Genomic DNA, 111,200 nt, shown 5'->3' with positions numbered 1-111,200 from the left:
CGCCCCCGCCCGCTCCCCCCCCCTCCCCCCCCCTCCCCACCCCCCCCCGCCCCCCCCCCCCCCCCCCCCCCCCCCCCCCACCACCCCGATCGAAGGAACCCCGTGCTCGAAGGCATCCATCCCCTGCTCACCGGCGAGCTGCTGCTGCACCTCGACCGGATGGGTCATTCCGACGCGGTCGTGATCGCCGACGCGCACTTCCCCGCCTGGGGGCTGGGCGCGCGGGTGGTCGACCTGCCCGGAACGACCACGCCCGAGGTCGTCGCGGCGATCCGCACCGTGCTGCCGCTCGACGACGCCCCCGGCCTCGACCTGATGACCTCGGCCGATGGCGAGGTGCTCGAGGTGCAGCGCGAGCTGATGGTCGCCGCGGGTACCGAGCGCGAGACCACGCGGTTCGTCGAGCGCTTCGCGTACTACGAGGTCGCGGCATCCGCGTATCTGATGGTGCGCACGGGCGAGACGCGCAAATACGGCAACGCGCTGCTGCGCAAGGGCGTCGTCGGGCACGCCTCGGCCTGAGATCTCGGGCGCTCGCGGTGGCACCCGGACGCACTTCTCCGGATCTCTGCGCGCGACAACGCGTACCCAATTCAGGACGAACGGGCCGAAACGGGCCGAATCGCCCCGCAAGCGGGGGTTCCGGGCAGTTTTTCCTGACTTAGGTACGCCCGGCCGCTGACAAGCGCCCGACGGTCGACTCGCGCACCACGAGCTCGGCGGCGAACGGCGTCATCGCGGGCGGGGGAGCGGCGGGGTCCGCGAGCTGCTGCAGCAGCACCGCCCCTGCGGCGCGACCGATGTCGTAGCCGGGCTGCCGCACGCTCGTGAGCGGCACCACGCCCTGATGCGCCTGGGCGACATCGTCGAAGCCGATGATCGCGACGTCGTCGGGCACGCGGATGCCGTGGCGCACGAGCTGCGTGAGCACCCCGAGCGCGACCATGTCGTTCGCGGCGAAGATCGCGTCGGGCAGCTCGGCGGAGGGGAGGGCCGCGATGCGCGCCCCCGCGGTCATGCCGTCGTCGGTGGTGAGGTGATCGACGTCGACCACCTCGATCGCAGCATCCGTCCCCTCGATCGCCTGGCGGAGTCCGGCGAGGCGGTCGTTCGACTGGCTGACGGTCGGACTGCCGAGGAACATCACCCGTCGGCGTCCGATCGAGAGTAGGTGCTCGCCCGCGAGGCGGCCGCCGCCGACATCGTCGAAGAGCACCGAGGCGACCTTCGTGGAGGGCGGGATGGGGCCGACGACGACCGAGCGGATGCCGCGATCGGCGAGCGTCTCGAGCCGCGGCACGACATCGCCGAAGGGGTAGATGATGATGCCCTGCACGCGGTGCGCCTCGAACATGTCGAGGTTGCGGCTCTCCTGCGCGCCGTCGCGGTTGCTGTTGCTGAAGAACAGCGACCAGCCGGCCTCGCGGGTGATGTCTTCGACGCCGCGGGAGAGCTCGTGGAAGTAGGGGAGCCACGCGTCGAGCAGGATCAGGGCGAGCGCGGTGCTCGAACCCGCGCGCAGTTGGCGGGCCGACTCGTTGGGCACGTAGCCGAGCTCCTCGATGGCCGCCCGCACCTTCTCGCGGCTGGAGGCGCGGAGCACGTGCGGGTGGTTGAGGTAGTTCGACACCGTCGACGACGAGACGCCGGCGAGGGCGGCGACGTCTTTGACGCTCGCGGGCATCGATCCTCCGTGATCACCGTGTGGCGCACCGTGCGCCGATGGGTGGCATCAGCGTAACCGACGTTATTGGCACGTTACAAGAAAGTTCTTGACATCGATCGGGCGCGGCGCATAGCGTGACCTGCACATCGCTTTGGCACGTGCCAATCGATGGAGGCGACGGTGCCGCACACCCGCCTCCGAGGGATCGCATGAACATCGGCTGTCACGGGCTCGTCTGGACCGGGAACTTCGATGCCGACGGCATCCGCCTGTCGGTCGAGAAGACCAAGGAGGCCGGCTTCGACCTGATCGAGTTCCCCCTCATGGATCCGTTCTCGTTCGACGTCGCCGCCGCGAAGGATGCTCTGGAAGAGCACGATCTCGCCGTCAGCGCTTCGCTCGGCCTGTCGGAGGCGACCGATGTGACGAGCTCCGACCCGGCGATCGTCGCCGCGGGCGAGGCCCTGCTGCTCCGCGCCGTCGACGTGCTCGCCGACCTCGGCGGCACCCACTTCTGCGGCGTCATCTACAGCGCCATGAAGAAGTACATGGAGCCGGTCACCCCCGAGGGGCTCGAGAGCAGTCGCCGCGCGATCGCGAAGGTCTCCGACCACGCCGCCGAGCGCGGCGTCTCGGTGGCCCTCGAGGTCGTCAACCGCTACGAGACGAACGTGCTGAACACCGCGCGTCAGGCGATCGACTTCGTCGGCCGGATCGACCGGCCGAACCTCGGCATCCACCTCGACACGTACCACATGAACATCGAGGAGTCGGATATGTTCGCGCCGGTGCTCGACGCCGCTCCGCAGTTGCAGTACGTGCACATCGGCGAGAGCCACCGCGGCTACCTCGGCACCGGATCGGTCGACTTCGACACGTTCTTCAAAGCGCTGGGGCGCATCGGTTACGACGGCCCGATCGTGTTCGAGTCGTTCTCGTCGGCGGTCGTCGCGCCCGATCTGAGCCGGATGCTGGGGATCTGGCGCAATCTGTGGACCGACAACGTCGAGCTGGGAGCGCACGCGAACGCGTTCATCCGCGACAAGCTCATCGCGGTCGACTCGATCCGTCTGCACTAGCCGGATCGCTCGGGCGGGGAAGCTGTGACCAAGTTGTTATTACAGGTCTTCCCCTCCCGGACTTCATTAGATACATTTAGGTACAACTTGCGCGGGAGACCGCGGAGCGTCAGAATTGATCCGATGTTTAACCCCATCGGGTGAACGCAGCAACGAAGCAGCAGTGAACAAGAACCTTCAAGGAAGCAGGTGAGGCACGTGAGTGATCCCATCCTCAAAGTGGAGGGCATCAGCAAGGGATTCCCCGGTGTCCAGGCGCTCAAGGACGTGCATCTCGAGGTGCGCGCCGGGGAGGTTCTCGTCCTCGTCGGAGAGAACGGCGCCGGCAAGTCGACCCTCATGAAGATCCTCTCCGGGATCTACGCCAAGGACGAGGGCACGATCGTGTTCGAGGGCCAGGAGGTCGAGCTCACGAGCCCGCTCCAGGCGCAGGAGCTCGGCATCACGATCATCCACCAGGAGCTCAACATGATGCCCGACCTCACGGTCGCGCAGAACATCTTCGTCGGGCGCGAGCCGCGCACCGGTCCGTTCCTGTCGGAGCGCAAGCTCAACCAGCAGACGGCCGAGCTGCTCCAGCGGCTCAACATCCACCTCGACCCCAAGGCCCGCGTCGGCGACCTGACCGTGGCCGAGCAGCAGATGGTCGAGATCGCCAAGGCCCTCTCGTTCAACGCCAAGGTGCTCATCATGGACGAGCCCACCTCGGCGCTCACCGACTCCGAGGTCGAGACGCTGTTCGTGCTGATCGAGCAGCTCAAGGCATCCGGCACCGGCATCGTCTACATCTCGCACCGCATGGACGAGCTGCGCCGCCTCGCCGACCGCGTCAGCGTGCTGCGCGACGGTGCATACATCGGATCACTCGACAAGGCCGAGGTCAGCATCCCGAAGATCATCGAGATGATGGTCGGACGCGCGATCGACGAGGGCACCCGCCCCACCGCCCGCGATCACCTCAACGACCCGGTCGTGCTCGAGGTGCAGGACCTGTCGACCAAGAGCCTGCTCAAGGACATCTCGTTCCAGCTGCACAAGGGCGAGATCCTCGGGTTCGCCGGTCTCATGGGCGCAGGGCGCACCGAGACCGCTCGCGCGATCATCGGTGCCGACCCCAGCGACGGCGGCACGGTGACCATCTCGGGTCGGCCGGCGAAGATCGGGCAGCCCGCGGATGCCGTCAAGCACGGCGTCGGCTACCTCTCGGAGGACCGCAAGCTCCTCGGGCTCATGCTCGAACAGGACGTCACCTTCAACACCGTGCTCGCCTCGCTCGGCTCCTACGCCAACGGGATCGGCTGGATGGGCGACGGCAAGGCGAAGAACCGCACCAAGGAGTACGTCCAGCAACTGCGGGTCAAGACGCCCTCGGTCAACCAGGTCGTCAAGCTGCTTTCGGGCGGCAACCAGCAGAAGGTCGTCATCGCCCGGTGGCTGATGCGCGACTGCGACATCCTCATCTTCGACGAGCCGACCCGCGGCATCGACGTCGGAGCGAAGGAAGAGATCTACCGCCTGATGCAGCAGCTCGCTGACCAGGGAAAGTCCATCATCGTCATCTCGTCGGAACTGCCCGAGATCCTCCGCGTCGCGAACCGCATCGCCGTGTTCGCGAACGGCCGGATCACCGGGACGCTCCGCAACGAGGAAGCCAGCCAGGAGAAGATCATGCAACTCGCAGCCCATGGGGAGGAAGACTGATGAGCACCCCGCAGAACGGGTCGTCGACGACGACGATCATCCAGACCGCCGTCAACGAGAACACCGACAAGCGCGACATCGGCGGCTTCCTCCGACGCCAGGTGCAGCAGTCGCTGGCGTTCGGCACGCTCGTCGTGCTGTTCATCTTCTTCTCGGTCGCCAGCCCGAACTTCCTCACCTGGAGCAACGTCTCCGGCATCCTGCTCTCGACCGCGGTCATCGGCATCCTCGCCCTCGGCACCACGTTCGTGATCATCACCGGCGGCATCGACCTCTCGCTCGGCACCGGCATGGCGCTCTGCTCGGTCATGACCGGTGTCTTCATCACCAACATGGGGCTGCCGGTGTTCGTCGGCGTCATCGGCGGTATCGCCACCGGTGTGCTGATGGGCCTCGTCAACGGCGTGAACATCACGTTCCTGCGGCTGCCCCCGTTCATCGCGACCCTCGCGATGATGATGATCGCCGGTGGTCTCGCCCTCGTGATCTCGGGCGTCGCGCCGATCTACTTCTCGTCGTCCGCTCCGGACTTCAAGCAGATCGCCCTCGGCACCCTCATCCCGGGCCTCCCGAACGCCGTGCTCATCACGCTCGTGCTCGCGGTCATCGCGTACCTCGTGCTGTCGAAGACGCTGCTCGGCCGCTACACCTTCGCGATCGGCTCGAACGAAGAGGCCACCCGCCTCTCGGGCGTCAACACGCGCCGCTGGACGATCTTCGTCTACATGTTCGCCGGAGCGTTCACCGGTATCGCCGGCGTCATCATCGCCTCGCGCCTCGACTCGGCCCAGCCGCAGATCGGTACGGGCTACGAGCTGCAGGCGATCGCGGCCGTCATCATCGGCGGCACCTCGCTGCTCGGCGGACGCGGCTCGATCCTCGGCACCGTGATCGGTGCGCTCATCATGAGCGTGCTCGTCAACGGCCTCCGGATCATGTCGATCCAGTCCGAGTGGCAGAACATCGTCGTCGGCGTCGTGATCCTGATCGCGGTGTTCTTCGACTCCCTGCGCAACCGCGCACGCACCTGACCCCGGAGGCGGCGCTGTGCCCGCCGCCTCCGATCGGCGACCCGGCCGACACCGCGGAGCGATCCGCACCGGCACACCGCACCACGAATGTCCCACTCCGGCTCCCGGGCCGGCACACACACACAAACAACGGAGTTTCCATGAAGTTCGGAAAGAAGGCCGCGTTCGCGGCTCTGATCGCCTCGGCGGCGATCGTCGTGGCAGGCTGCTCGAGCAACGCGGGCGGCGGCGACGCCGGTGGCGACGCCGGCAGTGGTGACGAGATGTACATCGCCCTCGTCTCGAAGGGCTTCCAGCACCAGTTCTGGCAGGCCGTCAAGAAGGGCGCGGAGGAGAAGGCCGCCGAGCTCGGCGTCACCATCACCTTCGAGGGCCCCGCCGCCGAGACCGAGGTCGACGCGCAGCTGCAGATGCTGCAGACCGCCATCGACAAGAAGCCGGCTGCGATCGCGTACGCCGCGCTCGACCCCGAGGCCTGCGTGCCCTACCTCGACAAGGCCAAGGCCGCCGACATCCCCGTCGTGTACTTCGACGCACCGTGCGACGGCGACGTGGGCCTGAGCCTCGCCGCGACCGACAGCAAGGTCGCCGGAGCCCTGGCTGCCGAGCACATGGCCGAGCTCATCGGCGGTGAGGGCGAGGTCGCCATCGTCGGCCACTCGCAGATCAACTCGACCGGTGTCGAGCGTCGTGACGGCTTCGTCGAGAAGATCGAGTCGGACTACCCCGACATCGAGATCGTCGACATCCAGTACGGCGACGGCGACCACCTGAAGTCGGCCGACATCGCCAAGGCCATGATCGCCGCGCACCCCGACCTCAAGGGCATCTACGGCACCAACGAGGGCTCCGCCATCGGCGTCGTGAACGCGGTCAACGAGCTCGGCCTCGAGAAGGGCAAGCTCACCATCATCGGATTCGACTCCGGTGCGGCCCAGATCAACGCGATCAAGGACGGCACGATGGCCGGCGCCATCACGCAGGACCCGATCGGCATCGGTGCGCAGGTCGTGCAGGCCGCGTACGACGCCGCCAACGGCGAGACGGTCGACGAGTTCTACGACACGGGTTCGTACTGGTACGACAAGACGAACCTCGAGGACGACAAGATCGCCGCGGTTCTCTACCAGTGATCTGATCTCCGGATCGAGAGGCCCCTCACCTTCGGGTGGGGGGCCTCTTCGCGTCTCGGGTGGCCCTTCGTCTCGCTGCGCTCGCTCAGGAAACGGTGATGACAAGGCGCCCGGTTCCTGAGCGAGGAGCGAAGCGACGAGACGAAGGGCCGGACGCCGGAAAGGCCCGGTATCCGAGGGGGACACACCGGGCCTTTCCCAACCGGAGAGAGGGGGGGATCCTCCGGTTGCATCCGCCGTCAGAGACGGCGGAGGAATGTGAGCTGCGAAGAGGGTTCCACGATCAGTTCCTGCAGAGCCGCATTGAACGGCACACCGGCCGGGGCCGAGATGTGCGCCTGGAACGCTGCGTGATCGCGATAGACCTCGTACACGAAGAAGCGATCGGGATCGTCGACGAGTCGCGTGGCATCGAAGACCACGTTACCTGTTTCTGCTTGTACTTCCACGGAAAACTCGCGCAGAAGTTCGGCGACGCGATCGCCCTCGCCGGGGCGGGCGGTGAAGGTCGCGTGCAGGATGGTGGGTTCGGATGCGGATGCGGATGCGGATGCGGATGCGGATGCGGATGCGTCGGACAACGGTGTCTCCAGGGGTCGGTCGGTTCAGCGCGAGAGTGTGAGCAGGCGGGCGGGGTTGGCGACGAGCATCCGATCCACGGCCTCGTGTCCGATGAGGGCACGCAGGCGCGGCACATAGCGTTCGCCGAGGTAGGCGAGTCCGGGCATCCCGCCGTAGGCGAGGTAGCGGGTGCGGCGCGCGACGTCGCCGCCGAGCAGCACCCGGTCGCCGGCGCCGCGCTCGACGACCTCGGCGGTGAGGGCGAGCAGCTCGGCATCCGATCGGGTGCGCGGCCGGGCCATGCCGTCGTAACCGAGGTAGGCGCCGCGCTCGGCGAGCGAGGCGTGCAGGCCCGGGTCGGGATCGCGGTCGGCGTGCGCGAGCACGATCCGATCGGATGCCGCGCCCGCGGCCGCGAGCAGATCGAGCACCTCGTGGGCCGCCGTGCAGAACTCGAGGTGCACCATGATCGGCGCCCCGGTCTCGCGATGCGCGGCCGCGAGGGCGTCGAGGGTCGTGCGCTCGAAGTCGCTGATGCTCCAGTAGTCGATGCCACCCTTGAGGAGTCCGGCGCGCACCGGGGCTCCGTCGGGGGCGTGCGCGGTGCGCGAGGTCGGCGAGGTGGTGACCTCGGCGTCGTCGACCGGCATCCCCTCGACGATGTCGCGCACGAACAGCGCGGCCAGGGTGTCGACGTCCCAGGTGCGGATGGGATGCTCGGGGGCGTAGTGCGCCTCGCGGTGCCGCCCGGTCGTCGCGACGACATGCAGTCCGGTCGCGGCGCTGATGCGTGCGACGGCCTCGGGGTCGCGTCCGATCCCGAACGGGGTCGCGTCGACCATCGCGGCGAACCCGCTGTCGCGCAGACCCTCGGCCTCGGCGCCCGAGAGCGCCTCGTCGTCGAGCTCGTCGCCGGGCAGCAGCGGACTCACCTGGAACAGGTGCTCGTGATAGTTCGTCCCCCCGAGCAGCGCCGGGTCGATGTCGCCGAGGACCGTGCGGATCATCGGCGCGCGAACTCCGCCGCCTCGGCGAGCTGCTCGACGATCTCGGGAGTCAGATCGAGTTCGAACACGTCGGCGACCACCTGCGACCAGCCGTGGATGAAGTAGCGCCAGCCGTCGACGACGACGAGCGACCGCGCCTGCTCCTGAGCGCGGGCCTGGTGCAGGAACTCGAGCGATCCGCGGTAGTTGAACTCCCACACGTACGCGTCCTCGGGGAAGACGACGTCGTCGGGCAGGGGAGAGCCGGGGCGGTCCTTGCCAAGGCCGGTGGCGTTCACGATCACGGAGCCCGCCGGTGCCGCCGCCACCAGGGCCGCGGCCTCGGCGGGCGAGTCGGTGCGCACGTACCGGATCAGTCCCTCCGCGGTGCCGTGCTGCGCGTGCACGGCGCGCAGGTGCTCCAGCGCCTCGTCGCTGCGCGCCGTCACGGTCACGCGGGTCGGGGCATCCGCTCGTTCGGCGAGGGCCCAGCTGAGCGCCGTGCCCGATCCTCCGGCACCGAGGATGACGACCTCGGCTCCCGTGCGGGCGAAGTGGTCGGCGGGCAGGAAGTCGTTCAGGGCGAGGTCGACGGTGATCGGGTCCTTCGCGCGGCCGATGAGGCGGTCGCCGCGCTTCGAGATGCTCGAGATCTCGCTGCACGAGACCGCGAACGGGTCGAGTTCGTCGAAGAGATCGGATGCCGCGGCGTACACGTTCATCTTGTGGGTCGTGACGAGCGCGCCCCGGTGGTTCGGGTCGTCGCGGATCTGCTCGACCATCGCGACGTACTGCGCGGGCGTGGCATCCATCGGGAGGTCGTGCCCGACCAGCTCGCGGGTCGGGAGGCCCAGCACGTCGGCCCAGCGGGGGAACACCTGCATGATCGACGACGATCCGGTGCTCACGCCGACGAAGCCCATGTATCCGGCGCCGGTATCCGCGTCGACGGGGAGGGAAGTGGGAAGGGAGGTGGTCATCGGGTTCTCCTACGGGGCGGTCACGGGGAAGCGGGGTTCGGAGCCCTTCAGCACGGCGATCACGTCGTCGAGCGAGAGGGAGCCCATGTTGTCGACGGCCTGGGTCGTCTGGGCGCCGAGGTGCGGGGTGACGATCACCCGATCGGCGAGGGCATCGGCGAGCAGGGGGCTGTTCTTCGCAGCCGTGTCGCCGTCGAGGGTGTCGGCCGCGTAGCCGGCGAGGATGCCGTCGTGCAGGGCATCCGCGACCGCGGCCTCGTCGATCAGGTCGCCGCGCGCGGTGTTGACGATGACGCTCCCGCGACGCATGCGGGCGAGTCGGCCGGCATCGACGAGCAGCTGGCCGCCCGGCGCGTGCAGCGAGATCACATCGGCCGTCTCGAACAGCTCGTCGAGCCCCGTGGGCACGGCGCCCGCGGCGCGCACGACCTCGGCGGGGAGGAACGGGTCGGCGGCGAGGATGCGGCATCCGAATCCGCTCAACCGCTTCGCGACCCCCTGTCCGATGCGGCCGAAGCCCACGATCCCCACGGTCGCCGCTCCCAGCTCACGGCCCCGGCGCACTCCCCAGTCGCCCGCCCGCACCCGGCGATCGCCGTCGGGCACGAACCGCAGGGCGGCGAGCATCAGGCCGACCGCGTGATCGGCGACGGCATCCGCATTCGCGCCCGGAGTGTTCGACACCGGGATGCCGCGGCTCCGGGCCGCGGCCAGATCGACCGCCTCGGTGCCGACGCCGTAGCGCGCGATGATCTTGAGCTTCGGCGCCGCGGCGAGATGCGCGCCGGTCACGGGGCCGGTGCCGGCGATCCAGGCATCCGCCCCGTGCAGCAGCACGCGCAGCTCGTCGAGGTCGTGGTGCGCGGGGCCGCGGAGGATGCGGTGCCCGGCGACCGCCGCCCGCTCGACCAGGTCGAGATCGCCGTCGGAGAACGAACGGCTGGTGACGAGGATGACGCCCATCAGTTCGTCGCTTCGACGCTCGGTCGCCCGGCGAACCAGGGGGCGAGGGCCGTGTACGCGTCGGTGAAGCGCGCGTGGCGCTGGGCGTACACCGCGTGGCGGGCGGGGTCGGGCGTGAACTCGGCGGTGACCTCGCTGAGCGCGCGAGCGGCCGAGAAGTCGGCGAGGCCGAGGCCGACGGCACCCGTGACCGCGGCGCCGAGGCTGTTCGCCTCTTCGACGATGGTGCGACGGCGCACCGGCACGCCCCACACATCGGCGAGCACCGAGAGGTAGACGTCGCTCTGCGCGCCGCCGCCGACCGCGTCGATGCGGTCGATCGTGGCGCCCGAGGCGCGGAACGCCTGGATGCACGTGAGCAGGTTGAACGCGGTGCCCTCGAGCACCGAGCGCACGAGGTGCGCACGGGTGTGGTGACGGGCGAGACCCACGAAGGCGCCGCGGGCGTCCGGGTCCCACAGGGGTGAGCGCTCGCCGAGCAGGTAGGGCAGGAAATAGAGGTCGTCGGTGTCGACGTCGGCGGATGCCTCGGCGGTGAGTCGCCCCGTGTCGGGGTGCGCCGGGTCGGCCGAGAGCGCCTCGGCGATCCACTGGACGGATGCTCCGCCCGCCTGCATCGTGGCGGTGGGCACGAACGACCCCGGCACGACGTTGTCGAACGTGAAGGTGCGCATCGCCGGGTCGTGCAGCGGGGCATCCGCGGCGAACGAGATCCACGACGAGGTGCCCAGGCACACGTAGGCGCCGTCCTCCGGTGCGACCACACCCGAGCCGACCGCGGCCAGCGGACCGTCGCCGCCGCCCATCACCACGCGCACGCCCGTGTGCAGGCCGAGGGCCTCGGCCGCGGCATCCGTCAGCGGGCCCGCGATCGCGGTGGAGTCGAGGATCTCGGGGAACAGCGCGGGGTCGAGGCGCGCCGCCTGCAGCACCTCGCTCGACCACGTGCCGGTGCGCTGGTCGTAGGCGTTGGTGCCCGAGGCGTCGGAGCGGTCGGTCGCGAGGCGACCGGTGAGGCGCAGCACGATGAAGTCCTTCGCGATGCAGAACCGGCGCACACGCGCCCAGACGTCGGGCTCGTTGTCGCGCACCCACATGATCTTCTCGACCGAGTAGGTGGGGTTCAGTCGGTGGCCCAGGATGCCGTAGGCGTGCTCGGCACCGAGCGCCTGCTCGAGCTCGCGCTGCTGCGCGCCCGAGCGGGTGTCGGCCCAGATGATCGCCGGGCGGGCGGGCTCGCCGTCGGCGTCGAGCAGCACGGCGCCCATCATCTGGCCGCCCACGACGAGCCCCGCGACCTCGGTGGGGAGGGTGCCGGTCTTCGCGAGCAGGGTGCGGGTCGCCTCGACGACCGCGTTCCACCAGTCGAGCGGATTCTGCTCGGCGACACCGCCTGCGGCGAAGTGCGCGGGGTAGGGCACCGTGACCGATGAGACCAGGCGTCCATCGTCGTGGTGCAGCGAAGCCTTGTTCCCCGTGGTGCCGAGGTCGTGGGCGATCAGCATGGCCGGCTCAACTCGCGGTCGTGTACGGGCGCAGGTCGGCCGAGCCGTCGGCGCCGCGGTAGGCGCGGGATCCCATGCCGTGTTCGAGCACCCAGCCGTAGTCGTGACCGGCGCCGCCGGGGTACACCGCGAGGAACGCGTAGGGCTCGTCGCCGGTATTGATCGAGCGGTGGGCCCAACCCGGCGGGATGTACCCGATGGTGCCGGGCAGCATGTCGAGCCATTCGGTGCGCTCGCCGTCGAACATGAGCAGCCCGCCGCGACCCTTGAGCGCGAGGTAGATCTCGCCCTGGTGGTTCGGGTGCTGGTGGCCCTTGGTCATCCAGAGCTCGCCGGAGGTGTCGCCGGGCATGATCGTGGTGATCGACTGGGGCAGTTCGCGATCGATCTCGGGCACGGGCGAGCTGACGACGGTGTAGACGACCGGGTTGTCGCCCTCGGCTGCGGCCTTCCAGGCGTCGTGGTCGAGGAAGAGTCCCTCGAGGTCTGACATCCGCCGGGTGAGAGTGGGGCCCTCGGGCGTGAGGGTCAGCTTCTCGGCGTCGAAGGCGATCGCCATCGGCTGGATCGGCGGGGTGTGGAAGGTGGGCATCGGTGCTCCTCGTCGCGCAGCGTCATTGCTGGTCGGGCATCGCGCCACAACCTGTCATTACAGGTGAGCATACCTGTTACTACAGGTTGACGTCTACATCCATCTGCGCGGGGTCTGCTGCGCAGGTGCGCAGCTATCCCTCCGCCTGCCGGGCGCGGTATGCGGCCACCGCGTTGCGGTTGGCGCAGGTGGGGGAGCAGTAGCGCTTCGACCGGTTGCGGCTGAGGTCGAGGGCGATCGCCTCGCAGGTCTCGTCGTCGCAGATCGAGAGGCGCGAGCCCTCGTCTTGCCGGATCACGTCGACCAGGGCCATCGCGGTCTCGATCAGCACGCGTTCGGCGAGAGGCCGTTCGTCGCCGACGGCGTGCAGGTGCCAGTCGGTGTCTCCGTGGCGCACGAGCTGCGGCGCGACGGGGGTGTCGGTGAGCACGTCGTTCACGCGTGCGGCCATCTCGTCGCGCGGCGCGAGCAGCAGGGCGCGCAGGCGCGGACGGATGCTGCGCAGATCGGCGAGTTCGGCCTCGTCCCGGTCGAGTCGGCCCGTGTAGGGGAACTCCTCGAGGAAGGTCTCCTCGTCGGCGAGGGTCTCGAGCGTGTCGGGGTGCTCGGCGGAGTTCACGAGCCAGACGGATGCCTGCAGGGCATCCGTCGTGTCATCGGTGAAGATCATGTTGACATCTTACGTTCGCCGCGAGTAGCGTCACATGCCATGAGCACTGTGACCGATGACGTGCGGACGGCGCGCGGCGTGAAGCTGGGTCTCCCGCTGGCGATCGGCGCCGCCTTCGCGTTCGGCATGTCGGGTGGATGGGCGCGGGGCCTGATCGACGCCGGGTGGACGCCCGGCGCCGCCGTCACCGCGCGCATCTGGGTCGCCGCACTCGTGCTCCTCATCCCGACGATCCTCACCCTGCGCGGGCGCTGGCACCTGCTGCGCCGCAACACCGGCATCATCGCCGCCTATGGACTGCTCGCCGTCACCGCGACGCAGCTGTTCTACTTCCAGGCCGTCGCCGTCATGGACGTCGGGCTCGCCCTGCTCATCGAGTACACGGCCCCGGTCGCGGTCATCCTCTGGCTCTGGATCCGTCGGGGTGAGAAGCCCAGCCGCCGCAGCATCCTGGGCGCCGCGATCGCCTTCGTCGGCCTCGTGCTCATGCTCGACATCGTCACCGGTGCCGACGTCAACGTCGCCGGCATCCTCTGGGCGCTCGGCGCGATGGTCGGCGCGGCCACCTACTTCGTGCTGTCTGCCAAGGCCGACACGGGACTTCCGCCTCTCGCGCTCGCCGGCAGCGGGCTGCTGCTCGGCGCGGTCGGACTCACGATCGCCGGAGCCGTCGGCATCCTCCCGATCGCTTGGAGCACCGACGACATCTCCTACCGCTTCGGCACCGTGCCGTGGTTCGTGCCCGTGCTCGCGATGGGCGTGCTCGCGACGGCCCTCGCGTATCTCCTGGGGATCGCGTCGACGCGGATGCTCGGATCGAGGCTGGCCTCGTTCGTCGCGCTCGCCGAGGTCGTCGCCGCGCTGCTGTTCGGCTGGCTGCTGCTGGGGCAACTGCCCGATCTGCTGCAGGCGCTCGGCGGAGCGCTCGTGCTCGCGGGCGTCGTCGTGGTGAAGCTCGGCGAGCCTGCGCCGCCGACGGAGTTCGTCGAGCCGGTGCCGGAGGGGATCGCGGGTCGGGTTGCTTCGACAGACTCAGCAACCCGGTAACGGGAACTGGCTCCCTGAGCTTGTCGAAGGGGCGCGCCCGCGGCGGTCGCTAGCCTGGTGGGCATGGAGCGAGCGCGAGCGGGGAAGGAGGGCGACCCCGCGGAGCTCGCCGAGCAGGTCGCGCGCACGCGGTCGAATCTGCCCCCGAATCGCGCGCACATCGACGCGAGGGGGGTCGAACTCGCTGTGTTCGGCGTCGTCGGGCACCGAGACCTCGCATTCCAGGTCTGGGAAGACGCCCATGCCGCAGCGGTGGGCGCATGGCGCGAGTGCCGACGGCGGATGAGACGGGAGTACGGCGGCCGGAGTCCGCACGGCGGCTGGACGTTCCCGGTGCTGTTCCTGTCTCTCCTCGCGGCCGGCGTCGGCGCTGCTCTCGCCAGCGGCGCCCGCACCGATCCTGAAGCGACGCAGGGTGTTCTCGCGGTGCTGGTGGGCGGCTCGACCGTCGCCGACCTCGTCGTGCTCGCCGTCGCGGGCTGGCGCCCGTGGAACCGGGCCGTCGTGCGCCTGCAGATCGGTCTGGCGATCGCGCTCGGTGCAGCGACTGCCTTCCAGCTCTCCCGTCCGGAAACGTGGGCGACGCCGCTCGTCATCGCCGGAGGCGTCGTCGGCGTCGGCGGAATGCTGCTCGTGCTGCTCGTGCGGATGCTGCGCCCGCAGGAGAGGCTCGAGATCGACACGGTGATCAACGTCGCCGTCGAGCGCATGCAGCCCGAACTCGACGCGCGCGCAGCGGAGATCCAGGCCGACGCATCCGAAGAGCTGGGGGTCGAGGACAGCGCGCGCATCGTCGCGCTCCGCACGGCGGTGCTCGCCGATCTCGCTGCCGAGGGGCTCGTGCTCGAGCTCGTGCCCGAGCAGACGCCGGCCGGCGGCGTGATGATCGCAGCGCTCACGACCCACTGGCACCCGTACTCGCGCCAGAAAGCGTGAGCGTCGCGGAGTGTATACGTCAGGTGCTCGCTCGCGTCGATGAGCGCCGAACGGACGCCTTTTTGTATACACTAAGACCATGACCCTCTCCGTCGAGCGCACTACCGCCGGCGATCGCGCCTACGCGGCGCTGCTCGACGGCATCCAGTCCGGGGCTCTTCCTGCGGGCTCCGTGCTGGGCGAGGTCGAGCAGGCCGCGCGCCTCGGCGTCAGCCGCACGCCGCTCCGCGAAGCTCTGCGCCGTCTGGCCGCCGACGGACTCGTCGTGCAGCAGTCGCCGCGCGTCACCGTCGTCGCCGACCTCGATGCGGATGACATCCGCGAGCTCTTCGAGATCCGCCGGGCGCTCGAAGAGACCTCGGCCCGCCTCGCCGCCACCCGCGGAGACGCCGCCGTCTTCGCCGCACTCGCCGAGGAGTTCGCGCACGTCGACCTCGCAGCCGGCGAGGGCCGCGACGCCTACTACGCCCTGATCGCCCGCTTCGACGCGGCCCTCGACGCGGCCGTCGCCAACGACTACATCGCCGCCGCCCTCCGCACCGTGCGCACGCACCTCGTGCGGGTGCGGCGCATGGCCCGCGACAAGCCCGCGCGGCTCGCGGCATCCGCCTCGGAGCACCGCACGATCGCCCAGGCGCTCGCCGCCCGCGACGGCGACCTCGCCGCCCACGCCACGCACGTGCACCTGCACAACGCGCTCACCGGCATCCTCGACTCCCTCCCCGCCGATCCGGCGACAGCCCCCGCGACCGAAGGAAGACCATGACCGTCACCCACCACGTCCGCGTCCACCGCAGCGACGAGAACCTCGCCCGCGAAGACCAGCTCGCCTGGAAGATCGCCGAGGTCGCCGCCGACCCGGTCGAGGTCGAGCAGCCGGTCGTCGACATGATCATCAACCGCATCATCGACAACGCCTCCGTGGCCGCGGCCTCCCTCACCCGCGCCCCGATCAACGCCGCCCGCGCGCAGGCGTTCAGCCACCCGGTGTCGACCGGCGGCGTCGGCGCCAACCTCTTCGGCGCGGCCCTCGACCACCGCACCAGCCCCGAGTGGGCGGCCTGGGCGAACGGCGTGGCCGTGCGCGAGCTCGACTACCACGACACCTTCCTCGCGGCGGAGTACTCGCACCCGGGCGACAACATCCCGCCGATCCTCGCGGTCGCGCAGCACACCGGCGCCGACGGTCGCGCGCTCGTGCGCGGCATCGCGACCGGTTACGAGATCCAGATGGACCTCGTGCGCGCGATCTGCCTGCACAAGCACAAGATCGACCACGTCGCCCACCTCGGCCCGTCGGCCGCCGCCGGTATCGGCACGCTCCTCGGGCTCGACGTCGAGACGATCTACCAGGCCGTCGGCCAGGGGCTGCACACCACCACCGCCACCCGCCAGAGCCGCAAGGGCGAGATCTCGACGTGGAAGGCGCACGCCCCGGCCTTCGCCGGCAAGATGGCCGTCGAAGCGGTCGACCGGGCGATGCGCGGTCAGACCAGCCCCGCCCCGATCTACGAGGGCGAGGACGGCGTGATCGCATGGATGCTCGACGGCAAGGATGCCGCGTACGAGGTGCCGCTGCCCGCCGCCGGTGAGGCGAAGCGCGCGATCCTCGACTCGTACACGAAGGAGCACTCGGCCGAGTACCAGGCCCAGGCGTGGATCGACCTGGCCCGCAAGCTCGGCACCGAGAACCCGGCCCTCCGCGACCCCGCGAACATCGAGGCGATCGTGCTGCACACCAGCCACCACACGCACTACGTGATCGGCTCGGGGGCGAACGACCCGCAGAAGTACGACCCGACGGCATCGCGCGAGACCCTCGATCACTCCATCCCGTACATCTTCGCGGTCGCGCTGCAGGACGGCGGCTGGCACCACGTCGACTCCTACGCTCCGTCGCGCGCGGGTCGGGACGACACCGTCGCGCTGTGGCACAAGATCACCACGGCCGAGGATGCCGAGTGGACCCGTCGCTACCACTCCGAGGACCCGGACGTGAAGGCTTTCGGCGGTCGTGTCGAGTTCCGTCTGACCGACGGCTCGACCGTCGTCGATGAGATCGCCGTGGCCGACGCGCACCCGCTCGGCGCCCGCCCCTTCGCCCGCGAGAACTACATCGCCAAGTTCCGGCTGCTGGCCGAGCCCGTGCTCGAGCCCGCCGAGATCGAGCGCTTCCTCGAACTCGTGCAGCGCCTGCCCGAGCTGACCGCGGCCGAGGTCGGCGAGCTGTCGATCGTCGCGAAGCCCGGCCTGCTCGACGCCGCGGACGCTCCGAAGGGGCTGTTCTGATGCTGTACTCCACCACCACCCCGGCCGAGAAGCGTCGCGTGCTGCGCGAGCGCCTCGCGAGCGGCGAGCTGCTGCGTTTCCCCGGTGCGTTCAATCCGCTGAGCGCGCGCCTGATCGATGAGAAGGGCTTCGAGGGCGTCTACATCTCGGGCGCCGTACTCTCGGCCGATCTCGGGCTCCCCGACATCGGACTCACGACGCTCACCGAGGTCGCCGGCCGTGCCAAGCAGATCGCCCGCATGACCGATCTGCCCGCGATCGTCGACGCCGACACCGGGTTCGGTGAGCCGATGAACGTCGCGCGAACGATCCAGGAGCTCGAGGATGCCGGACTCGCCGGCATGCACATCGAAGACCAGGTGAACCCCAAGCGCTGCGGGCACCTCGACGGCAAGAGCGTGGTCGACGAGAGCACGGCGATCAAGCGCATCCGCGCCGCCGCCGATGCGCGCCGCGACGAGAACTTCCTCCTCATGGCGCGCACCGACATCCGGGCGATCGAGGGCTTGGATGCCGCGATCGACCGCGCGAAGGCGCTCGTGGATGCGGGTGCGGACGCGATCTTCCCCGAGGCGATGCGCGAGCTCTCGGAGTTCGAGGCGATGGCGAACGCGCTCGACGTGCCGATCCTCGCCAACATGACCGAGTTCGGGAAGAGCGAGCTCTTCTCGACGTCTCAGCTGCAGAGCGCGGGCGTCAGCATCGTCATCTGGCCGGTGTCGCTGCTGCGCACCGCCATGGGCGCGGCGGGCCGTGCGCTCGATACGCTGAACACGGACGGGCATCTCACGTCGATGCTCGGAGAGATGCAGCATCGCGCGGATCTCTACGAGCTCATCGATTACGAGTCGTACAACCACTTCGACTCGGGTGTCTTCAACTTCACGCTCGACCAGCCCGGTCGCTGAGCGCCGCAGCACACGAAGCACACGAAGGAGTGAGCATGACCGAACCGGACATCAAGAAGGGCCTCGCCGGGGTCGTCGTCGACACGACCTCCATCTCGAAGGTCAATCCCGAGACGAACAGCCTGCTCTACCGCGGATACCCGGTGCAGGAACTCGCCGCCACGCAGTCGTTCGAGGCCGTGGCGTACCTGCTGTGGCACGGGGAGCTGCCGACGCCGGAGGAGCTCGCGGCGTTCCGCGTCGAGGAGCGCCGGCACCGTGCTCTCGCCGACAACGTGCGGGCCGCGATCGACCTCGTACCGCTGGACGCGCACCCGATGGACGAGGTTCGCACGGCGGTCAGCCTGATCGGAGCCTCTGACCCCGGTGCGGGCGGATCGGTGCTGGATGCCGGCGGCAGCCCGGAGCAGAACCTCGAGCGCAGCATCCGCCTGTTCGCGGCGCTCCCCGCGATCGTGGCCTACGGCCAGCGCCGCCGCCGCGGGCAGGAGCTCATCGAGCCGCGCGATGACCTCGACTACTCGGCCAACTTCCTCTGGATGACGTTCGGCGAAGAGGCGGATGCCGTGGTCGTCGACGCGTTCAACCGGTCGATGATCCTCTACGCCGAGCACTCGTTCAACGCCTCCACCTTCACGGCGCGGGTCATCACGTCGACGCTCAGCGACCTGTACTCGGCGGTCGTCGGGGCGATCGGCGCTCTCAAGGGTCCGCTGCACGGCGGAGCGAACGAAGCCGTGCTGCACATCTTCGACGAGATCGGGTCGGCGGATGCCGTCGAGGCGTGGCTCGACAAGGCCCTCGCCGAGAAGCGCAAGATCATGGGCTTCGGGCACCGCGTGTACAAGAAGGGCGACTCGCGGGTGCCGACCATGAAGGCGGCTCTCGACACGCTCGTCGAGCACTTCGACAAGCCGGAGGTCGCGGCGCTGTACGACGCGCTCGAGTCGGAGTTCGTCGCGCGCAAGGGCATCTACCCGAACCTCGACTACCCCTCGGGTCCGGCGTACAACCTGATCGGGTTCGACACCCTCACCTTCACGCCCCTCTTCGTCGCGGCGCGGGTGACCGGGTGGACGGCGCATGTGATCGAGCAGGCCGGTGCCAACGCGCTGATCCGGCCACTCTCGGAGTACGTCGGCCCGGACGAGCGGCACGTCGCGGGCTGATGCCCGTTCACGCGTGAGAGAGCCTGGGCCCTTCGGCAGGCTCAGGGACCCAGGCTCTCTCGGTGACGCATCCGCTCGCGGGCGTCAGCCGATGTTCTCGACGGCCGCGCGTGCGCGAGCACCCGCCTGCGAGGCGGTGCCGTCGTTGCTCTCCATCGTGCTGCGCAGCAGCGTGATGATGTTGCGCACCTCGTCGGCGGCGTTCTTCCACCGCAGCTCCTTGCCGCGGTACTCCTCGGAGACCCCGTCGGCGGAGTAGTCGGCCATGGCGTTCTGCACGGCCTTGTCGCGGTCGGCGATCAGGCTCTCGAGCAGACCCGAGACGCGGTTGAACTCTCCCTGGACCTCCTGCGAGGCGGCGACGCTGTAAGCGCGGCGATCTTCGTATGCCATTGTCTGTCTCCTTCTTCTCAGCGCGATCCGCCGAAGCGGGCGGCCTCGAACGATGCACCGCTCTCGGCTCCACGGGTCTGATCGACCATCTCGGACTCTCCCTCGCGGAACGCGCGGTCCATGCCCGAGATGCCTCCGAGCACAGCGGCGAGTGAAGAGTTCAGCTCGGCGGCGACCTCATCGGTGCGGCCCTTGAAGCTGTCGAATGCGGCCTTCGCCGCACCCGCGTGCACCTGCATCAGCGGGTCGGCGGCGACCACGAGCTGCTTCACGAGCGCGCCGAGGTCGTCGCTGGATCCCGACGTCTGCTTGCCGAGGACGCTGAGCGTCTCGGCCCCCATATCGAACTTCATGCTCCGGTCTTCCTTTCGTTGCCCTCCCGTCCTCGCGGTCGCGAAGACGCCATCGCCCCCGATGGGCCAGGAGAGAGTATCAGGGCGGCCTGCGATGACGCGGAAGTTATCCACAGACCGCGCCCGAAACCCTTTCTCCGATGAGTGAGGACGTTACTCGTCCGAACGCGGATTCTCGGCTGCGTGGGCGATATCGACGACGGACTGCTTGAACGACTGCGAATCGGGGTCGAGGTAGCCGACGGCGGGTGCCTCCCAGGGGTGCAACGCCGCCCACAGGGGGCTCAGCAGCAGTTGACCCGGGTTCACCCGGTAGTAGGGCAGACTCGAGCGCTGTGCGTTGTGCCCGTCGGTCGCGAGTCCGCGCTCCGTGACCTCCGGTCCATTGCCGCGGGGCTTGTCGTGGATGATCCCGCCCTCCGAACTGAAGTTCCGTACACCGTCGATGTCGGCCGGGTCCACGGGGTGCTCGCCCATGCGGCCGATGGGGGCGACCCAGTCGTCCGGGCTGGTGGGCTCCGGCTGCGCGTACGTCGCGTGGATCACGAGGTCGCCGGCATCCATCTGCCGCTCCAGCGCGTGGGCCGTCTGCCCGTTGATGCCCGCAGAGCCGTAGAACCACGCGTTGCTGACGAGCTTCGGATTGTCGGCCATCATCTGCGCTCCCATCGTCGTGCCGAGGGAATGCAGCCCGAGGTTCAGCTGGGTGCCCGGGTTCTGCGCACGGAATCCGTGGAGCAGATGGGAAAGCCGCACAGCGCCGTTGTAGGGACGCTCGATGTGCTCGACCTCCGGGATGTCCCCGGAATCCCACTCCATGAAGAGCACGGTCGCGGTCGTCGCAGACGTGCGGTTCGAGACCTCCGTCTGCATCGTCTGCGCGCTGTGCGCCCAGTCCGGGAACGCTGCCAGATCCTCGGTGATGCCGTGCGACAGCGTCGTGATCTGGTCCGCGTGGTCGATGTCGCCCCACCCGATACTCGCGCGCGGGCTGCCGTCGACGGTCTCCTGGAAGAGCGAGAGCAGCTTCGGTGCATCCGGCTTGTCGAGTTCCTCCTCGAGCCGTTCGAGATGAGCACGGTAGTCCCCGCGCAGATCATCGCTCGCGAGCAGCTGGGCGAGCGTCTCCCGGTTGTAGCGGTTCTTGACCGTCGCCGAGATGCCGTTGAGGTTGCCGATCGCGAACGGAGCGAGGGCGAAGAGCTGCGCCGCGGATGCCGGCTCCGTCTGCGCCCACAATCGCTGCGCCTTCTCGGGGTCGACCATCCCGACGGCGGCGGCGAAGTCCGGGTGGCCGTCGACCCAGGCGCGCACGTCGTCGCGATCCGCCCGCCCCATCCACGAGATCCGCCTCGCCGAGGCATCCGACAGCGAGCGGGTGAGCCGCTCCTCCAGTCCGATGGCCACCCCGGCGCCGCCGGGATACGGCGACTGCGACGCACCCCAGTAGTTCTGCGCGATGTCCACCGGTCCACCCCCGGCATCCGACACGGTGTCGCCGCCACTGATCCCGCGGAGACTGCTCGCCAAGCCCTCTTCGGCCTGCTCGACATCGCGTCGCAGCCGGGCGATCTCGCCCTCGAGCTCTCCGACGGAGGTCTCGGCCGCGTGCTGCTCGGCCCACGCCGAGAGCCGTTCCCGCGATGCGCGAGGCATGGCCGCTTCGGCATCTTCGGCGTCACGGGCCCGCACGAACCGCGCCTCCGCGGCGGCGACGTCGAGCGCCGCGGCGGTCGCGCGGATGTTGACGGCATCGATCCGCGCCGCGAGGTCTTCGCGGCGCCGCCGAAGGTCGGGGAGCACCTCCGAAGCGACGGAGACGAGGCGATCACGCGCATCGTGCAAAGCGCCGGCGAAGTCCTGCGAGGCGCGCACGGGGCGGTCGAGCAGATCGTAGGCACCCTCCGCCCCGCGCACATCGAAGACCTCGTGCAGCCGTTCCCACCGATCGGCGGCATCCGTCATCGCGGACTCGATCTTCTCCGCGGCGAGGTCGAGCCGGCCGGCGAGAGCCTCGAGCGCCGACGGGGGGAGCACCGTCGGCAGCTCCTCCGAGACGCTCATCGCCGCCCTCCGTTCCAGCGGGCGGCAGGCGGCGGTGAGATGCCCCACGCATCCTCCGCCCTCTGCGCAGCGGTGCGCATCTCGCCCGCCATCTGCTCGTCGCCGGCGACGACGGCGACCGTCGCCTCGCTCACGGCGCCGGCCGCGGCGTTGATCGCGTACATGATCTTGCCCGGCACGAGTCGGCGGTCCTCGAGGAACACCTCCCAGGCCGACGAGAGCGCCGTCCGGCCATCGGCGATCAGGGTCTCCCCGCCCTCGAACGCCGCCTCCTCGATCTCATCGCGACTCTTTTCGAATCGCGATGCGGTGTCGTCCACACCCGCCAGCACTCCGGCCACCCCGTCCGGATCCACGCGCCAACCTTCACTGTTCATTTCACTTCCTCCGGTCTGCTCGACCCCCACGGTCGAGCGCCGGGAGCGTAACAAAACGGTCTCCGAGAATCGCGAAGTTATCCACAGGCGGTCATCACGAGGTGTCCTCGTATGTATAAACTCGCCGACCGTGGGTGCGCGTGGGGCGCACTCCACAAAGGGGGGTCATGAGCACGGCTGGAAAGACGGATGGCGGCGTCGACGCGTTCGTCTACAGCGTGCGAGCCGATACCAGGGCGTGGTGTCCCGCCCTGGTATCGGACACCCTCACCGTTCTCGTGCCGCTGATCTGCGCCGTGCTGGCGTCTGCGGCAGGGGAGACTCTCGCGGGTGCGGGGCTCGTGCTGCTCACGCTGGGGATCGCAGGGGGTCAGGTGATCGCCCTCGCCTACGACGGGCGTACGCTCGGCGCGCGGATGTTCGGGCTCCGCATCGTCGAGCGATCGAGCGGATGCCCCTCCGGACGCCTCCTCGTCGCCGACCTCGTCGGTCGCCGGCTCCGGGTGCTCGACATCCGTCGCGGTCGCGATCCGATCTCCTCCGCCGTGGCGCTCTACCGGTTCCCCGAGCGCGCCGCCGCGCAGCATCCGCCCGCGCGGGCGACGAACACCGTCGCGCTGCTGGACTCGGGTCAGCGACTTCCGTTCGCGCGCGCTCTGGTCGTCGGCAGGAACCCGACGACGGATGCCCGGGGCGAGCAGCGATTCTCCTGGCCGGACCTCTCGCGCACACTGTCGAAGACCCACGCCCGGCTCGAATGGGACGGCGAGAGCGTGTGGGTCACCGACCTCGGCTCCGCCAACGGGACGGCGATGGAGGTCGGCGTGGAGCGCGCGTCGCTCGACCCGTTCGTGCCCACGCGCATGCCCGCGGACGCCGTGCTCTGGCTGGGTGATCGCAGCCTCACGATCGCCGGCTCCCGCCGGGATCGCCGGGGTGTCTCCGATGCGGCCGATGAACGCGACGAAGCCTCCCGAGGAGTGCACCATGCCTGACCTCCGCGATCGCGCCCTCATCGAGGAGGCGCGCACGCAGCGCTTTCGGCTCGGTTCGGTACTGCTGCACGGGCGCATCCCGGATCGACGCACGGTGAACGACAACGTCCGCCGATTCATCGCCTCCCTCATCGTGGCGGCGCTCGCCTGCGCGGTGTGCGTCGGCATCTCGTTCGTCACCGACCTGCTCCAGGCGCAGGCGGCGGAGAAGGCGCGGCAGAACGCGTCGATCAGCATCATCGAAGAGGAGACGGTGTGAGCGACTACACGCGCCTGAGCGTTCGGGGTTCGTCTCGGCGCGCCGAGATCGCGGTGTCGAGCGATGACCCGCTCGGCAGTCTGCTGCCGCAGCTGATCGATGCTCTGGCGGAGCCCTCCGGTGCCGGCGGACGCCCCCTCGCGCTCGTCACCGCGATCGGGGACTCGCTCGACCTCGAGCGCTCCGCCCGTGAGCAGAGTCTCGTCGACGGTTCGGTGCTGCGCCTGCTCCCGTTCGATTCCGCGCCGCCGCCACCGATGGTCATCGACGTGGTCGACGTGCTCGCCGACGAGCTCGAGAACCGCGACGACCGCTGGAGCGACGCATCGAGGGCCGCCGTCGGCGCGGTCGTCGTCGCGCTGTCCGCGGCTGCCGCGTCGATCGCGGTGCCGTTCGACGGCGTCGCCGGCGGTGCCGTGCGCTTCGGTCTGCTCGGCCTGCTCCTCGTCTTCGCCGTGGGCTTCGGTCTGTTCGGCCGACGTCGGCCGGCGGCCGTCATGGTGACCGCGGCGGTGGGGGCGGGCGTGCCTGCCGCGCTGCACGCGGCGGCGGCTCAGGCCGCGGCGCACCCGGCATCCGTCCTTCCGATCACCGCTCTGTGGGTCGCGCTCGTCTGGTCGGCGGTGCTCCTGATCGGGGGAGGGGTCGCGCGGGGCTCGCGCGGCGCGATGGTCGGCGGTGCCCTGGGGATCGTGCTGACGGTGCCGCTGCTGACGGCACTGGTGATGGGCATGCGCCACGATCAGGCGGCCGCGGTGATCGGCGTCGTCGCCGCCGTGCTCCTCGGACTCGTGCCGTGGCTCGCGCTCTCGGCCTCCGGTCTCACGGGCCTCGACCATCGGGCGGCCGAGAGCGCCGATCTGCCGAGACCCGCCGCGTTGGGCGCCGTGTCCGACGCGTATCGCACCCTCGACTGGGTCGTGGCGGTGCTGGCCGCGGTGCTCGTCCTCTGCGGCATCGTCCTCTGGATGACGGATGCCGTCTGGCCGAGGCTCCTCGCGGCGTCGCTCGCGCTCGTGGTGCTGCTGCGATCGCGGGCGTTCCCGCTCCGGTCGCAGGGCTTCCTTCTCTGGGCAGCCGGGATCGGCATCGGCGCCGTCGCCGCGGCGACCCTGATCGTGAACGGTTCGCTCGGGTGGACCGTCGTCGCCGGTGCCGTGGTGATCGGCGTGACAGCGGCCATCGCCGGGCTCGCCCGCCCGAAAGCGCATCAGCGAGCGCGGCTCCGCTCCTTCGGCGACGCGCTGGAGACCGCTGCCGTGATCGCGATCGTGCCGATGGCCGTGGGAGTCTTCGGGATCTACGCCGATCTGCTCGCACTGTTCGGAGGGGGTGCGTGATGCCGTTCGACCGCGGGGCGATCCCCGTGGCGATGTTCGGCAGCGGTGCAGCGCTCCTCACCCGGTTCGCGGCGTGGGATGCCGCGATCACTCGACCGATGAGCACGGTCCGTCGGATCGGCTTCGTCCAGCTCTCCGCCGGAGCAGGTGCGACGACGGTCGCGGGTGAGATCGTACGCCTCGTCGCTCGACGGCGCGCTGCTCCACCGCTCGTCGCGGACCTCTCGCCCGAGGGCGACCTCGCCCGGCGGCTCGGGATCGTCGAGACGTCACCGCGTCGGGACCGACGCGTGCTCCGCACGAGCGGCGACGCTCGGCAGCTGCTGCAGATGACGTCGGGTGTGCTCGGGGCCCGACCGTCGGATGCCGCGGCCCGCCCGGTCGCCGCGTGGGAGCGTGAGGTCTCACCCGTCATGCGCTTCCACGACCTCGTGATCGCGGACTTCGGTCCGCGTGATCCCGATCGTGAGATCGCTGAGATCGCCGGGCTCTGCGATGCGGTCTGCGTCGTCGCTCCCGCACGGCGCGAGGGGGCGGAACTGGCCCGGGTCGTGGTCGAGGCGATCGACGCCCTGCCGGGGAGTCCGCGGGCGGTCGTCGCCCTCGTCGACGCGAGCAGGGAATCGCGACGGGTTCCCGCGGTGATCGCGGCGCAGACCGAGCAGCCGGTGATCGTCGTGCCGCACGATACGGCGTTGGCCGGGGGAGAGCCGGCGCGATCCTTCCGGGCGCGCCAGGCCCTGCTCCGTCTCGCGGGCACACTCGTCGGGAAGGTCGGCGCATGACGCAGTCCATCGTCCATCGTCCTGCTCGGGCCGTCCTCCCGGCGGAATCCCCGGAGGGCATCGTGCTCACCGCTCCGCCGGCGAGCAACGACAACGCCGCCGGTTTCCCGGTGCAGTCGGTGCTGCCGATCGTCGGCAGCCTCTCGTCGATCACCATGATGGTGCTCCTCCGCGGCAACCCGATGTTCGTCGTGATCGGCGCGGTGATCCTCGTCGTCGCTCTGGTCGGCGGCATCGGCATGGCCTTCACGACGCGCGGAAACGCGGCACGTCAGCGTCGAATGCAGCGCGAGCGCTATCTCGACCACCTCGAGCACGTCCGCGCCGAGCAGCGCGATCGGGTGGCGCACGTGCGGAGGGCGGCGCTCACCCGGCATCCGTCGCCCTCGGCGCTCGTCGAGCTCGGGCACGACCCGGCGCGTCGCTGGGAATGCCGCCCATCCGACCCCGACTTCCTGCAGGTGCGCATCGGCACCGGCGACCTCCCGGTGCTTCCGGTGGTGCTGCCCGAGGAATCGAATCCGGTGCAGCCGTACGACCCGATCATGAAGGCGGCCGCCGAGCGTTTGGTGCGCTCCGCGGGAGTGGTGCAGGGGATGCCGGCGACGATCGACCTCTCGACGGGCGGGCAGTACGCGATCGTCGGCGACCGGACGCGGGTGTTGCAGGTGGCGCGATCGATCGCGGTGCAGATCGCGACGTTCCACTCTCCCGACGAGGTGCATCTCGCGGCCGTGATCCCCGCATCCGCCCTCGGCGACTGGCGCGGATTCGACCTGCTCCCGCACGCAGGAGCGCCGCGCCCTGCCGCCGATCAGCCCGTGGCGCGCCGCATCGCGCCGACGCTCGACGACCTGCTCGCTCTGATCGCGCCGGAACTGCGGGATCGCGTGGCCGCCACGACGGCGGCACGCCGGGCCGGACGCCGCATCCGGCCCGTGCGGCTCGTGCTCTTCGTCGATGAGGGCGACGGATACGCGACGACTCCGCCGCGCTGGGACTCGGTGCTCGACGCCGCTGACCTGGGCATCACGATCGTGCACCTCGTCGACGATCGCCTCAAGGAGCCCGAGCACGTCGTCGCCCGCGTCGCGGTCGATGCGGTCGGCTGCGCGATCGAGAACCCGGCCGAGCCGGGGGACCCGGTGCTCTGCGCGGCGGATGCCGTCGGGCAGGCGCTGCTCGAGACGATCGCGCGTCCGCTCGCCGCCCTGCGGATGAGCAGGGCGACGGCGGCCGAGGCGACCGATGCGGTGGCGCCCGACCTCGGCGAACTCCTCGGCCTCGGCGACGTGGCGCAGATCGATCCGCGTCGGGCATGGGTGCCGCGCTCCTCCGCGGACTTCCTCCGCGTGCCGATCGGAGTCGACGACGCGGGCGCTCCGGTGCTCATCGACCTCAAGGAATCCGCGCAGCTCGGTATGGGGCCGCACGGCATCTGCATCGGTGCGACGGGGTCGGGCAAGAGCGAGCTGCTGCGCACCCTCGTGCTCGGGCTGGCAGCCACGCACGGGCCGGACGATCTCAGCATGATCCTCGTCGACTACAAGGGCGGGGCGGCGTTCGCACCGTTCGCGCGTCTCCCCCACGTCGCCGGGATCATCGACAACCTCGCCGACGATCCGCAGCTCACCGAGCGGGCGCGCGCGAGCATCAATGGGGAGGTCGTGCGCCGCCAGCAGCTCCTCAAGGCCGCCGACAACTCGGCATCGATCACGCAGTACCGGCAGCTCCGACGCAGTCGCCCCGAGTTGCCGCCGTTGCCCCATCTGTTCCTCGTGATCGACGAGTTCGGCGAGCTCCTCACCGCGGAGCCGGAGTTCGTCGATCTGCTGCTCACGATCGGACGCATCGGCCGCTCGATCGGTGTGCACCTGTTGCTCTCGAGCCAGCGGATCGAGGCGGGCAAGCTCCGCGGGCTCGAGACCTATCTGTCGTATCGGATCGGACTGCGCACGTTCTCGGCGGCCGAGAGCGCCATGGTGCTCGACACGCAGGACGCGTTCCACCTGCCGGCGATCCCGGGCTACGCCTACCTCAAGGTCGACACCTCGATCTACACCCGACTGCGCGCGGGCTACGTCTCGGGGCCCGTCGACGACCTCCGGGATCGGCCGGTCGAGACGACCGAGGTGCCACGGATGAGGATGATCTCGGCGTACGACGTCGTTCAGCCGCTCCCCGCGGTCGAGGCCGACGGGGCCGCGGGGGTGCAGGAGATCTCCGCGACGGAGAACATGCCGCTCGAGCGAACAGTGGTCGACGTAGCCGTCGAGGGGCTGGCGAAGGGCGCGGTCCGCACGCGTCCGGTCTGGTTACCGCCCCTTCCCACGCGGGTCACGCTCGGTGGGCTGCTGCCGTCGAGCGGTGCGATCGAGGATGCCGCGGGGCTGAGCATTCCGATCGGTCTGCTCGATGAACCGGTGCAGCAGCGCCAGCAGCCGTGGAGGCTCGATCTGACCCGCTCCGGCGGGCATGTCAGCGTGATGGGCGCACCGCAGTCCGGTCGCTCGACCTTCCTGCGAACGGTCGCGGCGTCGATCGCGGTGACCCGTACACCGCGCCAGGTGAGCGTGTACGGACTCGACCTCACCGGCGGCGGCCTCGCACGCATCGAGGGATTCCCGCACGTGGGTGGTGTCGCGACGCGCGGGCATCGGGAGCGGGTGGGTCGCGTGCTCGAGGAGCTCACGACCATGCTCGGGGTGCGCGAGCAGGCGTTCCGCGCGGAGGGGATCGACTCGGTCGATGAGTTGCGTCGCCGGCACGCCGCCGGCGAACTCCCGCAGTTGCCCTCGGCCGATGTCGTGCTGCTCGTCGACGGCTATGCGACGCTGCGTGCCGATTTCGAGGAGTACGAGGGGGCGCTGCAGCGTCTCCTCGATCGCGGCGGCAGCTTCGGCATCCACGTCGTGGTCACGCTCAATCGCTGGAACGATCTGCGCTCGCCGCAGCAGGGAGTGATCGGCACGCGGATCGAACTGGGGCTCAACGACCCGAGCGACTCGCAGGTCTCGCGCAAGCTCTCGTCGTCGCTGCGGCGCGATGAACCAGGGCGTGCGCTGACGGATGCCTCGGAGTTCGCGCAGGTGGCGCTCCCGGTGCTCGAGGACGACGACTCGGTGGGCGTCGGCGAGATGCTGGAGGCGCTCGCGCGGCAGTCTGCGGAGTCGTGGGCGGGGCCGGAGGCGGCGCCCATCCGGCTGCTTCCGGAGGACCTCGACCCGCAGACGCTTGCGGATGCCGGGATCGATCCGTCGATGATCCCCCTGGGGCTGCGGCAGGACACGATGAAGGCGTTCTCGCTCGACCTCGCGCGCAACGATCCGCACCTGATGGTGCTCGGAGACACCGGGTGCGGAAAGACGACCGTGCTGCGGGGCATCGTCCGGGGCGCGCTCGCGGGCCACACGCCGGACGACCTGGTCATCGCGCTGATGGATGTGCGCGGCGATCTCGCAGACGAGGTGCCCGAGCCGTACCTCGGCGGGCACGCCGCCACCGCTCCGTTGGCGCGCCAGCTCGCGGAGTCGATCGCGATGGAACTCGAGAAGCGGCAGGCAGCGAAGGCATCGGGGCCGAGGATCCTCGTGGTGATCGACGACTTCGACGTGCTGGCGGCGGGCGGCACCGAGCCGTTGCGGCCGCTGCTGCCGTACCTCGCCTCGGCGCGCGACCTCGGCCTGAACGTCGTGCTCACCCGGCCGGTGCTGGGGGCATCGCGGGCGATGTTCGACTCGTCGCTCCAGGCGCTGCGCGACACCGGCGGATCGACGCTGGTGATGAGCGGCGATCGCGGCGAGGGCCCGCTGCTGGCGAAGGTGTACGCCGAGCAGATGGTGCCGGGGCGCGGGCGGTTCGTGCGTCGGGGATCGGGGGCGACCCTCGTGCAGGTCGCGCGGTTCGCGTAGCGCGGGCGGTGGGTGCGGGGGCCGGGCGCTCGCCTCTCACGGGAGTGGAAAGGCATACCGATATGCCACAAATGAGGACATTATGCTGTTCTTGTGAGTGAACACGAGACACCGGAGACCCCTCAGTCCAACGATCCCGCGCCCGTCGGTGCGGCACCCGACGCGACGCCGGGGACACCGCCGCCAGTGGTTGCCCCGGGGTACCCGGGAACCCCGCCGACGAATCCTGTGACACCGCCCGCTCCTGATGCGGCGGCGTACCTTCCCGGCGGACACCAGCTGCCGGCGGGGGAGCCGCAGCCCGCCCCCGTCGCTCCCGGCCAGGAATACGGACCGGGTCCCGTTCCTGCTCCCGGTCACGGATATGCGCCGGGCCCTGTTCCTGCGCCCGCGGGTGCGGAGTTCGGCCCCAACAAGAAGCAGCCCACCGGCGCGATCATCGGCATCATCGCCGGCGGCGTCGTCGTTCTGCTGGTCCTCGCGGCGGCCGTCATCGTGCCGCTGCTCGGCGGCGGCAGCTCGAGCGCGGGCGGCGATAAGGACGAGGCCGCACCGGCGGCGGCCACTCCGGAGGAATGGGTCGAGGCCTACCTCACGGCCGTCTCCGAGGGGGATGCCGAGGAGGCGGTGAAGTACATCGACACCTCGTCGTACAGCGCCGCGCTGCTCACCGATGAGGTGTTGGAGGCATCGCTGAAGCTCGGACCCATCGACGACATCAAGGTCGGCGAAGCCGAGGAGGGCGACTACAGCGACGTGACCGTGACGGCCACGTTCACCATCGGCGGCAAGGAGGTGTCGCGCGAATTCCAGATGTACCAGAGTTCGTACGACGGTGACATCACGATGCTCGACGGCGCCGCGCGGGTCTCGACCTACGGCTTCGACGACGTCGGGCTGACCGTCAACGGCGTGGAGGTGCCGGACGACGCCCTGGTCTTCCCCGGTACCTACGAATTCGGCACGTCCCTCGAGGAGTTCACCGTTGAGGGAGAGTCGACTCTCGTCGTCGCCGACGAGAAGAGCGAGGAGGCAGTCTCGATGCTCCGGCCCGCGCTGAGTGACTCAGGGATCGCGACATACCGCGAGCTCGTCACGACCTCGCTGCGCGAGTGCCTGGCGATGAAGACGCTGAACACCCCGTGCGGCATGGACGTGACCGGCATGGAGAAGGACGGATACGCCGTCGTCGACGGAACGGTGACTCGCGTGATGAACGCCGAGGGCGAAGCGGCCCTCGCCGGACTCGTCGGCGAGGTGAGTGACCGTGCCGTGGTCTCGACGTATGAGAGCTTCGGCATCGACATCTCCGTCGAGGCGCAGAACGCGGAGGGTCAGCGGGGTACGTACACGACCTACTACTCGGGCCTCCTCACCCCGAAGGTCGACTTCGCCGTGGAGACCCCGAAGGTCGTCTGGGAGTGACGCCTGATCCGTTCGACTCCCAGCCCCGGAGGCGCGGGTGGACGACCACGGCGACGATCGTCGCGGTGGTCGCCGCCCTGGTCGTGGTCGTCGTCGCGTTCATGAGTCCGGCTCTCAGCGGCGGCGGGCCGGGGACTTCGGAGCAATCCGACGAAACCGCATCGCCCTCGGAGTTCGTCGATGGCTACCTGCACGCCCTCGCCGATGGAGACGCGGATGCCGCGCTCGAGTACGTCGCTCTCGGCCTCGCCGAGGGTGAGACGTTGAACGATGAGATGCTCGCCGCGTCTCTCGAACGCGGGCCGATCACCGACATCGACGTGGGCGAGGCAGAGGAGATAGCCGACGACGAGGTGGCGGTGCCGGTCTCCTTCCGGATCGGTGACACGGCCGTGTCGCAGGACATCGCGGTGAGCATCGGGCTCAGCGGAGACCTCGCCATCCTCAGCGGCACGCAGACCATTCCGACGGACGAGTTCGCGGGGATGGGTCTGACCGTGAACGGCATCCCGGTGGAGGGGGAGCTGACGCTCTTCCCGGGGACGTATGAGTTCGCCGTCGCGAACACGAACTTCACGATCGAACGGGGGGAGCCGGTCGTGGTCGCCAGCGGGCACGAATCAGACCGATACGAAGGCCTCCGCCCCGTGCTCACGGATGCCGCGACGGCCACGTACCGGTCTCTCGTCGCGGCCTCGCTCCAGGAGTGCGCGGCGATGAAGACTCTGACGACGCCCTGCGGAGACGACGTCATCGATTCGGGGGAAAACGGGCCCACGCCCGTGGATGGCACCGTTACTCGCGAACTCCCGTTGGAGTCGGAATCGAAGCTCGCCGCCGTCACCGTCGTGACCGACGGCACGGTAGCCCGATGGGAGTCTTCTGTCGGGATGAGCACGACGTTCGAGTCGCCGAGCGGCAGCAGGTACCTGGCGACGGGCGCGGCCTTGAAGACCCCGAAGGTCGACTTCGCGGCCGAGACCCCGCAGGTCGTCTGGGAGTAGTCGCGGCATCCGCTCTGGCACGCGAAAGGGCCCGGCATCCGAGATGGATGCCGGGCCCTTTCGCGGTCTGGGGCCCTTCGACAGGCTCAGGGACCCGGGGTGGCTCAGGGACCCGGGGTGGTGGGGCCCTTCGACAGGCTCAGGGACCCAGGGGGTCAGGCGCGCGTCACCTCGAGCTCGATGACCGACCACGACAGGGCCGGCAGGGTCGCGCGCACCGTGCCGTCGACGATCTCGGCGGCGGCGAGCGGCACCATGTGCACGGTGTCGGGGGTCGTCTCGAGGTTGGCGGTCCGGCGGTCGCCGCCCTCGGGGATCGTGAGCGTCTCGGCCTGACGCACGCGCAGGTCGCCGAGGCCGTGCAGATCGATCGTCAGGTCGTTCGCCGAGTCGAGCGAGCGGTTGGCCACGAACACCACCAGGCGTCCGGTCTCCTCGTCCCACGTGGCGGCCGCATCGACCGAATCGACGTCGCCGTAGCGCTTGGTCGCGATCTGCGAGGCCGAGACGGCGAGGCGCAGGATGCGCCCCTTCGCCAGCCGCGCCATCCGCTCGAACGGCCAGAAGCTGGTCTGGCGCCAGGCCGGACCGTTCTCCTCCGAGCGGATCGGCGCGATCACGTTCACGAGCTGCGCCTGGTTGGCGATGCGCACGCGGTCTCCGTGCCGCAGCAGGCTGTTGAGCAGGGTGCCGACGACGACGGCATCCGTCACCGAGTAGGTGTCCTCGATGAGGCGCGGGTGCTCGCGCCAGCCGGCCTTCGCGATCTCGCCCGCCTCGACGTCGTTGTACTTGCGCTGATCCCACACGTTCCACTCGTCGAACGAGATGTCGACCTGCTTGGTGTGCTTGCCGGCGGCCTTCACGGCGTCGACCGTCGCGATGACGCCCTCGATGAAGCCGTCCATATCGACCGACTCCGCGAGGAACGACTCCGTGTCGCAGTCGTGCTCCTGGTAGTACGCGTGCATCGAGACGAAGTCGACCTCGTCGTAGGCGTGGGTGAGCACGGTGTGCTCCCACGACCCGAACGTCGGCATCGACCTGCTCGACGACCCGACCGCCACGAGCTCGATCGATGAGTCGACCAGCTTCATGGCCTTGGCCGACTCCTGTGCGAGACGGCCGTACTCGGCAGCGGTCTTGCCGCCGATCTGCCACGGCCCGTCGAGCTCGTTGCCCAGGCACCACAGCTTGATGTCGAAGGGCTGCTCGGCGCCGTTCTTGCGGCGCAGGTCCGACCAGTACGTGCCACCCGGGTGGTTGGTGTACTCGACGAGTGCGCGGGCCTCCTCGACGCCGCGGGTGCCGAGGTTGATCGCCTCCATCACCTCGACGTCGGCCTCCTTCGCCCAGTCCATGAACTCGTGCAGGCCGAAGGCGTTGGTCTCGATGGTGTGCCAGGCACCGTCGATGCGCACCGGGCGATCCTCGACCGGGCCGACGCCGTCTTCCCAGCGGTAACCCGAGACGAAGTTGCCGCCCGGGTACCGCACGACCGTCGGCCCCATCTCCTTCACCAGGGACAGAACGTCCTGACGGAATCCGCGTTCATCGGCCTGCGGGTGCCCCGGCTCGTAGATGCCGGTGTACACGCAGCGCCCCATGTGCTCGACGAAGGACCCGAAGAGCCTCCGGGGAACGTCGGCGATGGTGAAGTCGCGGTCGATGGTGATGCGGGCGTGAGACATTGCTCTCCTTGGTTGCGGCGGATGCCGGGGTGCGGGGGTGCGGGATCACTGACCGCCGAAGCCGCTCGTCGCGACTCCCTTGACGATCTGCTTCTGGAAGATGAGGAACACGACGATGAGCGGGAGCGCGGCGAGCACGGCCTGGGCCATGACCTGCGCGTACTGCACGCCGTAGGCGCTGATCACGGTCTGGAGTCCGACCGGCAGCGTCATGAGCGTGGTGTCGTTGATGACGAGGAACGGCCACAGGAAGTTGTTCCACGCTCCGATGAACACGAAGATCGCCACGGATGCCAGGATCGGCCGCGACAGCGGCAGCACGATCGACCAGAAGATGCGCAAGCGGCTGGCGCCGTCGACGCGGGCGGCGTCCTCGAGCTCGATCGGGATCGCGTCGAAGAACTTCTTGAGGATGAACACCATCGCCGGGGCCACCACCTGCGGCAGGATCAGACCCCAGTGCGTGTCGATCAGGTTGAACGCGAGCATCTCGTAGAACAGCGGGATGATCAGCACCTGCGGCGGCACGACGATCGAGGCGATGATCACGACGAACAGCCACTTGCGGCCGGTGAAGTCGAGCCGTGAGAAGGCGTAGGCGGCCAGAGCCGAGATCGTCAGCGTGATGAGGGTGACGGCGACCGAGGTCCACAGGCTGTTGAGCGCCCAGACGTACACGTTTCCCTGCGAGAGGATCGCCGTGAACGCCTCGAAGGTGGGGCCGCTCGCGCCGATCCATCCGGGATCGCCGGATGCGGCATCCGTCTCGGTCTTGAAGGCGGTCGCGACCGCCCAGAGGAACGGCAGCAGCCATCCGATCGCGAGGAGCGCCAGCACCACGAACGCGGCGATGCGCAGCGGCGAGAACGGCTTCTGGCCGGGGAGCTTCGGGCGCGCGGTGCGACGGTGGCGGGGAACGGTGAGCGTGCGGGTGTGGTCGTCGGAGGCGGGCTCGGTGGGGATGAGGGTGGCGGAGGACATCACTGCTCCTTCTTGCGACGCGTGACCAGGGCCTGCGCGACGCCGATGATGACGATGAGGGCGAAGAAGACGTACGAGATCGCCGCGGAGTATCCGAAGCGGTAGTTCACGAAGCCGGCCTCGTAGATGTACTGCACGATCGAGCGCGTGGTGTCGCTCGCGACACCACCGAGCATCTGGTACGCCTGGTCGAACAGCTTCAGCGACGCGAGGATCTGCAGGATGAGGATCAGCACGGTGGCCGGTCCCAGTTGCGGGAGCGTGATCGACCAGAACTGGCGCCAGGCGCCGGCCCCGTCGAGGGAGGCCGCCTCGTACTGCTGCGGGGGGATGTTCTGCATGGCTGCGAGGTAGAGCAGGAAGTTGAACCCGACCGTCCACCACACCGTCGCGATCACGATCGACAGCATGTTGGTGTCGGAGTTCTGCAGCCACGCGATCGGCTCGAGGCGGAAGAACTTCAGGATGTTGTTTGCCGCGCCGATCTGCGGGTTGAAGATCCAGACCCAGATCTGCGAGATCACGGTGGACGCGAGCAAATACGGCATGAAGAACGACAGCCGCCAGAGCCACTGCCCGGGCAGGCCGCGATCGACGAGTGCCGCCATGAGCAGGGCCACGGCGACGAGCGGCACGGTCGACAGCAGTGTGAACCACACCGTGTTCCACATCGACTGCCACATGACGGGATCGACGAGGGCTTCGGCGTAGTTCGCGAAGCCGACGAACCCTCCGCCGGCGCCCGTGAGCGACTGGTCGGTGAAGCTCAGATAGATGCCGTGCAGGATCGGCCATGCCAGGAACAGCACGAAGGCGATGAGGAACGGAACCAGGAAGGCCCAGCTGATGAGCTGCTCGCGCTTGCGGGAGCCGGCGCGGCGGAGACGGAAATCGGATGCCCCGCCGGTGACGAGGGTACGGGTGGCGGTCGAGGTCATGACTTCCACGTCCCTTCGGGGTCGGCCGGATTGGGCCTTCGCAGCAGCGTGTTCACGCGCGCCTCGAAGCGGTCGATCGCGGCGGCCGGATCGGCGCCCGAGAGGAGCACGTTCTGCACCGCGGCCCCGAACTCGCCCTGGAAGCTCGAGCCGGAGCCCGTGAACCACGCGGTCGGGTCGTAGACGACGTGGTCGGCGGCCGAGGCGTAGTGCGCCTGGGGCACGAGGTCGTCGTAGGCGGGCGACGAGGTGACCGGGAGGTAGGCGGGGATGTGCCCGGCCTCGGCCCACTGGAACGAGTCCTTCAGCATGTCGGCGACGAAGCGGTACACGAGGTCGCGGCGCTCGTCGTTCGCGTTCGCCTGGTGCGGCAGCACGAAGGAGTGCGAGTCGGCGTACACCGCGGGTGTGCCGTAGAGGGTCGGGATCGTGGTCGCATCGAACGGCAGGTTCGCGGCCTGCATCGTGCGCAGCTCCCAGACACCGGTCATGAGCATGCCGCTCTTGCCGGTCGCGAACTCGGCCACGGCTCCGCCGTAGTCGGCGCGCGCGGCCGCGATCTCGCCGTCGAGGAGCGTCTGCATGAAGCGGAGCGCCTCGACCGCGGCATCCTTGTCGATCACGGCCTTGCCGCCCACGGGCAGTTCGATCTGCAGGCCGTGCTGGGCGTAGAGGCCGTAGAACAGGCGCCACATCTGCGCGCCGTCGCCGAGGTAGCCGAACGACAGCGCGTGATCGGGCGCCTGGGCGCCGACCTCGCGGAGCTGGTCGACGAACTCCTCGGGCGACGAGGTCTCACGCAGCGTGCCGTCGGAGTCGAGCACCCCTGCGGCGTCGCAGATGTCGGTGTTGAACATGAGCACGAAGGGGTGGGCGTCGAGGGCGATGCTGAAGAGCCGGTCGCCGACGAAGCCCTTCTCCCAGATCGGGCCCGGGAAGGTGGAGCGATCGACGCCGAGCTCGGCGAGGCGGTCGACGTCCCAGGTGTCGAGGAGCCCGCCGGGGGCCCAGCCGTTCACGCGGGTGGCGTGCATGATCGCGACGTCGGGGGCGCGTCCGCCGGCGCCCGCCATCGCGAGCTTCGTGTAGTACGGCGTGCCCCAGGCGAGCACGGTGGGGCGGATGCGGTAGTCGGACTGCGCCGAGTTCACGCCGTCGAGCAGCGACGACATCGTCACGCCGTCGCCTCCCGAGAGCAGGTGCCAGAACTGGAGGGTCTCGGTGCGAGAGCCGGCGGGGGAGAGGGGGGAGCAGCCGGCGAGCAGTGCGGCGCCGGCGGTGAGCGTGGCGGCGGTGAGGAACTGCCGGCGGGACAGATCGAGCGGGGGCGTCATCGTCACTCCTTCGTGACCGGATGGTGGACGCCTCATCATTACATCGATGTAATCGCGGGCGCAAGCGTGCGCCCCGAACGGATGCCGGGGCCTAAGGGCGGTAGCCGAGCGGTGCGGCCTTCGTGCTGTCCCTCTCGAGGAGGTGATGCGACAGCGTCAGCGCCCGCGGGGGAGCGGCCCGGTCGTCCATGCGGGTCTCGAGCAGGCCGAGGGCGGCGACCGCGAAGGCCCGACGGTCGAACGCGATGGTCGTCAGTGAGGGAGAGGTGTACTTCGAGAACTCGACGTCGTCGAAGCCCGTGACGATCACGTCCTCCGGCACGCGCACACCGCGGTCGTGCAGAGCGTGCAGGGCACCGAGGGCGAGGGAGTCGGTGAAGGCGACGATCGCATCGAAGGCGACGCCGCGCTCGAACAGCGTGCGCACGGCATCCGCCCCGCCCGCCATCTCCCACGGCAGACGATTGACCTCGAGCGCGGGGTCGCGGGGGATGCCGGCCTCCCGCAGTGCGTCGTGCACGCCCTCGAGTCGCAGGCGGCTCGTCGCCGTCGCGACCGAGGGGTCGTCGTCGGCGCCGACCACCGCGATCCGCCGGGCGCCGCGCGCGAGAACGTGCCGCGTGGCGTCGGCGGCGGCGAGCCGGCTGTCGATGCGCACGTGATCGGCGCGGTTCTGCTCGACCTCGCCGATCACGACGAGCGGCGGCAGGCGGTCGGCGTACTTGAGCACGCTGTCCTCGAGACGGATGGGGTTGAGGATCAGGCCGTCGACGAGGTGGGCGCGGGCGCGGGAGACGAGCTCCTTCTCACGCTCGGGCTCGGATGCCGTCTCCTCGATCTGCACGGCCAGCCCCCGCTCGTGCGCGGCTTCGACGATGCGGTGCACGAGCTCGGCCGAGAACGCGGTCGCGAGATCGGGGAGGGCGACGGCGATGATCCCCGAGTGCCCCTTGCGCAACCCGCGGGCGCTGAGATTCGGCACGAAGTCGAGCTGCGCCATCGCCGCTTCGACCTTGGAGCGCGTGTCGTCGTTCACGGGGACGGTGCCGGTGACGACGTTCGAGACCGTCTTCGGCGAGACGCCGGCGAGAGCGGCGACGTCTTTCATCGTCGCGCGGCGCGGCGGGGTCGTCGTCATGCGGTCAGCCTACCGGCGGGGTCGTCATCCACCGCAGTACATCGTTGTAGAGGATGTGTTCCTGGCTATGCTGGCGCGATGGGCAACGAACGCAACTGGGCGGGCAACCTCACCTATCGGGCATCCCGGGTCGAGCACCCGGCGTCGATCGACGCGCTGCGGGCGCTGCTCGCACAGGGTGGACCGGTGCGGATGCTGGGCTCGCGCCACTGCTTCAACGACATCGCCGACACCGAGGGCGCGCTGATCGCCCTCGACCGACTGCCCGCGGCCTTCGAGGTGAACCCGGAGCGCGACGCCGTGCGGGTGGCCGGAGGACTGCGCTACGGCGACATCGCCCCGCTGCTCGCCGCCGAGGGGCTCGGGCTCGCCAACCTCGCCTCGCTGCCGCACATCTCCGTCGCCGGGGCCGTCGCCACCGGCACGCACGGCTCGGGTAACGCGATCGGCTCTCTCGCGAGTGCCGTGCGCGCCCTCACGATCGTCACCCCGGGTGGCGAGACGCGCGAGCTGCGTCGCGGCGACGCCGACTTCGACGGTGCGGTCGTGAGCCTCGGTGCCCTCGGCGCGGTCGTCGACCTCACCCTCGACGTCGAGCCGACCTACGACGTCGCGCAGCACGTCTTCGAGCATCCGTCGTGGGACGCGATCCTCACCGACCTCGAAGCGGTCACCGGCATCGGCACGAGCGTCAGCATCTTCTCGACCTGGCAGCACACCGACGTCGCCGACCAGATCTGGGTCAAGCAGCGCCTCCCCGAGGCGCGCGAGGCCGCCCGCGAGTCCCTGTTCGAGAGCCTGGGGGCCGAAGCCGCGGCGAGCAAGCGGCATCCGATCCTCGGCGTCGACCCCGTCGCCTGCACCGAACAGCTCGGCGCGCCCGGGCCGTGGTTCGAGCGGCTCGCGCACTTCAAGCTCGAGTTCACCCCTTCGGCCGGTGCCGAGATCCAGAGCGAGTACCTCGTGCCCCGCGCCGACGCCGTCGCCGCGATCCAAGCCGTGCGCTCGCTCGCCGGGCAGATCTCTCCGCTGCTGCTGGTGAACGAGATCCGCACGGTGAAGGCCGACGACCTCTGGCTGAGTTCGTCGTACGGCACGGATGCCGTCGGCATCCACTTCACCTGGAAGCCCGACGAAGCGGCCGTGCGCGCATTCCTGCCGACGCTCGAAGCGGCGCTGCCGCCCACCGCCCGCCCGCACTGGGGCAAGGTGTTCACGCTCGACGCCGCCGAGGTGCGCGAACGGTATCCGCGCTTCGACGACTTCGCCGCGCTCGCCGCGCGCTTCGACCCGGAGCGGCGTCTCGTCAACCCGTATCTGGAGCGGCTCGGGCTCTGAGTGGTGCGCGGAGCACACCGGCTCTTGCGTTCCCAAAACTGTTACCGGTAACATCCGAGTCAGACGCCCGCCGCATCCTCATCGGATGCCACGCGGTCGACGACGATCGTCGTCCTGCATCTCGAGGAGGAGAGCGCATGAACAGCTTCGACGGACCCACCCGCCCCGACGTCGACCCCGAACGTCGGCACGCCCTCTAGCGCGCCCGCGCCTCGCACCCTGAGGCGCCTCGCCCCACGACCCACGAGGAAGCCGGCGTCCGGCTCCGCGGCGATCCGCCGTCGGCCCGAACGACGCCGCTGAGAACCCCGCACGAACGCACCGGCGATCGAACGGATCCGTCCGTCCGACCGCGATCTCGGCGCGCCATCGAGCGACCCCAGAGAAGGAGAACAGCAGTGAAGAGACCACACAGAACCGTCGCCGCGCGCGGCCGATCGGGGGCGCGCTTCGCCGCGCTGCTCGGCGTCGCCGCGCTCGCCGCGTCATCGTTGACGCTCGGCGCGACGAGCACGGCATTCGCCGCGCCGACGCAGCTCATCGGGAACGGCACGTTCGAGACGGGCATCAGCGGCTGGTCCGCGCCTCTCGGCGGAACGCTCGCCGAGAGCACGGATGCGCGCACCGGGGCGAAGTCGCTCCAGATCAGCGCCCGCACGTCGTTCCAGTCCGGTCCGACGGCCACCGTCACCGGCCTCCTCGACACCGGAACCTCGTACGACCTGAGCCTATCGCTCAAGTTCGCGGAGGGGCGCGAGACGCAGAACTTCAACGTCGTGCTGTGCACGTCGACCCGCAGCCGCTGCGATGTCGTCGCCTCGACGACGGCCACGGCGGGCCAGTGGGCGACGGTGCAGAAGACCTTCACGCCGCTCAGCGCCGAGTACGACCTGCTCTTCGTCGAGACGCCGTGGAACACCGATGTGCAGAGCTTCGTCATCGACGACGTGGCCCTCGTCGCGCAGGACGGTTCGGGTGCCGCGGTCGAGCCGCCCGCCGTGCCGGGGAACCTCCTGCCCGACGGTCGCTTCGTGACGGACAGCGCCGGATGGACGAACACCCGCGGCGGAACGCTCGCGCTCAGCGAAGACGCGGCCTCCGGCGCGCACTCGCTCGCGGTCTCCGCGCGCGAGAACACGCAGTCGGGTCCGTTCGCCAGCGTCAGCGGCAAACTGGAGCTCGGCGCCTCGTATCGCGTGACGGGCAAGCTCAGGTACGACGAGGGCGCCGACACGCAGCAGTTCAACTTCACCTTCTGCCCCTCCAACTTCAACGGATGCGCGGACTACGGCCACACGTTCACGAAGGGCGAGTGGGGCACGTTCTCGCAGGAGTTCACGGCCGAGGCGCGCCACGCCGCCGCGGACTGGTTCTTCGTCGAGACGCCGTGGGGGTCGTCCGCGCTGCAGGACTTCGCCATCGACGAGGTGTCGCTCGTGAAGATCGCCGATGCGCCGGCTCAGCCCGAATTCACCAGCCTCGAGAAGGTGCAGACGAAGCCCGTCGGGGACCACAACCCGCTGGTCGGTCACAAGTTCGGAGCGGATCCGCACCACCTCATCTACAACGGCCGCCTGTACATCTACTCGACGGACGACACTCAGCAGTACGAGCTCAACTCCAAGGACGAGAACGGCCTCCCGACGCAGTCGAACGGATACGGCGGAATCACCCGGTTGAACGTGATGTCGACGAGCGACATGGTGAACTGGGTCGACCACGGCACGGTTCCGGTCGCCCGTGAGGGCGGCGCCGCTCCGTGGGCCCGCAACTCGTGGGCGCCCGCCGCGATCGAGAAGGACGGCAAGGTCTACCTGTACTTCTGCGACAGCGGAACGGGTACGGCCGTGGTCGTCGGCGGCTCTCCGCTCGGCCCCTGGGAAGACCCGCTCGGCAAGAAGATCATCCCCGACACCGTCGACCGCGACTACATCGCCGGGGGCGGGTTCCCCGCGGGCATGTGGCTGTTCGACCCCGAGGTCTTCATCGACGACGACGGACAGGGGTACCTGTACTTCGGCGGGAACTCGCAGATCGGCACCGCGCCGAACGTGCAGGGACCGCAGAATCCGAAGTCGACCCGCGTGGTCAAACTGAAGGACGACATGGTGACCCTCGACGGCGACCCGGTCGAGATCGACGCCCCCGGCATGTTCGAGGCCTCCAGCCTCTTCAAGCGCGGTGACACGTACTACTACTCGTACTCGTCGAACTTCCAGGTCAACGAGGTGCCGGGGCAGTACCCGTCGCGCGGCGCGATCGCGTACATGATGACCGACGATCCGATGGATCTGTCGGCGTCGACCTATGCCGGGGTCGCCTTCCAGAACCAGAGCACGTTCTTCGGAGCGGGCAACGGCGGCAACAACCACTCCGACATGTTCACCTACAAGGGGGAGACCTACTTCACCTACCACGCTCAGACGCGCGGCGCGGCGTGGGCGGCGGCCCTCGGCACCCCGGGGTCGACCCAGGGCTACCGTTCGGTGCACATCGACAAGCTCGAGTTCAACGAGGACGGCACCATCAAGCCGGTCACCGGAACCCGGGCCGGTGTGAGCCAGGTGGAGAGCTTCGATCCGTATCGCACCTTCGAGGCCGAGACGCTCGCCTGGCAGCTGGGTCTCACGACGGTCTCCACGGATGAGGCGTCGGTCGAGTTCCCCGAGCACAACGGCGGAGGCAACATGGTGCTCTCCGGTGTGGACGACGGCGACTTCGCCGGCATCTCGGGCGTGGACTTCGGTGCGGGGGCGACCTCCGTCTCGGCATCCGTCAGGCCGCTCGTCGAGGGTGCGTCGGTGCAGGTGCGCCTCGACGACGTCGACGGTCCCGTCGTCGCCGAGATCCCGGTCGAGGGCACCCTCGGCGAGTGGACGACGGTGAGCGCCGACGTGACCGGCGCTGCCGGGGAGCACGACGTGTTCTTCGTCTTCGCCGGACCGGAGGGGGTGGATGCCGACACCGATCTGTTCGAGGTCGACAACTGGTCCTTCGACGGTGAGGGCACCGAACCGGGCGAGCAGCTGGTCGCCTCGCTCTCGACGACCGAGGTCGTCGCCGGCGGCTCCGTCACCGTTTCTGCGACCGGTGTCCCGGTCGAGGAGGTCGAGATCGGGATCGAGAGCGAATACCGTGCCCTTGCGACCGCGTCGGTCGCCGACGGGCGTCTGTCGTCGACCGTCGTCATCCCCGCCGACATCGAACCCGGCGCGCACACCATCGTGCTGCGCGACGGCGACGTGGACCTCGCGCGCCTCGCGCTCACCGTGGTCGCTGCGGGGGAACCGGGCGGCGGCGGGAACGGTGGGGGAACCGGGACCGGCGGCGGATCCGACCCCGGTTCGGGGGCGGGGGCCGGTGACGGATCCCTCGCCGCCACCGGCGGGGACGCCGCAGGGGCGCTGACGGCGGCGATCGTCGGCGGCCTGCTGCTCGCGGCGGGCTCGGCTCTCTGGCTGGCTCGACGCCGTCGGCCGGGCATCACTCCGCACGAGTGATGACGTCAGCGGCGGTCACCGTATCGTGACCGTCGGGATCCGCCCGCTCGGACGCCCTCGGGAGTCCGAGCGGGCGGGTCCGTCGATCGTTGCGGCACCACGGTGTTCTCGGTAACATCGCTCGAGGCGAGGCCGACGGAGGTGCGGATGGTGAACGTCGGCTCGGACAAGCCCGGCATCCGGCAGGTCGCCGAGATCGCGGGCGTGTCCCACATGACGGTGTCGCGGGTGCTCAACGATCACCCGAACATCAAGCCGGACACCCGCCGCCGCGTGCTCGAAGCGATCGAAGAGCTCGACTACCGCCCCAACCTCGTCGCCCGAGCGCTCGCCACGCAGCGCTCGCGACGCATCGGGGTGCTCATCGAGAGTTCGGTCGCTTTCGGCCCTTCCAGCATCCTGCGCGCCGTCGAGCTCGCCGCTCGTACGGCCGACTACTCGGTCACCCAGATCGCACTGCACGAGGGCGACGGCACCTCCCCGCAGGAGGCGGTCGAGAACCTGATCACTCAGGGCGTCGATGCGCTCTGCGTCATCGCGCCGCGCTCGTCGTCGGTGGCCGCACTGCGCCGGGTGTCGATCGGCGTGCCCATGCTCGTCGTCAAAGCCGATGCCGATCCGACCTTCCTCACGGTCTCGATCGACCAGCACGCCGGCACGAGCCTCGTCGTCGACCACCTCGTCGCGCTCGGGCATCGCGACATCCTGCACATCTCGGGCCCGCTCGACTGGCTCGACGCCCGCGCCCGCGAGCGCGCGTTCCACACCCGGGCGAAGTCCTGGGGGATCCGAGAGCGGCCGATCGTCGTCGGCGACTGGACGGCCGACTTCGCCTACGACTTCGCGATGGGGCTGAACAGGCTCCCCGACTACACCGCGGTCTTCGCCGCCAACGACGACATGGCGATCGGGCTCATCCACGGCCTGCACGACAAGGGGTTCGAGGTGCCGACCGACCTCAGTGTCGTGGGGTTCGACGACGTTCCGCTCGCGCGGCACTTCCTTCCTCCGCTCACCACCGTCCGGCAGGACTTCCATGCGCTCGGCGGCGCCGTCGTCGAGATGCTGCGAGCCGCGATCGAAGAGCGCGAGATCCCTCCGCTCACCCGCATCCAGACGGAGCTCGTGCCCCGGGCATCCACCGGGCCTCCGCGGGAGGTGCGCTGATGAGCGCGCTCGATCAGCACCCGCTGGTCGAACTGTCGGGGATCACCGTCGACTTCCCCGGCGTGCGGGCGCTCGACGATGTCGACTTCCGTCTCTTCCCCGGAGAGGTGCACGCCCTGATGGGCGAGAACGGGGCGGGTAAATCGACCCTGATCGCGGTGCTCACCGGCACGTGCGCACCGGCCGCCGGGACGCTGACCGTGGCGGGGGTGCCGCGCAGGTTCTCGGGTGTCGCCGACAGCCGCGCCGCCGGGATCGCGACGGTGTTCCAGGAGACGCAGCTGAGTCCGAACCTCAGCGTCGGCGAGAACGTGATGCTCGGTCGCGAGCGCCGCGGCCTGCTCGGCATCGACTGGCGCCGTACGCGCATCGCCGCCGCCGCCGCGCTCGCTCGACTCGGCCTCGACGACCTCGATCCTCGGACGCCCTTGGCGATGCTCTCGCCGGCGCAGAAGCAGCTGGTCGCGCTCGCGCGCTCGGTCGTCGACGACCCCGCGGTGCTCGTGCTGGACGAGCCCACGTCGAGCCTCGATCAGGCGGAGGTGGCCACGCTCATGCGCGTCATCCGCGGGCTGCGCGAGCGCGGAGTCGCGATCCTGTTCGTCTCGCACTTCCTCGAGCAGGCGTTCGCCATCAGTGACCGGATGACGGTGCTCCGAGGTGGGCGCCTCGTCGCCGAGAATGCGACGCGGGATCTCGAGCGTGCCGACCTCATCTCGCAGATGCTCGGGAAGGACATCGAGAGCCTGCGGGCGCTCGGTTCCGAGCGCAAAGCGCATCACTACGCCACGGATGGCGAGGCGGCGATCCAGGCATCCGATCTCGGGCGTCGCGGCGAGATGGGATGCACCGACATCGAGGTGCAGCGCGGGGAGATCGTCGGCTTCGCCGGATTGCGGGGATCGGGGCGCACCGAACTCGCCAGCCTCATGGGCGGCATGGTGCGGGCCGACAGCGGTGAGCTGTGGGTCGACGGCCGGCGTGTGGATCTGCGCAGTCCGTCGGTCGCGTTGCAGCATCGGATCGCGATGTCGACCGAGAACCGGCGCTCCCAGGGGATCATCGGAGAGCTGACCGCGCGCGAGAACATCGTGTTGTCGCTGCAAGCCCTGCGAGGCTGGTCGCGGCCGCTGTCCGCGGCGGAGTCGGCCGAGCTCGTCGACACGTATGTGGAGGCGCTGCACCTCGACCCCGCCGATATGGATCGACCCGTCGGCCTGCTCTCGGGCGGCACGCAGCAGAAGGTCCTGCTGGCGCGCGCCCTCGCCACCCGCCCGCACGTGCTCATCCTCGACGAGCCCACGCGCGGGATCGACATCGCGGCGAAGCTCGAGATCCAGCGGCGGGTGAGCCAGTTGGCGGCCGGCGGCGTGGCGGTGGTGTTCATCTCATCGGAGCTCGAAGAGGTCGTGCGGCTCAGTGACAGGATCATCGTGCTGAAGGATCGCGAGAAGATCGGCGAGCTGAGCAACGGTCCCGGCGTCACTGTCGACACCGTCGTCGAGATGATCGCCGCCGACTTCGAATCGACCGAGCATGTGTCCGGTAACACCGCAGGGGGCGACACAAACCGCTGATTTTCAGAACATACGTTGTGTTCCACGAATTGTTCCCGGTAACATCGCCACCAGGACGCCGGACACGACGTCCTGCAATCACCAGGGACCACGACGGTCTCGACGGTTCGCCGGGTCGGTCCCGGCTTCTCGAAGAGGAGAAAACATGTTCGCGAAGAAGCGCATCCGCACCGCGCTGGGTCTGGCCGCAGCAGGAATGCTCGCCCTCGGCCTCACGGCGTGCGCCGGAGGATCGGACGGCGGAGACGCCGGCGGCGACTCCGGAGAGCTCACGACCGTCGGCTTCGTCGCCGTCGGCCCCGAAGGCGCCTGGCGCGAGGCCAACGAGGCCAACATCCAGGACACCTTCACCAAGGAAGCGGGCTACGACCTCAAGTACGCGCCCGCCACCAACCTCGACCAGAAGTCGCAGATCGACGCCTTCACGTCGTTCGTCGACGCCGGAGTCGACGTCATCCTGCTCTCCGCCACCGAGGCTTCCGGCTGGGAGGACTCGCTCAAGCGCGCTCAGGAGGCGGAGATCCCCGTGATCCTGCTCGACCGCGGCATCGAGCCCGACGACGACAGCCTCTACGTCACCCGCATCGCGCCCGACAACGTCGAGGTCGCGAAGGAGGTCGGCGCGTGGGCCGCGGCGACCTTCCCCGACGGTGGCAACTACGTCGTGCTCGAGGGCCCCGCGGGTGTCGGTGTCGTGAACGAGCGCAACGAGGGCTTCGACGAGGGCCTCGGCGACGCCTCGCTGACGAAGCTCGATGCGCAGACCGCGAACTGGTCGGCGGAGGAGGGCAAGAGCGTCTTCGAGACGATGCTCAAGGCCAACAACAACGACATCCAGCTCGTGTTCGCGCAGAACGACGAGATGGGTCTGGGTGCTGCACAGGCCGCCGAGGAAGCCGGGCTCGTCGTGGGCGAGGACGTCAAGATCGCGACGATCGACGGAACGAAGAACGCCATGCAGGCGCTCGCGGACGGTGAGCTGAGCTACGTCCACGAGTACAACCCGCTGTTCGGTGAGACCGCGCTCGACGTGGTCGAGAAGACCCTCGCCGGAGAGGACGTCGATTCGTACATCGTCGTGCCGAGCGAGGAGTTCGACTCCGCGGACGCGGCGAAGGCCGTGCTCGCCGACCGCAAGTACTGATCGGACGCCGGCACAGCACCGGCCCGGCCCGGGTGGCGCCGCTCACGCGACGCCACCCGGGCGAACCACACGGAGAGACAGCGATGAACGAACCACAGCCCATCGTCGAGATGCGCGGCATCTCGATCGAGTTCCCGGGCGTCAAGGCGCTCGACGGGGTGGACTTCCGCCTCTTCCCCGGAGAGGTGCACGCCCTCATGGGCGAGAACGGCGCCGGCAAGTCCACGCTGATCAAGGCGCTGACCGGGGTCTACCGGATCGACTCCGGATCGATCATGGTCGCGGGCAGCGAGCGCAGCTTCTCCGGCACGGGCGACGCCCAGGCGGCCGGGATCTCGACCGTGTACCAGGAGGTCAACCTCGCGCCGAATCTCTCCATCGGCGAGAACGTGATGCTCGGACACGAGGTGCGCGGCCTCTTCGACATCAACTGGCGAGCGACCCATCGTGCCGCGACGGCCGCGCTCGCCCGACTCGGGCTGGAGCACCTCGACACTCATCGGCCGCTGTCGACCCTGTCCATCGCGATGCAGCAGCTCGTCGCGATCAGCCGCGCGATGGCCATCCAGGCCAAGGTGCTCATCCTCGACGAGCCCACATCGAGCCTCGACGCCGCCGAGGTGGAGAACCTCTTCGCGGTCATCCGCGCGCTCCGCGCCGACGGCGTCGCCATCCTCTTCGTCTCGCACTTCCTCGACCAGATCTACGCGATCAGCGATCGCCTCACGGTGCTGCGCAACGGGCGCTACGAAGGCGAGTTCCTGACCGCCGACCTCGATCGGCACGCACTGATCTCCACCATGATCGGCAAGGACCTCGACGCATTGAAGTCGCTGGGCGGCAACCGGCGTCGGGATCCCCGCGATCCCGACGAGAAGCCGTACCTCGCGGCATCCGGGATCGGACGCCGCGGCGCGGTCGAGGCGACCGACCTCGAGATCCGCCGCGGCGAGGTCGTCGGCTTCGCCGGCCTCCTGGGAGCGGGTCGCACCGAGCTCGCCCGCCTGCTCTACGCGGCCGACCGAGCCGACGAGGGGAACGTCTCCATCGACGGACGGCCCGCCGAACTCAAGTCCCCGGCCGACGCGCTCGCTCGGCGCGTCGCGTTCTCCACCGAGAACCGGCGCGACGAGGGCATCATCGGCGATCTCACCGTGCGCGAGAACATCATCCTCGCCGTCCAGGCCAAGCGGGGATGGGCGCGCCCCATGTCGCGCAAGGAGCAGGACGCGATCGTCGAGAAGTACATCACCGAGCTCAACGTGCGCCCCGCCGACCCCGACCGCATGATCAAGAACCTCTCCGGCGGGAACCAGCAGAAGGTTCTTCTCGGGCGCTGGCTCGCCACCGAGCCCGAACTGCTCATCCTCGATGAGCCGACGCGCGGCATCGACATCGGTGCCAAGGCCGAGATCCAGGAGACGGTCGCCGCTCTCGCCGAGGACGGCGTCGCCGTCGTCTTCATCTCCTCCGAACTGGAGGAGGTCGTGCGGCTGTCCGAGCGCATCGTCGTCATCAAGGACCACCGCAAGATCGGCGAGATCCAGAACGGCCCCGACGTCACCGCCCAGGAGATCGTCGACGTGATCGCCGCCCACGGCGTCACCGCCGCCGCGGAGACACTCGACGACGCGGACGGCGCACAGGCCGAACCCGACATCCTCATCACCGACAAGGAAGACGCGCGATGACCACCGCCTCCGGCACGCCTGCATGGCGCGAGCTGATCCACAAGCCTTTCTTCTGGGGGATCGTCGCGATCCTGGCGCTCCTCGCGCTCAACGTCGTCAAGGATCCGACCTACCTGGCGCTCTCCGTCAACCCCAACAACGGTCATCTGGTCGGCAACGTCATCGACATCCTCCGCCAGGCGGCTCCGGTCATGATGATCGCGATGGGGATGTCCCTCGTCATCGCGACCGGCGGCATCGACCTCTCGGTCGGCTCGCTCATGGCCGTCTCCGGCGCCGTCGCGATGGAGTTCCTGAGCGCCGCCGGCGATTCCGACTCCATCGGGGTCGCGCTCGCCGCGGTCGGACTCGCGCTCCTCGTCACCGCGATCCTCGGCGCCGTCAACGGCATCCTCGTCGCCTACGTCGGGTTGCAACCCTTCATCGCGACGCTGGTGCTGATGCTGGCCGGCCGCGGCATCGCGAAGGTGATCACCGGGGGCCAGAACACCTCCGCATCGAGCACGCCCTTCCGGTGGATCTCGAACGGCTACCTCATCGGCATCCCGGTCGTGTTCATCCTCGCGGTGCTGCTGGTGATCGCCGTCGGAATGATCGTGCGCCGCAGCGCGCTCGGCCTCATGATCGAGGCGATCGGCATCAACCCGCGGGCGAGCCGGATGGCGGGCATCAAGCCGGCCGGACTCCTGCTCACCGCCTATGTCCTCAGCGGCATCCTCGCCGGGATCGCCGGCGTGATGTCCGTCGGCAGCGTCATGACCGTCGACATCTCGCGCACCGGTTACCAGCTCGAGCTCGACGCGATCCTCGCCGTCGTCATCGGCGGCGCCTCGCTCGCCGGCGGCAAGTTCTCCTTGGGCGGCGCCTTCGTGGGCGCACTGCTGATCGCGACGCTCGACAAGACCGTGCTGTTCCTCGGCATCTCGTCCTCGGCGACGCCCGCGTTCAAGGCCATCGTCATCGTGGTCCTCTGCCTGCTGCAGTCCGAGAGGGTCCGGAGCTGGTTCGGCCGACGACGGAGGACACCGCTCGCCACGACCGAGCGACAGAACACGAAAGAGGAGGTGGCGGCATGACCGTCCTCACCGCGCCCACCGCCGGGACGTCGACCGCGACGGATCTGAAGAGCCGCATCCGTCGCACGATCCTGGCGAACCCCTCGGTCCTCCCGACCGTGGCTTCCGTGGTGATCTTCGTCGCGATGGTCATCTACGGTGAGATCGCCTACGGGCGCATCGTGCAGTTCAACACCCTGTCGAACCTCCTGATCAACAATGCCCACCTCGTGGTGCTCGCGGTCGCCCTCACGTTTGTCATCCTCACCGGCGGCATCGACCTCTCGGTCGGTTCGATCATCGCGTTCTCCTCGGTCGCCGGGGTGATGCTGTCCAATGCCGGATGGAACCCGATCGCGGTCGTCATCACGATGATCGGAGCCGGAGCGGCGTTCGGTGTCGTATCGGGTGTGCTGATCCGCTACTTCAACGTGCAACCCTTCATCGCGACCCTGGCGATGATGTTCCTCGGGCGCGGTCTCGCCTCCCTCCTGAGCACGACTCCCGAGCGACTCGACGAGGATTCGCCCATCCGTTGGCTCGGTGTCCAGCTCAAGGTGATCGACGGCCCCAAGGTGAACGACCTCGTGATCACCCCGGCCGTGATCATCGCCGCACTCGTGGTGGTCGTGGCGTTCTTCGTTCTGCACCGCACCCGCACGGGCCGCACGGTCTACGCAATCGGCGGCTCCGAGAACTCCGCGTTGCTGATGGGCCTGCCGGTGCGGCGCACCAAGGTCATGGTCTACGTGATCAGCGGCGCTCTCTCGGGCCTCGCGGCGGTGCTCTACACGGCGCGGCTCGGAACGGCGCAGAACATCACCGGCATCGGCTGGGAGCTCGACGCGATCGCCGCGGCCGTCATCGGCGGCACTGTGCTCACCGGAGCCTACGGGTACGTGCTCGGCTCGGTGGTCGGGGCGCTCGTCCTCGGTCTGATGACGGTGCTCATCACTCGCGACGGGGGGATCCCTCCCGAGATGACGACCATCATCACCGGAGGCATCCTGCTCGTCTTCGTCCTTCTGCAGCGCGCGGTGGTCCGGAAGAAGGAGTAGCCGGGCGAAGGGCGCGTCAGACCTCGTCGCGCCAGGAGTGCTGCGGGTCGTAGCCCAGCACCCGCCGCGCTTTGTCGATCGACAGCAGCGTCTCGTTCGGTCCGACGTCGCGGGTGACCGGCACGCCGGGGAAGACCTCGGCGATCAGCTCGGCGTTCGGCCGCGACATCACCGTGTCGGCGGCCGCGATGATGAACCGGTCGAACCCGGGGGCCGCGACCTCGAGGGCGCGCTGCACGGCCTGGGCGCCGTCGCGGGCGTCGATGTAGCCCCACAGGTTCCACTTGCGCAGCGTCGCGTCGGCGTCGAAGGCGGGGAACGCGGCATAGTCCTCGGGGTCCATGACGTTCGAGAACCGCAGCGCGGTGATCGAGACCTCCGGGTGCCAGCGCACGAGCTCGGTCGCCAGCTGTTCCTCGAGCGTCTTCACCAGCGAGTACACCGACTCGGGCCGGGCCGGATAGTCCTCGTCGACCGGGATGTAGGGCGGCGGCACGTCGAACGGCAGCCCCAGCACGGTCTCGCTCGACGCGTAGACGATGCGACGGATGCCGAGGCGCACCGCCGCCCAGAACACGTTGAACGTGGCCGGCATGTTGTTGTGGAAGGTGGCGACATCGCTGCGGATGCCGGGAGCGGGGATCGCCCCGAGATGCACGACCGCGTCGATGCCGTCGTGCCGGTCGCCGACCGCGGTGAACGCGTCGACCACCTGCCCGTAGTCCGTCAGATCGACCTGCACGAAGTCCGGACCGCGGACCCCCGTGACGTCCATCCCGATGACCTCGTACCCGTTCGCCCGGAGTTCCCTCGCGACGACGCGGCCGAGCTTGCCCGATGATCCGGTGAGAGCGATGCGCATGTCACCACAGTGCCACGGCATCCGCTCCCGGGGATGTCCCTTGACTTCAGCGCGCCAGCCAGTGGCGCAGGCGCCGGGTCACCCAGGGCAGCACGAGGTAGGCCATGATCGGCGTCAGCACCGCGGTGGTCACGAGCACCCGCAGCCAGATCGGCAGCGCATCCCATCCCGGCACCGGTGACATCGCGTACGTGAAGGCGAGGTTCACCGGGAAGAACCCGAGCCAGATCGACACCGCCTGCTTCCACCGCGGCGGGGCGTTCACGACCGCGACCTCGGCCCGGCCATCCGTCGTCTGCACCGTGATCGTGCCGGTGGTCGGTTCGTCGAACCATCCCTCGATTCCGGTGCGGCGGCGCGAGCGCTCGCTGCGCACGAAGCCCTCGCCCATCGACAGCCACCAGCCGCGCTCGCCGGAGTCCTCCCACGCGGTGAGCGTCTGCTCGTCGGCGAACCGGTACAGCATGTGCCAGACGTTGGTCTCATCCCCCGACCGCACCCAGCCCGACCCGAGGAATCCCGGGTACTTGTTGGCGAGGTTGACGCCGGTCTGCACCCACGCGGTCGCCTCGGCGATGCGGGCGGGGTCGACTTCACGGCGGATGGACACGGTGATGGGATCACTGGACATGGTGGGGTCCTCGAGAGAGCGGGCGGCCCGGGTCGCGGGCCTGCGTGCGGGGTGCACCGGGGTGATGGCGCGTCGTCGATTCTATTCGCGGCGTGTGACGGGCGGATTACGGCGCGGGCGCGGCGATCGGCGCAGAATGGGGGAATGAGCACGCGCAGCGAAGCCGTTCTGGTCGATGTCGTCCGCACCCCGGTCGGGCGCGGCAAGCCCGGGGGTGCGCTCTCGGGGGTACATCCGGTCGATCTCGCCGCCGGAGTGCTGCAGGCGCTGCTCGAGCGCAACGGCCTCGACTCGCGTCAGATCGACGACGTGCTGCTCGGCTGCGTGAGTCAGGTGGGGGACCAGTCGACGAACATCGCGCGGCAGGCGGTGCTGGCCGCGGGCTTCGACGAGAGCGTGCCGGGGGCGACGATCGACCGGCAGTGCGGGTCGAGCCAGCAGGCGGTGCACATCGCGGCGCAGGGGATCATGGCCGGCGCCTACGACATCGTGATCGCGGGCGGGGTCGAGTCGATGAGCCGGGTGTCCCTCGGATCGTCGGCGGCCGGCGGCTCCCCGATGTCGCCGCGCGTGCGCGCCCGGTATCCCGAGGGGCTGGTGAACCAGGGCGTCTCGGCCGAGCTGATCGCGCAGCGCTGGGGGCTCGACCGTGACGCGCTCGACGCCTACGCCGCCGAGTCGCACCGGCGGGCGGCGGATGCCTGGGCCGCGGGCTTCTTCGATCGCACGGTCGTCGGGGTCGTCGAAGCGCCGGATGCCGTGACCGACGAGACCGTGCGAGCGGGAACCACGGTGGAGGGGCTCGCGGGTCTGAACCCCGCCTTCCGCACGGATCAACTCGCCGCGCGCTTCCCCGACCTCGACTGGCGGATCACCCCGGGCAACTCCTCGCCGCTCACCGACGGCGCCTCGGCCGCGCTGCTGATGAGCGCCGAGAGAGCCGAATCGCTCGGATTGGTTCCGCGCGCCGGCATCCGCTCGTTCGCCGTCGTCGGCGACGACCCGCTGATGATGCTGACGGGGCCGATCCCGGCGACCCGGCGGATCCTCGACCGCAGCGGCCTCACGATCGACGACCTCGATGCGTACGAGGTGAACGAGGCGTTCGCGTCGGTTCCGCTGGCCTGGGCGGCCGAGCTCGGTGCCGACCCGGCCAGGCTCAACCCGCGCGGCGGCGCGATCGCGCTCGGCCATGCGCTCGGCTCGTCGGGCACGCGCCTGCTCGGAACACTCGTGGATCACCTCGACGCGGTGGGTGGCCGCTACGGGCTGCAGACGATGTGCGAGGGCGGCGGCATGGCCAACGCGATGATCGTCGAGAGACTCTAGGGCTCCTCGGCCGTCTCGCGGACGTCGTCGGCGTCGAGTGGGGCGAGGAACAGCCTTCGCAGCTCGCGGATGTGCCCGTCGACACAACTCAGGACGGATGCGCCGAATCGGCCGCGAACCGGCCCCGAATCGGCCGATCGGCGCCGTTCGTCCGGAGTCATGGACGGTGGATGCCGCGGCGGACGCGTCCGGAAGACGGAGAAGACCCCCGCCGACCCGATTCGGCGGGGGTCTGCGGGCGCTTGGCGCCCGAGGCGCGGAATCCTGTGACTTCCCGATCCGGTCTGAGTCGTCCGCGCATCTGTAGTTGTAGTTCGCCGAGGTGACCGGCCGGTGAACGCCGCCTCAACATCCGGATGCTGCTCCGACCGGTGCGAAATGTCGATTCTGACGCTCGATACCCGGCATTCGTGACCGATCGGTGCGCTTTTCGGGAGGGGTGGTCGCGAGATGCATGGACGCCCTAGTAAATACGCGGGGATCGAAGTAAACTCGCGATGTGCCAACGACGGCACGAAGGGACGTCGCACAATGACTCGTACCATCCCGCATTTCGTGGGCGGATCGCACCTCACCCCGGCTGACGGGCGCTTCGCCGACGTGTTCGATCCCAGCACCGGCGCCGTGCAGGCCCGCGTGCCGCTCGCCTCGGCCGACGAGGTGCGCGCGGTGATCGCGAACGCCGAGGCCGCCCAAAAGGAGTGGGCCGCCACCAACCCGCAGAAGCGCGCCCGTGTGCTGCTGCGCTTCCTCGATCTGGTGCAGCGCGAGATGCAGTCGCTCGCCGAGCTGCTCGCGAGCGAGCACGGCAAGACCGTCGATGACGCGAAGGGCGACATCCAGCGCGGGCTCGAGGTCATCGAGTTCTCGGCCGGCGCCCCGCACCTGCTCAAGGGCGAGTACTCGACCGGTGCCGGCGCGGGCATCGACGTCTATTCGATGCGCCAGCCCCTCGGTGTGGTCGCCGCGATCACCCCGTTCAACTTCCCCGCGATGATCCCCCTCTGGAAGGCGGGCCCGGCGCTCGCCGCCGGGAACGCGGTGGTGCTCAAGCCCAGCGAGCGCGACCCGTCGGTGCCGGTGCGCCTCGCCGAGCTCTTCCTCGAAGCCGGGCTTCCCGCGGGCGTGCTCAATGTGGTGCACGGCGACAAGGAGGCCGTCGACGCGCTGCTCACCGACGACCGCATCCGCGCCGTCGGCTTCGTCGGCTCCACGCCGATCGCCGAGTACATCTACGCCACCGCAGCGGCGCACGGCAAGCGCGCGCAGTGCTTCGGCGGCGCGAAGAACCACATGATCGTGATGCCCGACGCCGACCTCGATCAGGCGGTCGACGCGCTGATCGGCTCGGGGTACGGATCGGCCGGTGAGCGGTGCATGGCGATCTCGGTGGCGGTACCGGTCGGGCAGCAGACGGCGGATGCTCTCGCCGCCAAGCTCCTCGAACGCGTCGGGCAGTTGCGGGTCGGGCCGTCGCTCGCGGCCGATGTCGACTACGGACCCCTGGTCACCCGCGCCGCGGTGGAGCGGGTCGAAGGGTACATCCAGCAGGGCGTCGACGAGGGCGCGACGCTGCTCGCCGACGGCCGCGGTTTCACGGTCGCCGGGCACGAGGAGGGTTTCTACCTCGGACCGACGCTGTTCGACCACGTCACGACCGACATGGCGATCTACCGCGAGGAGATCTTCGGCCCGGTGCTCGTGATCGCCCGCGCCGCCGACTACGAGGAGGCGCTGCGCATGGCCTCGGAGCACGAGTACGGCAACGGCGTCGCGATCTTCACGCGCGACGGCGACGCGGCCCGTGACTTCGCGGCCCGGGTCGAGGTGGGCATGGTCGGGGTGAACGTACCGATCCCGGTGCCCATCGCCTACTACACGTTCGGCGGCTGGAAGCGCAGCGGGTTCGGCGACCTCAACCAGCACGGCGCCGACGCCTTCCGCTTCTACACGAAGACCAAGACGGTGACGAGCCGCTGGCCCGCGGCGGGCATCCGCGACGGTGCCAGCTTCGTCATCCCCACGATGCACTGACCAGGCCACGAGCCGAAGGAGTCGATGATGACCATGACCGACGTGACCACCCCCCTCACCGCCGACGAGCGCGACGCGATCCTCGAGGCCGTGCGCGAGTTCACCGAGACCGAGCTCGCCCCGCACGCGCTCGAGCGCGACGAGCAGCACATCTTCCCCCGCGAGTCGCTGGGCCGCGGCGGTGAGCTGGGCCTCGGCGGCATCTACGTGCGCGAGGAATCCGGTGGCACGGGGCTCAGTCGCACCGACACCGTCGCGATCTTCGAGGAGCTCGCGCAGGGCGACCCCGCGGTCGCGGCGTACATCTCGATCCACAACATGGTGGCGTGGATGATCGACACCTACGGCACCGACGAGCAGATCGCGCGGTGGATGCCCGATCTCATCGACATGGCGGAGTTCGGCGGCTACTGCCTCACCGAGCCGGGCGCCGGATCGGATGCCGCGAACATCGCCACGAGCGCGGTGCGCGACGGCGACGACTACGTGCTCACCGGCGTGAAGCAGTTCATCTCCGGCGCGGGCGAGGCCGCGGTGTACGTCGTGATGGCGCGCACCGGCGGCCCGGGTGCCGGTGGCATCTCCGCCATCCTCGTCCCCGGCGATGCCGAGGGGCTCAGCTTCGGCGGCCTCGAGAAGAAGATGGGGTGGCACGCGCAGCCCACGCGCCAGGTGATCTTCGACGGAGTGCGGGTGCCGGCATCCGCTCTCCTCGGCGAGGAGGGGCGCGGTTTCGCGATCGCGATGTCGGCCCTCAACGGCGGCCGCCTCAACATCGCGGCCTGCTCGCTGGGTGGGGCGCAGTGGGCGCTCGACCGGGCCGTGCAATACGTGCACGAGCGGGTCGCGTTCGGCGAGCCGCTCGCCGAGAAGCAGTCGATCCTTTTCCAGATCGCCGACATGCGCACCGAACTGCAGGCCGCGCGCCTCATGGTGCGCGACGGCGCGGCGGCGGTCGACGCGAAGGCGCCGGACGCGACGATGCGCTGCGCGATGGCCAAGCGCTTCGCGACCGACGCCGGGTTCGACATCGCCAACCGCGCGCTCCAACTGCACGGCGGCTACGGGTACCTGCAGGACTACGGCATCGAGAAGGTCGTGCGTGACCTGCGGGTGCACCAGATCCTCGAGGGCACGAACGAGATCATGCGGCTCATCGTCGGGCGCGAGATGCTGCGGCCCTCCGGATCGGCTTCGATGCGGAGCGCATCATGAGCCGCATCGCCTTCCTCGGCCTCGGCCACATGGGGCTGCCGATGGCGGTCAATCTCGTGAAGGCCGGGCACGAGGTGCAGGGGTTCGACCCGATGCCGGCGGCAGTGGATGCGGCGCGGGCCGCCGGCATCCCGATCGCGGCCAGCGGGGCGGATGCCGCCGCCGACGCGGATGCCGTCATCACGATGTTCCCCGCCGGAAGGCACGTGCTCGACGCCTACCACGGCGGGCTGCTCGCGGCGGCTCGGCCCGGCACGCTGTTCATCGAATCGTCGACGATCGCGGTCGACGAGGCGCGCGCAGCGCACGCTCTCGCGCTGGCCGCGGGGCACCGCAACATCGACGCTCCCGTCTCGGGCGGGGTCGTGGGCGCCGAGAACGGCACGCTCGCGTTCATGGTGGGCGGCAGCGACGAGGACTTCGCCGCTGCGCTTCCGCTGCTCGAGGCGATGGGTAAGAGGATCGTGCACTGCGGCGGTTCCGGCCTCGGCCAGGCGGCGAAGGTGTGCAACAACATGGTGCTCGCCGTGTCGCAGATCGCCGTCGCCGAGGCGTTCGTGCTGGGGGAGCGGTTGGGGCTCGAACATCAGGCGCTGTTCGACGTGGTGTCGCAGGCATCCGGTCAGTGCTGGTCGATCACGACCAACTGCCCCGTGCCGGGGCCGGTGCCGACGAGTCCCGCGAACCGCGACTATCAGCCGGGCTTCGCCGGTGCCCTCATGGCCAAGGATCTGGGGCTCGCCCTGCAGGCGATCGAGCAGACCTCGACGGATGCCCGCATGGGTCGGCTCGCCCAGCAGCTCTACGCCGCCTACGCGGCGGGCGACGGCGCCGGCCGCGACTTCTCCGGCATCATCACCGAGATCCGCGACTCCGCACCCCGTTCCTGAGCGAGCGGAGCGAGACGACGGACACGGGCGCGATACTGAAGACCACGCGACGAAGGAGAGACATGACCGAGTACGAGACGATCCTGGTCGAGCAGCGCGGACGCGTGGGGTGGATCACCCTGAACAGACCGCAGGCCCTGAACGCCCTGAACGGCCGGGTGTCGGAGGAGGTCACGGCCGCAGCGGTCGCGTTCGACGCCGATGAGGGCGTGGGGGCGATCGTGGTCACCGGGTCCGAGAAGGCCTTCGCCGCGGGTGCCGACATCAAGGAGATGGAAGGCATGTCGTCGGCCGAGATGCTCGCCACCGACCACTTCGGCGCATGGAGCGACTTTGCGGCCGTGCGCACGCCCGTGATCGCGGCGGTCTCGGGCTTCGCCCTGGGCGGCGGATGCGAGCTGGCGATGATGTGCGACATCATCCTCGCCGCCGACACCGCGAAGTTCGGGCAGCCCGAGATCAACCTCGGCGTGATCCCCGGCATGGGAGGAACGCAGCGGCTCATCCGTGCGGTCGGGTACTACAAGGCCGCCGAACTCGTGCTCTCGGGGCGGATCATCGGCGCCGAGGAGGCCGAGCGCATCGGTCTGGTCTCGCGGGTGGTGCCGGCATCCGATCTGCTCGCCGAGGCGACGACGCTCGCCGAGACGATCGCGTCGAAGTCGCTGCCCTCGCTCTACGCCGCGAAGGCCGCGCTCGACACCGCGATGGAGACCTCACTCACCGACGGCCTCGCGCACGAGAAGCAGGCGTTCGCGCTGCTCTTCGACACCGAGGATCAGAAGGAGGGCATGGCCGCGTTCCGTGAGAAGCGGCAGCCCGACTTCCGGAACAGATGACTCCCGCGCCCGCCTCAGCCCCGCAGCGCCTCGACGATCTTGGCGAGGCGGCGCTCGCGGGTGGCCTCCTGCTTGGCCTCGGCGATCGCGCGAGCGTGCTCCTTGCGGGCCGAGTAGGGGAGGGTGTCGAAGGCGGCGCGCAGCGCGGGGTCGGCGTCGAGGGCGGCGGTGAGTTCGGCGGGCTCGTCGACGGTGCGCTCAGCGGCGTCGAGGCGGATGACGGCGTCGACCTCGTCGCCGATCTCGACGCCCAGTTCGGCGCGCGACGCCTTGCTCAGGCCGATGAGGTTGCGACCTCCCATGCGGCTGAGGCGCAGTCGGGCGATGCGATCGCCGATGGTCACCGCCACCGGGAAGGCCTTGCCCGCGCCGAACGATTCGACTTGCTCATCGGTGAGGACGATGGCGGTCGCCGGGCCGCCCGCCGGGAGGATCGTGTGGATGCGCAGTTCGCTCATGCGCACAGGGTACGCCGGGATCAGGGGTTCTCGAGTTCCGCCACGAGGGTGCGGTTGCGCGTGGCGATCACGCGACGCATGTACTCGCGCAGGAACAGTGCGTCGACCGCGCGCCCGATCGGCCCGAACGGCGAGCGGAACGTCACGACGTCGCGCATGAGGGTGCCCCGCGGATGCTCCGCGAAGGAGTGCACGTGCAGGAACGACCCGAACGGCCCCGAGATCTGCCGGTCGCGGAACCCGCGCGGGGGATCGATATCGAACACCCGCGACCGCAGCCGGAACGGGATGCCGAAGTGCCGCGCCCGCCAGGTGACCGTCGAGCCCTCGGTGAACACGCCGCCGGCAGGAGCTTCGACCATCGTCTCGCCGTGCGCCGCCATCGACCGCACGTGCAGCTCGGGATCGAGGGATGCCGCGAACACCGCGTCGACGGGAGCGGCGATCACGGTCTCGAGCACGAACTGCGCCATGTCAGAGGGGCTCCGGGGTCGGGCGGGGGTCGGTGAAGTCGCCGGCATCCTTGCGCAGGCGCGCGACGATCGCGACGAGCTCGGCCGCGTCGTCGCGATCGATGCCGGGAGACGCGAACACGTCGGCGTTGAGCGCTGCGGTGGCCCGCTCGACCAGGTCGCGACCGGCCACGGTGAGTGCGAGCAGGGCGGCGCGGCCGTCGTGCGGATGCGGTTCGCGCACGATCAGCCCGTCGCGCACGAGGCGGTCGGCGGTGCTGGTGACGGTGGTCGCGTGCACCTGCAGGCGTGCCACCACGCTCGACAGGGGCAGGCGCCCCTCGCGGCTGAACGCGAGCAGGCGCAGCACCTCGTAGCGCGCGAAGCTCAGCGCGAAGGGCTTGAGGGCCTGATCGACGCGGGCGAGCAGCAGCTGCTGCGCCCGCATGACCGAGGTCACGACGGCCATGCCGTCGGCGGCATCCGTCCATCCGTGCGCGAGCCACTGCCGCTTCGCCTCGGCGAGCGGATCCACGGGCAGGGGGCGGGGACGGACCACGCCTCTACGGTACTCGGCGTGCGCGCCGCCGAGCGGATGCCGTCACCGCTGGTTCTCAGTTTCATCGAAGCTGAGACGCAGTGCCGCAGGACTAGAATCGACACAGTCGTGAGGAGCAATCGATGAAGATCTTCGTCCTGGTCAAAGAGGTGCCCGACACCTACGGCGACCGCAAGCTGAACCTGGAGACCGGGCTGGCCGATCGGGCCGCCGGAGACGTGGTGCTCGACGAGATCACCGAGCGCGCCCTCGAGGTCGCCCTGAGCCACGCCGACGCGAGCGAGGGCACGGAGGTCGTCGCCGTCTCGATGGCCCCCGAGGGGTCGACCGCCACGGTGCGACGTGCGCTCGCGATCGGCGCGGCATCCGCAGTGCACATCGCCGACGAGCAGCTCACCGGCGCCGACCTCGGTCTCACCGCCGAGGTGCTCGCCGCCGCGATCCGCCGCGGCGCCCCCGACCTCGTCATCACCGGCAACCTGTCGACCGACGGCTCGGGCGGGGTCATTCCCGCGATGCTCGCTGAGCACCTCGGCTGGGCGCAGGCGACCGCTCTCACGGCGGTCGAGATCGGGACGGACGCCGTGACCGGAACCCGCGCGACCGACTTCGGGTCGCAGACGGTGAGTGCCGCGCTGCCGGCCGTGATCTCGATCACCGAGGCGCTGCCGGATGCCCGCTTCCCGAACTTCAAGGGCATCATGGCCGCGAAGAAGAAGCCGGTGGAAGTGCTCTCGCTCGCCGACCTCGACGTCTCGGCCGATCCCTCCGCGGCGCCGCGCACCATCATGACCGCGGTCGCCGAGAAGCCCCCGCGCGCGGCGGGCGTCAAGATCACCGACGAGGGTGATGCCGCACAGCAGCTCGTCGACTACCTCGTGCAGAACAGGCTGGTGTGACATGGGCTACCCCGAGAACCCGATCCTCGTGCTCGTCGACGTCGACGCTGCGGGCGCTCCCGCCTCGAGTACGGCCGCCCTGCTCGGCGCGGCGTCGACGGTCGGCGCGCCGGTCGCCGTGATCGTGGGCGGCTCGCCCGATGCCGCCGCCCAGGTCGCCGCGCTCGGAGCATCCGTCGTGCTCACGGCCGATGCGGATGCCGCCGTCCTCACCGTGCCCGTGGTCGACGCCCTGCAGGCCGCGTTCGAGCGGGTGCAGCCCGACGCGGTGCTCGTGTCGAACTCGATCGCCGGACGCGACGCCGCCGCCCGTCTCGCCGTGCGCGCAGCGCTCGCGTTGTCAGTCGACGCGATCGGGGTGTCGCGCGACGACGAGGGCGTGGTCGCGCACCACTCCGTCTACGGCGGCGCATACCTCGTGGACTCCGCTCCCACCTACGGCGCGCCGGTCATCACGGTGCGTCAGGGCGCGGTGGATGCCCGGGCCGAGGCCGTCGCCTCACCCGCGGTCGAAGCGCTCGACGTCGCCGGGTCGGGGGTCGCCGCGGCATCCGTCGGCCCGATCGAAGCCGTCGAGCAGGCCTCGTCGCGGCCCGAACTGCGCGGGGCGACCCGGGTCGTCTCGGGTGGACGCGGACTCGCGTCGAAGGAGAAGTTCGTGCTCGTCGAGGAGCTCGCCGATGCTCTCGGGGCCGCGGTCGGCGCTTCGCGCGCGGCCGTCGACGCGGGGTACATCCCGCAGTCGCACCAGGTCGGGCAGACCGGCGTCTCGGTGTCGCCGCAACTGTACGTCGCGCTCGGCATCTCGGGTGCGATCCAGCACCGCGCGGGCATGCAGACCTCCAAGACCATCGTGGCGATCAATAAGGACGGCGAGGCCCCGATCTTCGAGGTCGCCGACTTCGGTATCGTCGGCGACCTGTTCACGGTCGTGCCTCAGGTGATCGCCGCCCTCGAGGCCCGGAAGTAGGGGAGTCCATGGTCTCCGAGGCTCAGGAGGGGCGGATGCTGCGCCGCGGTCTGCCGCGCGTACCCGGGGGAGAGCCCTGGCCGCCGGCGGGCGCCTCGGCGGGGTGGGACCCTTCGACGGGCTCAGGGACCCAGGTTTCTGCGGAGCGGGGCCCTTCGACAAGCTCAGGGACCCAGGTTCTTCCCGCTGAGACGGAGTGGGTCGCTGAGACGGAGCGGGTCGCTGAGCCTGTCGAAGCGTCCCCCCGCGAGACGCCGAGCTCCCTCCGCCGCGGGCTGCCGCGCACGCCGGGTGGCGAGCCGTGGCCTCCGGTCGGAGCTCCTGCGGGGCGGGGCCCTTCGACACGCTCAGGGACCCAGGTGTCCGAGCCGGTCGCTGACCCGGTCCCTGATCCGGAGCCCGTCGCTGAGCAGGAATCGGTCGCTGAGCGAAACCGGGTCGCTGAGCGAAACCGGGTCGCTGAGCCTGTCGAAGCGTCCGCCCCCGAGACTCCCGCCGCATCCGGCATCCGCCGTGGTCTCCCGCGCACTCCGGGCGGCGAGCCTTGGCCGCCGGCCGACACCGTCGCGGGGTGGGGCCCTTCGACAGGCTCAGGGACCCAGGCTCTTCCCGTCGAACCCGACGGCGTCGCTGAGCAGGATCGGGTCGCTGAGCAGGAGTGGGTCGCTGAGCCTGTCGAAGCGTCCCCCCACGAGGCACTCGTCGTCACCGCGACCGCCCCACCTCGCCCTCCCACGGCCTGGAACGGCACCGCACCACGCCGAATCGCGACCCTGCCCGCGTCATCCGCTCGTCCGCGCCCGACCTGGACGCAGGGCATCGCCGTGCTGTTCGGTGCCGCAGCCCTCGGTGTTCTCGCGGCGGCTGCGGTCGCGCTCGTGCGCACGCTGCTGAGCTTCCCCTTCATGCAGGACTTCCTCGCGGCGTTCCCCGGCGAGTACACCTCGCCGATCGCCGTGGAGTCGGGGTTCCCCGCGTGGGTCAATTGGGCGCACTTCTTCAACGTGTTCCTGATGGTGCTGATCATCCGCTCGGGTCTGCGGGTGCGCACCGAGAAGCGGCCGACCGTGTTCTGGACGCCGCGGGGAAACCCCAAGGGCAAGATCAGCTTGACGCTGTGGTTCCATCAGGCGCTCGACATCCTGTGGCTCGTGAACGGTGTCGTGTTCGTGGTGCTGCTGATCGTCACCGGGCACTGGGTGCGGATCGTGCCGACGAGCTGGGAGGTCTTCCCGAATGCGCTGTCGGCGGCGCTGCAGTATGTGTCGTTCGACTGGCCGCACGAGAACGGCTGGAACAACTACAACAGCCTGCAGCAGCTCGCCTACTTCGCGACTGTTTTCATCGCGGCCCCGCTGGCAGCGATTACCGGTTTCCGGATGTCGGGGCTGTGGCCCAAGAAGGCCGAGAAGCTCTCGAAGGCGTACCCGGTGGAGTGGGCGCGCGCGCTGCACTTCCCGATCATGCTGTACTTCGTGGCGTTCATCATCGCGCACGTGGCGCTGGTGATGCTGACCGGATTCCTGCGCAACCTCAACCACATGTACGCGTCTCAGGATGCCGTGACGTGGACGGGCTTCTGGGTGTTCGTGGTGTCGCTCGTGGTGATCGCCGGCGCGTGGGTGGCGGCTCGCCCCCTGGTGCTCGCCCCCATCGCGAAGGCCTTCGGCAACGTGTCGGGGCGTTAGCCGACTGCCGAGCCACCCCTTGACGTGCGAAACACCCCCTTGCATGCGGTGCGCAAGGGGGTGTTTCGGTGAGAAGGGGGTGGCTCGACGCCCGAGGAACGGATGCTCAGCGCGTGAAGCGCACCTCGGTCAGCGTCTCGCCGAGGAACGGTTCGGTGTGGGTGGCGCCGTCGAGCGTGAAGCCGTTGCGCGCGTAGAAGCGGTGCGCGCGGGGGTTGTCCTCGGCGACCCAGAGGTAGAGCGGGGCGTCCTTCTCGACCGTGGCGTCGAAGAGCTTCTGGCCGATGCCGGTGGAGTGCCAGGCATCGAGCAGGTAGATGAAGTACAGCTCGCGCAGCGCCGGGGCGTCCTTGTCGCGGGCGGGACCGGAGCCGGCGAAGCCGACGATCTCGCCGTCGACGAGGGCGGCGCGCATCGTGAAGTCGGGGCCCTGCGAGGCCCAGTGCGTCCACAGCTCGGCCATGCGGCGCGGCGACACCTTCTCGAGGGCGGCCTTGCTGATCAGGTGGTCGTAGGTCTCGTGCCAGCACTGGGCGTGCACGCGACCGAGGGCTTCCGCGTCCACATCACGGACCGGACGGACGATGACTTCGGGCTGGGCTTCGGCGCTCATGTTCGTGACTCTACGCGCGGCATCCGCTATCCGGAAATCGAGCGGATGCCGTCGATGGCCGCCCGCAGGGGCATGGAGGATCTCGACAACGATCTTCGCGGATCGTGCGCGGATGAATACGATCATTCCTCGTGAACGTGATCTGGCGCACCCTCCTGGTGATCTTCCGTGCCCGCTCCCGCGTGCGGCGGGGCAAGACCCTCGATCCGACCGCGGTGGGCAGCATCCGTCTGACGACGCTGCCGACCGATATCGACATCCTGCGGCACATGAACAACGGCCGCTACCTGTCGCTGTTCGACCTCGGGCGCTGGGATCTGCTCATCCGCAGCGGGCTGTTCGACGCGATGAAGGACAACCGCTGGTACGCGGTGGTCTCGAGCGAGACGGTGACCTTCCGCAAGTCGCTCGTGCCGTGGCAGCGGTTCGAGGTGCAGTCGCGATTCATCGGGCACGACGATCGGGCGCTGTTCCTCGAGCACCGCGCGGTCGTGAAGGGTCAGATCTACGCGCGGGCGATCGTGCGGGCGCGGATGCTGCGCCGCTCCGGCGGCACCGTGTCGAACGAGGAGCTGTTCGCCGCGGTCGGCAAGCCCGAGGGCGTGCCCGAGATCGATGCGTGGGTGCACGAGTGGGCCGCGGCATCCGCCCTGCCGCCCGTGCGCGATCAGGCTCCGAGCGTCTGGAACTGACGCGGGTTCTTTTCCCTGCTTGACCCGGCCTTTCGAGGCATATCGGCATGCCTCGCACAACTTCGGAGATTCGCCTCGACACGCCGTCGTGACGCGGCTTAGCCTGGCGTGTCGCCCGCGATCTCCGAAGTTGTGCGGGCGCGACCGAGGGGTGGGGAACATGAGCGAGTTCGAGGCGCCCGGCCGACCGCCGGTAGGAGCGCAGAACGAGATACCAGCGGCGATGGTGCTCGCGATGGTCTTCGGGATTGGAGTGGCAATCGCGTGGGGACTTGCCGCTCTCGTTCTCATCTGGCTCGTAACGGGTTCCGGCGGGTGGGGTGTGGAGTGGATGTTCACCTGCCTCTTCGCCGTAGTAGCGGGCGTGATCGGCGTCATCGGATGCCTGCGCCGATGGGTGTGGGTGCGGTGGGCCGCTCTCGCACAGGCCATCGCGGTCTCGGTCACGTTGTTCGGCTTGATGGGCGTCGCGCCCTTCGTCCCCTGGGCAGTGGGACTCTTCATCGCGTACGCCGGGCTTCAGTTCCTGCCGTCGTCCCACCGCTGGTACCACCCGAGGACGCGCCCTCTTCGTCCGACATCGGAGGCAGTAGCGGGGCTGAACTCGTGACTGCCCCGGAGTCGGAGGAGGCGAGCGATTTCTGGGAGCGCATCGACCGGGCTGAGCCGCGCGACGGCGAAGGGATGCCGCCCGGGATGGTGTTCGCGGTGGCGTGTGGGGTTCTTCTCGCGGGGTTCTGGGGATTCGCCGCTCTTGTCACCTTCTGGCTCAGGGGAGCCTTCGGCGAGTTGACCATGGCGTGGGGAGCTGTCTTCTTGCTCCTTGCAGTCGCGGGAGCGATCGGTGTCGTCGGGTGCGCGTGCCGGTGGGTCTGGGTGCGGTGGGCCGCCCTCGTGCAGGCGGTGGTATTCGCGGCTCTATCGATCCCCTCCTGGATCGAGGCGCCGCAGAGCACGGGCCTGATCGGCATCTTCATCGCGTACGCGGGCCTGCAGTTCCTGCCGTCATCGCACCGCTGGTATCACCCGGCCCCCGGTCCCGGCAGTCACCCTGCCCCCACCGGCACAACTTCGGAGATCGGGTCGAGACACGCCGGGTGAGGCATCCGCGCGTCGGCGTGTCGGGTCGCATCTCCGAAGTTGTGCGGGGTGAGCGCGTAACTCCCACCACCCGCGGAATCACGGGCGAGCCAGCGGGCCGAGACACCGCCCCCGCCCTAGGGTGAGAGACATGGCAGAGTCGTCGTCTCCTTCTTCGGATGCCGCGGCATCCGCTCCTCTGGCCGACCGGGCTGTCGAGCTCGCCCGTCGCTGGGTGATCGAGGCCGCGGCGGCCGACGTCGATCCCGCCGCCGCGCGCCTCGCCGGGGTGCTGCGCGACGCAAACGGCCTGCCTTTCACGCTCGGCTTCGTCGACGGCGTGATGCGGCCCGAGAGCCTGGGTGCGGCGGCATCCCGTCTGCATCGGATCGCGCCGATCGTGCCCGACTTCCTGCCCTGGTACCTGCGCGGCGCGGTGAAGCTCGGCGGCGGGATCGCCCCGGTGCTCCCCGCCCCGACCGTGCCGATCGCCCGCCGCGTGCTGCGTGAGATGGTGGGGCACCTCGTCGTCGACGCCCGCCCCGCCAAGCTCGGTCCCGCGATCGCGAAGATCCGCGAATCGGGCGCCCGACTCAACCTCAACCTGCTCGGCGAGGCCGTGCTCGGGGAGGGCGAGGCGCAGCGCCGGCTCGACGGCATCCACGATCTGGTCCGCCGCCCCGACGTCGACTACGTCTCGGTCAAGGTCTCGGCCGTCGTCAGCCACATCTCGATGTGGGCGTTCGACGAGGTCGTCGACCGGGTGGTCGAGCGGCTGCTGCCGCTGTACCTGACGGCGGCGTCGGACGGCACCTTCATCAACCTCGACATGGAGGAGTACCGCGACCTCGACCTGACGATCGCGGTGTTCACGCGCATCCTCGAGGACCCGCGCCTGGCGAACCTGCATGCCGGCATCGTGCTGCAGGCGTACCTGCCCGACGCGCTCCCCGCCCTGCAGGAGCTCACCGCCTGGGCGCAGGACCGCGTCGCCCACGGCGGCGCCCCCATCAAGATCCGTCTCGTCAAGGGCGCGAACCTCGCCATGGAGCGCGTCGAGGCGACCATGCACGGGTGGACGCCGGCGACCTACGACACCAAGCTCGACACGGATGCCAACTACCTCCGCTGCCTCGACTGGGCGCTGCAGCCCGAACGCACCGAGGCCGTGCACCTCGGCATCGCCGGGCACAACCTGTTCGGCATCGCCTACGCCTGGCTGCTGGCGGGCGAGCGCGGAGTGCGCGAGCAGGTCGAGTTCGAGATGCTGCTCGGCATGGCCCAGGGGCAGGTGCAGGCGGTCTCGCGCGAGGTCGGCCCCGTGCTGCTCTACGTGCCGGTGGTCGCACCCGCCGAGTTCGACGTCGCGATCAGCTATCTCGTGCGCCGTCTCGAGGAGAACGCGTCGAGCGACAACTTCCTCTCGGCGGCGTTCCAGCTCGGTGAGGACGAGACCCTGTTCGAGCGCGAGCAGGATCGCTTCCTCGGCGCCCTCGACCGCTCGACCGACCCGAATCTGCGCACCGGTCCCCGCAGACGTCAGGACCGGCTCGCCCCGATGCACGAGTCCGTGCGTCCGTTGCCGGCGGCCCCGCAGCCTGAGGTCGACCTCACGAAGGCCGTGCTCGGCATCTCGCGCGGATCGACCGGCGACGACGGGTTCGACGGGGAGCCGTTCCTCGAGACCGCCGTCTACGCGCCCCGCGAGCTGGTCGACGAGACGGCGGGTGCGCCCGGCTTCACGAACGCGGTCGACAGCGACCCGGCGCTCCCCGCCAACCGCGAGTGGGCGCGCGGCATCCGCGAACGCATCGCCACCTCGACCGCCGGGGACGACACCCTCGCCACGGCCCGCATCGATGAGGGGGAGGAACTCGAGCGCATCGTCGCGACGGTGCGGGATGCCGCGCCCTCCTGGGGCTCCCGCCCCGCCGCCGACCGATCCGAGGTGCTGCTGCGGGCGGCCGCCGCACTCGAGTCCCGTCGCGGCGAACTGATCGAGGTCGCGGCATCCGAGACCGGCAAGGTGTTCGCCGAGGCCGACGTCGAGGTCAGCGAGGCCGTCGACTTCGCCCGCTACTACGCGGCGACCGCGCGCGAGCTCGATGCGATCGCGGGGGCGGCGTTCGTTCCGGCATCCGTCACCGTCGTCACCCCGCCCTGGAACTTCCCCGTCGCGATCCCCGCCGGGGGAGTGCTGGCCGCGCTCGCCGCGGGCTCGGGTGTGATCTTCAAGCCGGCGCCGCAGGCGCGGAGGTGCGCCGCGGTGATCGCCGAAGCGCTCTGGCAGGCCGGTGTGCCGCGCGACGTGCTCGCGCTCGTCGACATCGAGGAGGGCGCGCTCGGGAAGCAGCTCCTCACCCACGAGGCGGTGGATCGCGTGATCCTGACCGGGTCGTGGGACACGGCGGCGCTCTTCCGCTCGTGGCGCCCCGACCTGCCGCTGCTCGCCGAGACCAGCGGCAAGAACGCGATCATCATCACCCCCTCCGCCGACCTCGACCTCGCGGTCGCCGACCTCGTCAAGAGCGCCTTCGGTCATGCGGGGCAGAAGTGCTCGGCGGCGTCGCTCGCGATCCTGGTCGGGCCGGTCGGCCGCTCGCAGCGCTTCGCGCGACAACTCTCGGATGCCGTGCGCTCGCTGCACGTCGGATGGCCGACCGACCCGCTCGCCGAGGTCGGGCCCGTCATCGAGAAGCCGCAGGGCAAGCTGGCCTGGGCGCTGTCGCAGCTCGAGGGCGACGAGAAGTGGCTCATCGAACCGTCGCTCTCGGCGGACGACGACGGTAGCGGACGCCTGTGGACCCCGGGAGTGCGCGTCGGCGTGCGGGCCGGGTCGCGGTTCCACCTCGAGGAGTTCTTCGGGCCGGTGCTCGGTGTGATGTACGCGCCGACGCTGTCGGCCGCGATCGAGATGCAGAACGCCGTCGCCTACGGGTTGACCGCGGGCCTCCACACCCAGGACCCGGGCGATCTCGCGACGTGGCTCGATGCCGTGCAGGCCGGAAACCTCTACGTGAACCGCGGCATCACCGGGGCGATCGTGCAGCGTCAGCCGTTCGGGGGATGGAAGCGCTCCTCGGTCGGTCCCGGTGCGAAGGCCGGCGGTCCGAATTACCTCATCGGCCTCGGATCGTGGCGCTCGCGCCCCGGGTCGACCCCGTCGAGCACGCTGCACCTGCGCGGCCTCGACTCGCGCATCACCGCCCTGATCGAGTCGGCCCAACCCTCGCTCGACTTCGAGTCGTTCGAATGGCTGCGGCGGTCGGCCCTGTCGGACGCCCTCGCCTGGGACCGCGAGTTCGGCCAGGTGCGCGATGTCTCGCGGCTGGGCGTCGAACGCAACCTCTTCCGGTACCGCCCGCTGCCCGTCGAGCTGCGGGCGACGGCGGATGCTCCGCTGCAGGAGGTGCTGCGCACGGTGCTCGCCGCGGTGCGCGCCGGCGCCGGCTTCGTGCTGTCGGTCTCGGCGGGACTCCCGGCCGGAGTGCGCCACGCGCTCGGCGACCTCGACGCGGCGGTGTTCCTCGAGACGGATGACGAGTGGCTCGCGCGCGTGAGCGGCTCGGGATCGGAATCGGATGCCGACGGCGAAGGGGTGTTCACGGCCCGGGCCGCGCGCATCCGCCTGATCGGTTCGCGCCCCGCGGTGGCGGCGGCGCACGCGGCGCTCGCCCGCGCGGTCGACGGCGATCCCGACCTCGCGGTCTACGACGGCGAGGTGACCTCGGCCGGTCGCATCGAGTTGCTGCCCTTCGTGCACGAGCAGGCGATCTCGATCACCGCCCACCGCTTCGGCAATCCCGACCCGGTCTTCGCCGACGTCATCTGAGGGGTTCTCCCGGGCGGGCCGCGTGGTGGCGGCTTCGCAGATGTGCACTGTTCTCGCAGAGATTTCCCGGAATCGATGCGAGATGACGGTGGATTTGCGAGATCATGTGCTGTGGTGGGCGGGCGCAGCGCCAATTGCGGAAGAGGAGGGCAAAATGGATGACTCTCGCGTCACGCTGCCTGTCCGAGAGCCCGACGAACCGCCGCGCGCGCGGGTGTTCTGGGACTGGCAACAACATGCGCTGTGGATCTCGGGTCGCTACGGGATGGACTACATCGAGGGACACGAGATCGGGTTGAGCCCGGAGCTCGTCCTCGATCTCGCCGAATGGGCGCGCGTTGCCGACGCGGGTTTCAACGAGGACTACCCGCCGGACAGCGAGGTGCCTCCGGGATGGGCCGCAGAGGGTCTTGCGCTCGCGCAGCGCGTGCGCGCGGAACTACCCGCGGAATGGATCGTGACGGCGCGCGACCCGACCTCGGGGAGGCAGTTCGTGCTTCCGCCGTCGTAGCGAAGGAGATCTCTCGTAGCGGAGGAGCACTTCGCGCAGAGCATCCTGTGTTGCATGAGATCTCCTCCGTTGCGTGCGGCGGGCGTCAGCAGGCTCCGGCCGGCGCGGCGTATGTAAAAAATTCTTGACACTGCCCCCGGCCGGACGTACTCTCATGTCAAGAATCCTTTACATGGAGGTGCGTGATGGTCTACGAAGAACGCAATGCCTGGGCCGGGCTCATCGTCAGCCTGATCGTCATCCCTGCGTACATCGTCGTCGTGCTGCAGCAGGCGGTGACGCGGCCGATCGAGAGCGTCGACTGGTTCCCCCTCATGCTCGGGGCCATCGGGCTCGGCATCGTCGGAACGATCGTGCTCAGCATCCTCTGGGGCCTGATCGCCCACCGGCGCGACCCCGACGGCACCGGGCGCAGCGACATCCGCGATCGGGACATCAGCCGTCTGGGCGGGCGAGTCGAGCAGGCGTTCGTCGTGATCGCGGGGCTCGGAGTCATCGGCCTCTGCGCGGTCGGCGCCGACGTCTTCTGGATCGCGAACACGATGTTCCTCGGCTTCGCGGTGTCGGCCATCGTCGGCGGCATCGCCCGGGTCGTCGCCTACCGCCGAGGACTCGTGTGATGGTCAAGCCCACACTCGTCTCGAACAGCATCCGCACCCACCGCGAGGCCGCCGGCCTCACCCAGGCCGAGCTCGCCCGCACGATCGGCGTCACCCGGCAGACCCTCATCGCGATCGAGCAGCAGAAGTACTCGCCCACGCTCGAACTCGCGTTCCAGATCGCCCGCGCGTTCGACGTCGGGCTCGACGACCTCTTCTCCTACCCGGAGGTGTGACATGACCACGACGATGCAGGCCTGGAGCAATGCGGCCTACGGCCCGGCATCCGGATTCCGTCTCGAGCCGGTCGCGATCCCGGCCCCCGGCCCGGGCGAGGTGCTGCTGCGTGTGCACGCCACCGCCCTCAACGCGGGCGACGTGCGACTCATGCTCGGCGATCCGCTGCTCGTGCGGCCGATCTTCGGGATGCGGCGGCCGAAGCATCCGATCCGGGGCATGGAGGTCGCGGGCCGTGTGGTCGCCCTCGGTGACGGAGTGACGGATGCCGCGACCGGCGACGAGGTCGTCGTCGAACTCGTGGGCGGGGGAGGGCTCGCGGAGTACGTGTGCGCGCCGGCATCCCGGATCGTCGCTCGGCCTGCCGGGGTCGACCCGGTGCAAGCGGCCTGCTTGCCGGTCGCCGCCGGAACCGCGTGGCAGGCGCTCGACGCCGCGCGGATCGACAGCGGCGCGGCGCCGCAGCGCGTGCTGGTGATCGGGGCATCCGGGGGAGTGGGCACGTTCGCCGTGCAGCTCGCCGCGCTGCGCGGGGCCGAGGTCTGGGCGTCGTGCCGAGAACGCAACCGCTCGCTCGTGGAGGAACTCGGGGCCACGCGGGTGCTCGATCACCGCACCTCGCCGCTCGCCGACCTGCCCGTCGCGCACTTCGACGCCGTGATCGACATCGCCGGCGGCATCCCGTTGCGCGCGCTGCAACGCCTCGTGCGCGACGGCGGCACGGTCGTGCTCGTGACGGGTGACGGCGGCCACGTGCTCGGCCCGATCCCCCGGATGCTGAAGGCCGCACTGCTCTCGGTGGGCTCGCGACGCCGCATCCGCTCGCTCGCCGCGTCGCCGAAACCGGCCGTGGTGCGCGAACTCCTCGCGCTCGCCGCGGCGGGATCGCTGCGCGCGGCGATCGAGCGCGAGTACCCCTTCGCCGAGGCATCCGCCGCCCTGGCGCACCTCGAGGCCGGCCACACGGCCGGCAAGGTCGTGGTGGTCGGCACCGCCTGACCGGGTTCGGCCCCGGGACCCGTGAGGGGTCAAGACACGCCGCAACGGATGCCGCGGGCAGGGCGTGTCTTGACCCCTCACCGGAGGAACCCCGGCGATTCGAAACGCGAATCAACCGAACCCCCGGCGCTCTGGCACCCCACAGCCCACGGATGGCACAATGAAACCGGCGTGCCCGAGTCGCATCTTCCCCGTCCCCGCTCTGAGAAGAGTCCCGGGTCGAACTTCCGCCGGGCCCCTGGACAGCGTCCGCCGCACCCGTTCATTCGAGGAGCATCCATGTCGACGCCTGAGACCGCCGTGGCATCCGCCCCCGCGCGCACCGCGCACCACCGCCGCTACCTGATGTGCAAGCCCGAGCACTTCACGGTCAACTACTCCATCAATCCGTGGATGGAGCCGTCGAAGCCGACCGACACCGCCAACGCGGTCGCGCAGTGGCAGAAGCTCTACGACCTCTACATCGAACTGGGCCACGAGGTCGAGCTCATCGAGCCGCTCGCCGGCTACCCCGACATGGTCTACACGGCCAACGGCGGATTCCTCATCGACGGCCGCGCGTACGTGCCCGAGTTCCGCTTCGTCGAGCGCCAGGGCGAGGCGCCCGCGTTCGCCGACTGGTTCCGCCAGGCGGGCTACGACACGGTCATGCCGAAGGAGGTCAACGAGGGCGAGGGCGACTTCCTGCTCGTCGGCGATGTGATCCTGGCCGGCACCGGCTTCCGGTCCACCGGCGACAGCCACCGCGAGGTCGGCGAGGTCTTCGGCCGCGAGGTCGTCTCGCTCAACCTCACCGACCCGCGCTTCTACCACCTCGACACGGCCATCGCGGTGCTCGACCCGGTGCAGGGCATCGAGAACGGCGGCCCCGAGCGCGCCAACATCGCGTACCTCCCCGGCGCCTTCGACGACGCGAGCCGCGCGATCCTCGAGGAGCGCTTCCCCGACGCGATCCTCGTGTCGGACGAGGACGGCGCCGTCTTCGGCCTCAACTCGGCGAGCGACGGCTACAACGTCATCATCTCGCCGCGCGCGAAGGGCTTCGAGAAGCAGCTGCGCGAGCGCGGCTACAACCCGATCACCGTCGACCTCTCCGAGCTGCTGCTCGGCGGTGGCGGCATCAAGTGCTGCACGCTCGAACTGCGGGGCGCGAAGTGACGACCGACGCGGTGGCGACGGCAACCACGCACGTCGCCCACAACTACCACCCGCTGCCGGTGAACATCGCGCGCGGAGACGGTGCGTGGGTGACGGACGTCGAGGGCAAGCGCTACCTCGACCTGCTCGCCGCCTACTCGGCCGTGAACTTCGGGCACCGGCATGCGGCGCTCGTCGCTGCCCTCACCGAGCAGCTCGGTCGCGTGACGCTCATCAGCCGAGCGTTCCAGAGCGACCGGCTCGAGCCGTTCGCCGCCGCCCTCGCGAAGCTCGCCGGCAAAGACCTGGTGCTGCCGATGAACACGGGCGCCGAGGCGGTCGAGACCGGCATCAAGGTCGCGCGCGCCTGGGGCTACCGGGTCAAGGGCATCGCCGACGGCAAGGCCCGCATCATCGTCGCGGCCGGCAACTTCCACGGCCGCACGACGACGATCGTCAGTTTCAGCGACGACGAGCAGGCACGCGACGGCTTCGGTCCGTACACGCCCGGCTTCGACATCGTGCCCTACGGGGACGCGGATGCCATCGCCGCCGCGATCACCGATGACACGGCCGCCGTGCTCGTCGAGCCCATCCAGGGTGAGGCCGGCGTCGTGATCCCGCCCGAGGGGTATCTGCGTCGCATCCGCGAGATCTGCGACGAGAAGAACGTGCTCTTCATCGCCGACGAGATCCAGTCGGGACTCGGCCGCGTGGGCGAGACGTTCGCGAGCGATCGCGAGGGCGTCGTGCCCGACCTCTACCTGCTCGGCAAGGCCCTCGGCGGCGGACTGCTGCCGGTGTCGGCGGTCGTCGGGAACGAAGACGTGCTGGGTGTCATCCGTCCGGGCGAGCACGGCTCGACCTTCGGCGGCAACCCGCTCGCGGCGGCCGTCGGTCTGCGCGTGGTCGAGATGCTCGAGACGGGCGAGTTCCAGGAGCGCGCCCGCGCCCTCGGCGCCCACCTCGCCACGGCACTCGAACCGCTCATCGGGCACGGTGTCACCGCGGTGCGCGTCGCCGGTCTCTGGGCGGGTGTCGACATCGACCCCGCGAAGGGCACCGGTCGCGAGATCGCCGAGAAGCTCCTCGAGCGCGGTGTGCTCGTGAAGGACACGCACGGTCAGACGATCCGCATCGCCCCGCCGCTCGTGATCCGTGCGACCGAGCTCGACTGGGCGGTCGAACAGCTCCGGGTCGTGCTGGGCGCGTAGCGCCGCGGCATCCGTACGTCGTCCCTCCGTCGACGCCGACATCGTTAGGCTGTCGGCGGAGGGGGAACCGATGGCATATCAGAATCCTGATGCCGTGGCGGCCGGAGCGCCGCCCTGGCACCTGCCCGCACCGCAACCGCGCCCGACATCGGGCGGCATCCGCGGCTTCGTCTGGGCGCTCTGGCCGGTGATGAGCTGGCTGCTGCCGGTGTTCTTCGTGTTCCACGGGTTCCTCGGTGGAGGCGGGTGGGGCACGCTGATCCTGATGTTCACGTCGCCGATCTTCATCCCGGCGATGGGGCTGCTCGGCATGCTGCCGCGATTCATCCTGCGCAAGCGCGGGCACACGACCACTCCCGCCCCGCTCGTCTGGCTGCTGTTCGTGAACTGGTGGGCGTGGGTCGCCTTCACGATCACGATGCAGGACGCCGGCGACTCGGGGCCGCTGGAGACGCTGCTCGGCAGCCTCCTTCCCGCCCGGCTCTCGTCGACCTACGAGCAGGGGATCTTCGTGGGAGCGGTCGTCATCGCGGCGCTGTCGTGGCTCGCGGTGCTGCTGCTCGGCATCGCTCAGCCGCCGCCGCGCCCGGGAGCGCCGACCCGCGGCGGCGCCTGGGACGCGGTGTCGTGGAACGCGGCCTTCCTGGTGCCCGCTCTGCTCGTGGGCGCGGTGGCGCTCGGCGTGCAGGTCACGGCGCTGCAGACGGATGCCGCGGGCGACACGGTGGCGCAGGTCGAGGCGCTGCCGATCTCCGCGCAGGCCGACCGTGCCGAGGCGAACTACACCCTCACGCAGCAGAAGCTCTCGGAGGTGCGAGAGATGATCGCCGAGGACGACTGGCGCGTGCGCGACGAGAACGGCGGCTGGGTGAGGGGACCGGCCTTCGCCTCGTCGTACGGCGCCTGCGGGGGATCGGATGCCGAGTGCTACGTCTTCGAGGTCGGATTCGCCCTGGAGACGGCGCCCACCGGCTTCGACTCGTACGACGACGCGTGGGATTCCCGGCTGAGCGAACTCGGCTGGATGCCGTCCGAGCGCGGCTACGGGTGGACCGATGCCGACGGCTTCACCCTCGAGGTCGACCAGCGGCAGAACGTCGACCGGCTGGTCGTCGCGATCGAGAGCCCCTCGTGGTGGGGTGACACGTACGACATCCGTCAGGAGCTGGGAGAGCCCGACGAGGATCTCGGTCTCGGACTCACCTACCGCTTCGACGAGTGGCCGCCCCTGCGCTGAGCCCGCCCCCGCCCGTAGCGCGAACCACCCCCTCCGGGGCCTCCCGCATGCGGGTGGCTCGCTCTCGAGGGGGTGGTTCGTGCGTCACGGGGGATGACGCGCGCGCCGGCGAAGCTGGGGACTACGCGGGCGGGTTATCGGGGTCGAGGAGCTTCAGGGTGTCCTCTTCCGCTTCGTTGTCGGCCTGGAGCTGTCGCTCCGTGGTCTCGTCGCCTCCGAGAGGCGCCTCGCGATCGGGTCCGGCGTCGCCCTGGATGGCGCCGCGGGGCGAGTCGCCGTGCGAGCTGTCGCCCTGGAGCGCTCCGCCTTGGGCTGCGCCCTGGTTGCCGTGCTCGTCGCCCGGCGCGTCCTCGTCGGCGTCGCCCTGAAGAGCGCCGCGCGGGGAATCGCCGTGAGAGCTGTCGCCCTGGATGGCGCCGCCCTGTCCGGACTCCGGAACGCCGACGCGCTCCGCGCCCTCGGCCGGGTCTTCCGCGTGCGGGGTGTGTTCCGTGTTCTCGTCCATGGGCGCGACGTTACGCGCGGGTCACGGCATCCGAAGACCCCATTGACAAGGCTCGCCTTACTGCACTCACCGCACCCCGTTCCGCTGTCCCTGCAACGATCGGTGCGAAATGCCGGTAATGAACGCCCGGAGTCGACATTCGGCACCGGTCCGTGCGGTTCTGCGCACGCGGACGTGACCGATGACGGGACGGATGCCGTGACGGATGCCGGGGCGGATGCCGTGACGGATGCCGAAGGCTACGGCGCCTCGGGGGCCTTCGGGCGACGGATGGGCGTGGTGACCGCGGCCTCGTCGCTGAACTCCACCGGGTCGACCTCGTCGATCACGCTGAGGGGTCGGGTCTCGTCGAGCGTGAGCAGGAAGCGCCGATTCTCGTCGCGGTGCAGACGCCCGGACGTGAACACCCAGATGGCGCCGATCGCGCAGGCGACGAGCCCCGCCGTACCGCCGAGCATGATCGCGGTACGGGGACCGAAGGCATCCGCCACCCATCCGGCGATCGGTGCGCCCACCGGGGTCGATCCCATGATGACCGCCATGTACAGAGCCAGCACGCGCCCGCGCAGCGCCGGATCGGTCGTGATCTGCACGTAGCCGTTCGCGGTCGTGAGCAGCGTCACGATCATGAATCCGGTGAACATCAGCGTGATGCCGTAGGTGAGATAGGTGGGCATGGCGGCCGACACGAACGCGGCGACGCCGAAGCCTCCGGCCGCGAGGATCACGACGCGCACCCGCGCCCGATCGCGCCGCGCGGCGAGCAGGGCGCCGGCGAGAGAGCCGATCGCGAGGATCGACGACAGCACGCCGTAGCCGTCGGCTCCGGCTCCGAACTCGAGGGCCATGGTCGAGGCGAAGATCGGGAAGTTCATGCCGAAGGCGCCGATCAGGAACACCGTCACGAACACGACCCGCAGGTCGCTGCGGCCCCACACGTAGCGGAAGCCCGCCGCGAGTCCGCCCCGCCCGCGGTTCTTGGGCCGCTTCGCGAGCAGGCTCGTGCGCAACAGACCGAGCGCGAGGATCATCGCCAGGAACGTCGCGGCGTTGACGATGAACACCCAGCCCGACCCGATCGCCACGATCAGCAGACCGCCGACGGCCGGTCCGATCATGCGCGCGAGGTTGAACGAGGCCGAGTTGAGAGCGACGGCGTTGGAGGTGTCGGATGCCGACACCATGTCGGACACGAAGGCCTGGCGCGCCGGGGCGTCGAAGGCGTTCACGATGCCGAACCCCAGTGCGAACCCGAACATCATCGGCAGGGTCATGAGGCCGTTCAACAGCAGCACGCCGACGGCGATCGCGAGCAGCAGCAGTGCACTCTGGGTCGCGAGCAGGATGCGGCGACGCTCGAACCGATCGGCCACCCATCCGGTGAGGCTCACGAGCACGAGCGGCGGGCCGAACTGCAGTGCCATGGTGAAGCCCATGGCCGCCGCGTCGTTGTCGGTGAGCTCGGTGAGCACGACCCAGTCCTGAGCGGTCGCCTGCATCCAGCCGCCGACGTTCGAGACGAGGGCGCCGGCGAACCAGATGCGGTAGTTGATGTTCGCGAACGAACGGAACATCGCGCTCATCGGTCGGTCACCCGTCGCATCAGGATGCTCGCCTCGCGGAGCGTCGTGAGCTCGTCCTCCGTGAAGTCGAGGTCGGCGAGCATGTCGGCCAGCAGCACGTCGCGGCGGCGGATGGTCTCGACGACGAGTTCGGCGCCGGCATCCGTGATCTCGACCTGCACGCGGCGGCGGTCGTCCTCGTCGACGGCGCGGGTGACGTAGCCCTGCTCCTCGAGGCCGTTAATGGTGTTCGTCATCGAGGGGGCGGTCACCCGCTCGCGCTCGGCGAGGGTCGAGATGGTACGGCGACCGTTCATGCGCAGGTCGGCGAGCACGGCGAGCTGCGCATCGCTCATGGAGTCGGCGGCGCGGGCGCAGCGCAGGCGTCGCGCGAGCCGGAACGTGGCCATGCGCAACTCGGTGGCGGTGAGCTGGAGGGAGTCGTCAGGCGAAGTCATTACTTAGTTAGTCTATCTAAGTAATCGACGCACGGGGCGGGAACGGCAGAATGGAGCGCGTGACCCGAACGCCCGCTCTCGAAATCGCCGTGCAGGATCCCGCCGGAGTGCGCATCGCCGGAGAGGTCGGCGCCGCGCGCGTCGAACTCGCGAGCGCGCTGGCGCTCGGCGGCCTCACCCCGTCGCCCGCCACGCTCGAACTCTCGGTCGCGGCGGCGCGCGAGGCAGATGTCGAGGTGCACGTGCTCGTGCGCCCGCGCGGCGGCGACTTCCACTACACCGACGAGGAGATCGCGATCTGCGAGCACGACGTGCGCCGCGCGATCGAGGCCGGGGCCGAGGGCGTCGTGATCGGTGCTCTCGATGCGCACGGTGCGCTCGACGTCGACGCCATGGCCCGGCTGCGCGATGCGGCCGGCGGAGCATCCGTCACCCTGCACCGCGCGATCGACGTCAGCCCCGACCCGCTCGCGACCCTCGACGCCGCGATCGCGCTCGGTCTGCGACGCGTTCTCACCTCGGGCGGAGCATCCGCCGCGATCGACGGCATCGACACCCTCCGCGCCCTCGTCGCCCGTGCCGACGGACGCATCCAGATCATGGCGGGCAGCGGCGTCGGCGCCGCGAACGCCGCCGAGCTCGCCGGCACCGGGGTCGACGCCCTGCACTTCTCGGCCAAGCGCACCGTCACCGCCGAAGGCGGCGTGCGCATGGGGTCGGCCTCCGACGGCGTGGGCGGGTACGAGGTCACCGACCGCGACACTGCGCTGGCCGTGCGCGCCGCCCTGGGGCTGTGAGCCGCGGCCGCGATCGGTAGGCTCGCAGCGTGACGGATACCCGAGAGTTCACGGATGCCGACGGCATCGCCATCGTCTACGACGTGCACCCGGCGGCCACGACGCCCCGCGGTGTCGTGCAACTGCTGCACGGCGTCGGCGAGCACGCGGGTCGCTACGGTGCGCTGATCGCCGCGCTCACCGCGGCGGGCTTCACCGTCTACGCCGACGACCACCGCGGCCACGGCCGCACCGGCATCCGCCAGCACGGGGGTCCCGCGCGGTTGGGCCGGCTCGGCAAGGGAGGGCTGCGCGCCGCGAAGGATGCCGTCTGGCAGCTGACCGGCATCATCCGCGACGAGAACCCCGACCTGCCGCTCGTGCTGCTCGGGCACTCGTGGGGATCGTTCCTCGCGCAGATGCTGCTGAACGAGCATCCCGAGGCGTTCGATGCCGTGATCCTGTCGGGGTCGGCACTGCGGATGCCGGGATCGCTCAGCGCTGCGCCCCTCAACGCCCGCTGGGCGGGGCCCGACGCCACCGGCTACGAGTGGCTCAGCCGCGACCCGGAGGTGTGGGCCGCATTCGAGATCGACCCGCTCACCACGGGCGAGCCGCTGCTGAAGCTGTTCGGGCCGATCGAGGCCGCGAAGCTCTACGGGCGCCCGCGCCGAGACCTGCGGGCGACGGGTGGCCGTGACATCCCGCTGCTGCTGCTCGTCGGGCGCGACGACCCGGTCGGCGGACCCCGCAGCGTGCACAAGCTCGCCGACGAGTACCGCAGCCGCTCGGGCTTCACCGATGTGACGACCCTCGTCTACCCCGATGCCCGGCACGAGATCTTCGCCGAGCTGCAGCAGGACGAGGTGCGCGCCGACACCCTCGCCTGGCTCGACACGCACATCCCCGCGCGCTGAGCGTTCTCGAGGTGGAAGCGCCCCCACGAGCGGCGGTATGACGCCGGATGACGTCGGGTGAAGGTGCATGACACCGGCCCGACGGATGCTCCGCCCCCGCCGTAGATTCAGGGCAACATTCCGCGGGCATCCGAGGAGACGTGCCCCCGCACGACCCTCCTCGCGACGGGAGGAGGGTCCGATGAGCTTCGAGAGCGACTGGCGTGCGTGGCACGACGAACGCGAACGCGTGGCGGGTGCCGACTACGGCCCGTCGGCCCTGGAGTCCACGAACTGGTTGATCTCCGAACCCGCCGCGGTCGAGAACGTGCCGGGGCTCTGGGCGGTCGGTGCCGAGGGCGAGATCCGCGGCACCGAGCTCGGGGTCGCCGGGGCCACCGTCACCCTGCGCCGGGGCGAGGCGCTGCGCTTCGGGCGACGCGAACTGCGGGTGTTCCCGCGGCGCGAGACCGTGGCGCTGCGGGTGTTCAACCCGGCCCGCCCGCAGCGCGAGCGGTTCAGCGCGATCGACGCCTACCGTCCCGATCCGGCGTGGCGGTTGCCGGCGACGTTCGAGCCCGCCACCGATGAGTCGATCACGATCGTCGCGATCGACGGCGACCAGCACGAGGCTCCGATCGCCGGGCGGCTGCGGTTCGAGATCCGCGGGGTCGCGCACGAGCTCACCGTGACGCGCAACGTGCGCGGCGGCCTCGGTGCCGTGTTCGCCGACGGGACCAACGGCATCGAGACGTTCCCGTTCCGCTTCCTCGCGATCGACGAGCCGGATGACGACGGCACCGCGGTCGTCGACTTCAACCGGGCGTACCTGCCGCCGTGCGCGTTCTCCGACCAGTTCGTGTGCCCGCTCCCGCCCGCAGGCAATCGCTTCTCGGCCCCCATCCGCGCCGGCGAGCGCGCTATCGTCCTCGGCCGCTGACCCGTCGTCTCGCTGCGCTCGCTCAGGGACCGGAAGGGCGCGGCGCTGCTCGGAGACCGGTGAAGAACATCCCGGTTCCTGAGCGAGGAGCGCTAGCGACGAGACGAAGGACGACCGCGACCAACAACCCCCGTCGGCCGTAGGCTGGGGAGGTGCACGGTGAATACAAGGTCCCAGGGGGAAAGCTCGTCGTCGTCGACCTCGAGGTCGACGACGGGAGGATCGCGCAGTTCCGGCTCGCGGGCGACTTCTTCCTCGAGCCCGACACGGCGCTCGAGGCGATCAACGACGCCGTGAACGGCCTGCCGGTCGAATCGGATGCCTCCGTGATCGCCACCGCTGTGCGCGACGCCCTTCCCGAGGGCGCGCAGCTGCTCGGCTTCACGCCCGAGGCCGTGGGCACCGTCGTGCGCCGTGCGCTCGTCACCGCTCCGGGATGGCGTGATTTCGACTGGGAGATCGTGCACGACAAGGCGGTCTCGCCGGCCATGAACCTCGCGCTCGACGAGGTGCTCACCTCGCGCGTCGGCGAGGGACGGCGTCGCCCGACCCTGCGCATCTGGGAGTGGGACGGCTCGGCGGTCGTCATCGGATCGTTCCAGTCGTACCGCAACGAGGTCGACCCCGAGGGCGCCGCGCGTCACGGCTTCGACGTCGTCCGCCGCATCTCGGGCGGCGGCGCGATGCTCATTCCTGAGGGCCAGATCATCACGTACTCGCTGTACGTTCCGGCATCCCTCGTCGCGGGCATGACGTTCGCCGACTCGTATGCGTTCCTCGACGACTTCGCCCTGCAGGCGCTGCGCTCGCTCGGCATCGACGCGGTCTACCGCCCCCTCAACGACATCGCGAGTTCGACCGGCAAGATCGGCGGGGCCGCGCAGAAGCGTCTCGCCAACGGAGGCGTGCTCCACCACGCCTCGCTGTCGTACGACCTCGACGGCCAGGTCATGACCGAGGTGCTGCGCATCGGCCGCGAGAAGCTGAGCGACAAGGGCACCACGTCGGCGGCCAAGCGCGTCGACCCGCTGCGCAGCCAGACCGGACTCAGCCGCGAGGAGATCATCGACCGCTTCATCGACACCTTCCGCTCGCTCACCGCGGCCGAGGACGGCACGGTCGCCGACGACGAGTACGCCGCGGCCGAGGAGCTGGTCGAGACGAAGTTCTCGACCGACGCGTGGCTGCACCGGGTGCCGTGACCGACCCGGTACCCACTCCGCCCGTCCCGATCGAACAGGACGTCTCCATCGCACCGGTGCGGGTCGGGTCGGTGTCGATCCTCGAGGGCGACAACCTCGCCGCCGTGCGCGCGCTGCCCGATGCCTCGTTCACGCTGGTGTACCTCGATCCACCCTTCAACACGGGCCGCGCCCGCGAACGGCAGATCGTCACCGCGACGCGGACGCGCACAATTCCGGAAGAATCGAATGCCGAGGGGCAAATCGACCCGGAATCGGCTGAGTCCGAAGCATCCGTCCGGAGTTATGAGCAGCCGGTCCCCGAGACCGCGCCCGCCGAGATCCGCCACGGCTTCCACGGCCATCGCTACGAGCGGGTGCGCGGGATGCTGCGCACCTACGACGACCGCTTCGACGACTACGGCGAGTTCCTCATGCCGCGTCTCGAGGAGGCGTGGCGACTGCTCGCCGACGACGGCACGCTCTACCTGCACCTCGACTACCGCGAGGCGCACTACGCGAAGGTGATGCTCGACGCGGTGTTCGGACGCGACTCGTTCCTCAACGAGCTGATCTGGGCCTACGACTACGGAGCGAAGTCGCGCAGCCGCTGGCCCACCAAGCACGACACGATCCTCGTGTACGTGAAGAATCCGCGCGGGTACTTCTTCGACTCCGATGAGGTCGACCGAGAGCCCTACATGGCCCCCGGCCTCGTCACCCCCGAGAAGGCGGCGCGCGGAAAGCTGCCGACCGATGTGTGGTGGCACACGATCGTGCCGACGACCGGGCGCGAGAAGACCGGGTATCCGACGCAGAAGCCCGAGGGCATCCTGCGCCGCATCATCCGGGCGTCGAGCCGCCCCGGAGACCGGGTGCTCGACCTCTTCGCCGGCAGCGGCACGACCGGCGCGGTCGCATCGGCGCTGGGACGCGACAGCGTGCTGGTCGACGACAACCCCGAGGCGATCCGGGTGATGCGCGAGCGGATGCCGCACGCCGAGGTCACCCGCGTCGGCTGAGCCCGCGCGCCTCGCGCTCAGGCGATGTAGATCTTGCGCAGGGTCTCGGTGACGGTCCAGACCGTGCGCTGGCCCTCGGCCAGGCGCACGACGGAGCCGGGGGAGACGTCGAGATCGGGCAGGTCGGGGTCGTCGAACGCGATGCGCGCCCGGCCCGAGAGCACGACGAAGACCTCGTCGGTCTCGGTGTCGGATGCCGTTCCCGGCGTCATCTCCCAGATGCCGACCTCGGTGCCCCCGAGCAGGGCGAGCGGGTGCACGGCGGTGGTCGGGTCGCCCGAGACGACGTCGGATGCCGGCAGCGGCACGTGCACGAGCGCGAGGGTCGCGGCATCCGCTCCCGTGCCGGGGGTGAGCCCCTCGGCCGGCTCGGGGGTGAGCCCCTCGTCGGGGATCGTGTCGCTCACGAGTCGAATCCCATGCCGAGCGCGTCGAGCGTCTTGAGGAAGAGATTGCGCTTGCCCCCGTTGTGATCGGCGCGATCCATCGCGGCGCGCACGAGGTTGATGCCCACCGCGGCGGCGGGTTCGGGCGGGAAGGGTACGGGCCGCTGCCGCACCATCTGCAGCGCGGTGCGTTCGGTCTCCTCGCCCGCGAGCTTGTCGAGCATGACGTCGGCGGCGAACCGCGCCGCGCCCACGCCGAGTCCGGTGAACCCGGTGGCGTAGGTCACCCGGCCCTTGCGTGCGGTGCCGAAGAACGCGCAGAAGCGGCTCGACGAGTCGATCGCCCCGGCCCAGCGGTGCGTGAAGCGCAGCCCCTCGAGCTGGGGGAACGTGGTGAAGAAGTGCGAGGCGAGCCGCCGGTGGCTCTCCATCCGGTCTTCGTACTCGGGGCGCACCTTGCCGCCGTAGTGGTAGACCGCGTCGTAGCCGCCGAAGAGGATGCGGTCGTCGGCGGTGAGCCGGTAGTAGTGGAACTGGTTGGCGCTGTCGGCGAGGCCCTGCCGGTTCCGCCACCCGATCGAGGAGAGCTGCTCGGTGCTCAGCGGCTCGGTCATCAGCACGTAGTCGTACACGGGCACCGTCATCAGACGGTTGCGCTTGAGCAGCGAGGGGAAGACGTTCGTGGCCAGCGCCACGGCATCCGCCACGACCCGGCCGTCGCGGGCCTCGACCGTGATCGGACCCGATCCGTCGCCGAGGATGTCCTGCACGAGCGTGTGCTCGTAGATCTCCACGCCGAGGTCGGTCGCGACGCGGGCGAGCTCGAGCCCGAGCTTGGCGGGGTGCACGAGGGCGGTGGTGTCGCGCTCCCACGCGCCCGCGAGGAACGTGGGGGAGTGCACCTCGGCCTGCACGGCATCCTGATCGAGGAATCCCTTCTCCTCGCGCAACCACTCGACCTGGTGCGGTTCGACCGCGACGGCGAGCTGCCCGGTGCGTTCGAACTCGGCATCCATCCCGTAGCGCTCGACGGTGTCGGCGATGCCGTCGAGGTTCTCGAGCCCGAGGCGTTCGAGCTGCTCGATCTCGTCGGGCCAGCGGTTCACGCCGTTCTCGTGGCCGTGGGTGATGCTCGCCTCGCAGAACCCCCCGTTGCGGCCGGAGGCCGCCCACGCGACGCGCGACGCCTCGACGAGCACGACCCGGCGGTCGGGGTCGCGCTCCTTGGCCCGGATCGCGGTCCACAGCCCCGCGTACCCGCCGCCGACGATCGCGAGGTCGGCCTCGATCGCACCGGTCAGTGTCGGGTACTCGGTGCGCTGCACGTCGTCGAGCCAGAACACGGCGAACGAGGTGCCGCGCAGGGACTCGTCGATGACGGAGTCCTGCGGGCGGCGGCGTTCGAAGACGGTGGTTCCCATGCGCGCTCCCTTGTTCCTCAGTTGGTTCTCTCGGTGGATGAGGTGCGCGGTCAGCGCGTTCCCCAGTTGTAGAGGTCCTTGTAGAGCCCGGCGTAGAGCAGGCTCTCGGTGTGCACGATGCCGGGGATGGTGCGGATGCGCGTCGCGATCAGTTCGAGCAGGTCGGCGTCGCTCTCGCACACGGCCTCGACGAGGATGTCGAAGCTGCCGAGGGTGACGACGACGTAGGCGAGTTCGGTGATCTCGGTGAGCTGCTCGGCGACCGCACGCGGGTCGCCGGTGACGCGGATGCCGATCATCGACATCCGGTGGAATCCGAGCTGCAGGGGGTCGGTGACCGCGACGATCTGGATCGTTCCGGCATCCGTCATGCGCTGCACGCGCTGGCGGGTGGCGGCCTCGCTGAGGCCCACCTCCCGGCCGATCTCGGCGTAGGGGCGCCGGCCGTCCTCCTGGAGCAGCTCGATGATCCGCTTCGAGATGTCGTCCAGCGCCGGCTGAGTCTTCGTGCCCATGCGTCGATATTGACAGGCGGATGCCGGTGGTGCAACCGATTCAGTCGTCGGTGGCTTCCAGGCCTTCCGATTCCGAAAGTGCCGCGCTACTGTGGCCGCATGCGCACTGAGAGCTTGCAGAACTTCATCGGCGGTCGGTTCGTCCCCGTGTCCGGCGCAGGCGACCTTCCGCTCATCGACCCCGCCACCGAGGAGGAGTACGGCCGGCTCCCGGTGTCGGGTGCCGGTGACGTCGATGCCGCCTACGCCGCGGCATCCGCTGCCTTCCCGCTGTGGCGCGACACGACGCCCGCCGACCGGCAGCTCGCCCTCTTCCGCATCGCCGACGACATGGCCGCGCGGGCCGAGGAGTTCGCCGATCTCGAGTCGCGCGACACCGGCAAGCCGCGCGCGAGCCTCGTCGAGGACGAGATCATGCAGTCGGTCGATCAGCTGCGGTTCTTCGCCGGTGCCGCGCGGTCGCTCGAGGGGCGCGCGGCGGGCGAGTACCTCGCCGGGCACACGTCGTTCGTGCGCCGCGAGCCGATCGGCGTGATCGGGCAGGTCACGCCCTGGAACTACCCCCTGAACATGGCCGTGTGGAAGATCGCGCCGGCGCTCGCGGCGGGCAACACGGTCGTGCTCAAGCCCGCCGAGACGACCCCGCTGTCGACGCTGCTGCTCGCCGAGATCGTGGCGCTGCACACCCCGGCCGGAACGTTGAACGTCGTGCTGGGCGACCGCGAGACCGGCGTCGCGCTGGTGGAGCATCCGACCCCGCAGATGGTCGCGATCACCGGATCGGTGCGCGCGGGCATGGCGGTGGCGCGGTCGGCGGCGAACGACGTCAAGCGCGTGCACCTCGAGCTCGGCGGCAAGGCCCCGGCGATCGTCTTCGCGGATGCCTCGGTGTCGAAGGCGGTCGAGGGGATCGTGACCGGTGCGTTCTTCAACGCCGGGCAGGACTGCACCGCAGCGACGCGCGTGCTCGTGCACGAGTCCCTGCACGACGAGCTCGTGGCGGCGCTGGTCGCGCGGGCGGAGTCGGATGCCCGCACCGGCGGACCGCGCGAGGACGGCGTGCTCTACGGCCCGCTCAACAGTGCGGCGCAGCTGGAGCAGGTGTCGGGATTCGTGTCGAGGCTGCCCGCGCACGCCCGGGTGGAGACCGGGGGAGCGCGGCAGGGAGATCGCGGCTACTTCTGGCCCGCGACGATCGTGTCGGGGGTGCGGCAGGACGACGAGATCGTGCAGGGCGAGGTCTTCGGGCCGGTGCTCACGGTGCAGTCGTTCTCCACCGACGAGGAGGCGCTGGAGCTGGCGAACGACGTGCCGTACGCGCTCGCCGCGTCGGTCTGGACGACCGATCACGCCCGGGCGATGCGGTTCTCGCGCGACCTCGACTTCGGGTGCGTGTGGATCAACACGCACATCCCCTTCGTCTCCGATATGCCGCACGGTGGGTTCAAGCACTCCGGCTACGGCAAGGACCTCTCGCAGTACGGCTTCGACGACTACACCCGCATCAAGCACGTGATGAGCGCGCTGGACTGAGCGCGGTTCCTGAGCGAGCGGAGCAAGACGAAGGGCCGCGCGTCTGGCGACTGGCTCCCTGAGCCTGTCGCAGGGTGCCACCCGTGTGCACTCGTTCTGCACCGGTGCCGCATTGCCCCGACTTTTCCACCGATCGCGTCGATATCTACCCTGGCCTGGTCTTTTCGCGTCCGAATGTCGGTGGCCCCTGGTGGGCTGAATGTCATGAACAGCACCGCCGAACTCCTGGACCGGGTCGCCACCGACCTGGTCGCGGTGCTGCGCGCCGATGTCGTGGCGGGGTTGTCGGATGCCGAGAAGATGCAGGTGCTCCGCGCTGCGGGCGAGGTTGCCCGCCGGGTGGATGCGGTGATCGTGGAGACGGTCGGGTCGGTCGATCAACGTCCCGCCGGGTCGGGGGAGCTCGCATTCTGCGGGAGGTTCGGATGCCGGACGATGAACGAACTCATCCAACGGGTCCTCCGCACCGACGTGTCCGAGGCGGCACGGGTCGTGAAAGCGGGGAAGATCGTGCGGCGAGATCTGGACTTTTCCTCGGGTGCTTCGTTGCCCGCTCGGTGGCCTGCCCTGCGTGAAGCACTACTGGATGGAGCCGTTGGGATCGCGGGACTGCTCGCCGCGACCGGACCCGTCGAGCAGGCCGGGCCGCGGATTGGTGCGGCCGACCGGTTGCGGGCGGATGTCGAACTGGCCGAGTACGCGCGCGGGCTCGTCGCCGTCACGGACAGCGACGAGGAGGATTCGGATCGCCGGCTCGAAGCGGGCCCGCCTGCGACGCCCGAGGACCTCAAGCTCCTCTCTCGCGTGATCGTGACGTACCTCGACCCGGACGGCGCGGAACCCGCGGAGGAGCGGGCGATGCGTGCGCGGGGTATCGTGCTTGGCCGCGTGAAGGATGGGGTGATCCCGCTCCGCGGGTTGCTACTCCCCGAGACGGCGGGGCAGTTGCAGCGGATCTGGGATGCGTATCTGAACCCAAAAGTCGACGGACCACCCGTCCCGGCGCCCCCGCGACCAGAAGAGGTGATGGCGGGCGGAGTGCGATTCCTCCCCTCCGCTGACGACGCATCGATCGGCGAGACGTACGGTCTCGACGACGGCCTCCCGTCGGATGGTCTCCTGCCGTCCGGTGATCCCGGCGGCATGGTCGATGGCCGATCCCGGGCGCAGAAACAACACGACGCCCTCGCGGCGGTCCTCGGCATCGCTGCCCGCCACGCTGACATGCCTTCCCTGGGCGGTGCAGCCCCGACGCTGGTCGTGTCGGTGACCGCGGAGGACTATGCGTCCGGGCGGGGGTGGGCGCATGTCGATGGGATCGACGCCCCGGTCTCGCTCGCGACGGCCCGGCACACCGCCTGCGGCGGCACGATTCAACGTGTGGTCTCCGACCCCGACGGGCGCATCATCGGAATCGATTCCACCGACCGGGTGTTCACTGTCCACCAACGCCGGGCGATCACCCTCCGCGACAAGGAATGTCTCATCCCCGGATGCCACGTGCCCGCGGCCTGGTGCGAGATCCACCACGTCACAGAACATTCCCGCGGCGGACCCACCAGCACCGACAACGGCGTCACCCTCTGCTGGCACCACCACCGCACCCTCGACACCTCCGGGTGGCAGATACGCATGCGAAACGGCGCACCCGAGATCCGCGGACCCGCCTGGTGGGACCCCCACCAAAAATGGCGAACACCCCGACCCACGACGCGACATATCAAGCCAGCAAGACAACGAACGCGTGCCCGCACCAGCATGCCTTCCGCACATCGGCCGATTCACGCATGACCTCGCGCGACACCGCAGCACGGCGGGCGATCGTGCGCGATCACCGCGTCTTCTTCGCTGGCCACCGTGTGACGACACGAGACCACGCGAGACAACCGCGTGACCGCACCGGTGAGCACCGACGGACGCCAGGGCTGCCGACCCTCCGTCAGGTGCAGGTGCCCACGCCAGAAGTGGCCACAGGTCAAGGAATTCTGCGCACGTCCGAATGCGACACGAAGTGTCGACCCGTGGGCCTCCGGTATGCCATGCTCGATGAAGCCGATGGGGGATCGGCGAATCGGACAAGATCGAACCTCTCACAGAAAGACCGACCGGAGCGCGATGAGCAGGCCCCTCGCTGGACCGCAGACACTGTTGCGCTCGATCAACGGGCGCGCAATCCTCGAGACGCTCGCCAGTGACGGTCCGCAGACGCGCACCGATCTGATGGGGGCCACCGGGCTGTCGCGCACCGCCGTGACGCAGGTGCTGCGCATGCTCGAGAGTGCCGGGGCGGTCGCACCAGACGGTGTCGACCGCAGCTCGCGCGGACCGGCCGCAGGCAAGGTCGGACTGCACCCGCACCTTGGATTCGCCGCCGCCGTGCACGTCGACCACCGCGCGGCGCACGTCGTGCTCGTCGATGCGACCGGGGCGGTCCGTGCCGAGGCGCACGGCGACTTCCCGCGGAAGGACGACAACGAGACCCGGGTCGCGCACATCGCCGCGCTCATCGACCGCTGCAATGCGACCGTCGCCGGACCCCTGCACCTCGCGCTGATCGGCGTGCCCGGCATCGTGACCGCCGACGGCAGCATCCGCAACGACCAGGGGCCGGACGGCGGCGCGTTCCGCTCGGCTCTCACCGACCGGCTCGGCTGCCCCGTGCGCATCGAGAACGACGTGAACCTCGCCGCCCTCGCCGAACTCACCGCCGGTGCAGGCGCGGAGCTGTCGAGCTTCTCGCTGCTGCTGCTCGACGAGGGCCTCGGTGCCGGGACCGTGATCGACGGCGCCCTGCACCGCGGGTTCTCCGGCGTGGCGGGCGAAGTGATGTACCTGCCGCAGACGCCCCTGCCCGTCGGTGCCCCCGTCGTGAACGACCAGGTCGTCGCCGACCTCGCGCTCATCAACGGCCGTGACCAGAACGCGCCCCTCGAAGAGCACCTCGATGCCGCGGCCGCCGGTGACGAGGCGGCGATGCAGATGGCGCTCGAGCTCGGCAAACGCCTCGCGCTCGTCGCCGGCAGCATCGGTCTCGTCCTCGACCCCGAAGCGTTCATCCTCAGTGGGCAGGCCGCGCACCCCGTGCTCGTCGACGTCATTCACAAGGTCGCCGAGGAGTACTCCGCCCGCCTTCCGCTGCGGTTCGTCGTCTCCAGCTTCGGCCCGGAGGCTCCACTCGTCGGCGCGGTCGGCGAAGCGGCATCCGCCCTGCGTGCCACGCTCTTCGCCCGCGTTCTCACCACACCCGAAAAGCCCGGCCGCTGACCGGCACTTCCGACAGGACCCGACGATGACCGCACCCTCCGACCTGATCGAACGGCTGGGGCACGCCCCCGGAACCCGCGGGATCATCCTCAACGCCGATGACTTCGGCATGTGCCATGCGGCCAACGTCGCGATCGCCGAGCTGCTGGATGCCGGCCTCGTCGACTCCGCCACGATCATGGTGCCGTGCTCGTGGTCGCCCGAGGCCTTCGCGTTCGCGGCATCCCGCACCGACCTCGACGTCGGCGTGCATCTGGTGCTCACCAGCGAGTGGACCCGCTACCGCTGGCGCCCGCTCACGGCCGCTGCCTCACTCATCGACGGCGACGGATTCTTCCCCGTCGACGTCGTCGCGGTCGAGACCCGCGCGGCGTACGACGAGGTCGCCGCCGAGATCGCCGCGCAGCTGCGCACCGCGCTCGATGCCGGCGTCGACGTCACGCACCTCGACAACCACATGGGCTCGGTCTACGGCCTCGCCACCGGCCGCGACTTCCTCGAGCAGGTGTTCGCGCTGGCCGCCGCCAACGGGCTCCCCTTCCGCCTCCCGCGCCGCATGGACGGTGCCGAATCGGATGCCGAGCTGCGCGACAAGCTCGCGCGCGCCGCCGCCGCGGCCGACTCGCTCGGTGTCGAGATCATCGATCGGCTGTGGTCGCACCCCTTCGAACTCGTCGGCGAGGGCACTGCGGCGGAGGAGACCTACGAGCAGGTGCGCGACGGCTTCGTGACCTTGCTGCGCGCGGTGCCCGCGGGGGTCACCGAGATCTACCTGCATCCGATGGTCGACGGTGAGGAGCTGCGGGCAGCCGTGGACTTCGCCTCACCGAAGCGGGAGTTCGAGCGACGACTGCTCGCCGACCCCGTCGTACTCCGGGTCATCGAAGACGAAGGGCTCGTGCGCATCGGCTGGCGGGCGCTGCGCGATCTGCAGAGAGGCACCACGCGATGACCACCTTCACCGAGCGTCTGCGCGACCGGCGGCTCGACGCCGCCCCCACCCGGGCGCAGTCGATCGCGTTCGGGGCCTCCGGGTTCCCCACGCAGTTGATGGCGCAGACCTTCTCGGCGTTCATCGTCTACTTCTACGTCTCGCACCTCGCGGTGCCGGCGGGGTGGGTGGCCGCGGCGATGATCGCCCACGGCATCCTGAACGCGGTGCTCAACCCGTTCGTCGGCGCGATCTCCGACCGCCTGCGCACCCCGTGGGGACGCCGCATCCCGTGGATCGGTCTCGGGATCGTCCCGCTGGTCGTGGCGTTCGCGCTGGTGTGGATGCCGCCGGAGCTGCCCACCGCGGGCCTCATCGTCTGGTTCCTCGTGGTCGTGGCCGTGTACGACATCGCCTACGTGGTGGTCGTGCTCAACATCTCGGCCCTGTTCCCCGAGATCTTCCGCACCACCGACGAGCGTGCGCGGGGCAACGTCCCCCGGCAGATCTTCGCGATCCTCGGCATGATCCTCGGCACCGCCGGAGCGCCGCTGCTCTACGCCTCCCCGATCGGCTGGCCCGGTATGGCGATCGTGCTCGGCACGGTCTGCCTCGCGTTCCTCGTCTGGTCGTTCGCGGGCGGGATGGTCGAGCGGCGCGTGCCCGAGGCATCCGTCGCGGCTCCGCTGCCGTTCGGCATGCAGATGCGGTACACGTTCGCGAACCGGGCCTTCGTGCCCTATGTGATCGGCTCGCTGTTCATCCAGACGGCGATCGCCGTGATCCTCGCCGCGCTCCCCTTCTACGTGCGCTACTCGCTGGGAGCCCCCGAGGGGGAGGGCAGCATCCTGCTCGGGGCGATCTTCGTGACCGCCATCCCCGCGATCGTGCTGTGGAGCGCAGCCGTTCGTCGCACCAGCCCGCGCACCGCACTGCTGTGGAGCGTGGCCGTCTTCGGGCTCTCGGTGCTCGGGTTCCTCGCCCCGACGAGCATCCTCGCCGCAGCCCTCGTGGGCGTCGCGGTCGGCATCGGCGTCGGCGGTCTGCTGCAGCTCCTCGAGGTCGTGCTGGCGCAGATCATCGACGAGGATGCCGTGCGCACCGGGCACCGTCGGGAGGGCGCCTACTTCGGGGTCAACGGTTTCATCGTGCGCGGCTCCGTCGTGCTGCAGGCGATCGTCGCGGCGTGGGTGCTGACGGCATCCGGGTTCGATGCCGCGCTCGGCGACGCGCAGCCCGACGCGGTGGACGGCGGCATCCGTCTGATGCTCGCCGTCATCCCTGTCGGCTTCGTCGCCCTCGCCTGGATCTGCTTCTTCCTCTACCCCATCCGCACCCGCGACCTCCCCGCCGCCAACCCAGCAAGCTGAGAGCGCTCGTACCCGCCCCTACTGCCATGCCACTGGCCGGCGCAGGGATGCCGCCGGCGCGAGCCAGCTACCTGCCAAGAAGGGGTAGGGCGAGCCCGCGCATGCCACTGGCGGGCGCAGGGATGCCGCCGGCGCGAGCATCGGGAGGGGACCCGCTTGCGGGGAGGGCGCCCGTTCTGCGAGCGAAGGCGGCATCCCTGCGCCCGCCCCACAAGAACCTTACGAAGACGAAGACGAAGAAGAAGAAACCCGAGCCTCCCAGCCCGTGCGCACCATCTCATCCACCGAATACCGCATCCGCCAGTCGAGGTCGCGGGCGGCGAGGGTGCCGTCGGCGACGATGCGGTCGGGGTCGCCGGGGCGCCTCGGGCCGATCTCGGGGGTGAACTCGACGCCGGTGACGCGCACCATCGCGTCCATGATCTGCTTCACGCTGAGGCCGTCGCCCGAGCCGAGGTTGTAGGCGGGCTCGATCGGCTCACCGGCGGCGAGACGCTGCGCGGCGGCGACGTGCGCGGCGGCGATGTCGCCCACGTGCACGTAGTCGCGCACGTTGGTGCCGTCTTCGGTGTCGTAGTCGTCGCCGTTGATGCGCGGGGTGCGCCCGTCGAGCAGCGCCTCGAACACGATCGGGAAGAGGTTGTGCGGGCTGACGTCGTAGACCGTCGGGTCGGCCGATCCGACGACGTTGAAGTAGCGCAGCGAGGTGTGCCGCAGCGGGGTCGCCGACTCGGCGGTGGCGACCGCCTGGTCGCGCAGCAGCCACTCGCCGATGAGCTTCGATTCGCCGTAGGGACTGGCAGGCTTCTTGGCCGTGTCCTCGACGACGAGGGCGACGTCGGGGGTGCCGTAGACGGCGGCCGACGACGAGAAGACGATGTTCGCGACGCCCGCGGCCTCCATCGCCTCGAGGATCACGCGGGTGCCCTCGACGTTCTGCGCGTAGGTGTGCAGCGGGCGCTGCACCGAGACGCCGGCGTACTTGTAGCCGGCGACGTGGATGACGCCCTGGGCGTCGTGGTCGCGGAGCGCCTTCTCGACGAGGTCGCGGTCGAGGATGCTGCCCTGCACGAAGGGCACTCCCTCCGGAACGAACGAGGCGACACCGCTCGACAGGTCGTCGAGGACGACCGGGGTGAGCCCGGCATCCGCGAGGGCGCGGACGACGTGCGAGCCGATGTAGCCGGCGCCGCCGGTGACGATCCAGGACATTGCGTTCCTCTCCGGCCGCGCACGACCGCGCGACTCCGGGTTCGATTCTCTCAGGCGGATGCTGTGGATTCCGGCGCCGCCGTCACCGATACAGTGCCGGTCACGCGTCGCGGTGCGCGCCCGCCGACGGCACGACCGTGAACAGGTGCGGGGCGGTGAAGCCCGCGTCGGCGAAGGCCGCGGTCACGGCATCCGACACGGTTGCGACGGCATCCTGTTCGATCAGCGCGATCGCCGCGCCGCCGAATCCGCCACCCGTCATGCGCGCGCCGAGCGCGCCGGCGGCCAGCGCGGCCTCGACGGCCGTGTCGAGCTCGGCCACCGAGATCTCGAAGTCGTCGCGCATCGAGGCGTGCGAGGCGACCAGCAGGTCGCCGATCGCGCGGGCGCCCTGCTCGCGCAGCACCCGCACCGTGTCGAGCACGCGCTGGTTCTCGGTGACGATGTGCCGCACACGGCGGAAGGTCACGTCGTCCATGAGCTCTTCGGCGCGGGGGAGGTCGGAGGTCGACACGTCGCGGAGGCTGGGCACACCCATGATCTCGGCGCCGAGCTCGCACGAGGCGCGGCGCTCTCCGTAGCCGCCCGTGGAGTGGGCGTGCTTGACGCGCGTGTCCATGACGAGGATCGCGAGACCGGCCTCGGCGACGCCGACCGTGACGAGCTGCGCTTCGAGAGAGCGGCAGTCGAGGAAGATCGCGGCATCGGTCTCGCCGAGCATCGATGCCATCTGGTCCATGATGCCGGTGGGCGCGCCGACCGCCTCGTTCTCGGCGCGGCGGCCCACGCGGGCGAGCGCGGTGCGGTCGAGTCCGGTGTGCCAGAGGTCGTTCAGCGCGGTCGCGGTCGCGCCCTCGATGGCCGCCGACGACGACAGCCCCGCACCCACGGGCACGTCGGAGGCGATCGCGATGTCGACCCCGCGGAACGCGCCCTCCGGAGCCGCGAGTCGCAGCGCCCACGCGACGCCGAGCGGGTACGCGGCCCACTCCGGAACGGCCGGCGTCTCTCCACTGGGTCCCTGAGCCTGTCGAAGGGTCGGGAACAGCCCGTCGAGCTCGTCGATCCCGACCTCGACCGTCTCGTCGGAGAACGTCGAGACGACGCGGATGCGGGCGTCGTCGCGCAGTCCGACGGCGGCGACCGTGCGGTGCGGGATCGCGAACGGCAGCACGAAGCCCTCGTTGTAGTCGGTGTGCTCTCCGATGAGATTGACGCGCCCCGGTGCCGACCAGATGCCGTCGGGCGTGCGGTCGGTCAGGTCGGCGAACAGTGCGCGCGCGGCATCCTGAGCGGTGGTCTCCGTGACGGTCATGCGGGGGTCTCCTCGGAGGTCGGGGCGGATGCCGCGGCTGCGGCCTCGGCGGATGCGATGGCGTCGCGAATGCGGGCCGCCCCCTGCTCGGGGGTGACCTCGGCGGCCCAAGCCCACATCGCGGCTTCGGAGCCGGCGAGGAACTTGAGCTTGTCGGCAGCGCGGCGGGGGCTCGTGAGCTGCAGGTGCAGGCGCACGGTGTCGCGGCCGACGTTCACCGGTGCCTGGTGCCAGGCGGCGATGTACGGGGTAGGGGTGTCGTAGAGCGCGTCGACGCCGCGCAGCAGACGCAGGTAGAGCGGGGCGAGTTCGTCGCGCTCGGCCTCGGTCGTGGCGGCGAAGTCGGGCACGTGGCGGTGCGGCATCAGGTGCACCTCGAGGGGCCAGCGGGCGGCGAAGGGCACGAAGGCTGTCCAGTGCTCGCCGCGGAAGACGACCCGCTCGGATGCCTGCTCGAACTCCAGGATGCGGGCGAAGAGGTCCGGCGCCGTGCGGTCGATCGAGTCGAGGAGCTTGGCCGTGCGCGGGGTGACGTACGGGTACGCGTAGATCTGCCCGTGCGGGTGCGGCAGCGTGACGCCGATCGCTTCGCCGCGGTTCTCGAACGGGAAGATCTGCTGGATGCCGGGCAGCTGCGAGAGCGCGGCGGTGCGGTCGGCCCAGGCCTCGATCACGGTGCGGGCGCGGGTGACCGACTGGGTGCCGAACGATCCCGAGTGCTCGGGGCTGAAGCACACGACCTCGCAGCGGCCGACCGAGGTGCGGGTGCGGCCGAGCCCGAGGGCGTCGAGGTCGTCGAGGCCGCGGGGGGCGTCGCTCGCCGCGGGGGCGGTGCCGACGGCGTCGGCGAGGGCGGGGCCGAACGCGGGGGAGCGGTTCTCGAACACCGCGACGTCGTAGCGCGAAGGCACCTCCGACGGATTGGTCGGGGTCTGCGGGGCGAGCGGGTCGGCGTCGGCGCTCGGCATCATGACGCGGTTCTGCCGGTTGGCCGCCACGGTGATCCAGTCGCCGGTGAGCACGTCCTGCCGCATGGTCGCGGTGGCGGGCCGCGGGTCGAGCGTGCGGGCGTCGACGGCGCGCTCGGCGCCGAGCGTCGTGTCGGGGTCGTCGTAGTAGATGATGTCGCGGCCGTCGGCGAGTAGCGTCGCGCGCTTGACGATGCCGGCGCTCAGGTTGTCGATGCGCATCTCCGCAGATTCAGGCGTGTTCACGTAAACATGATAGATCCGCGGTCGTGATTACGTCAACATGGAGGAGTGAACGACCCCACCTCTTCTCCGCGACCGACGTCGGGCCGCGTCTCGATGGCGATGGTCGCCGCTCGCGCCGGGGTGTCGGGGCAGACCGTCTCGCGCGTCGTCAACGACAGCCCGCGCGTCGACCCCGCCACCCGCGCCCGGGTCGAGCGGGCCATGTCCGACCTCGGCTACCGCCCGCACCGCGCCGCCCGTGCGCTGCGCACCGGGCGCTCGCAGACCATCGGCCTGGTCGTGACGACGCTCGCCACGGTCGGCAACTCCCGGATGCTGCAGGCCGCCGCCGAAGCCGCCGCCGAACGCGGCTACGCCCTCACGGTCGTCACGGCCGCCGCGGGATCCGCCGGGGTCGACGCGGCCTTCGACCGGCTGGCCGAGCAGGAGGTCGACGGCGCGATCGTGCTCAACGAGGCCTCCGCGCTCGTGCCTGCCGCCGCCCGCCCCGCGGGGCTGCGTCTCGTGGTGGTCGATGCGATCGCCGATCACGGCCTTCGCGCCGTGCACAGCGATCACGCCGGCGGAGCAGCCGCGGCCACCCGGCACCTCCTCGATCTCGGCCACGAGACGGTGCACCACCTCGCCGGACCCGCCGACTCCTTCGCCGCCGCCGAGCGCGAACGCGGCTGGCGCGAGACGCTCGTCGCCCACGGCATCCGTCCCCCCGTTGTCGTGCGCGGCGACTGGTCGTCGGACTCCGGGCATGCCGCCGCGGGGTCGTTGGCCGCGGCATCCGCCGTCTTCTGCGCCAACGACCAGATGGCGCTCGGACTCGTGCGCGGTCTGGAGGACGCGGGCAGCCGGGTGCCGACCGATGTCGGGGTCGTCGGGTTCGACGACGTGCCGGATGCCGCGAACTACCGCCCGCCGCTCACCACGATCCGACAGGACTTCCCGGCGCTCGCCGACCGCGCGGTCGCCGCGCTGGTCGCCGAGATCGAGGGGGGAGCGGATGCCGCGGCCGAGGCGCCGGCGACGTCGGTCGTCCCGACGTCGCTGGTCGTGCGTTCGAGCACCGCGGCCCGCTGACCCCGGGCCCGCTGACCCCGGGGCCCTGAGCCCCCCCGCTATGGCTGGGCGACGTGGACGCCCGTCACCGCGCCGCCCCGCACCAGGAAGCCCCGACCGGGCGGGAAGTCCGCGCGCCGGGCGCGGGGGAAGTTCGCGATGTAGACGCTGGGCATGTCGTTGGCGTCCGGCTGGAGGGCGAGTCCCCATCGCGCACCGCGGAGGGGGCTCGCGAGTTCCCAGACCGAGGTGAGCGTGGCGTTCTCGCCCTCGACGATCACGGTGAGGTCGCTGCGGCGCAGCAGTTTGAGCAGCGTCGCCAGGGCGGACTCGTCACCGCTGCCGTCGAAACCGCCGACGTCCTCGATGACCACGATCCCCTGATGCCCTGCACGAGGGAACGCGAGCGGCGCTCGGACCGGCTCGGGCTCGTCGGCGGGAGCGGCGGTGCTGCCGATCAGCGGGATCGCCGAGAGCAGCGACGCCGTCGACGTACGCGGTGTCCCACCGAGCGCCTCGATGAGCGCCGTGATGAGATCCGGGCGATCCTGCGCGGAGTCGCCGCGATGGCTCCACGCGACGTCGTGGGCCAGCGTCGACGCACGCGGTGAGAGCAGGGCGAGATCGAGCGGGATGCCGTGCTCCGCGGCGTGCGCGTGCCGGGCGGCCAGGATGCTGCGCACCGCAGTGGTGCGCCCCGATCCTGCAGGTCCAGTGACCAGCATCATGCCGGTGAGGGGCACGTCGACGGCGGTGAGGCGAGTGGTCTCGACGGCGAACGCCTGGGGGTTCGCGGCGCGGGGCAGCTCGTGTCGCGCGAGCGAGGTCGGGACTTCCGGGATGCCGGGCGCGTTCTCGATCCCGCGGGAGCGCAGTGTCTGCGCGATGTGAGCGAGTGCGGTGTCGAGGGCCTCGTCGTCGGGTGCGGATGCGGGCATGGCGAACTGCACTTCCCGCTCGGACGAGAGATGCATGGCCCGTCCTGCCGGGGCGGTGCGCAGCATGTCGGCCGATGCGCCGACCATGCCGTAGTCGTGGTCGGCGAGCATGCGCAGCACGAACGTCTCGCCGATGCTCGCCGCGATGGCGCTCGGCAGCGACATCGCGCGCTCGCTGGCGACGACCACGTGCACGCCGACGTGCCGCCCCGCACGGAGGATGTCGACGAGTGCGGTGAACATGCCGGTGTCGGGTCCGTGGTGCTCGTACAGGTCGCGGAAGGCCCCGAACCCGTCGAGCAGGAGGATGACGGGCGAGGCCGGAGATCGGTCGTTCTCGCGCTCGTCGATGAGGTCGCGGATCATTCCGAGCAGGCGCACGGCGCGGTCGGTGTCGTCGGCCGGCACGATGTCGCCGGTGGCGGGCAGCCCGATGAGCGTGGCCAGCCGTCCGCTCGCGGCATCGATGCCGTAGATCCGCGTCCTCTCGTCGCGCAGGATCGCGGCGATCGCGAAGGTGATGAGTGCCGTGGTCTTCCCGGCGCCGGGCGCACCGAAGATCGCGACATTGCCGGCTGCCTTGAGGTCGACGATCTGATCGGTCTGACGCTGCTGCGTGGGGTCATCGACGCGACCGACCGATATGAGCAGATCGGAGTCGGTGGCGCTGCCCGCGGCTTCGCCGGGCAGGGCGAGGAACGCGGGCAGCTGATCGACCCAGGGTTTGCGGGGGCGTTCGAGTCGCAGGGTGTCGGCGGCGACCTGGATGTTGCGCACCAGGCGTTCGATGTCACGAGCGGATGCCGCGGCCCCCGTGTCTCCGCCGGCGCGTTCTGGGGCGATGGCCCACGGGCGGGCATGGCCGAACCTCAGGTCGCTCAGGTCGATGGCATCGCGGTGCTGGCCGTCGGAGCGTCCGCCCAGGTAGGCGGTCTGGAAGTGCACGACCCGGCCGGCACCGATCTTCACCACGGCCCGCCCCGGCGTCTCCGGGGCGAAGTGCGCGGCATCCGCGATTCCGATGACGTCGTTGCTGTCGCTCGCATCGGCCATGCGCAGCGCGACGCGGAGGTTGGTGTTGGCGCGCAGGTTGTCGCCGATGACACCGGCGGGGCGCTGCGTCGCCATGATGAGATGCAGCCCGAGCGAGCGCCCGCGCTGGGCGATGTCGATGACGCCGTCGACGAACTCCGGGATCTCCTTCGCCAGGGCGGCGAACTCGTCGATGACGATGAGCAGGAGGGGCGGGGCGGCGACCTCGGAGCGCCGCTCGAGACCGGCGAGGTCCTTCGCGCCGTGCTCGTTGAGGAGCTCCTCCCGGTAACGCAGCTCGGCCCGCAGCGACGTGAGCGCGCGGCGCACCAGGTGCTGGTCGAGGTCGGTGACGAGGCCGACGGTGTGGGGCAGGGCCACGCAGTCGGCGAAGGCCGCTCCGCCCTTGTAGTCGACGAGCAGGAAGGTGACGCGGTCGGGAGAATACGCTGCGGCGAGCGACAGGATCCACGTCTGCAGGAACTCCGACTTGCCCGCACCGGTCGTGCCGCCGACGAGGGCGTGAGGGCCGTGGGTGCGCAGGTCGATCTCGACGGTTCCGGCATCGCTCTGGCCGATGCGGGCGGGAAGGGTGCCGGGGTCGCGCTCGGCGCCCGGCGTCCAACGGCTCGTGAGCGAGTCGGTGCTCTCCCAGCCGGCGATGACCTCGCGGGGGTCGTCGAGCAGGTTGCGCCGATCGATGTCAGCGAGCTTCACGCTCCGGGGCAGGTCGCTCTCGTCGAGGACTCGAGCGCCGGCGTCGACGACGGGAGTGAGACTGCGGGCGAAAGCCTCGGCCTCGGGCACGTCCACACGTTCGACGGTGTCGAGCGTCACGACGGTTCCCGAGCGTACGAAATGCGCGGTCGTCGGCGTCGTGGTCGCGTCGACGGTCGTGCGGCAGGCGGCCGGGACATCGGCCATCGAGCGTGCCGCCCAGATCACGTGCACGCCGACGTCGGGTCCGTCTTCGGCGAGGCCCACGAGGCGGGTGAGGTCCTGCTCCGCGTCGTCGTCGCCGGCGACGACGAGCACAATGATCGTGGGCAGCAGCGGCTGCTTCTGGACGGCGGCGAGTCGGGAGTCGGTGTCGGATGCCTGGGACTGGTCCCGCGATCGGATCGTGCGTGACGAGGCGGATGCCGTGCGGGTCGCGATGATCCCCTCGAGCTCCGTCAGCAGGAGCGCCCGGTCGCGCGCGGTCGCCGTGAGGTGCGGGGTGCGGATCGGGCTGTAGACCGAATCGGCGTGCGGCACCCATTTGAGCCAGTCCCAGTCGGCATCCGTGTGCCTGCCCGTCACGGCGTCCGCGCCTGCGTGGGTCTGGGCGCTTGCCTGGGCGTTCGTCTCGGCGTCGGGCAGGAAGGCCGTGAAGACCACGTCGGCGGGGGAGTGCAGCCCGAAGAGCTGCACGAGCACCGAGCGCGTGATCGAGTCGGCCCAGACGCCCTCTCCGGCGATGCCGAGCGACCCGCTCAGGTCGAGGCGTTCGAGAACCGGAACGTCGGCGATCGATGACAGCGCGGTGTGGGCGTCTTCGACCTGGGCCCAGTCCTCGGTGGTGGAGGATCCGCGGGAGGGGAGGTCGAGCACGGTGCGGCTGGGCAGCTCGCCGCTGCCGAGGCGGATCTCGAGGTAGGAGCGGTGCTCCGACCGTCGCGTCCAGAGCACCGGAGTGCGGTCGCGAGCCGCGGTGAGCAGGTCGGCGAGCGGCACGCTCTCCTGCTGGCGAGCGGGACGCTCGACCTCGTGGCGTCGCGTCACCTCGTCGCGCACGGTCGCCAGCGTTTCGGTGAACTCGCGACGCTGCTTCTTCAGCCGACGGCGCTGTCCGACGCGGCCGTCGAGCCAGCTGCCGATCATGATGAGCGGCGACAGCGCGACGAAGGCGATGCTGAGGGCCGACTGGGTGACGGCGAAGAGAGCCGCGCCCATGGCGAGAGGTGCCACCATCGCGACGAGCGGGAAGCGCGAGGGCTCTGCCGGGGTGGGCGGCGAGGGCAGTTCGAGGGGCGTCGGCGCGTGTACGGGATCGACCCGGGGAGACCGCTGATGGCGCACGGTCGCGCGGGCCCGGGGAGCGCCCGGTCCACCGGTGGCGACGGGATGGATGCGCAGGTGCACGTCGCCCAGACGCAGCACGGTGGGGTGCGAGAGGTGGGTCGGGGCCGTCAGGCGATGCAGTTCGCCGGATGCCGTGACGAGGTCGGTGCCGTTCGCGGAACCGAGGTCTCGCACGCTGCGGATCGATCCGAACGCGGTCATCTCGAGGTGGTGCCGGGAGACGCTGCGATCATGCAATTCGACGCGGTTCGTGCGCTCGCGGCCGATACCGTTCTGGCCCTGAATAATGGTATATCGCGCACCGGATTGCGGCCCGTCGAGAACGTCAATATATCCCGCTGGTTCGACCATTCGCTCCGCATTTCCGGCATCCTGCTCGCGAATTACCTCGATAACCGCTCCGGCCTGCACGCCCGATATACCAATCGGATCGGCGGGGTCGAGAACGACGGCCCTCCCGCCGCGACGGTGAACGAGGATCGTCAGCGAGGCCGTCCGGTCGAGGGCATGCGGGAGTAGTCGTCCGTCGCCCGCTCCGGCACGGATGACGGTGCGGGCGAGGTCGGCGACCGTCGCGGTGACGTCGGCCGTCACGACGATGTCGCGCGCGCGATTCTGACCGTCGTGCCCGGTTTCGAGCAGCGTGAACTTGAGCCTCACAGACCCCCCTGTCGGCCGCGTCCCGAATTGGTATATCGCCAGAATTGGCGATTTTGCGAACGCGTTCGGCTAATGTAACCGATCGGGGGCGCGAGAAATCATCTCGTGCCGAGAAATCGGAGGATGTTGTCATGGCGAATGTGAAGCTCAGCTACGACGAGATGGACGCGGCGGCGAAGGACCTCGACGCCGGCCGCGAAGAGATCACGCAGAAGCTGCAGGGCATGCAGACGAAGATCCAGGGGCTCGTGGCCTCGGGCTTCGTGACCGACCAGGCCTCGGGAAAGTTCAACGACGCCTACACGCGCTACACGCAGAGCGCGAACACCGTGATCGCCCAGCTGACCGAGATCTCGGCGTTCATCAGCGGCACGGCGAACGCGGGTCGCGAGTTCGACTCCCAGATCGCCTCGAAGATCAACTGATCGCGATGCAGGTGCCGGATGAGGCGCCGCCGACACCCAACGACGGGGACGCTGATTCGGAGAGTGCTTCCGAGGCGGCGTTCCTCGTCGAGGTGGCCGAGATGTTCGCCCGTGGCAATGTCGACGGTTCGAAGTTGTGGACGCTGTTCGACACGGCAGAGATGTACTTCGAGAAGCCCGATTATCTGGGAGCGCCGATTCTCGATTCGGGGGCGAACCTGGTCACACCCGTGTTCTCGAGTCTCGATCGTCTGACGGCGTTCGTGCAGGAGCGAAGCGGAGCGGACGTCGAGGCTTTCGATTGGGTGCGGGTGACAGGAGCCGGGCTGTTTGCGTTGCCGATCCGCGCACGCCTTCTCGCGATCGACCCGAGCGCAGAACCCACCGTCATCATCGACCTTGCTGCACGCTTGCCGCATCCATCGCCGAGGAACGGCGCTCCGACGCTGGCGATCAATCTCGAGCGCGATGGCCAAGGAGTGATCAGCGGAGGCATGCCGGGTGCAAGCGCGGATTCGAGGGAGGCGAATGATGCCGGTGTTTGAGGCTGATGGTGATGAAATGAACGCGGCTGCCCGACGATTCGAGGGCGCCGCCAACAGTCTGTCCGCGCTCCCGATCCATGATCTCGTCGTCGGTGATGTCGGGTCGCCGCAAGTTGCGGACGCGCTTCGTGCCTTCCAGGGCGAGTGGAGCACATATGTGCGTCGACGCACTGATGTGCTTCTCGTCGCGAAGGGCACGCTTGTGGGCGTGGCGAACGACGTGGCACGCGCCGACGAGTTGATCGCACAGCGCGCAGATCGGCTCGGGAGATCATCATGACGGTGGTGACCTCCTTCTCTCGCGTCGAAGATCTTGTGCCGGGCGACCTCGGGTCGATCGTCTCGGCGCGAGACATGCTTGGTGCGGGAATCACCCCATCTCAGGCGGTGGCGACGACGCTCAGCGGTGTCCGGGTGCAGGGCTGGAAGGGTGTCGGCGCGGATCAGTTCGCGCAGGTCTCGTTGCGGGAGCCGGAAAGAGTTGCCGCACTGCCCGCGGCGTTCTCGCGCGCGTCCTCGGCGATGAGCGTTTGGGAGTCGGCCTTCGGCGCGGCGCGCGCTGCAGCGGCCGAGGCAATTCAGTTGGCCGCGCGCGCAGATGCGTTGACCACGCAGTCCCAAGCCGAGCACCGGAAGGCGATAGTGGCCGCGCAGTCGACCTCAGCCGCGGCCGCTGTTCAGGCGCCGCCGCTGTTCGTGGACCGAGGTGCAGCGCTGAACGCGCAAGCGCAGACGACTCTCGCGAGCGCTCTGGGCACGCTGAACGCGGTCGCGGCGGATGTCGCCGCAGCAATCCGACCAACCGCAGGGTGGCCACCCTCCGATCCAGAGGATCGCAACGGCTGGGACAAGGTTCTTTTCTTTGCGCCTGATCTGATCTGGGGCGGAATCTTCGGCGGTATTGCAGAGATCGTGGTGGGCACGGCGGAGACGGCATGGTGGGTGTTCGAGACCTTCGATCCGTTCCGCTTCATCGTTGACCAGATCAACGGGGGGCAGCAGTGGTCCGATGCGTGGTGGGAGAACTTCACGCGAAGGTTCGGTGAGATCGGTGACACGATTGCCTATGTCATCGCGAACCCCGGCGAAACGATCGGAGCCGTGCTCGGAGAGTTCTTCGCCGTAGATCTCTGGGCGGATCAGCCTGGAGCCGCGTTCGGGCGAGTCGTGTTCAACCTGGCGCTGCTCGGTTCCGGCATCGGCGGCGTGCTCCGCGGTGTTCGAGCTGCGACCACCATCGCGAAGGCGGCAGGGAAAGTGCGGGCGCTGAAGGCCCTCGCAACTAAACTCTTCGACGGCAGCCCCACCGTCAAGATCGATAATGGCAGAGTTGTCATCAACGGCAAGCCATTGATGAGCGTGTCCGAGTGGGCGGACGGGTACGAAGCCAGCACCCATAACATGGATGCGGATAGGGTGACGCTTGGTAAGTGGATCGAAAGCAGTCCAGACAGTTACGAAGAAATTGCGGCGGCGATTGGAGACAGGTACTTCAATATGCCTTCCTCTTCCACGAACGACATGTGGAAAGACCTCGTTTCCAAGTATGGCTTGACTGACGAGGAAATGTTCGAGCTCTACAATAAGCCTTTCCTCAAAGAAGCCATCGAGGACAACGTGCCGATCAACTTCACAGTCGACCCCCGGGCCGGGACAGGCAAGTTCTTGACTTGGGAGTATCGCTTCTTGCAAAGCAATGGCTACGAGTATAATCCGTCTACGATGATGATGACACCGCCGGAGGGATAAAATGTACGTTTCGGATATCCATCAGATGAACAGGATTGCGCAAGACTACTTCAATGGACGCGGGGTTTGCCTCGCCGCCGACCCGAGTGCGGGCGAGGTTCAACTGCTACTTTACGGCACACAGGTCTTTTACCTCAAGATGCCGGAAGGGCGGATGACGAGCTTCAGTTTCGCCTATCAAGTATCAGAGAGCTTGCGCACCTTTGATTATTTTGGCGAATGGCTTGGTGCGCAAAATACAAAGGAGAGTATCGAACGAGCGTTTGATGTGCTCGACAACTTCGCCCGTTTGCAGCTTCCGGACAAGTATCTCAGCGCATGGGAAGCTTCGCCTAGCACCCGCGTCTAAGGGGACTCTCGGCCCTCGTCTTGACTGCCGCCAGCACTGGCGCGAATCACGAACTCTGTGATGGGTGAGCCCGTTTCGCTCGATCACCCAGACGACTCCGAGCTCCGCGGCGGCTTTCAGCAGGCTATGACTTTGACGAGACGACGTTGATGGCTACGCCTGATCCTGGAAGGTGAATCATGTACATCTCTAGCCTGCGAGATTTTCGCAATGAGGTTGAGCGCTATTTCGGAAACAAGGCGAAGTACCTCGCGACCACCTCGAGTGAGGGTGATCCATCACGTGGATACGTGGGGTTTCTTCTGTATGAGACGCTGATCTTTCGGTTCATCATCGGGGATCCTCCATACAACGCTTTGGGAATCAGCCGATTGATCGGCGGAAGTCAATCAGTGAGTAAGTTTGCTCTTGGTGACCTCACTCTCCTCGATAACGATGAAGAGGCTGTGCTGAGCGCCTTCGAAGTTGTCGACCGGTACTCTCGGCTGCTTCTTCCCGATAAGTTTCTTGAGCTTTTCGACAGCTGATTACTGTCATGGTGTTGCACAACGAGGTCGCCCTGACAATGACGCCGCCCAAAGGATAAATGGGATGTATATCTCAGGTCTGGAGGAACGAGGGGTCGTAGTTACCTCCGGGCGAGCGGAGTTTCGAGTGTGATTATTGCCGTGATGGATACCACCTTGTCTTCGAGGAATACACGGTCCCGCCGCCTCATGCGCAGAACGTCGCGTTCATGATCGTGACGCCGCAGACCAATCCGGATAGTCCGTGACGGCATCCGTTCGTGACCCGCGTCTTCTCGCGGGGCCTACCCGTTCGCTTGCGTCGGGCCTACTCGTCTCGCTGGTGATGTTGACCGGGTGTACCGGGATGAGTGCGGAGGAGAGCGTGGCGCTGCAGGAAGAACAGTTGAAGGATCTTGTCGCGCAGGCTGATGGTTGGAGTGGTGTTGAAGGCTGAGGGTGCACGTGCGCCGTCTGAGGTGGCTGATGATCTCGAGCCGTGGCTGGAGGGCCAGGGGTGGGAGCGTTACGAGGAGTCTGAGTTCCCTCCGGGCGAGCAGAGTTTCGAGCGTGACTATTACCGCGACGGCACTAGGGGGCGAGTGCCACAGAGCCACTTGGTTCCGGATAGCGGCGCTGCGGCGCCGGAGGAGCTCATCTCTTCGACGACACTGGAAGAAATCGAATAAGGAGTCATCGAGTGCGAAAGCAGAGTGCAATCGTTGCATTGATGGTCTGTGCAGCGTTGTTAGCGGGGTGCGGTGGGATGAGTGCGGAGGAACAGGTAGTGGTTCAGGAGCAGCAACTGGACGAGTTCATCTCTCAGGCGGACCAGTGGGGTGAGGAGATCCTTACGCAGATCCCGGCGTCAGAGCTCGATCCCGAGTCGGAAGCGAGCCCCGGCGGTGGTGTACGAGCGGCGAACGACGACTACGAGGAATGGCCGAAATTCTACTACTGGAATCGGAACGTCGAGCTGAGGTCGGAGGGTGTCCGAACGCCCACCGAGATCGCGGACGACCTCGAGCCGTGGCTAGCACAGCAGGGCTGGCAACGAGACAAAGAGAGTGAGTTCCCGGCCGGTAAAGAGAGCTTTGAGCGGGACTACTTTCGGGATGGGTACCACCTTGTCGTGGAGGTATTCACGGAGCCGCCTCCTCGTGTTCAGTCCCTACGGTTCATGATTGTGACGCCGCAAACGGACCCAGACCGCACTTGAGTCGTGTCCTAGGTGAACCATGTACATCTCTAGCCTGCGAGAGTTCGCAATGAGGTCGAACGCTACTTCGGAAACAACGCGAAGTACCTCGCCACCACCGCGAGTGAGGGTGATCCATCACGTGGGTACATGGGATTTCGCTCACCTTGTCGCCTCCCGGGCCACGAAGGCGACAAAGTGAGCGATTCGAAACCGATCGAAACCTACGCCCCCAGCGCCGCCGACACCACCGCGCGCGCCTCCGCCTGCACCTCAGCGAGGTGCTCGGGGCCGCGCAGGCTCTCGGCGTACAGCTTGTAGACGTCTTCGGTGCCCGAGGGGCGCGCGGCGAACCACGCGTGCTCGGTCTGCACCTTGAGGCCGCCGATCGCTGCTCCGTTGCCGGGGGCGTGCGAGAGCTTGGCGGTGATCTCCTCGCCGGCCAGCGTGGTCGCCGACACCGACTCGGGCGCCAGCTTCGCGAGCGTCGCCTTCTGCTCGGGGGTGGCCGGAGCATCCACCCGCTGGTAGGCCGACGAGCCGAACGCCGTCTCGAGCTCGGCATACCGCTCCGACGGCGACTTGCCCGTCACGGCGATGATCTCGGCGGCCAGCAAGCACAGCAGGATGCCGTCCTTGTCGGTCGACCACACCGAGCCGTCGAAGCGCAGGAACGACGCACCGGCCGACTCCTCGCCGCCGAACGCGACCGAGCCGTCGAGCAGACCGGGAACGAACCACTTGAACCCGACCGGAACCTCGAGCAGGCGACGTCCGAGCGACTCCGCGACCCGGTCGATGATCATCGACGACACGAGCGTCTTGCCGATCGCGGCATCCCGCGGCCACTCCGTGCGGTGCGAGAACAGGTAGTCGATCGCGACGGCGAGGTAGTGGTTGGGGTTCATGAGACCGGCATCCGGGGTGACGATGCCGTGGCGGTCGGCATCCGCATCATTACCGGTGAGCACGTCGAAGTCGCCCTTCTTGGCGACGAGCGAGGCCATGGCCGACGGCGACGACGGGTCCATGCGGATCTTCTCGTCCCAGTCGAGCGTCATGAAGCGCCAGGTCGGGTCGACCTCGGGGTTCACGACGGTGAGGTCGAGGTCGAAGACCTCCTTGATGAGCGCCCAGTACTCCACGGATGCTCCGCCCAACGGGTCGGCCCCGATGCGCACACCCGCGCGGCGGATCGCCTCGACGTCGATGATCGACGCGAGGTCGCGCACGTAGGCGTCGCGGAAGTCGTAGCTGCCGATCGTATCGGCGTCGAGGTCGGCGAAGCGCACGCGCTTCACGCCCTCGAGGTTCGCCTCGATGAGCTGGTTCGCGCGGTCGGCGATCCAGCCGGTGGCGTCGGTGTCGGCGGGGCCGCCGTGCGGCGGGTTGTACTTGAAGCCGCCGTCGCGGGGCGGGTTGTGCGAGGGGGTGACGACGATGCCGTCGGCGCGGCCCGCGTTCCCCTCCGCCTCCGCCGGTCCCTGAGCCTGTCGAAGGGCCCGGTTGTACGTGAGGATCGCGTGGCTGAGCGCCGGGGTCGGCACCCAGGAGTCGCGGGAGTCGACGCGCACGTCGACGCCGTTCGCGACGAGCACCTCGATCGCGCTGCGCTCGGCCGGCAGCGAGAGGGCGTGCGTGTCACGACCGAGGAAGAGCGGGCCGGTGATGCCCTGACCCGCGCGGTAGTCGACGATCGCCTGTGTGGTCGCGAGGATGTGCACCTCGTTGAAGCTGCCGCTGAGCGACGACCCACGATGGCCGCTGGTGCCGAACGCGACGCGCTCGGCGGCGACATCCGGGCGCGGGATGCGGTCGTAGTAGGCGGCGATCAACTCGTCGACATCGATGAGGTCACTTTCCTCCGCGGGGAGGCCGGCACGGCTCGTCATGAGTTCAGTCTGCACCGATCCGGGCCGAGAGGAAACTTCGCGTCGGAGCCTTGACGCGGAGGGCTAAGGTGAAACGCGTGACCGAACGCCGTACCTACAGCTATCTGGGACCCGCCGGAACGTTCACGGAGGCGGCGCTCGACCAGGTCGCCGAAGCCCGAGGCCAGCAGTGGCGTGCCGTGCACAACGTCGGCGAAGCTCTCGCCGACGTGCTCGAGGGCCGCAGCGACGCCGCGATGATCGCGATCGAGAACTCGATCGAGGGTGGCGTCTCCACCACGCAGGACGCCCTCGCGACCCTCCCGGGTCTGCGCATCATCGGCGAGTACCTCGTGAAGGTGAACTTCGTGCTCGTCGCCCCGCGCGGCACCACGCTCGACGAGGTGTCGGTCATCGCCGCGCACCCCGTCGCCTACGCCCAGTGCCATGGATGGCTCGGCCAGAACATCCCCGCGCACTCGCACGTTCCGGCATCCAGCAACGTCGCCTCGGCGATCGGCGTGCTCGACGGCAGCCTGCCCGCCCAGGCCGCGATCGCCGCCCCCGGCATCGTCAACCACTACGACGTCGACGTGCTCGCCTCCGGCATCGGCGACAACGCCAACGCCGTCACCCGCTTCGTGCTCGTCTCGCGCACGACCGCGCCGCCCGCGCCGACCGGTGCCGACAAGACCTCGCTCATCGTCGAGCTGCCGCACGACCACCCGGGATCGCTCCTCGAGATGCTCGAGCAGTTCTCGACCCGCGGCATCAACCTGTCGCTGATCGAATCGCGCCCGATCGGCGACGAGCTCGGCCGCTACCGATTCGTCATCGATGCTGACGGCCACATCGAGCACGAACGTATGGCGGACGCGCTGCTCGGCATCCGTCGGTTCAGCCCGCGCGTGGTGTTCCTCGGGTCGTACCCGCGGGCCGACCGTCAGATCGTTCACTACCCGGATCGCTACGCCGACGACGTGTTCGTCGAGGCGCGCGACTGGCTGCGCGGCATCGTCTCGGGTGAGCCCGAGGCCTGAGCCCCCTCCGGCGCGGATCGCGCCCACTCAGCCCCCTCGGCCCTCCGGCTCCGTCCGGCGCGGGTCAGTGCTCCCGGAAGTTCGGCCAGTCGCTGCCCGGCCGCATGCGCGCGTGGAGCGCGCTCTTGGCGACGGCGAGCGACGGGTAGGTTCCGGCCGAGGCATCCGCCCCCGCCATCGTCACCCGATAGCCCTCGTCGTCGTGACGGATGCTGCCGACGACGCCGTTCGGGCCGTAGGCCACCCAGAGGCCGAGTGTGGTGCTGGTGCTCATCATCGAACTCCTCTCCAGGGCTGAGGCTACGCCCGCCGGGGCCGCTGCGCCAGACCCGCGTCGCGCGCCGCGCCGTGCCGTGCACCGATCGGTGCGAAACGACGCTTATGGCGTCCGAAAGCCGGCATTTCGCACCGATCAGTGCGCGTCGACGCGCCGATCAGTGCGCGTCTTCGCGCCGATCAGTGGCGCTTCGCGGCGGCGATCGCGCGACGGATGCGCGTGATGACCGACGCGGGCGACTGCAGGTCGAGTTCGGTCAGTCGGATGACCGTCCAACCGCGGTCTTCGAGATCGCGTTGCCGTTGGATGTCCCGTCGCCACTGGTGCCTGTCGGTGCGGTGACCGTCGCCCTCGTATTCGATCGCGATCTTGAGATCGGGGTAGGCGAGGTCGATGCGAGCGATCAGCCGTCCGTCCTCGAGCAGCTCGAACTGCACGCTCGGTTCCGGGAGGCCCGCGCGCGCGATGAGCAGTCGGGTCTCGGTCTCCTTCGGCGACTCCACACCTTCGCGCGCGGCTCGGAGTGCCGCGCGCACGCGGGTGCAACCGGCGAACGGTCCCCACTCATCGAGCCGGGCGGCGATGTCGTCATGGGTAAGCAACGGACGCCCCGCCACGCGCCCCGGATAGTTCTCGGCCGAGGTGAGCAGAGCATCGAGGAGCACGGTCAGCTCATCGATCCCCAGCATCCGTGCGCAGGTGAAGACGGTCGCGATCGGGTCGACGACGCTCACGCCGTCGAGCCGCCAGGTGCGTGCGCGTTCCTCGACGAGTCGCCGCCCGACTACGCCGCGAGTGCGGGGAGGCGTGCACTCCTGCGGCACGGCGACCTCCATAGGGTCGGCCGCGCTCCAGTCGTGAGAGAGCGGAAGGCCCCAGAGGTGAGCAGCGGTGCGCCCTACGAAACGGTGGCGCGGTCGCAGGCGCGGCAGATACGCGGCGACCTGCTCCTTCAGAGTGCTCGGTGTGCTCCGAGAGCGGATGCCGTGGAACGGCCGTTCGAGATCGACGCCGTCGCGGCGACTCCTGCCGACGCCACGTTCCGCCGCGGCGCCCACGCTGAAGCTGTCGGGGAGCGAGCGGGGGAGAGGCTTCGAGCGGCGCACCCGATGATTCTCGGCGACGCCAGCATCGAGCATCCGCCTTCTCTCCGCGTTCGCGCGCGTTTCACCCGCTCGATCGATCGGTGCAGGAGAAGTAGCCCCGGACCCGACGGGCGTCTACGTGCCGCCCCCGCCGGCCCCGCCGCGCAGCCCCGGACGCGCGGCCCCTGACATGCACTGA

101 protein-coding genes are annotated in these 111,200 nt (G+C 69.6%); 64 read left to right on the top strand and 37 right to left on the bottom strand.

The window, feature by feature from the left end; translation table 11 throughout:
- Window positions 1-102 precede the first annotated feature (102 nt).
- Window positions 103-522, top strand: a complete 420-nt coding sequence (locus ACTJKK_RS08970) for an RbsD/FucU family protein (RefSeq protein WP_440747724.1) — start codon at window positions 103-105, stop codon at window positions 520-522.
- Window positions 523-661: 139 nt separating this feature from the next.
- Here the strand turns inward: ACTJKK_RS08970 and ACTJKK_RS08965 are convergent, their stop codons facing one another.
- The gene (locus ACTJKK_RS08965) at window positions 662-1,684 is read right to left on the bottom strand and encodes a LacI family DNA-binding transcriptional regulator (RefSeq protein WP_440747723.1); all 1,023 of its coding nucleotides are present in this window, start codon (window positions 1,682-1,684) and stop codon (window positions 662-664) included.
- Window positions 1,685-1,875: 191 nt separating this feature from the next.
- Here ACTJKK_RS08965 and ACTJKK_RS08960 point away from each other — a divergent pair, with 191 nt between their 5' ends.
- The 4 genes from ACTJKK_RS08960 to ACTJKK_RS08945 all read left to right on the top strand — a co-directional run bounded on the left by ACTJKK_RS08960 (window position 1,876) and on the right by ACTJKK_RS08945 (window position 6,610).
- Window positions 1,876-2,745 carry a sugar phosphate isomerase/epimerase family protein gene (locus ACTJKK_RS08960; RefSeq protein WP_440747722.1) on the top strand — a complete coding sequence of 290 codons (870 nt, stop codon included), beginning with the start codon at window positions 1,876-1,878 and terminating at the stop codon, window positions 2,743-2,745.
- Between the two features lie 198 nt (window positions 2,746-2,943).
- Complete coding sequence (locus ACTJKK_RS08955; RefSeq protein WP_440747721.1) at window positions 2,944-4,446, top strand: sugar ABC transporter ATP-binding protein; 1,503 nt, start codon at window positions 2,944-2,946, stop codon at window positions 4,444-4,446.
- Window positions 4,446-5,477 (top strand): ABC transporter permease, encoded by a 1,032-nt coding sequence (locus tag ACTJKK_RS08950; RefSeq protein ID WP_247624453.1) that lies wholly within the window; start codon window positions 4,446-4,448, stop codon window positions 5,475-5,477. The genes ACTJKK_RS08955 and ACTJKK_RS08950 overlap by 1 nt, the downstream gene beginning before the upstream one ends.
- 140 nt (window positions 5,478-5,617) lie before the next feature.
- Window positions 5,618-6,610 carry an ABC transporter substrate-binding protein gene (locus ACTJKK_RS08945; protein WP_440747720.1) on the top strand — a complete coding sequence of 331 codons (993 nt, stop codon included), beginning with the start codon at window positions 5,618-5,620 and terminating at the stop codon, window positions 6,608-6,610.
- A 239-nt stretch (window positions 6,611-6,849) separates the two neighbouring features.
- On the opposite strand, the gene ACTJKK_RS08940 is transcribed toward ACTJKK_RS08945, so the two are convergent.
- From ACTJKK_RS08940 to ACTJKK_RS08910, 7 genes are all read right to left on the bottom strand, one after another.
- Complete coding sequence (locus ACTJKK_RS08940; protein WP_440747719.1) at window positions 6,850-7,191, bottom strand: putative quinol monooxygenase; 342 nt, start codon at window positions 7,189-7,191, stop codon at window positions 6,850-6,852.
- A gap of 24 nt (window positions 7,192-7,215) precedes the next feature.
- Complete coding sequence (locus ACTJKK_RS08935) at window positions 7,216-8,178, bottom strand: phosphotriesterase family protein (RefSeq protein WP_440747718.1); 963 nt, start codon at window positions 8,176-8,178, stop codon at window positions 7,216-7,218.
- Complete coding sequence (locus ACTJKK_RS08930; RefSeq protein ID WP_440747717.1) at window positions 8,175-9,137, bottom strand: shikimate dehydrogenase family protein; 963 nt, start codon at window positions 9,135-9,137, stop codon at window positions 8,175-8,177. Before ACTJKK_RS08930 ends, ACTJKK_RS08935 begins: the two co-directional genes overlap by 4 nt.
- 9 nt (window positions 9,138-9,146) lie before the next feature.
- The gene (locus tag ACTJKK_RS08925) at window positions 9,147-10,100 is read right to left on the bottom strand and encodes a phosphoglycerate dehydrogenase (RefSeq protein ID WP_440747716.1); all 954 of its coding nucleotides are present in this window, start codon (window positions 10,098-10,100) and stop codon (window positions 9,147-9,149) included.
- Entirely contained in the window at window positions 10,100-11,605 is a 1,506-nt protein-coding gene (gene xylB, locus ACTJKK_RS08920; RefSeq protein WP_440747715.1) for a xylulokinase, read from the bottom strand. Before xylB ends, ACTJKK_RS08925 begins: the two co-directional genes overlap by 1 nt.
- Window positions 11,606-11,612: 7 nt before the next feature.
- On the bottom strand, window positions 11,613-12,197 hold the full coding sequence (locus ACTJKK_RS08915) for a glucose-6-phosphate isomerase family protein (RefSeq protein ID WP_440747714.1): 585 nt from the start codon (window positions 12,195-12,197) through the stop codon (window positions 11,613-11,615).
- Window positions 12,198-12,330: 133 nt separating this feature from the next.
- Window positions 12,331-12,867, bottom strand: coding sequence for a CGNR zinc finger domain-containing protein (locus ACTJKK_RS08910; RefSeq protein ID WP_440747713.1), 537 nt, complete (start codon window positions 12,865-12,867; stop codon window positions 12,331-12,333).
- Between the two features lie 39 nt (window positions 12,868-12,906).
- Here ACTJKK_RS08910 and ACTJKK_RS08905 point away from each other — a divergent pair, with 39 nt between their 5' ends.
- From ACTJKK_RS08905 to ACTJKK_RS08880, 6 genes are all read left to right on the top strand, one after another.
- A complete protein-coding gene (locus ACTJKK_RS08905; protein ID WP_440747712.1) occupies window positions 12,907-13,914 on the top strand; it encodes an EamA family transporter in 1,008 nt (335 codons plus the stop codon).
- A 63-nt stretch (window positions 13,915-13,977) separates the two neighbouring features.
- Window positions 13,978-14,850: a hypothetical protein gene (locus tag ACTJKK_RS08900; protein WP_440747711.1), complete on the top strand. Its 873-nt coding sequence runs from the start codon at window positions 13,978-13,980 to the stop codon at window positions 14,848-14,850.
- Window positions 14,851-14,929: 79 nt separating this feature from the next.
- Window positions 14,930-15,616, top strand: a complete 687-nt coding sequence (locus tag ACTJKK_RS08895) for a GntR family transcriptional regulator (protein ID WP_440747710.1) — start codon at window positions 14,930-14,932, stop codon at window positions 15,614-15,616.
- A complete protein-coding gene (locus ACTJKK_RS08890) occupies window positions 15,613-17,139 on the top strand; it encodes an MmgE/PrpD family protein (RefSeq protein WP_440747709.1) in 1,527 nt (508 codons plus the stop codon). Before ACTJKK_RS08895 ends, ACTJKK_RS08890 begins: the two co-directional genes overlap by 4 nt.
- Window positions 17,139-18,047 (top strand): methylisocitrate lyase, encoded by a 909-nt coding sequence (gene prpB, locus ACTJKK_RS08885; RefSeq protein ID WP_440747708.1) that lies wholly within the window; start codon window positions 17,139-17,141, stop codon window positions 18,045-18,047. The genes ACTJKK_RS08890 and prpB overlap by 1 nt, the downstream gene beginning before the upstream one ends.
- Before the next feature lie 35 nt (window positions 18,048-18,082).
- The gene (locus ACTJKK_RS08880) at window positions 18,083-19,216 is read left to right on the top strand and encodes a bifunctional 2-methylcitrate synthase/citrate synthase (protein ID WP_336641679.1); all 1,134 of its coding nucleotides are present in this window, start codon (window positions 18,083-18,085) and stop codon (window positions 19,214-19,216) included.
- A gap of 84 nt (window positions 19,217-19,300) precedes the next feature.
- On the opposite strand, the gene ACTJKK_RS08875 is transcribed toward ACTJKK_RS08880, so the two are convergent.
- From ACTJKK_RS08875 to ACTJKK_RS08860, 4 genes are all read right to left on the bottom strand, one after another.
- The gene (locus tag ACTJKK_RS08875) at window positions 19,301-19,609 is read right to left on the bottom strand and encodes a pore-forming ESAT-6 family protein (protein WP_247624473.1); all 309 of its coding nucleotides are present in this window, start codon (window positions 19,607-19,609) and stop codon (window positions 19,301-19,303) included.
- Window positions 19,610-19,626: 17 nt separating this feature from the next.
- A complete protein-coding gene (locus ACTJKK_RS08870; RefSeq protein ID WP_247624474.1) occupies window positions 19,627-19,962 on the bottom strand; it encodes a hypothetical protein in 336 nt (111 codons plus the stop codon).
- Window positions 19,963-20,115: 153 nt separating this feature from the next.
- Window positions 20,116-22,026 carry an alpha/beta hydrolase gene (locus ACTJKK_RS08865; protein WP_440747707.1) on the bottom strand — a complete coding sequence of 637 codons (1,911 nt, stop codon included), beginning with the start codon at window positions 22,024-22,026 and terminating at the stop codon, window positions 20,116-20,118.
- Window positions 22,023-22,403 carry a DUF6507 family protein gene (locus ACTJKK_RS08860; protein WP_440747706.1) on the bottom strand — a complete coding sequence of 127 codons (381 nt, stop codon included), beginning with the start codon at window positions 22,401-22,403 and terminating at the stop codon, window positions 22,023-22,025. The genes ACTJKK_RS08865 and ACTJKK_RS08860 overlap by 4 nt, the downstream gene beginning before the upstream one ends.
- 167 nt (window positions 22,404-22,570) lie before the next feature.
- On the opposite strand from ACTJKK_RS08860, the gene ACTJKK_RS08855 reads away from it, so the two are divergent.
- The 7 genes from ACTJKK_RS08855 to ACTJKK_RS08825 all read left to right on the top strand — a co-directional run bounded on the left by ACTJKK_RS08855 (window position 22,571) and on the right by ACTJKK_RS08825 (window position 32,122).
- Complete coding sequence (locus ACTJKK_RS08855; RefSeq protein WP_440747705.1) at window positions 22,571-23,398, top strand: FHA domain-containing protein; 828 nt, start codon at window positions 22,571-22,573, stop codon at window positions 23,396-23,398.
- Window positions 23,391-23,657, top strand: a complete 267-nt coding sequence (locus tag ACTJKK_RS08850) for a hypothetical protein (protein WP_440747704.1) — start codon at window positions 23,391-23,393, stop codon at window positions 23,655-23,657. Before ACTJKK_RS08855 ends, ACTJKK_RS08850 begins: the two co-directional genes overlap by 8 nt.
- Entirely contained in the window at window positions 23,654-24,997 is a 1,344-nt protein-coding gene (locus ACTJKK_RS08845) for an EsaB/YukD family protein (RefSeq protein WP_440747703.1), read from the top strand. Before ACTJKK_RS08850 ends, ACTJKK_RS08845 begins: the two co-directional genes overlap by 4 nt.
- Entirely contained in the window at window positions 24,997-25,782 is a 786-nt protein-coding gene (locus tag ACTJKK_RS08840; RefSeq protein ID WP_440747702.1) for a hypothetical protein, read from the top strand. Before ACTJKK_RS08845 ends, ACTJKK_RS08840 begins: the two co-directional genes overlap by 1 nt.
- Window positions 25,779-29,693 carry a type VII secretion protein EccCa gene (gene eccCa, locus ACTJKK_RS08835; RefSeq protein WP_440747701.1) on the top strand — a complete coding sequence of 1,305 codons (3,915 nt, stop codon included), beginning with the start codon at window positions 25,779-25,781 and terminating at the stop codon, window positions 29,691-29,693. The genes ACTJKK_RS08840 and eccCa overlap by 4 nt, the downstream gene beginning before the upstream one ends.
- 228 nt (window positions 29,694-29,921) lie before the next feature.
- Window positions 29,922-31,118, top strand: a complete 1,197-nt coding sequence (locus tag ACTJKK_RS08830; protein ID WP_440747700.1) for a hypothetical protein — start codon at window positions 29,922-29,924, stop codon at window positions 31,116-31,118.
- On the top strand, window positions 31,115-32,122 hold the full coding sequence (locus tag ACTJKK_RS08825; protein WP_440747699.1) for a hypothetical protein: 1,008 nt from the start codon (window positions 31,115-31,117) through the stop codon (window positions 32,120-32,122). Before ACTJKK_RS08830 ends, ACTJKK_RS08825 begins: the two co-directional genes overlap by 4 nt.
- Window positions 32,123-32,277: 155 nt before the next feature.
- Here the strand turns inward: ACTJKK_RS08825 and arfA are convergent, their stop codons facing one another.
- The 5 genes from arfA to ACTJKK_RS08800 all read right to left on the bottom strand — a co-directional run bounded on the left by arfA (window position 32,278) and on the right by ACTJKK_RS08800 (window position 38,204).
- Window positions 32,278-33,813 (bottom strand): arabinosylfuranosidase ArfA, encoded by a 1,536-nt coding sequence (gene arfA / locus ACTJKK_RS08820; protein ID WP_440747698.1) that lies wholly within the window; start codon window positions 33,811-33,813, stop codon window positions 32,278-32,280.
- Between the two features lie 45 nt (window positions 33,814-33,858).
- Window positions 33,859-34,794 (bottom strand): carbohydrate ABC transporter permease, encoded by a 936-nt coding sequence (locus ACTJKK_RS08815; protein WP_440747697.1) that lies wholly within the window; start codon window positions 34,792-34,794, stop codon window positions 33,859-33,861.
- Window positions 34,794-35,732, bottom strand: coding sequence for a carbohydrate ABC transporter permease (locus ACTJKK_RS08810; RefSeq protein WP_440747696.1), 939 nt, complete (start codon window positions 35,730-35,732; stop codon window positions 34,794-34,796). Before ACTJKK_RS08810 ends, ACTJKK_RS08815 begins: the two co-directional genes overlap by 1 nt.
- On the bottom strand, window positions 35,729-37,066 hold the full coding sequence (locus ACTJKK_RS08805; protein WP_440747695.1) for an extracellular solute-binding protein: 1,338 nt from the start codon (window positions 37,064-37,066) through the stop codon (window positions 35,729-35,731). Before ACTJKK_RS08805 ends, ACTJKK_RS08810 begins: the two co-directional genes overlap by 4 nt.
- Before the next feature lie 91 nt (window positions 37,067-37,157).
- Entirely contained in the window at window positions 37,158-38,204 is a 1,047-nt protein-coding gene (locus ACTJKK_RS08800) for a LacI family DNA-binding transcriptional regulator (protein WP_247956943.1), read from the bottom strand.
- Between the two features lie 78 nt (window positions 38,205-38,282).
- On the opposite strand from ACTJKK_RS08800, the gene ACTJKK_RS08795 reads away from it, so the two are divergent.
- The 8 genes from ACTJKK_RS08795 (at window position 38,283) to ACTJKK_RS08760 (ending at window position 50,734) form a co-directional block, all read left to right on the top strand.
- Window positions 38,283-39,542, top strand: a complete 1,260-nt coding sequence (locus ACTJKK_RS08795) for a D-arabinono-1,4-lactone oxidase (RefSeq protein WP_440747694.1) — start codon at window positions 38,283-38,285, stop codon at window positions 39,540-39,542.
- Window positions 39,543-39,940: 398 nt separating this feature from the next.
- Window positions 39,941-43,042: a family 43 glycosylhydrolase gene (locus ACTJKK_RS08790; protein ID WP_440747693.1), complete on the top strand. Its 3,102-nt coding sequence runs from the start codon at window positions 39,941-39,943 to the stop codon at window positions 43,040-43,042.
- 147 nt (window positions 43,043-43,189) lie between these two features.
- Window positions 43,190-44,209, top strand: a complete 1,020-nt coding sequence (locus tag ACTJKK_RS08785) for a LacI family DNA-binding transcriptional regulator (RefSeq protein ID WP_247633797.1) — start codon at window positions 43,190-43,192, stop codon at window positions 44,207-44,209.
- On the top strand, window positions 44,209-45,786 hold the full coding sequence (locus ACTJKK_RS08780; RefSeq protein ID WP_440747692.1) for a sugar ABC transporter ATP-binding protein: 1,578 nt from the start codon (window positions 44,209-44,211) through the stop codon (window positions 45,784-45,786). The genes ACTJKK_RS08785 and ACTJKK_RS08780 overlap by 1 nt, the downstream gene beginning before the upstream one ends.
- 145 nt (window positions 45,787-45,931) lie before the next feature.
- The gene (locus ACTJKK_RS08775) at window positions 45,932-46,930 is read left to right on the top strand and encodes a substrate-binding domain-containing protein (RefSeq protein WP_247633799.1); all 999 of its coding nucleotides are present in this window, start codon (window positions 45,932-45,934) and stop codon (window positions 46,928-46,930) included.
- Between the two features lie 83 nt (window positions 46,931-47,013).
- The gene (locus ACTJKK_RS08770) at window positions 47,014-48,621 is read left to right on the top strand and encodes a sugar ABC transporter ATP-binding protein (protein WP_440747691.1); all 1,608 of its coding nucleotides are present in this window, start codon (window positions 47,014-47,016) and stop codon (window positions 48,619-48,621) included.
- A complete protein-coding gene (locus ACTJKK_RS08765) occupies window positions 48,618-49,697 on the top strand; it encodes an ABC transporter permease (RefSeq protein WP_247633801.1) in 1,080 nt (359 codons plus the stop codon). The genes ACTJKK_RS08770 and ACTJKK_RS08765 overlap by 4 nt, the downstream gene beginning before the upstream one ends.
- Complete coding sequence (locus ACTJKK_RS08760) at window positions 49,694-50,734, top strand: ABC transporter permease (RefSeq protein WP_247633802.1); 1,041 nt, start codon at window positions 49,694-49,696, stop codon at window positions 50,732-50,734. The genes ACTJKK_RS08765 and ACTJKK_RS08760 overlap by 4 nt, the downstream gene beginning before the upstream one ends.
- Window positions 50,735-50,750: 16 nt before the next feature.
- On the opposite strand, the gene ACTJKK_RS08755 is transcribed toward ACTJKK_RS08760, so the two are convergent.
- Together ACTJKK_RS08755 and ACTJKK_RS08750 are read right to left on the bottom strand one after the other, a co-directional pair.
- The gene (locus ACTJKK_RS08755) at window positions 50,751-51,596 is read right to left on the bottom strand and encodes an NAD-dependent epimerase/dehydratase family protein (protein ID WP_440747690.1); all 846 of its coding nucleotides are present in this window, start codon (window positions 51,594-51,596) and stop codon (window positions 50,751-50,753) included.
- Between the two features lie 46 nt (window positions 51,597-51,642).
- Entirely contained in the window at window positions 51,643-52,227 is a 585-nt protein-coding gene (locus ACTJKK_RS08750; RefSeq protein WP_336641695.1) for an antibiotic biosynthesis monooxygenase, read from the bottom strand.
- Window positions 52,228-52,371: 144 nt separating this feature from the next.
- Between ACTJKK_RS08750 and ACTJKK_RS08745 the strand changes: the two genes are divergently transcribed.
- Window positions 52,372-53,556 (top strand): thiolase family protein, encoded by a 1,185-nt coding sequence (locus ACTJKK_RS08745; RefSeq protein WP_440747689.1) that lies wholly within the window; start codon window positions 52,372-52,374, stop codon window positions 53,554-53,556.
- Here the strand turns inward: ACTJKK_RS08745 and ACTJKK_RS08740 are convergent.
- On the bottom strand, window positions 53,553-53,717 hold the full coding sequence (locus ACTJKK_RS08740) for a hypothetical protein (protein WP_440747688.1): 165 nt from the start codon (window positions 53,715-53,717) through the stop codon (window positions 53,553-53,555). The two genes, ACTJKK_RS08745 and ACTJKK_RS08740, sit on opposite strands and share 4 nt — an antisense overlap.
- A gap of 370 nt (window positions 53,718-54,087) precedes the next feature.
- On the opposite strand from ACTJKK_RS08740, the gene ACTJKK_RS08735 reads away from it, so the two are divergent.
- The 4 genes from ACTJKK_RS08735 to ACTJKK_RS08720 all read left to right on the top strand — a co-directional run bounded on the left by ACTJKK_RS08735 (window position 54,088) and on the right by ACTJKK_RS08720 (window position 58,534).
- On the top strand, window positions 54,088-55,590 hold the full coding sequence (locus ACTJKK_RS08735) for a CoA-acylating methylmalonate-semialdehyde dehydrogenase (protein ID WP_440747687.1): 1,503 nt from the start codon (window positions 54,088-54,090) through the stop codon (window positions 55,588-55,590).
- Between the two features lie 27 nt (window positions 55,591-55,617).
- Entirely contained in the window at window positions 55,618-56,805 is a 1,188-nt protein-coding gene (locus ACTJKK_RS08730) for an acyl-CoA dehydrogenase family protein (protein ID WP_440747686.1), read from the top strand.
- Window positions 56,802-57,695 carry a 3-hydroxyisobutyrate dehydrogenase gene (gene mmsB, locus ACTJKK_RS08725; protein ID WP_440747685.1) on the top strand — a complete coding sequence of 298 codons (894 nt, stop codon included), beginning with the start codon at window positions 56,802-56,804 and terminating at the stop codon, window positions 57,693-57,695. Before ACTJKK_RS08730 ends, mmsB begins: the two co-directional genes overlap by 4 nt.
- A 62-nt stretch (window positions 57,696-57,757) precedes the next feature.
- On the top strand, window positions 57,758-58,534 hold the full coding sequence (locus tag ACTJKK_RS08720) for an enoyl-CoA hydratase-related protein (protein WP_440747684.1): 777 nt from the start codon (window positions 57,758-57,760) through the stop codon (window positions 58,532-58,534).
- Window positions 58,535-58,548: 14 nt separating this feature from the next.
- On the opposite strand, the gene ACTJKK_RS08715 is transcribed toward ACTJKK_RS08720, so the two are convergent.
- Genes ACTJKK_RS08715 through ACTJKK_RS08705 form a run of 3 tightly spaced genes read right to left on the bottom strand, consistent with a single transcriptional unit; the run spans window position 58,549 to window position 60,003 of the window.
- On the bottom strand, window positions 58,549-58,992 hold the full coding sequence (locus tag ACTJKK_RS08715; protein WP_440747683.1) for a YdeI/OmpD-associated family protein: 444 nt from the start codon (window positions 58,990-58,992) through the stop codon (window positions 58,549-58,551).
- Between the two features lie 20 nt (window positions 58,993-59,012).
- A complete protein-coding gene (locus ACTJKK_RS08710) occupies window positions 59,013-59,465 on the bottom strand; it encodes an SRPBCC family protein (RefSeq protein ID WP_440747682.1) in 453 nt (150 codons plus the stop codon).
- A gap of 1 nt (window position 59,466) precedes the next feature.
- Window positions 59,467-60,003: a MarR family winged helix-turn-helix transcriptional regulator gene (locus tag ACTJKK_RS08705; RefSeq protein WP_247956933.1), complete on the bottom strand. Its 537-nt coding sequence runs from the start codon at window positions 60,001-60,003 to the stop codon at window positions 59,467-59,469.
- 122 nt (window positions 60,004-60,125) lie between these two features.
- Here ACTJKK_RS08705 and ACTJKK_RS08700 point away from each other — a divergent pair, with 122 nt between their 5' ends.
- From ACTJKK_RS08700 to ACTJKK_RS08690, 3 genes are read left to right on the top strand one after another with little or no spacing between them, the layout of a single operon-like run.
- Window positions 60,126-60,902 carry an electron transfer flavoprotein subunit beta/FixA family protein gene (locus ACTJKK_RS08700; RefSeq protein WP_440747681.1) on the top strand — a complete coding sequence of 259 codons (777 nt, stop codon included), beginning with the start codon at window positions 60,126-60,128 and terminating at the stop codon, window positions 60,900-60,902.
- Between the two features lies 1 nt (window position 60,903).
- Window positions 60,904-61,872: an electron transfer flavoprotein subunit alpha/FixB family protein gene (locus tag ACTJKK_RS08695; RefSeq protein WP_440747680.1), complete on the top strand. Its 969-nt coding sequence runs from the start codon at window positions 60,904-60,906 to the stop codon at window positions 61,870-61,872.
- Between the two features lie 8 nt (window positions 61,873-61,880).
- The gene (locus tag ACTJKK_RS08690) at window positions 61,881-63,560 is read left to right on the top strand and encodes a cytochrome b/b6 domain-containing protein (RefSeq protein WP_440747679.1); all 1,680 of its coding nucleotides are present in this window, start codon (window positions 61,881-61,883) and stop codon (window positions 63,558-63,560) included.
- Between the two features lie 106 nt (window positions 63,561-63,666).
- Here the strand turns inward: ACTJKK_RS08690 and ACTJKK_RS08685 are convergent, their stop codons facing one another.
- The gene (locus ACTJKK_RS08685; RefSeq protein WP_247633817.1) at window positions 63,667-64,173 is read right to left on the bottom strand and encodes a GNAT family N-acetyltransferase; all 507 of its coding nucleotides are present in this window, start codon (window positions 64,171-64,173) and stop codon (window positions 63,667-63,669) included.
- A 131-nt stretch (window positions 64,174-64,304) separates the two neighbouring features.
- Between ACTJKK_RS08685 and ACTJKK_RS08680 the strand changes: the two genes are divergently transcribed.
- The 11 genes from ACTJKK_RS08680 to ACTJKK_RS08630 all read left to right on the top strand — a co-directional run bounded on the left by ACTJKK_RS08680 (window position 64,305) and on the right by ACTJKK_RS08630 (window position 75,711).
- A complete protein-coding gene (locus ACTJKK_RS08680) occupies window positions 64,305-64,865 on the top strand; it encodes an acyl-CoA thioesterase (RefSeq protein WP_440747678.1) in 561 nt (186 codons plus the stop codon).
- A 160-nt stretch (window positions 64,866-65,025) separates the two neighbouring features.
- Window positions 65,026-65,475, top strand: a complete 450-nt coding sequence (locus ACTJKK_RS08675; protein WP_440747677.1) for a hypothetical protein — start codon at window positions 65,026-65,028, stop codon at window positions 65,473-65,475.
- The gene (locus ACTJKK_RS08670; RefSeq protein ID WP_440747676.1) at window positions 65,472-65,966 is read left to right on the top strand and encodes a hypothetical protein; all 495 of its coding nucleotides are present in this window, start codon (window positions 65,472-65,474) and stop codon (window positions 65,964-65,966) included. The genes ACTJKK_RS08675 and ACTJKK_RS08670 overlap by 4 nt, the downstream gene beginning before the upstream one ends.
- A gap of 130 nt (window positions 65,967-66,096) precedes the next feature.
- Window positions 66,097-69,777, top strand: a complete 3,681-nt coding sequence (locus ACTJKK_RS08665) for a proline dehydrogenase family protein (protein ID WP_440747675.1) — start codon at window positions 66,097-66,099, stop codon at window positions 69,775-69,777.
- An 82-nt stretch (window positions 69,778-69,859) separates the two neighbouring features.
- A complete protein-coding gene (locus ACTJKK_RS08660; RefSeq protein ID WP_440747674.1) occupies window positions 69,860-70,288 on the top strand; it encodes a hypothetical protein in 429 nt (142 codons plus the stop codon).
- Between the two features lie 185 nt (window positions 70,289-70,473).
- Window positions 70,474-70,908: a hypothetical protein gene (locus ACTJKK_RS08655; protein ID WP_440747673.1), complete on the top strand. Its 435-nt coding sequence runs from the start codon at window positions 70,474-70,476 to the stop codon at window positions 70,906-70,908.
- On the top strand, window positions 70,908-71,123 hold the full coding sequence (locus tag ACTJKK_RS08650; protein ID WP_440747672.1) for a helix-turn-helix transcriptional regulator: 216 nt from the start codon (window positions 70,908-70,910) through the stop codon (window positions 71,121-71,123). Before ACTJKK_RS08655 ends, ACTJKK_RS08650 begins: the two co-directional genes overlap by 1 nt.
- 1 nt (window position 71,124) lies before the next feature.
- Complete coding sequence (locus ACTJKK_RS08645; RefSeq protein WP_440747671.1) at window positions 71,125-72,123, top strand: NAD(P)-dependent alcohol dehydrogenase; 999 nt, start codon at window positions 71,125-71,127, stop codon at window positions 72,121-72,123.
- 279 nt (window positions 72,124-72,402) lie between these two features.
- Window positions 72,403-73,281, top strand: coding sequence for a dimethylargininase (gene ddaH, locus ACTJKK_RS08640; RefSeq protein WP_440747670.1), 879 nt, complete (start codon window positions 72,403-72,405; stop codon window positions 73,279-73,281).
- Window positions 73,278-74,474 (top strand): ornithine--oxo-acid transaminase, encoded by a 1,197-nt coding sequence (gene rocD, locus ACTJKK_RS08635; RefSeq protein WP_440747669.1) that lies wholly within the window; start codon window positions 73,278-73,280, stop codon window positions 74,472-74,474. Before ddaH ends, rocD begins: the two co-directional genes overlap by 4 nt.
- Window positions 74,475-74,544: 70 nt before the next feature.
- Window positions 74,545-75,711 carry a hypothetical protein gene (locus ACTJKK_RS08630; RefSeq protein ID WP_440747668.1) on the top strand — a complete coding sequence of 389 codons (1,167 nt, stop codon included), beginning with the start codon at window positions 74,545-74,547 and terminating at the stop codon, window positions 75,709-75,711.
- A 121-nt stretch (window positions 75,712-75,832) separates the two neighbouring features.
- Here ACTJKK_RS08630 and ACTJKK_RS08625 read toward each other — a convergent pair whose 3' ends face one another.
- From ACTJKK_RS08625 to ACTJKK_RS08615, 3 genes are all read right to left on the bottom strand, one after another.
- The gene (locus ACTJKK_RS08625; RefSeq protein WP_247624510.1) at window positions 75,833-76,216 is read right to left on the bottom strand and encodes a hypothetical protein; all 384 of its coding nucleotides are present in this window, start codon (window positions 76,214-76,216) and stop codon (window positions 75,833-75,835) included.
- Between the two features lie 239 nt (window positions 76,217-76,455).
- Window positions 76,456-77,790, bottom strand: coding sequence for an MFS transporter (locus tag ACTJKK_RS08620; protein WP_440747667.1), 1,335 nt, complete (start codon window positions 77,788-77,790; stop codon window positions 76,456-76,458).
- Window positions 77,791-77,795: 5 nt separating this feature from the next.
- Window positions 77,796-78,236 carry a MarR family winged helix-turn-helix transcriptional regulator gene (locus tag ACTJKK_RS08615; RefSeq protein WP_247624512.1) on the bottom strand — a complete coding sequence of 147 codons (441 nt, stop codon included), beginning with the start codon at window positions 78,234-78,236 and terminating at the stop codon, window positions 77,796-77,798.
- Window positions 78,237-78,295: 59 nt separating this feature from the next.
- Between ACTJKK_RS08615 and ACTJKK_RS08610 the strand changes: the two genes are divergently transcribed.
- From ACTJKK_RS08610 to ACTJKK_RS08590, 5 genes are all read left to right on the top strand, one after another.
- Complete coding sequence (locus tag ACTJKK_RS08610; RefSeq protein ID WP_440747666.1) at window positions 78,296-79,033, top strand: copper homeostasis protein CutC; 738 nt, start codon at window positions 78,296-78,298, stop codon at window positions 79,031-79,033.
- Window positions 79,034-79,062: 29 nt separating this feature from the next.
- The gene (locus tag ACTJKK_RS08605; RefSeq protein WP_440747665.1) at window positions 79,063-79,929 is read left to right on the top strand and encodes an alpha/beta fold hydrolase; all 867 of its coding nucleotides are present in this window, start codon (window positions 79,063-79,065) and stop codon (window positions 79,927-79,929) included.
- Window positions 79,930-80,110: 181 nt separating this feature from the next.
- Window positions 80,111-80,848 (top strand): DUF1684 domain-containing protein, encoded by a 738-nt coding sequence (locus ACTJKK_RS08600; protein ID WP_440747664.1) that lies wholly within the window; start codon window positions 80,111-80,113, stop codon window positions 80,846-80,848.
- A 152-nt stretch (window positions 80,849-81,000) separates the two neighbouring features.
- Window positions 81,001-82,050 (top strand): lipoate--protein ligase family protein, encoded by a 1,050-nt coding sequence (locus tag ACTJKK_RS08595; protein WP_440747663.1) that lies wholly within the window; start codon window positions 81,001-81,003, stop codon window positions 82,048-82,050.
- Between the two features lie 71 nt (window positions 82,051-82,121).
- Window positions 82,122-83,051, top strand: a complete 930-nt coding sequence (locus tag ACTJKK_RS08590; RefSeq protein ID WP_440747862.1) for a DNA-methyltransferase — start codon at window positions 82,122-82,124, stop codon at window positions 83,049-83,051.
- 17 nt (window positions 83,052-83,068) lie between these two features.
- Here the strand turns inward: ACTJKK_RS08590 and ACTJKK_RS08585 are convergent, their stop codons facing one another.
- Genes ACTJKK_RS08585 through ACTJKK_RS08575 form a run of 3 tightly spaced genes read right to left on the bottom strand, consistent with a single transcriptional unit; the run spans window position 83,069 to window position 85,373 of the window.
- Complete coding sequence (locus ACTJKK_RS08585) at window positions 83,069-83,458, bottom strand: cupin domain-containing protein (protein WP_247956913.1); 390 nt, start codon at window positions 83,456-83,458, stop codon at window positions 83,069-83,071.
- Complete coding sequence (locus tag ACTJKK_RS08580) at window positions 83,455-84,858, bottom strand: NAD(P)/FAD-dependent oxidoreductase (RefSeq protein ID WP_440747662.1); 1,404 nt, start codon at window positions 84,856-84,858, stop codon at window positions 83,455-83,457. Before ACTJKK_RS08580 ends, ACTJKK_RS08585 begins: the two co-directional genes overlap by 4 nt.
- 50 nt (window positions 84,859-84,908) lie before the next feature.
- Window positions 84,909-85,373 carry an Lrp/AsnC family transcriptional regulator gene (locus tag ACTJKK_RS08575; protein WP_440747661.1) on the bottom strand — a complete coding sequence of 155 codons (465 nt, stop codon included), beginning with the start codon at window positions 85,371-85,373 and terminating at the stop codon, window positions 84,909-84,911.
- A 99-nt stretch (window positions 85,374-85,472) separates the two neighbouring features.
- Between ACTJKK_RS08575 and ACTJKK_RS08570 the strand changes: the two genes are divergently transcribed.
- The 5 genes from ACTJKK_RS08570 (at window position 85,473) to ACTJKK_RS08550 (ending at window position 92,471) form a co-directional block, all read left to right on the top strand.
- Window positions 85,473-86,906, top strand: coding sequence for a gamma-aminobutyraldehyde dehydrogenase (locus ACTJKK_RS08570; RefSeq protein WP_440747660.1), 1,434 nt, complete (start codon window positions 85,473-85,475; stop codon window positions 86,904-86,906).
- Window positions 86,907-87,110: 204 nt separating this feature from the next.
- The gene (locus ACTJKK_RS08565; RefSeq protein WP_440747659.1) at window positions 87,111-88,697 is read left to right on the top strand and encodes a DUF222 domain-containing protein; all 1,587 of its coding nucleotides are present in this window, start codon (window positions 87,111-87,113) and stop codon (window positions 88,695-88,697) included.
- A gap of 324 nt (window positions 88,698-89,021) precedes the next feature.
- On the top strand, window positions 89,022-90,170 hold the full coding sequence (locus tag ACTJKK_RS08560) for an ROK family transcriptional regulator (RefSeq protein WP_440747658.1): 1,149 nt from the start codon (window positions 89,022-89,024) through the stop codon (window positions 90,168-90,170).
- A gap of 25 nt (window positions 90,171-90,195) precedes the next feature.
- Window positions 90,196-91,122, top strand: coding sequence for a polysaccharide deacetylase family protein (locus tag ACTJKK_RS08555; protein WP_440747657.1), 927 nt, complete (start codon window positions 90,196-90,198; stop codon window positions 91,120-91,122).
- Window positions 91,119-92,471, top strand: coding sequence for an MFS transporter (locus ACTJKK_RS08550; protein ID WP_440747656.1), 1,353 nt, complete (start codon window positions 91,119-91,121; stop codon window positions 92,469-92,471). Before ACTJKK_RS08555 ends, ACTJKK_RS08550 begins: the two co-directional genes overlap by 4 nt.
- Window positions 92,472-92,690: 219 nt before the next feature.
- On the opposite strand, the gene galE is transcribed toward ACTJKK_RS08550, so the two are convergent.
- From galE to galT, 3 genes are all read right to left on the bottom strand, one after another.
- Window positions 92,691-93,683 (bottom strand): UDP-glucose 4-epimerase GalE, encoded by a 993-nt coding sequence (galE, locus tag ACTJKK_RS08545; protein WP_440747655.1) that lies wholly within the window; start codon window positions 93,681-93,683, stop codon window positions 92,691-92,693.
- A 100-nt stretch (window positions 93,684-93,783) separates the two neighbouring features.
- Complete coding sequence (gene galK, locus ACTJKK_RS08540) at window positions 93,784-94,998, bottom strand: galactokinase (RefSeq protein ID WP_440747654.1); 1,215 nt, start codon at window positions 94,996-94,998, stop codon at window positions 93,784-93,786.
- The gene (gene galT, locus ACTJKK_RS08535) at window positions 94,995-96,188 is read right to left on the bottom strand and encodes a galactose-1-phosphate uridylyltransferase (protein WP_440747861.1); all 1,194 of its coding nucleotides are present in this window, start codon (window positions 96,186-96,188) and stop codon (window positions 94,995-94,997) included. Before galT ends, galK begins: the two co-directional genes overlap by 4 nt.
- Window positions 96,189-96,305: 117 nt before the next feature.
- On the opposite strand from galT, the gene ACTJKK_RS08530 reads away from it, so the two are divergent.
- Window positions 96,306-97,283 (top strand): LacI family DNA-binding transcriptional regulator, encoded by a 978-nt coding sequence (locus ACTJKK_RS08530; RefSeq protein ID WP_440747860.1) that lies wholly within the window; start codon window positions 96,306-96,308, stop codon window positions 97,281-97,283.
- A 38-nt stretch (window positions 97,284-97,321) separates the two neighbouring features.
- On the opposite strand, the gene ACTJKK_RS08525 is transcribed toward ACTJKK_RS08530, so the two are convergent.
- Window positions 97,322-101,956, bottom strand: a complete 4,635-nt coding sequence (locus ACTJKK_RS08525) for an FtsK/SpoIIIE domain-containing protein (RefSeq protein ID WP_440747653.1) — start codon at window positions 101,954-101,956, stop codon at window positions 97,322-97,324.
- Window positions 101,957-102,087: 131 nt separating this feature from the next.
- On the opposite strand from ACTJKK_RS08525, the gene ACTJKK_RS08520 reads away from it, so the two are divergent.
- The 7 genes from ACTJKK_RS08520 to ACTJKK_RS08490 all read left to right on the top strand — a co-directional run bounded on the left by ACTJKK_RS08520 (window position 102,088) and on the right by ACTJKK_RS08490 (window position 106,749).
- On the top strand, window positions 102,088-102,381 hold the full coding sequence (locus ACTJKK_RS08520) for a WXG100 family type VII secretion target (RefSeq protein ID WP_247624526.1): 294 nt from the start codon (window positions 102,088-102,090) through the stop codon (window positions 102,379-102,381).
- Between the two features lie 5 nt (window positions 102,382-102,386).
- The gene (locus ACTJKK_RS08515; RefSeq protein WP_440747652.1) at window positions 102,387-102,926 is read left to right on the top strand and encodes a hypothetical protein; all 540 of its coding nucleotides are present in this window, start codon (window positions 102,387-102,389) and stop codon (window positions 102,924-102,926) included.
- Window positions 102,910-103,206, top strand: a complete 297-nt coding sequence (locus tag ACTJKK_RS08510) for a hypothetical protein (protein WP_440747651.1) — start codon at window positions 102,910-102,912, stop codon at window positions 103,204-103,206. The genes ACTJKK_RS08515 and ACTJKK_RS08510 overlap by 17 nt, the downstream gene beginning before the upstream one ends.
- Window positions 103,203-104,675, top strand: coding sequence for a putative T7SS-secreted protein (locus tag ACTJKK_RS08505; protein ID WP_440747650.1), 1,473 nt, complete (start codon window positions 103,203-103,205; stop codon window positions 104,673-104,675). Before ACTJKK_RS08510 ends, ACTJKK_RS08505 begins: the two co-directional genes overlap by 4 nt.
- 1 nt (window position 104,676) lies before the next feature.
- Window positions 104,677-105,024, top strand: coding sequence for a hypothetical protein (locus ACTJKK_RS08500; protein WP_440747649.1), 348 nt, complete (start codon window positions 104,677-104,679; stop codon window positions 105,022-105,024).
- 179 nt (window positions 105,025-105,203) lie between these two features.
- Window positions 105,204-105,551, top strand: coding sequence for a hypothetical protein (locus tag ACTJKK_RS08495; protein WP_440747648.1), 348 nt, complete (start codon window positions 105,204-105,206; stop codon window positions 105,549-105,551).
- A 766-nt stretch (window positions 105,552-106,317) separates the two neighbouring features.
- The gene (locus ACTJKK_RS08490; RefSeq protein WP_440747647.1) at window positions 106,318-106,749 is read left to right on the top strand and encodes a hypothetical protein; all 432 of its coding nucleotides are present in this window, start codon (window positions 106,318-106,320) and stop codon (window positions 106,747-106,749) included.
- Window positions 106,750-106,952: 203 nt separating this feature from the next.
- Here the strand turns inward: ACTJKK_RS08490 and pgm are convergent, their stop codons facing one another.
- Window positions 106,953-108,620: a phosphoglucomutase (alpha-D-glucose-1,6-bisphosphate-dependent) gene (pgm, locus tag ACTJKK_RS08485; protein WP_247956904.1), complete on the bottom strand. Its 1,668-nt coding sequence runs from the start codon at window positions 108,618-108,620 to the stop codon at window positions 106,953-106,955.
- A gap of 68 nt (window positions 108,621-108,688) precedes the next feature.
- Between pgm and pheA the strand changes: the two genes are divergently transcribed.
- Window positions 108,689-109,639 carry a prephenate dehydratase gene (pheA, locus tag ACTJKK_RS08480; RefSeq protein WP_440747646.1) on the top strand — a complete coding sequence of 317 codons (951 nt, stop codon included), beginning with the start codon at window positions 108,689-108,691 and terminating at the stop codon, window positions 109,637-109,639.
- Window positions 109,640-109,703: 64 nt separating this feature from the next.
- On the opposite strand, the gene ACTJKK_RS08475 is transcribed toward pheA, so the two are convergent.
- Together ACTJKK_RS08475 and ACTJKK_RS08470 are read right to left on the bottom strand one after the other, a co-directional pair.
- Window positions 109,704-109,913 (bottom strand): methyltransferase, encoded by a 210-nt coding sequence (locus tag ACTJKK_RS08475; protein ID WP_247624535.1) that lies wholly within the window; start codon window positions 109,911-109,913, stop codon window positions 109,704-109,706.
- A 182-nt stretch (window positions 109,914-110,095) separates the two neighbouring features.
- Window positions 110,096-111,055: an endonuclease domain-containing protein gene (locus ACTJKK_RS08470; protein ID WP_440747645.1), complete on the bottom strand. Its 960-nt coding sequence runs from the start codon at window positions 111,053-111,055 to the stop codon at window positions 110,096-110,098.
- Between the last annotated feature and the right edge of the window lie 145 nt (window positions 111,056-111,200).

The sequence above is a fragment of the Microbacterium sp. 22179 genome (genome assembly GCF_052045715.1).
Taxonomy (GTDB): domain Bacteria; phylum Actinomycetota; class Actinomycetes; order Actinomycetales; family Microbacteriaceae; genus Microbacterium; species Microbacterium galbinum.
This window is presented reverse-complemented; position numbering and strand designations above follow the sequence as displayed.

What these genes read in the sequence shown, in the direction of transcription:
- ACTJKK_RS08965 (WP_440747723.1), bottom strand. Translation starts at nt 1,684, where the DNA reads ATGCCCGCGAGCGTCAAAGACGTCGCCGCCCTCGCCGGCGTCTCGTCG.
- ACTJKK_RS08960 (WP_440747722.1), top strand. Translation starts at nt 1,876, where the DNA reads ATGAACATCGGCTGTCACGGGCTCGTCTGGACCGGGAACTTCGATGCC.
- ACTJKK_RS08950 (WP_247624453.1), top strand. Translation starts at nt 4,446, where the DNA reads ATGAGCACCCCGCAGAACGGGTCGTCGACGACGACGATCATCCAGACC.
- ACTJKK_RS08945 (WP_440747720.1), top strand. Translation starts at nt 5,618, where the DNA reads ATGAAGTTCGGAAAGAAGGCCGCGTTCGCGGCTCTGATCGCCTCGGCG.
- ACTJKK_RS08935 (WP_440747718.1), bottom strand. Translation starts at nt 8,178, where the DNA reads ATGATCCGCACGGTCCTCGGCGACATCGACCCGGCGCTGCTCGGGGGG.
- ACTJKK_RS08930 (WP_440747717.1), bottom strand. Translation starts at nt 9,137, where the DNA reads ATGACCACCTCCCTTCCCACTTCCCTCCCCGTCGACGCGGATACCGGC.
- ACTJKK_RS08925 (WP_440747716.1), bottom strand. Translation starts at nt 10,100, where the DNA reads ATGGGCGTCATCCTCGTCACCAGCCGTTCGTTCTCCGACGGCGATCTC.
- xylB (WP_440747715.1), bottom strand. Translation starts at nt 11,605, where the DNA reads ATGCTGATCGCCCACGACCTCGGCACCACGGGGAACAAGGCTTCGCTG.
- ACTJKK_RS08915 (WP_440747714.1), bottom strand. Translation starts at nt 12,197, where the DNA reads ATGCCCACCTTCCACACCCCGCCGATCCAGCCGATGGCGATCGCCTTC.
- ACTJKK_RS08910 (WP_440747713.1), bottom strand. Translation starts at nt 12,867, where the DNA reads ATGATCTTCACCGATGACACGACGGATGCCCTGCAGGCATCCGTCTGG.
- ACTJKK_RS08905 (WP_440747712.1), top strand. Translation starts at nt 12,907, where the DNA reads ATGAGCACTGTGACCGATGACGTGCGGACGGCGCGCGGCGTGAAGCTG.
- ACTJKK_RS08900 (WP_440747711.1), top strand. Translation starts at nt 13,978, where the DNA reads ATGGAGCGAGCGCGAGCGGGGAAGGAGGGCGACCCCGCGGAGCTCGCC.
- ACTJKK_RS08895 (WP_440747710.1), top strand. Translation starts at nt 14,930, where the DNA reads ATGACCCTCTCCGTCGAGCGCACTACCGCCGGCGATCGCGCCTACGCG.
- ACTJKK_RS08890 (WP_440747709.1), top strand. Translation starts at nt 15,613, where the DNA reads ATGACCGTCACCCACCACGTCCGCGTCCACCGCAGCGACGAGAACCTC.
- prpB (WP_440747708.1), top strand. Translation starts at nt 17,139, where the DNA reads ATGCTGTACTCCACCACCACCCCGGCCGAGAAGCGTCGCGTGCTGCGC.
- ACTJKK_RS08880 (WP_336641679.1), top strand. Translation starts at nt 18,083, where the DNA reads ATGACCGAACCGGACATCAAGAAGGGCCTCGCCGGGGTCGTCGTCGAC.
- ACTJKK_RS08875 (WP_247624473.1), bottom strand. Translation starts at nt 19,609, where the DNA reads ATGGCATACGAAGATCGCCGCGCTTACAGCGTCGCCGCCTCGCAGGAG.
- ACTJKK_RS08870 (WP_247624474.1), bottom strand. Translation starts at nt 19,962, where the DNA reads ATGAAGTTCGATATGGGGGCCGAGACGCTCAGCGTCCTCGGCAAGCAG.
- ACTJKK_RS08865 (WP_440747707.1), bottom strand. Translation starts at nt 22,026, where the DNA reads ATGAGCGTCTCGGAGGAGCTGCCGACGGTGCTCCCCCCGTCGGCGCTC.
- ACTJKK_RS08860 (WP_440747706.1), bottom strand. Translation starts at nt 22,403, where the DNA reads ATGAACAGTGAAGGTTGGCGCGTGGATCCGGACGGGGTGGCCGGAGTG.
- ACTJKK_RS08855 (WP_440747705.1), top strand. Translation starts at nt 22,571, where the DNA reads ATGAGCACGGCTGGAAAGACGGATGGCGGCGTCGACGCGTTCGTCTAC.
- ACTJKK_RS08850 (WP_440747704.1), top strand. Translation starts at nt 23,391, where the DNA reads ATGCCTGACCTCCGCGATCGCGCCCTCATCGAGGAGGCGCGCACGCAG.
- ACTJKK_RS08840 (WP_440747702.1), top strand. Translation starts at nt 24,997, where the DNA reads ATGCCGTTCGACCGCGGGGCGATCCCCGTGGCGATGTTCGGCAGCGGT.
- eccCa (WP_440747701.1), top strand. Translation starts at nt 25,779, where the DNA reads ATGACGCAGTCCATCGTCCATCGTCCTGCTCGGGCCGTCCTCCCGGCG.
- arfA (WP_440747698.1), bottom strand. Translation starts at nt 33,813, where the DNA reads ATGTCTCACGCCCGCATCACCATCGACCGCGACTTCACCATCGCCGAC.
- ACTJKK_RS08815 (WP_440747697.1), bottom strand. Translation starts at nt 34,794, where the DNA reads ATGTCCTCCGCCACCCTCATCCCCACCGAGCCCGCCTCCGACGACCAC.
- ACTJKK_RS08810 (WP_440747696.1), bottom strand. Translation starts at nt 35,732, where the DNA reads ATGACCTCGACCGCCACCCGTACCCTCGTCACCGGCGGGGCATCCGAT.
- ACTJKK_RS08805 (WP_440747695.1), bottom strand. Translation starts at nt 37,066, where the DNA reads ATGACGCCCCCGCTCGATCTGTCCCGCCGGCAGTTCCTCACCGCCGCC.
- ACTJKK_RS08800 (WP_247956943.1), bottom strand. Translation starts at nt 38,204, where the DNA reads ATGACGACGACCCCGCCGCGCCGCGCGACGATGAAAGACGTCGCCGCT.
- ACTJKK_RS08795 (WP_440747694.1), top strand. Translation starts at nt 38,283, where the DNA reads ATGGGCAACGAACGCAACTGGGCGGGCAACCTCACCTATCGGGCATCC.
- ACTJKK_RS08785 (WP_247633797.1), top strand. Translation starts at nt 43,190, where the DNA reads ATGGTGAACGTCGGCTCGGACAAGCCCGGCATCCGGCAGGTCGCCGAG.
- ACTJKK_RS08780 (WP_440747692.1), top strand. Translation starts at nt 44,209, where the DNA reads ATGAGCGCGCTCGATCAGCACCCGCTGGTCGAACTGTCGGGGATCACC.
- ACTJKK_RS08775 (WP_247633799.1), top strand. Translation starts at nt 45,932, where the DNA reads ATGTTCGCGAAGAAGCGCATCCGCACCGCGCTGGGTCTGGCCGCAGCA.
- ACTJKK_RS08770 (WP_440747691.1), top strand. Translation starts at nt 47,014, where the DNA reads ATGAACGAACCACAGCCCATCGTCGAGATGCGCGGCATCTCGATCGAG.
- ACTJKK_RS08765 (WP_247633801.1), top strand. Translation starts at nt 48,618, where the DNA reads ATGACCACCGCCTCCGGCACGCCTGCATGGCGCGAGCTGATCCACAAG.
- ACTJKK_RS08760 (WP_247633802.1), top strand. Translation starts at nt 49,694, where the DNA reads ATGACCGTCCTCACCGCGCCCACCGCCGGGACGTCGACCGCGACGGAT.
- ACTJKK_RS08755 (WP_440747690.1), bottom strand. Translation starts at nt 51,596, where the DNA reads ATGCGCATCGCTCTCACCGGATCATCGGGCAAGCTCGGCCGCGTCGTC.
- ACTJKK_RS08750 (WP_336641695.1), bottom strand. Translation starts at nt 52,227, where the DNA reads ATGTCCAGTGATCCCATCACCGTGTCCATCCGCCGTGAAGTCGACCCC.
- ACTJKK_RS08745 (WP_440747689.1), top strand. Translation starts at nt 52,372, where the DNA reads ATGAGCACGCGCAGCGAAGCCGTTCTGGTCGATGTCGTCCGCACCCCG.
- ACTJKK_RS08740 (WP_440747688.1), bottom strand. Translation starts at nt 53,717, where the DNA reads ATGACTCCGGACGAACGGCGCCGATCGGCCGATTCGGGGCCGGTTCGC.
- ACTJKK_RS08735 (WP_440747687.1), top strand. Translation starts at nt 54,088, where the DNA reads ATGACTCGTACCATCCCGCATTTCGTGGGCGGATCGCACCTCACCCCG.
- ACTJKK_RS08730 (WP_440747686.1), top strand. Translation starts at nt 55,618, where the DNA reads ATGACCATGACCGACGTGACCACCCCCCTCACCGCCGACGAGCGCGAC.
- mmsB (WP_440747685.1), top strand. Translation starts at nt 56,802, where the DNA reads ATGAGCCGCATCGCCTTCCTCGGCCTCGGCCACATGGGGCTGCCGATG.
- ACTJKK_RS08720 (WP_440747684.1), top strand. Translation starts at nt 57,758, where the DNA reads ATGACCGAGTACGAGACGATCCTGGTCGAGCAGCGCGGACGCGTGGGG.
- ACTJKK_RS08715 (WP_440747683.1), bottom strand. Translation starts at nt 58,992, where the DNA reads ATGAGCGAACTGCGCATCCACACGATCCTCCCGGCGGGCGGCCCGGCG.
- ACTJKK_RS08710 (WP_440747682.1), bottom strand. Translation starts at nt 59,465, where the DNA reads ATGGCGCAGTTCGTGCTCGAGACCGTGATCGCCGCTCCCGTCGACGCG.
- ACTJKK_RS08700 (WP_440747681.1), top strand. Translation starts at nt 60,126, where the DNA reads ATGAAGATCTTCGTCCTGGTCAAAGAGGTGCCCGACACCTACGGCGAC.
- ACTJKK_RS08695 (WP_440747680.1), top strand. Translation starts at nt 60,904, where the DNA reads ATGGGCTACCCCGAGAACCCGATCCTCGTGCTCGTCGACGTCGACGCT.
- ACTJKK_RS08690 (WP_440747679.1), top strand. Translation starts at nt 61,881, where the DNA reads ATGGTCTCCGAGGCTCAGGAGGGGCGGATGCTGCGCCGCGGTCTGCCG.
- ACTJKK_RS08685 (WP_247633817.1), bottom strand. Translation starts at nt 64,173, where the DNA reads ATGAGCGCCGAAGCCCAGCCCGAAGTCATCGTCCGTCCGGTCCGTGAT.
- ACTJKK_RS08675 (WP_440747677.1), top strand. Translation starts at nt 65,026, where the DNA reads ATGAGCGAGTTCGAGGCGCCCGGCCGACCGCCGGTAGGAGCGCAGAAC.
- ACTJKK_RS08665 (WP_440747675.1), top strand. Translation starts at nt 66,097, where the DNA reads ATGGCAGAGTCGTCGTCTCCTTCTTCGGATGCCGCGGCATCCGCTCCT.
- ACTJKK_RS08660 (WP_440747674.1), top strand. Translation starts at nt 69,860, where the DNA reads ATGACGGTGGATTTGCGAGATCATGTGCTGTGGTGGGCGGGCGCAGCG.
- ACTJKK_RS08655 (WP_440747673.1), top strand. Translation starts at nt 70,474, where the DNA reads ATGGTCTACGAAGAACGCAATGCCTGGGCCGGGCTCATCGTCAGCCTG.
- ACTJKK_RS08650 (WP_440747672.1), top strand. Translation starts at nt 70,908, where the DNA reads ATGGTCAAGCCCACACTCGTCTCGAACAGCATCCGCACCCACCGCGAG.
- ACTJKK_RS08645 (WP_440747671.1), top strand. Translation starts at nt 71,125, where the DNA reads ATGACCACGACGATGCAGGCCTGGAGCAATGCGGCCTACGGCCCGGCA.
- ddaH (WP_440747670.1), top strand. Translation starts at nt 72,403, where the DNA reads ATGTCGACGCCTGAGACCGCCGTGGCATCCGCCCCCGCGCGCACCGCG.
- ACTJKK_RS08630 (WP_440747668.1), top strand. Translation starts at nt 74,545, where the DNA reads ATGGCATATCAGAATCCTGATGCCGTGGCGGCCGGAGCGCCGCCCTGG.
- ACTJKK_RS08625 (WP_247624510.1), bottom strand. Translation starts at nt 76,216, where the DNA reads ATGGACGAGAACACGGAACACACCCCGCACGCGGAAGACCCGGCCGAG.
- ACTJKK_RS08620 (WP_440747667.1), bottom strand. Translation starts at nt 77,790, where the DNA reads ATGTTCCGTTCGTTCGCGAACATCAACTACCGCATCTGGTTCGCCGGC.
- ACTJKK_RS08615 (WP_247624512.1), bottom strand. Translation starts at nt 78,236, where the DNA reads ATGACTTCGCCTGACGACTCCCTCCAGCTCACCGCCACCGAGTTGCGC.
- ACTJKK_RS08600 (WP_440747664.1), top strand. Translation starts at nt 80,111, where the DNA reads ATGAGCTTCGAGAGCGACTGGCGTGCGTGGCACGACGAACGCGAACGC.
- ACTJKK_RS08580 (WP_440747662.1), bottom strand. Translation starts at nt 84,858, where the DNA reads ATGGGAACCACCGTCTTCGAACGCCGCCGCCCGCAGGACTCCGTCATC.
- ACTJKK_RS08575 (WP_440747661.1), bottom strand. Translation starts at nt 85,373, where the DNA reads ATGGGCACGAAGACTCAGCCGGCGCTGGACGACATCTCGAAGCGGATC.
- ACTJKK_RS08570 (WP_440747660.1), top strand. Translation starts at nt 85,473, where the DNA reads ATGCGCACTGAGAGCTTGCAGAACTTCATCGGCGGTCGGTTCGTCCCC.
- ACTJKK_RS08565 (WP_440747659.1), top strand. Translation starts at nt 87,111, where the DNA reads ATGAACAGCACCGCCGAACTCCTGGACCGGGTCGCCACCGACCTGGTC.
- ACTJKK_RS08560 (WP_440747658.1), top strand. Translation starts at nt 89,022, where the DNA reads ATGAGCAGGCCCCTCGCTGGACCGCAGACACTGTTGCGCTCGATCAAC.
- ACTJKK_RS08555 (WP_440747657.1), top strand. Translation starts at nt 90,196, where the DNA reads ATGACCGCACCCTCCGACCTGATCGAACGGCTGGGGCACGCCCCCGGA.
- ACTJKK_RS08550 (WP_440747656.1), top strand. Translation starts at nt 91,119, where the DNA reads ATGACCACCTTCACCGAGCGTCTGCGCGACCGGCGGCTCGACGCCGCC.
- galE (WP_440747655.1), bottom strand. Translation starts at nt 93,683, where the DNA reads ATGTCCTGGATCGTCACCGGCGGCGCCGGCTACATCGGCTCGCACGTC.
- galK (WP_440747654.1), bottom strand. Translation starts at nt 94,998, where the DNA reads ATGACCGTCACGGAGACCACCGCTCAGGATGCCGCGCGCGCACTGTTC.
- galT (WP_440747861.1), bottom strand. Translation starts at nt 96,188, where the DNA reads ATGCGCATCGACAACCTGAGCGCCGGCATCGTCAAGCGCGCGACGCTA.
- ACTJKK_RS08530 (WP_440747860.1), top strand. Translation starts at nt 96,306, where the DNA reads ATGGCGATGGTCGCCGCTCGCGCCGGGGTGTCGGGGCAGACCGTCTCG.
- ACTJKK_RS08520 (WP_247624526.1), top strand. Translation starts at nt 102,088, where the DNA reads ATGGCGAATGTGAAGCTCAGCTACGACGAGATGGACGCGGCGGCGAAG.
- ACTJKK_RS08515 (WP_440747652.1), top strand. Translation starts at nt 102,387, where the DNA reads ATGCAGGTGCCGGATGAGGCGCCGCCGACACCCAACGACGGGGACGCT.
- ACTJKK_RS08510 (WP_440747651.1), top strand. Translation starts at nt 102,910, where the DNA reads ATGATGCCGGTGTTTGAGGCTGATGGTGATGAAATGAACGCGGCTGCC.
- ACTJKK_RS08505 (WP_440747650.1), top strand. Translation starts at nt 103,203, where the DNA reads ATGACGGTGGTGACCTCCTTCTCTCGCGTCGAAGATCTTGTGCCGGGC.
- ACTJKK_RS08500 (WP_440747649.1), top strand. Translation starts at nt 104,677, where the DNA reads ATGTACGTTTCGGATATCCATCAGATGAACAGGATTGCGCAAGACTAC.
- ACTJKK_RS08495 (WP_440747648.1), top strand. Translation starts at nt 105,204, where the DNA reads ATGTACATCTCTAGCCTGCGAGATTTTCGCAATGAGGTTGAGCGCTAT.
- pgm (WP_247956904.1), bottom strand. Translation starts at nt 108,620, where the DNA reads ATGACGAGCCGTGCCGGCCTCCCCGCGGAGGAAAGTGACCTCATCGAT.
- ACTJKK_RS08475 (WP_247624535.1), bottom strand. Translation starts at nt 109,913, where the DNA reads ATGAGCACCAGCACCACACTCGGCCTCTGGGTGGCCTACGGCCCGAAC.
- ACTJKK_RS08470 (WP_440747645.1), bottom strand. Translation starts at nt 111,055, where the DNA reads ATGCTCGATGCTGGCGTCGCCGAGAATCATCGGGTGCGCCGCTCGAAG.